Raw genomic sequence first — 87,534 nt, 5'->3', positions numbered from 1 at the left:
CCCCGATTGCGGTGTATCAGTCACCAAATGTACTGGCTGACCCACTGCTATCGGGAGCAAGCCCCCTCCCACATTTGGACCTGTGTTCACTTGGTATTTGTTGAGCAGCAAATTATTCGATAAAGGTGACAACCCCACCCGCCAGCGACTTCACCCGCGCCAGCGACTCAACCCGATAACCCTGCGCATCCAGCTCCGCACGGCCGCCCTGGAATGATTTCTCGATCACGATCCCCAAGCCCGCAACGGTCGCGCCGGCCTGCTTGATGATCGATATCAGCGCCTGGGACGCCTTGCCGTTGGCCAGAAAGTCATCGATCACCAACACGCGGTCGCTACTGGTCAAATGACGCGGCGAGATCGCCACGGTGCTCTCGGTTTTCTTGGTGAAGGAATACACCGTCGCCGACAGCAGGTTTTCGGTCAGCGTCAGGGACTGTTGCTTGCGCGCGAAGATAACCGGTACACCCAGGTTCAGGCCGGTCATGATTGCTGGCGCGATGCCTGAGGCTTCGATGGTGACGATCTTGGTGATGCCCGAGTCCTTGAACAGCGCGGCGAATTCGTCGCCGATCAGTTTCATCAGCGCCGGGTCGATCTGGTGGTTCAAAAAGGCGTCGACCTTGAGTACCTGATCGGAAAGCACGATGCCTTCTTCGCGAATTTTCTTGTGCAGTGCTTCCACGGAAAGCTTCCTCTAATGGCGCGTTGTGCGCCGAAAGTAGATTGAAAAGTAGTCGATTCTAGCGCTTTAACATCGCGCGTATGTCGGCCAGGGCGCTGTTGCCGCGAACGGCCTTGACCTCGGTCGGGGTGTCGTCGTTGCCTTCCCAGGCCAGGTCGTCCGGCGGCAGTTCATCGAGGAACCGGCTGGGCGCACAATCAATGATTTCGCCGTATTGCTTGCGCTTGGCGGCAAAGGTGAAAGCCAGGGTCTGACGTGCGCGGGTAATGCCCACGTAGGCCAGGCGCCGTTCCTCTTCGATGGTGTCGGCTTCAATGCTGGAGCGGTGCGGGAGGATTTCTTCTTCCATGCCCATGATGAACACGTAGGGAAATTCCAGGCCCTTGGAGGCATGCAAGGTCATCATCTGTACACCTTCGGCGCCGTCTTCTTCTTCCTGCTGGCGCTCGAGCATATCGCGCAGCACCAGCTTGCCGATGGCGTCCTCGACGGTCATCTCGCCGTCTTCGTCTTTTTCCAGGGTGTTCTTCAGCGCTTCGATCAGGAACCAGACGTTGCTCATGCGGTAATCCGCGGCCTTGTCGCTGGAACTGTTGGTGCGCAGCCAGTTTTCGTAGTCGATGTCCATGACCATGCTGCGCAGGGCGCTGATCGGGTCTTCGCCAGCGCATTGCTCGCGCACTTTGTCCATAAAGCGCTTGAAGCGTGACAGGCGATCGGTGAAGCGTGTGTCCAGGTGTTCGCCCAGGCCGATTTCGTCGGTGGCGGCGTACATGGAGATCTTGCGTTCGGTGGCGTAGTTGCCGAGCTTTTCCAGGGTCGTCGAGCCGATTTCCCGGCGCGGGACGTTGATTACCCGCAGGAAGGCGTTGTCGTCATCCGGGTTCACGATCAACCGGAAGTAGGCCATCAGATCTTTTACTTCCTGGCGTCCGAAAAAGCTGTTGCCGCCCGACAGGCGATACGGCACCTGGTGGTGTTGCAGTTTCAGCTCGATCAGCTTGGCCTGGTAGTTGCCTCGGTACAGGATCGCGAAATCACTGTAGGGCCGGTCGGTGCGCAGGTGCAGGCTGAGGATTTCCACGGCCACGCGCTCGGCTTCGGCGTCTTCGTTGCGGCAGCGGATCACGCGAATCTCATCGCCGTGCCCCATTTCGCTCCACAGCTGTTTTTCAAACTCGTGGGGGTTATTGGAGATCAGCACGTTGGCGCAGCGCAGGATGCGGCTGGTGGAGCGGTAGTTCTGCTCCAGCATCACCACTTTCAAGGACGGGTAGTCGACCTTGAGCAGCATCAGGTTTTCCGGGCGGGCGCCGCGCCAGGCGTAGATCGACTGGTCGTCGTCGCCCACCACGGTGAATTGATTGCGTGTACCGATCAGCAGCTTCACCAGCAGGTATTGGCTGGCGTTGGTGTCCTGGTATTCGTCCACCAGCAGGTAGCGCACCTTGTTCTGCCATTTTTCAAGGATGTCGGCGTGTTCCTGGAACAACTTGACCGGTTGCAGGATCAGGTCGTCGAAGTCCACCGCGTTGAACGCCTTGAGCGTGCGTTGATAGTGGGTGTAGACGATGGCGGCGGTCTGCTCCTTGGGGTTGCGTGCGTTTTCCAGGGCCTGGGCGGGCAGGACCAGGTCGTTTTTCCAGGCGCCGATCATGTTCTTGATCTCATCAACGCCGTCGTCGCCTGCGTATTCCTTCTGCATGATGTCGGTCATCAGGGCCTTGACGTCGGTCTCGTCGAAGATCGAGAAGCCCGGCTTGTAGCCCAGCCGCGCATGCTCCTTGCGGATGATGTTCAGGCCCAGGTTGTGGAAGGTGCACACGGTGAGGCCACGACCTTCACCCCCCTTGAGCAGGGTGCCGACACGCTCTTTCATCTCGCGCGCGGCCTTGTTGGTAAAGGTCATGGCGACGATGTACTGGGCACGGATGCCGCAGTTCTGGATCAGGTGCGCAATCTTGCGGGTGATCACGCTGGTCTTGCCGGAGCCTGCACCGGCGAGCACCAATAGAGGGCCGCCGACGTAGTTCACGGCTTCTTGCTGCCGGGGGTTGAGTCGGGACATACGGAATTTGAGGAGTCGTTGTTCAAAAGGGCGGGCATTTTAACAGGCTGGCAAGATTCTGCTGCTCTGGATCGACGGTGTGACGTACCACTCGATCTAAATTTGCCGGTTTTGCTACTTTGCCGCAGGATGTATTGGTTTTTAGGACAATTGCTTACCGCCTGCGTATTTGATGGTACCTATCATTGGTGATTATCAGGCCGCACGTCATAATGCCCGCCGCCAACGAAATTTTGCAGAGTCTAGGGAGCTAGCTTGTCTACGCCTGTCGAACCCTTGCGTTTGCTGCTATTGGCCGATGCGCCTGAGTGGGCAGCGTTGTTGCGCGAGTGCCTGGCGCCGATGGGCGATGGGGCTGTGCTGATCAGCGCGCCAAACTGGGACTCGGTGAGTCGTCTGTTCGACGACGACCACAGCGCCGTGCTATTGACCACGCCCAGCCTGCAACCCGGCCCTGGCCGTTGCAGCCTGCCGTGCGTATTGCTGTTGGAGCAGGAACCGTTGGTAGCGCCGCTCGGTGTGAGCGATTGGCTGATCCGTGATGTGCTGGACGCCGAAACCCTGCGCCGCTGCCTGCGCCATGTGCGTGAGCGCGGTGTGCTGGAAACCACTCTGCAGCGCCTGGCCGAACAGGACCCGCTCACTGGCATCGCCAACCGTCAGGGCTTCCAGACTCTGCTGGCGGCGCGGCTGGCCGAGAACGAAGGTCGCGGGCTGGCCCTGGGGCATCTGGACCTCGACAACTTTCGTCATGCCAACGACGCCCTTGGCCATCAGGCCGGCGACCGGTTGATCCTGCAAGTGGTGTCGCGACTCAAGAGCCAGCTCGAAGCCGGCGACCAACTGGCCCGCCTGGGCAGCGACGAATTCGCCTTGCTGATCGACACGCGCCGTGCGCCCCAGCGTGCCGAATGGATGGCTGAGCGCATCACCGAAGTCATGGCCGAACCTTACTGGGTAGATGGCGAAAGCCTGCTGATCGGCTGCAGCCTCGGCGTGGCCCATGCCCGCGCCCGCGCCGGTGCCGACCCGCTGATGTGGCACGCGCATATCGCCATGCAGCAAGCCAAAAGCACCCAGGGCTGCACCTTTCATATCTTCAACGAACGTATCAACCGTAACGCACGCAGCCTGGCCGACCTGGAAAGCGAACTACGCCGGGCACTGCGCCGTGATGAACTGGAGCTGCATTACCAGCCGCGCCTGGATTTGGACGACGGGCATATCGTCGGCCTGGAAGCCTTGGTGCGCTGGCGCCATGGCGAGCGCGGCCTGTTGCCACCCAGCGAATTCGTGCCGCTGGCCGAGCAGAGCGGCCTGATCGTGCCGTTGGGCTACTGGGTGATCTCCCGAGCCCTGCGTGACATGCAAGACCTGCGTGAACGCGGCCTGCCGCCGTTGCATATGGCGGTCAACCTGTCGTTCCGCCAGTTTCAGGACAGCCAGTTGCTTTCCACCCTCAGCCGGCTGATTGCCGAGCGTGGTGTGGAGGCGCAATGGTTGGAGTTCGAGTTGACCGAAACCGCCGTGATGCGCCGCAGTGACCTGGTCAAGCAGACCATGGACGCCCTCGGTCGCCTGGGCGTGCGGTTTTCCCTGGATGACTTCGGTACCGGTTTCTCGTCGTTCGTACACCTCAACAGCCTGCCGATTGCTTTGTTGAAGATCGACAAGAGCTTCGTCGGTGGCATGGAAGAACGCGAAGAGAACCGCAAGCTGGTACACGCCATGATCAACCTGGCCCACAACCTCAACCTGGAAGTGGTGGCCGAGGGGGTCGAAACCCCTGAACAGCTTGCGTTGCTAAGGCTGTTCGGCTGCGACCAGGCCCAGGGTTATCTGATCAGCAAGCCGTTGCCGTTGCCTGAGTTGGTGGAATACCTGACGTTTGGCAAGAACCAGCAGGTTTTACTCGGTTGAATTGAGAGCCCAGTCAAACTGTGGGAAGCCCCCTCCCACAGTTTTTTTGACCGAGTAAAACCCTTACTCAGTCGTGGCGACCTGAAACGAACCTTGCGCTTGCGGCTCACGCCGAATCATGCGCTTCATCTTCGCCTCGAAGGCCCAGGTCAGGCTCACTGCCGCACAGGCCAGACCCAGCGCCAAACCCCACCACACACCGGTTGGACCCCAGCCCAGGGTGAACGCCATCAGCCAGGCCGAAGGCGCGCCAATCAACCAGTAGCAGCCCGCGCCGATCAGGAAGGTGGTCTTGGCGTCCTTGAGTCCGCGAATGCAGCCCATGGCGATGGTTTGCACGCCGTCGAACAGCTCGAACCAGGCGGCAACGGCGAGCAGGCTGACGGCCAGGACGATCACGTCATGGAACGCCGGGTTGTGGTGATCGATGAGCAGTCCGATCAGGGGATCGGAAAACAGCCACAGCACCGCGGCGAATCCCAACATCACCGTGGCACCAAAACCAATGCCGACGCGACCAGCCAGGCGCGCCTGCAGCAATTGCCCGGCGCCATAGTGCTGACCGATGCGCATGGTCACCGCGTAGGACATGCCCGCCGGCACCATGAACGCCACCGAGACGATTTGCAGGGCCACCTGATGCGCCGCCAGTTGCGTACTGCCCATGGTGCCCATGCACAGCGCGGCAAAGGCAAACAGCCCGACTTCCACCGCATAGGTGCCGCCAATCGGCAGGCCCAGGCGCCACAGCTCGCGCAGATACTGGGTGTTGAGGCGCAACAGGCCGTTGCCCAGCGGGTAAGCGGCATAAGCGCGGTTGCTGCGGATGTACCACATCAACGTCAATGCCATACCGTTGGCGACGATGGCCGTGACCAGACCAATGCCCATCAAGCCGAGTTTTGGCAGGCCGAACATACCTTCGATCAGCGCGTGGTTGAGCAGGTAATTGAGCACGGTGCCGCCGAGGCTGATCACCATCACCGGGGTGGCCTTGCCAATGGCGCTGGTGAAGCCGCGCAAGGCCATGAAACTCAGGTAGCCGGGCAGGGCGAACGGCAGGATCGTCAGGAACAACCCCGCCGACTGCACATTGGTTTCGGTCTGGCCGAACATCAGCAGCACCGGCTTGAGGTTCCACAGCAACAACGCTGCCGCCAGGGCCATCAGCCATGCCAGCCATAGCCCGGCCTGGGTCAGGCGGGTGGCGCCTTGGATATCGCCCGCGCCGTGACGGATCGCCACCAGGGTGCCGACGGCGGCAATCACGCCGATGCAGAAGATCGATACGAACGAATAGCTCGCCGCTCCCAGGCCACCGCCGGCCAAGGCTTCGGGACTCAGGCGCGCCATCATCAGGGTGTCGGTCAGCACCATCAGCATATGCGCCAACTGCGAGGCGATCAGCGGCCCTGACAGCCGCAGAATGGCCCAGAGTTCGCTACGTGCCGGATGCTGCATGATCATCACACTCAAAAAGTCAGAGGGTTGGGGGAAGGTTGATTCTCTGTGCTCCCAGCCCATTGCACAAAGGGATAAAAGCGATCGTTCGCATGATTAAAACTCATGTCTGATTGATTCTGGTAGGGTTTCGATATCCTGCTGTCGGAGCTTTCCTTATGTCTCGTCGTCTTCCTCCTCTTTATGCTTTGCGTGCATTTGAAGCGGCCTCCCGGCACAACTCCTTCACCCGTGCCGCCGAAGAATTGTCGATTACGCAAAGTGCGGTGAGCCGGCATATCCGTACGCTCGAAGAGTTTTTCGCCTGCCGCCTGTTCCAGCGCAGCGGTCGTACGTTGCAGCTCACAGAAGCGGCGCGCTTGCTGTTGCCCGGTGTACGCGAGGGCTTTGCCGCGCTGGAACGGGCCTGCCATACCCTGAACGCTGAAGATGACATCCTGCGCATGAAGGCGCCGTCCACCCTGACCATGCGCTGGCTGCTGGCCCGGCTCAGCCGCTTCCGGCATTTGCAGCCAGGCAACGAAGTGCAATTGACGAGCGCGTGGATGAGCATCGATGAAGTGGACTTCAATCAGGAACCTTTCGATTGCGCGGTGTTGTTGAGTAATGGTCATTTTCCGGCGGATTGGGAGGCTTGTTACCTGTACCCGGAAATGTTGATCCCGGTAGGTGCCCCCAATCTATTGAGCGACGGACCTTGGGATGTCGCGCGGCTGGCGACGGCCGAGTTGTTGCATCCCACACCTGACCGCCGTGACTGGCGCTACTGGCTGGAGCGCATGGGGCTGTCGTCTCAGGTGTCGCTCAAGGGCGGTCAGGTCTTCGATACGCTGGAGTTGGGCATGATCGCTGCGGCGCGCGGTTATGGCGTGTCCATGGGCGACCTGCTGATGGTCGCCGAAGACGTCGCGCAGGGCCGGCTGAGCCTGCCATGGCCAACCGCCGTGACCAGTGGAGAGAGTTACTATCTGGTATGGCCGAAAACCCGTCCCGGTGGAGAACGCCTGCGGCGCTTGGCGGAGTTTCTGCAAAGTGAGGTGCAGGCTATGGTTTTACCGGCCGTGGAGCGTCTCGATTGAGCCGGTTTCACACGATCGCGCAACCGTTTGCGGGATGCCCCTGCGATTCACTCAAGTATTGCAAAACGCTGCCGAAGTAGGTGTATCGGAACCATCGTGCACCCACGTTTTCCTCACTAGATAATTTGCCGAGCAGCGCTATGAGATCAGGAAGATCCTGGCCTCGGCCAGGAGCTGTCATGTCTCAACCTCGCGCCCGGATCGCCTCCCAGTTAGGTCTCGCATTAGCCGTGATTCTGGCTGTCGCCATTGGCGGCAGTACGGTTTTCGCCCTGCGTTCCCTCGACGCCGCCAACCTCGATACCCGTGAGGAACATCTGGCCAGCGAGGCACGCCTGCTCGCCGATCAGCTCAACACCTTTCACAGCACGTTGCGCGAGAGCACCCAACGCCTGACGGGGCTGTTTGAAAAGCGTTTCAGCGCCGGGTTGAGCGTGCAGACCGACAAGTCGATCACGGTGGCGGGTGTTCAGACCCCGAGCCTGTTGTTGGGTAGCGAAGTGCTCAACAACAACTTCACTGAGGTCGATGAGTTCAAGCAGATGTCGGGCGGCGTGGCCACGGTCTTTGTGCGCAGCGGCGATGACTTTATCCGTGTGAGCACGTCCCTGACCAAGCAGGACGGTAGCCGCGCCATCGGCACCGTGCTGGACCGCCAGGGGCCGGCTTACCAGCGTGTGCTAAGCGGCCAGGCGTATATCGGACGCGCGGTGTTGTTCGATCGCTCCTACATGACCCAATACAGCCCCGTACGCGATGCCGGCGGCAAAGTGATTGCGGTGCTGTTTATCGGTTTTGACTACACCGATGCCCAGGCCGCTCAGTTCGAAAACCTTAAGCGCTTCCGCATCGGCCAGACCGGTTCCCTGGCACTGCTCGACGAGCAAAAGCGCTGGCTGGTGCCACCGGCGGGTGTGCAGGCACTGGATCAGGCGGTGCCGGTGATGCTGGACCTGGCCAAGACCCCAGGTAAAGGCCGCTTCTGGAGCGACAGGAACGAAGACTTCTACAGCGTTTCGGTACCCTTCGACGGTGGCCCTTGGGCCGTGGTTGCGAGCATGCCGAAAGCCGAAATCCGCGCGGTTACCTGGGCGGTCGGCATTCGCCTGGTGATCGGCAGCGTGTTGGCGATGCTGCTGGCGGTAGGCGCTACGGTCTGGCTGCTGCGTAGCAAGTTGCAGCCGCTGAGTGACCTGGTACGCCAGGCTGAAGCCTTGGGCGCTGGCGACTTGAGCGCACGTCTCAATGTGTCCAGCCATGACGAAATTGGCCAGCTGGCGCGCAGCTTCAACCAGATGGGTGAGGCACTGTCGACCATGGTGTCGCATATTCGCAAGGCCGCTGAAGAGGTCAATAGTCGGGCCCAGGCTTTGTCAGGTTTGTCCGGCGGCGCTTATGACGGCATGGAGCAACAGTCCGGCGAGATCACCAGCATGGCCGGCGCTGTGGAAGAGTTCAGCGCCACCTCGCTGAATATCGCCGACAACATGGGCGCCACCGAGCGCCTGGCCCAGGAAAACGCTCAACAAACCCGAATCGGGCGCAACTCGATGCAAGAGGCGTCGTCGTCCCTGGAGCACATCGCCACCGCCCTGAACAGTACCGCCACCGTGATCAACACCTTGGGTCAACGCTCCCAGGAAATCGGCGGTATCGTCGGGGTAATCACCTCCATTGCCGAACAAACCAACCTGCTGGCGCTCAACGCCGCCATCGAAGCCGCCCGTGCCGGTGAGCAGGGCCGTGGGTTTGCCGTGGTGGCCGACGAAGTGCGTAACCTGGCGTCGCGTACCCGCGAAGCCACTGATGAAATCTCCGGCATGATCCAGAGCATCCAGAAGGAAACCGGCAACGCCATCAGCACCATGGAGCACGGCAACGCGCTGATGCAGGAAGGCCTGTCGCGCAATGCCGACGTGGCCTCGGCCCTGGCCCGCATCGACGAGCAAAGCCGCGCGGCCGGTCAGCAGTTCGCGGCGATTACCACGGCGACGCAGGAGCAGAGCAGCACCGCGACCTTGCTCAGCAGCAACTTGCAGAGCATCGCGCTGGCCAACAGCGAGCAGCGTGAAGTGGTGTCGAATTTGGCGATTACCGCCAAGGAGCTGGAGACGCTGGCGTCGGGCTTGCGTCATGAGGTGGATCGGTTCCGCTGAGGCCCCGCATTTGGATCTAAGTCAGACTCAAGTTATTGCAGCTGGCCGGTATTGCAGGGCCTCTTTCAAGTGATCACGGGTGATCGCATCTACCCGATCCAGATCCGCCAGGGTGCGTGCCACCTTGAGCAATCGGTGCGCCGCGCGCAGTGACAACGTCAGTCGCTCGCAGGCGCTCTCCAGCCATCCTTCGTCGGGTTTGGCCAGTTGGCAGTGCTCACGCAGCCCCGGCAGATCAAGGAAGGCATTGGCACAACCCTGGCGCCGTTGCTGACGTTCACGGGCCGCGGCCACTTGAGCTGAGGCCGTTGCCGTCGTGTCACCGGCCTGCTGGGTTGGATTCAGGGCGGTCGTTTCCCGCGCCACGGTAAGGTGCAAGTCAATCCGGTCCAGCAACGGTCCGGAGAGCTTGTTCCGATACCGCTGGATCTGCTCCGGCGTGCAGCGACAGCGCCCACTGGGCTCGCCCATATAACCGCAAGGGCAGGGATTCATGGCTGCCACCAGTTGGAAGCGCGCCGGGAAACTCACTCGGTCCCGAGCACGGGAAATCACGATGTGTCCTGACTCCAACGGCTCGCGCAGTACCTCCAGCACTTTGCGATCGAACTCTGGCAATTCATCCAGGAACAACACCCCGTGGTGAGCCAGGGTAATTTCCCCGGGCTGCGGTTTCGAGCCGCTGTAGGATTCCCAATTTGCTGCGACACCGCCATACTAAAGGCCTTGCTACATCGGGACAGCGTTCGACAATAGCTGCGACGAATTACCTAAATAGCTGCGACGGCCCTATAAATGATCGAAAATAGCCGCGACAAGACTAAACCAGGCTCGGTTCGTCCCATCAAGCCCACAAAAAGAAGCGTCTCCGGCGTGTTTCCATTTCGCGGTGAGGGTGGCATTCCGTATGAGTCCACGCTGGAGCGGGATTTCATTGTCCGTACGGAATTCTCGAAGGATGTCCGCAGTATCACTTCGCAGCCGGTAAGCATTCCTTTCATCAGTAAGGGACGCCCTTACAAATACACCCCAGATTTTCTCGTCCACTTCAATCTCGGAGATCGAGACCTCGACAACTGGCCCAAGCCATTGCTGGTTGAGGTAAAGCCAGAGGCCGAATGGCGCAAGAACTGGCGAGCATGGCTCCCCAAGTGGAAGGCTGCTTGGCGGTACGCAAACGAGCAGGGCTGGGTCTTCCACATTCATGACGAAACGAGAATTCGTGATACCGCGCTGCATAACATTAAGTTTCTGGAGCGTTATGCACGAATGACTTTTGAGCCAGAAGACAGCGAATGGATTCTCAGCACCGTGCGGGAGATGGGGGTGGCTCCAGTCCACTACCTGCTGGCATTGCATTCATGCGAGCGGTATCGAGGCGAGGGGATCAGTCATCTCTGGCATCTCATTGCTACAAGACGGCTTCTCTGTGACATACGCCTTCCTTTGAATAATTTCCTAGAAGTCTGGGGAGCGTGATGACCAACAACGATTCGCTGGATGCTCAAGTGACTCCCTACCAGCCTGACCGGTTCCAGGTAATAATTGAAATCGGGGCGGTCGTCGCTCACGGCGATTCTGCTTACCGGATCTCCCAGATTCTGGATTTTCGAACTGTGGTTGGGATTGAACTGGATTCAGGTAAAGCCGCTGCGTTGCCAATCGAAGGCTTACGAGCGATCAAGCGCGAGAAAGTCGAGGGGCTATACGTTAATTACGACATGGCGCTGATTGGCAGCGAAGACTGGGCTGAGGCGCAGAGGCGCTACGCTGCCATTGAGCCGCTTCTGGGGAGCGTAGTTATCGGTCGGCGAGACGTCGAAGCCAGAAGCGCCGCGGTTGGCGTTGATGTCGCGACGTTGTATCGCTGGATCAAGCGTTACAAGGACTGGGGAGAGAAGCTCGCTCTTATTCCGCGTAGGAGGGGATGGAAGGAGGGCAATTCTCGCCTTTCGGATGAAGCCAATAAGATCATCGAAGACGTAATTACAAATTATTTTCTTAAAGCTCACCGCCCAACGGTGCTATCGACAATCGACAAGATCGTCGAAACCTGTGAAGCCGCGCAGATCACTCCGCCTGGAGTTACTGCGATCCGCGCACGAATTAAAGGTATCCCCGACAAGGCTTACCTCCGCGGCCGAGGTTATGCGGAATTGGCTCGGAATAAATACACACCGACGCCTGGCTCATTTCCGGGGGCAGACTATCCCCTTGCCGTTGTGCAAATCGACCACACGCCAATGGATATCCTCTTGGTTGATGATCTTCATAGGCGGCCTATTGGTCGGGTCTGGATCACCTTCGCGATTGATGTCTATTCCCGAATGATCACCGGCTACTATCTGTCACTGGATGCACCCGCCGGGATATCGGTGGCAATGTGCGTCGCTCATACTATTCTGCCCAAGGAAAACTGGCTGATTGCACATGGTGTCAACGGAGAATGGCCGGTTTGGGGGATACCCAAGATTCTGCATGCCGATAACGGGCCCGACTTTCAGAGTGAAGACGTCAAAAAGTCTTGTTCCAACATTGGCATCGAAAACCAGTTTCGTCCTGTAAAACGTCCCCGCTATGGAGCCCACATTGAGCGGCTGATGGGAACGTTCGCGCAAACCTTGAAAGACATGCCCGGAAGAACCTATAGCAATCAAGCCGATCGCGCAGGATACGATTCTGAGAAGCATTCGGCGCTTACCTTCGACGAGTTTGAAACCTGGCTGATCAGAGAGATTTTGATCTACAACGAGGCATATCACTCCAAAATTTACATGAGCCCTAGTCGCAAGTGGCACATTGGGATTTTTGGCAACACAGACCAGGATCCGCTGGTTGGCATCCCGCCGAGGCCAACTGACCCTTTCACACTGCAAAGGGATTTTCTGCCATCCTTTGAACGCACCGTTCAGCATTACGGTGTCCAGATCGACCTAATGTACTACTCCGAAGCTTTGCGGCCGTGGATCAATGCAAAGGATAAGGACACGGGTAAAGCGCGGACATTCATCTTCCGTCGCGATCCTCGAGACATCAGCTACATCTGGTTTTTTGACCCGCTGCTCAAGCAATACTTCAAGGTACCCGCGTCAAACCAGGCATTTCCTGCCGCTAGTATCTTCGAGTTCAAAGCGGCGAAGAAGCGTGCGGTCGACGAGGGGCATGCCGCTATCAACGAGCCGCTGATCAAGCGCTACATTTTGGAGAACCGAGAGCTCGTTGCGAACGCTGAGGCACATACGACTAAGACCAGACGCCAGGCTCAGCGCAACCGAGTCCATGCCAAAGGCAAGACTCCAGCTGAGCCAAACCCGCAAAAGACCAAGATCGCACCTCCTCCAACGAGCGGCTTCGAGAACATGGTGCTCGACGGTGATCTTGAAGGGTTCGGGGATATTTCATGACTCAGTACATTCACATTCATCCGGAATTCCGGTCCGTCATGCTTAAGCCCACTCAGGGGCGCATCGATTTTCTCTACGAGCAGCGCTGGATTGGCTATCCCTCTGCTCAGAAGTTGATCGACCTCATGCACCATCTGATGACGGTGCCCAAACGTCCTAGAATGCCGAATCTGCTGGTTGTGGGCAGCTCTAACAACGGCAAGACGACCATTATCGAGCGATTTGAAAAACTGCACGGGACAGGTTATGTGGACGCTGACGGAGAGTCAGTCAAACCTATCATTTCGGTCGAGGCTCCTCCTTCTGCAGATGAGCGCTCACTTTACTGCGCAATCCTAGAGGAGTTCTGGACGCCCTACAGACCGACGGATGTAGTTCCCAAACTTCGCTTCCAGGTGATTCACCAAATGCGTGAAAACCAGGTGAGGTTGCTCATCATTGACGAGTTTCATTCTATGCTGGAAGGAACGGCTATGAAGCAGCGGGAGATCATGAACGTGATCAAGTTGCTTTGTAATGAACTCATGATTCCTGTGGTCGGTGTTGGGACCGAAGATGCTGTCAGGGTGCTACACACGGATCCTCAACATGCGAGCCGGTTCGACGTTTTCAGTCTGCGCAACTGGACGTTGAACGTCGAATTCCAACGCTTTCTGAAAGGGTTTGAATCCGTGCTACCGTTGCAACAACCCTCAGGACTGGCTCATCCCGACCTGGCCAATCGGCTACACGCGATATCTGAAGGAAACACCGGTAATCTGCACAGGCTATTGATTGAGTGTGCTACGGAAGCAATTCACTCGGGCAAGGAAAAAATCGACGTAGATATCATCCAGAGCAAGTCATGGGTACAGCCTACTCGTGGCATCCGCGAATTGCTTTAGTCAATCCACGGTGGCCTAGAGCGCAAAGTCTGTTGGCGGATGAGCTCCTATCTTCTTGGCTTATCCGCAACGCGTTTGCGCACGGCTGCTCACCGATGTCACTGACTGGGAATATCTGGCCCGGCTGGAGATGCTGGACCATTGATCTTGATCGAGGAATGGCAGAAAGCAAGCTTTTGCCTCTGTCTAAAATGACGGGGATAGGTGTTTCGGATATCTGCTCGTCGACTTTACGTCCCATCGCTGAGGTCTTGACCCCTGCGCTTGAGCATCACAAAGGCACGTGGCCATGGATTCTTGCGCTCGGAACTCGTAACCGTCGCCATGTCGGCGGATTGCAGTGCTGTCCTCTCTGCTCATCGGAAGGTGTTCCTTACTACCGACTTTCTTCGCGACTGGCTTGGCATACGTGTTGTGAAAGGCATCAGGTGAGGCTGATCGACAGCTGCCCTGAGTGCGGGGCGCCACTACAGCCGCATTTGCTGGAACAGATGGATCTGGATTGCGGGCATTGTCATCGCTGTCATACTACCTTCAGTACCCATTCTGATGGTCTGGGATTTGCCGCCGGAGCACTCGCCTTTCAGCGTGCAGCTGACGACGCAATGCGTGGCCTGACATCTGAAGACGATCCCAACTGTGATCCTGGCGAGTGGTTTTACCGCGCGCGGTTTATCATCGGGATATTGAGAGTTGCGGCAGTGAATGGCTCAAAGCCGTTTGCGGCTTTTCGGGACGCGTTCCATCTTGGGGCGGTTGTTCGACCAGATTCTGGTCTTCCCATAGAGCTGCTCTGTGTTGCGGACAGAATGGATCTGTTGTCCGCGGCCTGGAAGGTCATGGATATGGGGGAACACCAACTGAGCGACGTTATCTCAGCCTGCTCGTTACCTCGGCATTCCTTACGGATACCGGCTGGTGAGATTCCAGTACCCTTGCAAGCGACGCTCGACACGCTTCCTTCCGGCAAAGCCAGGAAGCGTGCAGCCATTGGTTTTCGTTCACCAGCTTCACAACACACCGTTGCCAAGCTGTGGGCAAGGTTAAAAAGAAAGGTCCAGCGGGATGGTTGAACGTCAGACGCAAGAAGGCAACTGTTGCTCGGCCTGCCACAAGCCGATGCAAAAAGCACATCGGGTTTACTTGTGCAAAGGCTACTGCAATAAGTGCTATGCCCGTTTCTTTAAGCCCCAGCTATGCCCTGGCTGTGGGAATAGAGCGCGCTTGCCGACTTTTCATTCCGCTGCAGTCTGTCATTCCTGTGTCACTTCTGTTCCCTGCATGCGGTGCGAACGCGTTGGCAGGCCGGTGGGCAGGATTGCACCTGAGGGAGTGGCTTGTAGCTCCTGCGCCCATTATTTTACTGAACCTCGTCACTGTGAGGTGTGTAACGCTCTCTCAACTCGGCTCAGCAAAAAGATCATCAACGATCAGGAGATGAGTTGCTGTCCAAAATGTGCCAGCAACGCCGAGACGTGTCCAAGCTGTAGGCGATACAGGGTACTGATCGACGGGCGTGATGGCGTCAGGGAGTGCCGACGCTGTGCGCAATTGGGTGAGATTAAGTGCCAGAGTTGTGGCGAACCGTCGCCTGCAGGTTACGGAGCTGAATGTGAGAACTGCAGAGACCGTAGAACCTTCTACAAGCGCTTGCAGATGAATGTCCAGGCACTGAGTCGTGATGTCTTCCGTGAGGCTTATCTGGCGTATGGGGAGTGGCTGATTAACAAGATCGGGCCGAAGAGGGCAGCTCTTCTGATCAATCCCCATTTGCAAAGCTTCATGGAGATGAACACACAGTGGCTTGGCCTTCCGACCTATCAGCAGTTGCTGGAAGCAAAAGGTGCGCTCTGGATCCGACGCGCTCAACTCCCGTTTCGGTGGTTGACTGAAGAGCGCGGGATGCGAGTTGATGAGACGCTCAAGGAGGACGTCACCGAAACACGTCGAATTGAAGCTATTGTGGCTTCCGTCGCGTCAGAAATTGGGCAGAAGGTTCTTGAGGCATATCGTGTACGCCTCGAATCGAAGCCCAACAAACGAGCGAACTCGTTGAGATCGGTCCGCATGGCAATGCGAAGCGCCGCGAACCTTGTGCTGGTAAGCGAGGCGGCCGGTCGCGCAATGCCTTCCTCTGAATCCTTGAGATCGCTGCTGGCTGAAACGCCTGGAGTGGCAGCTTCCTTAGCAAGTTTCATCAGTTTTCTGAACACGTCGTTTGAGCTGTCGATCGAGTTTCCCAAGGACAATAGGGATGCCATCAAACTTAGACGCAAGCGCTCCGAGCAGGTGCTCAAATCGTTGATGAGCGAGGCGGCCAATGGCGTCGATGTGCTCGATCGCTGGCCGGCAGCTGCCTTGGGTTACTTTCATGGGGTGGCCAGGGTTAGCACGAAAGGTATGGCTCTGACCAGTGACCCCGAAAGGAAAGGGCTGCTTGTGATGTTAAAAGACAAGGAGTACTGGATTCCGCTGCCGTCGACTGCTCAGGTCGATTGAGCTTATCAACCGTTATCCGGAGCCAATCAGGGCGTTCAGATTATTGAGTATCACCTTTCTGAACGGCCCCGGCTCAGGTTCGCGAGGTTTATGAATGAAGGTCACATGAGGATGATTGGACATGGTCGTTTTCTTGATTCGACCGTCGTTCCTGAGAATATTTTTGAATATCACACCTAGCTCGATATCCACATCAAGCTTTCGGGAAGGAAGCTCAACCATCATTCCTCGATAACTGTCTTCGGTATGCGTGGTGACGCCGTCGACGGTAGAGCTTCGTGGTTTGCGAAAGAGCTCCAGGATGTAGATGTGCCTGCCAGCCACAGTCATTCGGATGATGAAAACTCGTTTAGGTGCCCGCTTGAAGGCACCGTCTTTTCCGGGTGTTACGGACTGGACGTACTCATATCTGGGGACTCCCTCTGTCTGAAAACCAGCATCCTTCGTATACCAGCCGACCTCAGTGATATAACCCCCAAGTGTCTCGGCCAGGTGAATGCAGGTTTGCCATATCTGGGCGAGGCTGCCTTTAGGTGCTGCTTCCGGGGATACAAACTCGGCTTTTCCGCCGCCTCTGCCGTTGCTTCGAGCATCCCCAGGAGCAAGCATATTTCGGTCACTTCCGGGTATAGCGTTACCTGGTCGCCCCGAGACGACGAGCTTTCTTCTGGTGATTTTTTGCTTGGGGCCAAGCGTTCTGAACGGAGGGTTATGTACCACTCGCGAGGAGTCGCTGTTGGGCGCTTCTGTGTCTGTAAGGGAGACTACGACGTTCGATGAGCCAGGCGGCGGATTTTGAGTATAGGAACGTCCACTGGCCCCGGTTTCGGTTCCGTCCTCGGTGGCGTAGTGCTGACGCTCAACGATGATCGGACGTCCTTGCGGATGGCTCATACCGTCGACATTGAGCAGAAGAAAGGTGTCGGCGGTTATCCAGTAACCGCGGCCTTCAATGTCCGCCAACCCCCTGAACCATGGCTCGACTTGAATGAACGCTTTTTTACCGGGTTTAAACTCGGCCTGTAGCCCCTTGTGCAGGCGTTTGCATAGGTCATAGGTGTACTCGTCGAACATTGCGTGCGCAAGAAACGGCGCTTCACGCTCCGAGACTCCGGGCTTAAGCTTGAGCACCCATGCTTTGGGGTCGGAGTCATATCCGTACAGATACTCGCTCTGAAGCTTCTGGAGGCCATAGGTCGCGAGCAGCCAGGTTGTCTCTGAGCTTCGCCCATAGCAGCGGGTGAAGAACTCCAGGCATGGCACCAAGATGGTTTTATCCCCTTCGGTCCTCATCTCAATGAGCCAACTGCTACCCAGCGTTGCCGAGAATGGGTGCAAATAGGACTCAAGCAACCCTGCTGACTCAGCGCTCACCCATCTCCATTGACCAGGATTGAAGTCGACTACTGTCGGTGCCAATGTCTGCATCCCGATCTCGCCGATCAGTCTGCCGTTTTTCCACACGCTTCCCGGCCTGAGACTTCCTAGGTGAGAGATTGCGGCATCTATGGTGCTCTTGGCCCCGAAGACGTTGTCTGAATGCAGTGTTCTCAGAATCACCTGCGCCAGAGGAACAGTGTTGGGGCTGTGGTTTTTGGCTAGGCCTCCGTGCCAAAACACCACTTGTACGCCGCGAACCTTGGCAAGCGGATCACCAAAATTAAGGTTGCTTGACCCGATGCCGGGCCTGCTGAATTTTCGAGGGTCTAGCATGGGTACGCTCAAGCCAGAGACAGACAGAAGTGCTTGGAGGAGCTTCAGATGCGCTTAGCGCGGGCAAAGCCTCGAGAAATATATCGGCACGCATTGACTACCTTGAGTATTAATGGGGAAATTTTCAGACACTCGACTCCTGTAACGGTCGGTTATTCTGGTTGTCCAAGATCCCACAAAAGCAATGGAGCCAAGAAATGGCAGAGCAGGTGTATACGGAAACTATTGTTGCTGACTTCAACCGCTAAGCCCGGCGGGCACTTGCACGAGGCACTGTTCAGCGTCCTCTTACAGCATGGCCTAAAGCCTCATGGCTCATCAAACTCGCACGCTTTGTTCTTCAAATCGTTGACCCCAGTGGCAACAAGCACAGTCTCCTAGCCTTTCGACGTCATCCGCTCCGCATCCTCTCTTTCCCAAAGAACTTTTGACTTTGTACGGTTCCTGCAGGCCGATAGCGCTGTTCAACACGCTCATGGTGAAAAACCGCGTCCCTTCCGTGTGTTAGATCTTAGTGGCTTGCCGCCCTTCGTGAAAGTCAGCAATCGGTCATAAGCGCTACCAATGACATTCATATCTCAACGTCAGCAACTCGGTTGCAGGATGGCGGTTAGGCATCATTTTCAGGCGGTGACTGCTGCTCTATCCCAAGTGGGCCTTTCAATGCGCTGAGAATTTCTGGTTTATATTCGTTTGCAAGCCGCGCGACGGCTTCATTGGGGAGATAGACAAGCGCCTTTTTGTCAGTGCTTAACGTAGCCTGATGCGCATCCCATTTACGCTGACCTGCCTTTGTTAATTCACTCCCTCCCGCCAGGACATGCACGTCAGTGTTCGGATGTTTCTTCACATCGGAAACGAATTTGTCCACCACAACGCTCGTCAGTTTGTTCTGGGTCGTTTTCACATCAACCCTGCCTTCGACGACCCTAGTAAGGTCACCAAGCGTTTCTCTTAGTAAGGGCAAGCTCGTCCCGACCCCCGTCTCACAAAACGAGATCAGAGTCTCTGCCTTTCCTTGCAAGCTGTAATCGACGCCCAGATCCGGCTGGTTGGTTACGGAATGCCGAGTGAAGTCGAGTCCATTGTTGCGGATTGAAGCGCCTGCAACCAAGATTGCAAAACGCATTTCACCGTCTTTGCCTGGATTTTCGCTCATACGATTTACCCCAGCATCACAACGGTTGAGGAGGAGGCTGCAAAACTGTCCCGCTTAAGCTTGATCAGATGGTAGGCCCCAGTAATAGCTTGAAGCTCGCCCATCAAGGTGGAAACCTCAGCTTCGGTTTGCAGAGTTTTGAGATTTTCGACACGCTCTGAATCGAGGACTTGCATCAGTTTGGCCGCAATACGCTCCAAGGCCAAACCGATTCGGTCCTCCTTCAAACGCTTGATGCGAGTGAAGTCTTCGAATGATTGGTCTTCAAAAAGAACGCTTTCCTCGAACAGTTCGTCGTGATCAAAGAAGCTGACCATATCGGTATCGATAGAAGCCATTTGAATAAGATTGGTCTCTGGTTCGTACATGCGCCCCATTTCATCGCAGGGGTATTCAACCAGTAGAAGCTGTTGTGACATAGGATCCTCGCTACCGTGCTCGACGCTTCATTGACGTTGGCTCAACGTACCGCGTCCCTCGTGACAGGGTACGATGAGATCATTACAGCGTTCGCTTTGAGCTATCTATCCAAAGCGCCTCTCGCTGAGAGTCTCCAGGATTGGGACCGGGAGAAAAAATGCCCACGAGCTGCTCATAGAACTGACTGTACGCTTTTATCAGATTTGGGTAAGGACACGTTGGCGTACCTACTCTTTGTTCTCAAATCCGTTACCCCATGCGTAGGAGATGAAGATGTGACCACGGTTTTCTACTTCAGTCATTTTCCGAGTCTTCTGTTACGAGGGAGCGACATCACCAGATCGCTGGTCTGGGTCGCAGGCCAACCTACATCAATTTCCAATCGCGACTACCTTGGAAGAGGCTCGTCGAAACCTTCAGAAAGGTACTTCCTCTCATAAGGGAGGGGAGATGCTCTTTTCACCACCCTGTTTTCTGCGATTGTCTTGGGGCGTCCAGAGGACTTGGAAGCTCGTGAGGTTGACGGTGAGTCAGAGTAGGGGTTGGTCAGAGTTAAGGGTCATTGCGTTCGCTTGAAATTCGCGATCACCATTGCCCTTAATGCTGGACTTCGGAAGGTGAGTTCGCAGGACGTACATGGACGCCCCCTGTTCGCCAAGCTTTCATTTAGAAACAGTTTGAAGGTAACGATTGCACCCGTACATCCGCACTTTCCACTACGAGACGTGCTTCATGTCTCTGATGGGTTCTGCTGGTCAGGGGGTTTGACAAAGCATCGTCTTGCGTACAGAATTAACAAACCCCACGAATGAACGTGCTAGCTAGACGTCAAGCATTCGGGCAGAGGACGGTTAGCATTATCGCTTTTAATCGTTCGGGGAGCTGGCAACCATTTGCGACGGTACCTTCTCTTGGAGTCCACAGCCTCGACCAAGAGCGACCGAATGGGGCACGCTTTTATCTGCTTGAAGCAGAGCTGGTAGGTATTTCTCCAGTTAAGCACATGAAGGATCTCTGGCCTTCCTTGCCGAAGCTCGGACTTCGACACGCTGATTCTAATCCGACGATTATTTATTGTTCATCTCAGGCAATTTTGCCTGAGATGAACCTCGTTAGGAAAAATAAAACTCATGCCATCTCGTTTAGCTGCTAACGAAATTGCCTATATCCGTACCGCCTTGGTCACCGCTGCTGCAAAGCACGGCCCTGACATCATAGGGGCGGAGTTGGGCCAATTTGTTAAAAGAGCTATCGCACCTAAGACCATAAAATCTTTGGGAGGGCTTAAAAGCTTGGTTGGCAATGAGCTTTCCGAAATCGTGGAGTATGTCGATTCGCTGAGCTCCGATACCCTGTATCGATTGAGAGTGTCGGATCAAGGCGCAACATATCAGTCGCCCAGCCCGCTGACTGACGTGGGCCCCGGCGTCTGGGATGGTTTCTCAAATCCCAACATTGACTGCGTTGTGGGCGTTGATGTCAGCTCCGATCGCATTTTCGTCTGCACACCAGAGTCGTTAGCGCCAAGCATTAAGCGGCTCAAAAAAATGACTTCTGAAGAGTACAGATTACTCGCTCAGGATTACGCCTGCGCCCAAGAAGGTGAAGAGCTGAGGACTCAGTTGCTCGAAGCCCTTCAACATCCGAATTTTTATCCGAGGTGGATTTCAGTATTGCGCCACCATGCGCGTCTCACCTCGGTGAACCTCCTTAAGACTTGGGAGATAAAACGCACTGAACTGGTAAGAGCTCGTCTTGTGCAAGAGCTTGAGCAGGCTGGTATTGGGTCAGATCGAGCTTACGCCATGGCGAGTCTTGTATGCTCTAGGACTTCTCAGAGCTCTTACAAAGCTAATAAACAATCCGAATCCCTGCCTTCTAAACGAGCGGAGCCAGCCGTCAACGTGGTAGCCTCCTTGTCTTCTGCTGCAAAAGATCTGCAGGATCTCCGCAATCTTATGCATCAGGCCATTGATCGGATGTCTCTCGGCGATTTGAAAGAAATCCGTGTTCCTGCAGGCTTACTGCTCGAAATTTATCAGAAGTCTGCGGATTGACATTGTATGCGGCCATTGCTGATTTTGTCTGAAACCAGGCATACGCAAAGCGTTTCAGAAATCATTCAGAAGTTTGCTCATCCAGTGGCTGCGGAGCGCTTCATCCAGCGGATCGACATCGATGTGGACGTCGAGAACGACCCTTGCGAATTCCATTTTTCAATCATGAAGGTGTTGCGTGAAAAGAAGCCTTCAGGCTCACAGCAGGGGTATCTCGTTTGCGCAACCCACGATGTAGAGCGCTTACTGAAGCTTCGCAGCTTCCTCAAAACCCAGCAGGTTGATTTTGAGTTCTACAATGCCAGTGAATTGAGTCGTCCGCTTAAATCTGGAAGTCAGATCAAGCCCCAACTTGCAGCCCGGTTGGCTTCGTGTGGGCTGTCGGTACAAACTGCGGCATCTAGCATTCTTGGTCCCTGGGTTCATTCTCCGATCGATTTCGAGACGATTTCGACATGGAGGAACCAGTTTGGCCGACTTGGACATTTTCATTGGATTGCTGACGCAATCTTAGCGAATGCGACCTTGATTACCGCGCCCGAGCTTGGTGAGCGCTTCATCACCTCACCGCTGAAAGACGCAAAAATCGCTGCTTTTAATCAAGACGAGCGTGGTGTGAAGAGCGGTGAAGTGATTGCCAATCTGCTCACGAAACGCCTTGGAAGTCTGGAGATCCTTCGGTCTCCAGCCGATGCTATCGAGCGCTACCCGACTGAATCGGTGGTGATGGTCGAAGATGGCTTGTGGAGTGGTACCGAAGCGGTTGGCGTCTTTGAAAGTTTGTTGGGACGGCGCTCAGAGCGGCCCAAAACTAAAGCTCTTACAAATCCAGGCCTCCTCAAGCAGGCTGATCTCACACTTGTGTATGGAGTCGGTACTGATTACGGCCAAGCGATGGTGCGTCGATATCTGGTTGATGAAGGTCTCGCGAACATCACTATCTACTGCGGAAGTGTTGTTCCGGTAGCCACTCAACGCTTGCTGGAGCAGATTGCTGATCCCGGTTTCAACATTGGAGCATTGCGAGCATCCGGGCCTGCATATGGTGACCTCACCCCTCACTTCGAAACCTGCTTAAGCTCCCTTACACCGATGCAGCAAAGCGAAGCTCTCGAGTTTTGTCGCCGAATTGGAAGGCAGCTGTTGGAGAGCTACCTTAACCTTCAGATTCAAAACAAGAAGTGGAACATGTGGTCGGAGGAGCGACTTGATCGCTCTTCGCTTGGTATGCACGGTCTTGGGCTGACTCATGCCTTCGGGCATTCGATTCCCAAAGCTTCGCTCCCCCTTTTGTGGGGGCATGGTCAAGTCGAGTGGAAAGGCAAAGTGATAGACTGGCTTCCTCTACTGCCCAATTCCTGAGGGTGCATGGGCGTGTTTTTGTAGCGTCCGCTATAGCTATGTGCAGGATTTCAAACTGGCCGTTGAGCTCTAGGGCGGGTGCCGGAACACCTCTCGCTTGGATCAGGGCCATCAGCTCATTGTTTTAATGGATAAGGTGCGGTGCGACCCGAAGGTAAGCGTCTGGACATCCCGCCTTGCGGAATTGAGTCAACATGCATGGCGGCTTGCTTTATTGAGCTTGCGGGCCATGAGGGCTAACCAGCGACCTCAAGACATGGTCTTCCCAGACGCCAGCAATTTTCAAATAGTCTCGCGCATATCCCTCTTTTTCAAAACCCAGTGCCTCCAAAACTCGTTCACTTCGCACATTGCTCGGCAAATGATTGGCCATGATTCGGTGTAGGCCCATTTGCTCAAAGCAGTAGCGGTTGGTAACTTTGAGCATCCGTTTCATTAAGCCTTGGCCTTGGAAACTTTCAGCTAGCGAAAAGCCGAGATTACATGCCTGGAACACTCCCCTGACGATATTTGTGTAGCTACACCGGCCTAGTACCTTTTCGCCCTGAGATTCCAGCATGAGAAAATAAAATGAATTACCGGCCTCCATGCTCTCAACCTGGCGCGTGACCCTGTCAGCGGCGCTCTCAATGGTGAAAAACTGCTCGTCCCTCAAGGGTTCCCAAGGACGCAGATGGTTTCGATTCGACTTTTCGTAAAGGTGGATCAGCTCAAAATCGTTGCGTTTCAATGCTCGAAGGAAATAGCCCTCATCCGAGTACACCATTTTGTTCTCCAGTTCATTAGTCGATGGGTTTAACTGCATAGTCCCAAACCGCGTTTTGGGGCGAAACCGTCTCATGTTCAGCGGTCTTGCCGATCAACGTATCCGTCAAGGCATCACGCCTTTAATAACTAAACTGGCACCCACTGATGCGGCAGCAGCAGCCCGATCTTGCTGGCCCGCTGCGTCGGCAGCCGCGTCAGCACATCCTTGAGATAAGCATACGGATCATGCCCGTTGATGCGCGCCGACTGGATTAGGCTCATGATCGCGGCCGCCCGCTTGCCGCTGCGCAGCGACCCTGCAAACAACCAGTTCGACCGCCCAAGCGCCCACGGCCGGATCAAGTTCTCGATCTGGTTGTTGTCGATGGGCACAGCACCATCTGCCAGGTAGCGCGTCAGCGCTACCCAGCGTTTGAGACTGTAATCCAGAGCCTTCGCTGTAGCCGACCCCTCGGGCACAAGTTCACGCTGGGCCAGCATCCACTCATGTAGCTTTTCAGCGATGGGCACTGCTGTTTCCTGGCGTAATCGCCAACGGTCTTCGTCGCTCATTTCCCTGGCGTGTCGCTCGACTTCGTAAAGCCCGCCAATCGAGTGAAGCGCCTGCTCCGCCAATTGGCTTTTATTGGCTACATGCAAGTCAAAGAACTTACGGCGTGCATGGGCCATGCAGCCGATCTCGGTGATGCCCAGCTCAAAGCTGGCCTTGTAGCCGGCAAAGTCATCACAGACCAGCTTCCCGTTCCAGGTGCCCAAGAAGTTACGCGCATGTTCACCGGCACGGCTGGGGCTGAAGTCGTAGACCACGGCCTTGAGGGCCGAGAATGGCGTAGTGCTGTAGGCCCAGACATAAGCGCGGTGGGTTTTCTTCTCGCCGGGCGCGAGCATTTGTACCGGCGTTTCATCGGCGTGAACCACGCGCTGGGCCAGTACCACTTCGCGCATCGCATCGACCAGCGGCTGAAGCTGTACGCCGGTTTGGCCCACCCACTGCGCCAGGGTCGAACGTGGTATTGCCAGGCCGGCACGGCCGAAGATCTTTTCCTGTCGATAAAGCGGCAGGTGATCGGCGAATTTGGCCACCATCACGTGCGCCAGCAGGCCGGCGGTGGGGATGCCCTTGTCGATCACCTGCGGGGGTACCGGCGCCTGGATCAGCGTTTCGCACTGCCGGCAGGCCCATTTCCCACGCACATGCTGTTCGACGGTGAACACGCCCGGCGTGTAGTCCAGTTTCTCGCTGACGTCTTCACCGATGCGCTGAAGCTGGCAGCCGCAAGCACACTGAGTATTGTCCGGCTCGTGATGGATCACAGTGCGCGGGAACTGCGACGGCAACGGCGCACGCTTGGGTTGCTGGCGTGGTTCTGCCTGTGCGGGAGCGGGATGAAGTGCTTTTAACTCGGCCTCGATGGCTTCTAGGTCGGTATTGAGCAGGTCATCGAGCAAGCTGCCTTGCGCCGGACTGATCTGTTCGCTGCGCTTGGCGAACTTGTGGCGTTTAAGGATGGCGATTTCGTGAGTGAGCTGCTCGATGATCGTTTCATCGCGATGGATCTTTCGGCTCTGGGTGTCGACCTTGGACATCAACTGCGCAGCCAGCGTGCGCAGTTGTTCGGGGGTCATTTGGTCGAGATCGGGCAAGGAAGTCATGGTGTGGATTTTACCAAAGCAGCCCGACTGCTTCAGCTAAAAGGCAGCATTTAAAGCAATGTAATTGCGCCGCCCGCACCGACTCGTTGCCAGGGTAATCCAAGTACCAGCGCCTGGAGTTGTTCGGGGTCGAGTTCGACCTCCGTTCCACGATGGATGCCTGGCCAATGAAACTTACCTTGGTTCAACCGCCGCGCCGCCAGCCAGATACCGACGCCGTCGTGCATCAGGACTTTCATGCGGTTGGCCCGGCGGTTGGCAAAGAGGTAAGCGCAGTGCGGCTTCGCCGCACCGAACACCATGACCACTCTGGCCAATGCAGTCTCAGTGCCGGCGCGCATGTCCATGGGCTCGGTGGCGAGCCAGATGGCATCGACGCGAATCATTGGGCCAGGCCACGAACGAAACACGCGCAGCCGTCCGGATCCGAGGCTGGCCACTTTACGGTGATGGATTTATCACCCAAAGGCAGCGAGATGATCACCATCTCTTCTGTTGCTCGCCTTGGTACTGCTTTAACCGGAACGAAAGCCGGCAAAGTTGCAGGCGATTGATCTCGGTAAGTCGGTAGCCACTTGCGGATCACGTTGGCGTTGATGCCGTGATGGATGGCTACGCTAGAAATTGTCGCCCCAGGTTGCAGGCATTCCTGGACGACCTGGGCTTTGAATGGTTTGGGATAAGAGCTTCGTTGGCGCATGGAAATCCTGGCGATAAGGGCAATCGCGTCCGCTTATGAATACGCGGACACCATCGCCCTTAATGCTGGAGTTCGGTAGGTGTGTTCGCCGCCCGCTTACACCCGAAGAGCGCACGCCACATAAGAGCAGTCAGAAATTCAAAGAGGCGCTGAGGTCTACGTCTTCACCGCGAAACCAGCCCAGGATTTTCGTTTTTTTCATCGAGCCCTGGATAAAACGTTGCCTCGCCTCCTCCTTAGGAATTTGGTAGGAAGCTGCAAGATCGCTATCCAATCGTCCTTGGCCGCGTTGCCAGGCCAGCTCCAGGTCGAGATCATATTTCTCAAGCTTCTTTACGAAGACTGCACCTGCAGAGTTCAGCTCTTGATTTTCATATGCTGCACGGATCTCAGCGTCGCCGCCCTCAAAAGATTTGCGAACCCATTCCTCTTCCAAGCCCTTGCTTACTAGCTTGGTGATCATTTTCTCCGACCATGATGCGTAATCCATACTGACCTTAATCCTTGTTTGATGGGGTATTGGTAGTCTCGCGACTACTCATTTTTGGCTAGGATTGATCCAGGTTGCAAGGTCTGCACGCGGTAAGCGTCCGCCCAACTCACCTTTCGTAATTCAGACCGGCGTCCACTGATGCGGCAGCAATTGCCCGAGCCATGTCGAATGCCTGGCCAGTGGATCTTGCCTTGATTTAGTCGCCGCGCTGCAAGCCAGAAAACGACGCCGTCATGCCTCGATAGATACCTCAAATGGATTGCCGCAACCGCTTTTGCGCTTTCACTGCAGATCATGGTTGCTGGGGGGGGGCGCAAATCCGCTGCAAATGGCTGGTTAGGCCAATTGCAAATGAGTCGTCAAGTCGGTGCAAATACCCAGGTGTCAGCGGATCTGGAGAAGTGGATCCAGCCAGCGGCATGTTCAGCTAGTCTTCCAACACCAGTTACTCAAGGATGATGGCCAATGCCAGATAACTCTGAAGCCAACATAACCACAGCGGACGCTCTCACACTGCTTCTGCACAACCAGCACGCCCTAGCAGCGGCCCTTGAAGAGGTGACCAAATGGATCTCAGAGAATGGAGTAGAAAGTGTCGCCGCTAACGCGATGGGGGCCATGCAAACGCTGGACAAGAATGCACAAGCCATCACCGATGCGATTATGCGCCTACGTCAACTATAAGCACTATCTAACGCCCGCTGCCCCTTGCAGGTACTGAAATGGTTCTGCCGAATCAACCTGTAATCTGTCACTCGATTCGCTGGATCTGATCATTTGATATTTGGGAAGTATCGATACGAATTGACTAGCCTTGTTCTCCACCGGAGAGTAGTGCTCAGGACACATTCTGGTGCTGGATAGTGCCTCACCAAAACTAGCTGTTAGAATTGTGCTGGTTTAATGACCAGGCCCTTGAGAAGCAGCATGACCGTAGAATGGACCGAAGAAGAGATGCGCCAAGCGTTGTTCGGCGACGCAGAAATAACTGCGCCGGTGAGCACCCTCCCCGAGGAGGAAATCCAGCCGGACGTTGCTACCGTACCCGTATCAAAAGTGGCGAAAAAGAAGGTCTCCAAAACCTTTATCCCGAGGCTTCTGGTGATTCTCCGGGTGAGCAATGAGTTTGAAGGCAGGACGCTTGAGATCGTCCATGAAGCCGATACTCTGAGTACGCTGCTGGCAGAGCAGGAAGCCACCAAAGCAGCCAGGAAAAAATTCCGGTATGTAGAAGTGGTATCGGTCAAGTCTATGTAAATCATGCTTTCCAGTACGCTCCAAGCCAGTCTGCTGCCGGTGAAGAGCCGAGTTCATCTATTTACCAGACGATATAGCGCTTGAGCGTGTGATGTCGCTAGCCCTGTACGCTGCAAATTTCGGTGACTTTGCGAGCTGAGAAGTGCGGTCGCGGTGATCACAAGGCAGCCGTTCTTCTTTGCCTGCTCTATCCGATGAGATATCAGGTTCCATGGTAGCCCAGGCCTCGTGCATTTTTTCGGGCGGCATCCGTCCCAAGGTAGGCATCCCCGCGGTTAGGATTGAGGACTGGGGTGAATGAAAGCCTTTGCCTTAGGCAGTGGAAAAAACTACTGCCGCAGTGGCGAGGCGGAACCGAAGAGTATCTGGCGAAACGCCATCTGCGTAGTATTAACGCAGACTTGCGTTGATTACACGCAGCTCTGCGCCTATTCTACGCAAATGCTATCTTCCCGAATTACATTTGCCGATTTGGCGGTCGTTGGTCGCGTCGACCGACATCGGCTGCGCAATTTGCTCAAAAACCTGCCAGAGTTCGCTAAACGCCCAGCCAGGGAGCGAGTCGCTAGCGAGTACACGCGCTATGACCTATTAGTCGTCGCGGTCCTCTGCGAAATGGAACGTATGGGGCTTCGAAAGGAAGCGATTGCACAATGGGTTTCTTCTATTCAACAAGCTCTTTCAGGCCCCCGCGCCATGGCGGCCTCGCAGCTCTTCCTGAGTAGCGAATCTCAATCTCTTGAAGCTTTGTTGGTAGATGAGCAATGCCAACTGGGCGCAGGTATGATCGTTGATCTGGATAAAATTATTAGTTTGGTAAGCAGCCACTGCGCTGAGTTGGACGGCATCCACGAGCAGCAGCGTGAGTTGGAGTTTGGGCCCCTTAGCGTGGATCGGTCAAAATTCACCACATATCAACCGAAAGCGCACAAATATGGATAACCTACAGGACTGGCTCGCCAAGGCAGGCGTCACATCGGAAAGCACTGTCGATCTCGGCGGAATCTCCGGTCCACGTCACGTGCGTTATTTAGATCTGCTCCCTAGCGGTGATAATCAGGAGTTGCTCCCAGATGCGGTCGTTGAGTCGGGGGGCGTACCTCTTATCTATGTCGTTAGGCATGATACGTTAGGTAGTGAGCGGGCAAACACCGCCGAACTGTCGCAACTGGTGCGCGTACTAGCCTGCCGAGCCGATGCTCGTTATTTAGCTGTGGTTGAGCCAGGAAAGGTTGTGGTATATCCAATCTTGATGGATGAGGTACTTCCCGTCCCAGTGTTATCTGATACGGAAGAGGGTGGCTACGCCAAATTCCGCGGCATTCTCAGTGGTAGCTCTACAGACATCACATCGACAGCCAGCACACGCAAATCCCGCAAGGCAGCGGGACTTTGGCTGGACGGCTTATTGTTCCGCCTATTGACCGACGCTGCCCGTGATATTCATCGTTGCGCTCCTTTGCTTACCGTCCAACAGGTGCTTTCGCTAGTAGGCCGCGCATTGTTCTTCAGGTTTCTGGTCGACAGACACATTGTCAGTGAAGCTGAACTGCCTTGCATCAGCCATAGAACAAGTGATCTCAGTATGGTGTTTAGCAATCTCGATGCGTTGATTGAGACTTGCACCTGGCTGGACAAAACATTCAATGGGGATTTGCTAAGCCTGACAGATTCACATGACGCCGTAGATAAGTATATAGGGCTTCGACAACTGCTTGACGCTGGTGCGGAAACTATCTGCTGGCATTTGACCAACATCCAATGCAAGGCGGTTCATGGGCAGTTGCCACTCCAATGGGGTGGTATTTACTTTAGGCACGTGCCAGTAGATGTATTAAGCCAAGTATACGAGGACTTCGCCCACCAATTTATTCCGGAGCTAGCGAGGGAGACCAGCATTCACTTCACCCCACGCAAACTTGCTGAGATCGTGGTTGATGGAGCTTTTAGCGCGGTAAGTAGCACTACGCCCGATCGTGCTCGAGTGCTCGACCCTTCTGTTGGCGGCGGAGTGTTCCTCGTTTTGGCATTCAAACGACTTATAGCTGAGCGTTGGCGAGCATCAGGCAAACGTCCTTGTCGGACGGAGATACGCCTAATATTAATGGAGCAGATCACTGGCCTCGACGTTAACCACGATGCACTGAATATTACGGCCTTGAGCCTTTATCTGTGTGCGCTCGAGCTCGATCCAGACCCTCGCCCGTTGTCAGAGCTTAAGTTCAAAAAGCTAGTAGGCTCAATCCTGCATCCTGTTGATGAGAGCTCACTCGATCCGGCCAAAGTGCCTTACGACTCTCCGCACGACATGAAGCTGGGAAGTTTGTCGAGCGAAGTGCTACATCGTCATGCGGGGCTTTACGATATCGTGGTCGGAAATCCACCTTGGAATGCCTTTAAGGACGATCGGGCCGGTGCGCTAAATCGAACGTTGCGTAAACTACTCGCGAAACCGAACCAATCAACACCCGTCACCGCTTCGGACATGGTTGCACGCTATGGATCACCAGATATCGCCTTCCTACTTGCAGCTTCGTCGTGGGCGAAACCTGCAGGGGCTATTGGCTTTGCAGTGCATGGACGCTTTCTCTTTCAAGGTGACTCATTCGAACTACGTCGCCACGTCTTTGAAAATCTTCGAGTGACGGGCGTTATGAACTTCGCAGCACTACGTCAGGATCAGAAAATTTGGCCTAAGAATGACGCACAGTTTGCTTTAATGGTCGCAACCAATGAAACGCCAGATCCGCTGGACGGTTTCTTCTTCATCAGCCCCCGCCATGAACCTCGACTTTCCCAAGAGGGTGTTTTCCGAATAGATCCTAACTCAGCAATCCCTGTGTCCTTGTTCCAGGTTTGCAACGACCCACAAGCTTTCAAAGCGCTTTATAAAGGAGGACGCTTAGGGCTAGATTTACTTCATCGCATGCGAAGTGAAACAGCACAGTCGTTGGGCGAGCAGGTGGCCAAACATGGCGGCAGCTTCAACAGCGGCTACCAGACTGGAAAGGAGGAAAAGCGTCAAACTGACGCAAGTCATTTAGTTGGACTGCTCGATGTGCAACATGACATGACTTTTGTGGTGGCCCCTGGGTCAAGAACTGCAGGCGAGCAAGATCGTTACTTTGAACTGCCCAAGCTGCAGTGGCCGCGTACGCCCGAAATCTACCGAGGACCATTGCTACTGCTGCGCGAATCACCTAAACCTGAACGTGAATTTCGTGGTGCGCTATTTTCAGCTACAGACGCAGCCTATAGAGAAAGTTTTATTGGGTTGTCTGCTCTTGGTAAGCCCGAGCTAAATGGGCTGATCGATCTTATATATGTCGTATCTTACAGTGATCTATTCCTGTATCACCAGTTGCTTACCAGCCCCAAATTTGGCGTCGAGCGCGACTCATCTTTGCAAAAGGACCTTTTGGACTTTCCTTTAGTTAGGGAAGAAACATTAACTGTTGAACAATGGCAGAAATTGCGCGTGGTCGCTGGAAAGTTGCGTAACCGCTGCGTGAAGTGGCAGGAACTGGACGAGTTAGTTTTCGATCTACACGGATTAAGTACGGCGGATCGGCAGCTAGTGCGCGACACGCTAAAGATGGATCTGCCGTTCACAGATGTATCTAAGCAAGCTACTACACCTACGTGCGCAGCTACTCGTCAGCAGTTCGTCGATACCGTAGCGAAGCTCATTCATCCCTTCGTAGATTCAGACCAAGCGGGGGTATCAGAGCTGCAAGCCCGGCCGATTGATGGATGGGTCTTTATCGAGGTCGGCGCACCTGAAAACTCACCACATGAAGGTGTAGTGGTTCATGATTTAGCGCATCTCGTAACGTTTGCGGATAGCTACTGGAGTTCGCGCATACAGATCAAGCTCAAAGACAGAACCGTTTTTGGGCAGCTTGATCAGATGCGCTACTGGACTCTGACCGAAGCGCGCAGCCTAACACTGGATTGGTTGCAGTCAGGAGAAATGCCAGGGACGGGCGACGCGCCCTTTATACGTGGTCAGACTGGGGTATCATCACCGTGACGTTCACCAGCCTAGGAAGGGTGCCAGCAAAACACGATGCTTTCGCGCCATGGAATGATAGAGTTATAGCCGTTGTTGAGCATGCGATCCGCGAGGCGTGGCGCACTCTGCTGGTTAACCATCAGACTGTGTTGGTCACACGTGATGAGGATCGCATTACGGACCGCTTATTAGATGTCCTGGTTGATATTCGTACCCGGGGTACTGTGCCAGGCTTCACGGCCGAGCTGTTCGGCGTTCCTGTTCGAGACGCCAAGCTCGCCGATTGTCTCGGAGCTTCGATCGATAAGACACCAGACATCACGATATATCCAGCTCAACCGCGCCAAGGTATTAGCGATGGACGCCACGACGCACTTTTCTTCGAATGTAAGGTGCTGCATCTCGGCCGTCGGCTTACCCAATATGGTAATGAAGGCATCCAGCGATTCCTAGATGGCCGCTACGCTTGGCGCATGCCCCATGCACATATGGTGGCCTATGTATTCTCGATTAAGGATCGCCATCCAGTTTCGGCACTCACTACTCATTTCGCGCGACAGCTGTCAGGACCTCCCAAACAAACCAATGGCGAACGGTTAGCTTTACGGGACTGGCCAATACAGGTGTCCCCCGCAGGATGTGCTAATACACGCCCCATCATCCAAACTGGCCATCTACGCTCTGCGCCTATATTACCAGGCCAAGACAACCCTATAATGTTACGCCATCTGTGGCTTTGCGATCCTGCTTGACGCAACAGTGTTGGTGGCTATGTCGAATTGACCCCTTATCGTCAATCTCTAATCACGGCAAACTAATAGGCAAAGCTTCCTGTTCTAAGATTATTGCTTGGAGCTTAGATGCCAGTTCTTCCCAGCCGGCTCGTATGGCGCTTCTGGTCATTGATCGATGCTGTTCTGCCTCGGCCTCATCGCCTTGAACGCTCCACTTATTCGCGTCCATGCACCAGGGTTCAAGACGGTGCGCTGTGGTCGCAGCGAAGTAAGCAACACGCGCAGCGATGCGAAATCCCCCCTCGTCATGATCGCCCCAGTGAAGAATGCGTGTGCAGTCTGGAAGCGACATAAGAATGTTCACATACGCTTTGCCCCAAGTCGGGGAAGGCATGCCGGCGGTGTAGATGACAAGTCCCGGCCGGTTGGAAAGCAGCGCTTTGGCTGCCTGATGAAACGTCGTGAGGTTTTCTATGGTCAACAGCCACTCAGGCCTACCTGAATAGCTCCGGATGACCGAGTTCGCAACGCCGATGAAAGGGCGAACAATGGAGCACTGTACCCCGTCATCCAGTTCGATAAATCCGTTTCCAGCGACCAGAAACGGTTGCGGCTCTTTGGTGAGGCCAATTTCACCTAACACCTCGCTCCAGTGACGAGCCCGAGAATTGAGAGTCTCGCTGGTCAAAACGTCCAAGTGCTTGAGCAGGGCTTCAATGCGTTTGGAGTTTCTGAACAGTTGAACGCTCAGTTGGCGAACTACTTGATCTTCAGCGGATGCCGCCATTGCGTCTAAAACTCGCAGTGCATCAGCAAAATCGTTCGCGGATTCAGGGCCTAAGGATCTGACCTGTTTGAGGCCGGCCCAATGCATCAGTAGCTCTTCCACCCGGGCATTCGAGCTCCATTGGCATAACTGTTCGCGCGCCTTGGCGACAGAGGCGATGTTGGTTGATCGCCCAAGATGGGTGGCCAGCAGATCCACATCAAGAAGTACCACAGCATCCAAGGGACGATCGTCCCCTCCCTGGAGAGCCCACTCGAGTTTGACTGCACCCGCTGCTGCAGCTAAGCGCATCTGGGCATGCAGGGCGTCTCGATCGTGGAGTTTTTGCCGCCAGTAGAGCGACTCCGGCTTGCTAAAGTCTTCACGGATCGTGCGTGAGCCGCCACTCAATCTGGCACGTTCTCCACGCGTGAGTAGGCGAAGCAGCGTCTCCCTAGCGAGGCTCATCGGCGCCATCCAGTCTATTGATTTCCTGTTGCAGGAGATCCGGGTGCGCGTAGAAATTGTCGCTGTGAAGCAATTCTCGAGCTTTGTCGAACACGACATTTTTCGACAGGTTCACGTCCCTGGTCCCGAAGCGAGACATGTCGTAGTACACGTTCAGGAACGATGAGAGCTTGGCTTGATCAGTTTCAGGGCCTGCCATTATCAACTGCAATCCAAGGCCGTTGAGATAGCGAACAGCCGCCCGGATGTTTTGTGGGTCCATTTTGTCGAATGCTTCGTCTAGCAGCATGATGCCCCCGCCTGAGGTACTACCTTTCGATCTTCCGTAAGCGGCAGCCAACGCCGCCCCGAAAATCAGATACAGCGGGGTGCGATGCTCGCCACCCGACGCTTTGCCAAAACGGTTGCTCAACATCCCGACAGACGCGCCATGTTGAAAAACTTCGACGTCATAGCTGAAAAAGCGCCGATGGTCATTCAGAGGGCTCGTGTCATCAAGCAGGGTCGAGCTGATGTCGTCGTCTACCAGCATGCGGAACGCTTCCGGAGTTTCACCTGGACCGCCAAACAAATCGTCATCGGAGCCGCCATGGGCGCGCACGCGCTCAAGGAAGTCGTACAGATCCTTGTGTTCTTCGACCACCTTGTACTTGAACTCGTAGCGTTCATCGTTGGTGAAGGGAGGGGCGGCTCCTAGAACGGCGGTCAGAGTTTTGATCTGCTCATCAAGCTGGTCGAACCCAGAAAGCAGCGTCTGCGCAACATCCGTACGAAATACCTTAACCGCAGCCTCATAGGCCTGCTCCGCCTTCTGCTCCTGCTCCACCAGTTCGAGTTCCTCTAGCCGCTGACGCTCTTTGAAAATGAATTCGAACGCAGCTATCCAGTTTTCGTTGGTGACATCATGGTTTTGCAGGTGGTAGTTGTTTGCGTAGCTGGTGAATAACACCCAAGCATCGCGGTGGGCGTTTGCAGCGGATTCGATAGCGTTCTTTAGTGCTTGGTCCAGTTCGCCAAACTTAATCGACCAGCTATCCCCATACTTGCCATCGAGTCGAGTACGTAAGCGTTCTACCTCATCTGCGCTGTAGAGCGGGTGTTGCCGTGACTCGCGCTCGGCAAGCTGCTTGAATTCCAAGGATGCTTCAAGCTCCTGAATCTGTTTCTGGCAGATGATCAGATTCGTCCTTAAGCCCGCGAGGTTTCCTACACACTGCAGCACAGCCCGATCTGCATCAGCCTGGCGTGTAATGGCTATTTCTTTTTTGTGAGTGAGCGCAATTAGTGTATCGGTGAGGGTGTTTTCAAAGGCCGCCCGGTGAATGGTCGTTTCATTCATTGCGCGCGAAAGCTCGTGGAGCAGGCTCTCGATCAAAACCTGAACATCGGCAGCATCCGAGAATCGCGCGAGCTTCTTATGAGGAGAAGCCAGATGATTTACTGTCTCATTCGTTTGGCGGAGTTGCTCTGCGGTATCCTGAACATAGCGGGTTGACCGCTGCCTTCTGGCATAGGCATCGTTGCGACCGATACGCAGTTCATGAGTGCCGCGCAGGCGTCGACGCTCAATCCCGCCGCCAGCACTTGCCATCCCTTCCTTGGAAATAACCTTTATGCCAGCACGCAACTGTTCATTGGTCTCGACCAACGTAGTCCGTCCTAGCTCTCCCTGCAGGTAACGGACGGCGTCGACATTCTCACCTTGAACAAGCTGTGCGGCATACAGTTGGTTATCAGCCGGAATCCATGTTCGCATGCGGGAAGGAAGGGCTAGCTTGACCCCGTAGATGCCGCTCGCGATACCGCTGCGGTAGATCTTTATCGCCTGTAGCTCCTGATCGGGAGCGATGAGCAGGGCCTCCACGTGACGTCCAAGCCACGATTCAATAGCAGGCTGCCACTCGGGATCTACGATGCTGACCAAGTCACATACTGGAGCGGCCTCTATGCCAGCGTTCTTCAATACGCCTATCAGGCGGATAGTGTCGTCATTGAGTTCAGTGAGGCCTCTGTCGGCTCGATCCAAATTGGTAAGAGCGTCTTGATGTCTGGCTTTGGCCAGTTGTAGCTCCTGTTCTGCCTGATTCAAGGCAGCATGGACCAAGCTGTACACTAGGCTCAAAGATCGGGTTACGGATTGCACCGAACCAGCGGGCGGTAACGTCCCTGCTTGAAGCATCTCAATCAATGCGGTCGATTGGAGACTGGCATGGTTGAGTAGTTTGATATCCGATTCGTCATGAAAATGAGAAGCACATGAGGCGATAGCGGCCATCATCGAGGTGAAGTGTAGGAGCAACTCCTTCTGCCGATTATCTCGCGTGCTCTCCATTCGCTTCAGGTTTCCAGCCAGATCTTCCTGGTTGCGATACTCAGGATTACTGTGCAGTTCAGCGATCGCGAGGTCACGCTCTTCCTGAGCATTTATCGCCTGGGTCTCAGCTCTTCCCAGTTCCATATTGGCGAATTCAATCCTGTCGCCGAGCCTCTCTGCATCAGATAGAGCTGCATCAAGGGTTTCACCTTGTTTTTCGAGGTCGTAGGTGTGCCTGAGCACCTTCAAATTTACCTCAGCGCTACGCTCGCGCTTCACTAACGCGTATTGATTTACGGTCTTGGTGGCGTGGCCGATTCGTTCTTTCAGCGTTTTGATCAGGTCGCGAAGCTTGCGCACATCGTCTAGCCGATCCCGAAACGCCTTGACATGGGTTGGCATGGGTTCGATCAAATGTTGACGCAAGGTATCGCTCAGATCATGGATTTCCTCGCTGAGTTTTAGCGAGCGCGCAAAAGCCGATCGCAGGGATTTCGAATTGGGCTTATCGCCGGGACCAGCTAAGTAGTCAATGAGCAGTTGTCGGACAAATTCGTCTTTATGCCTCGTAATGACGGGCGTGCCGTGCCCCTCCAGTCTGCATAAATCGGCAGCGACATGGCGAAATTGTCTCCATGGCAATACGGTCTCCCGTTGGCCCTCTGTTTGCTGATGATGCTTGGGTGTTAACGCGACGCCAGGAAGGATGTACAGCCCTTCAACTTCATGCTGTGAGTCTTCAATCCGCGCACTGAGCGCGACTCCTGCAGTAAAGGGGATGCCGGTCTCCGTATCCCGAAATACCAAGTCAACATAGGTGTTGGCGGAAGTGCGAGCATACTCGTTCATCCCAGGCAGGTAGGCACCAAGGCAGTATTCACGTAGGGTCCGCGCCCGCCGCTTACCTTCACCAGCTGCGTTGAAATGCGTGCGGCTGCCATCGGCGGCCAGCATCACCACTTGGATAGCGTCCAGAATGGCGGATTTGCCCGTACCGTTTGGGCCAAGAAAAGCAGTGTTCAGACCCATCTCCAAATCTTCGCTGCCGTACAGAAAAAACTGAACCAGCACCACATGCTCAAGCAGTTTCATTGTCGACCTCGGAGCTGATTTCAACGATCCCGTAAGCGGCAAGCTGATGGAGAGCCGCCTCGCCGAGGATATCGGTGATGCCCGGTCGGATGACGATCTTGAATGGCTGCCCGTCTTCTGAATCTTCTAGACGCACTATTCCATAGCGCTTTAACGCAGCGGCGAGTTGCCTGAGATCTGCCCGTTCGGGCAGGGCGCGGGTGAGCCACTCGCGGTAAGCACGTTCCAGCTCTTCCAGAGATATGTAGGCTTCGCCGTCGCTAATTTCGGCGGTGTGCATCCGGTCATCGTAGAAACGACGTAGAACCAAGGCGAGACGGGTTTCATTAATCGACATCTTTTCGGCGACCTGATGGCTTGGGATTACCACTAGGTAGGAGTGATGAGGATTGTGCCTTAGGCTCATACCGAACTTGGATAGAAGCTCTTTAAAAGTCGCTAAATACTTTACAATTAGCTGGTATGTGTGCCGACTACCGTGATCCGCGGCATAGATGGTCTGAGAAACGATCAGACGATACGCCGCCTTCTCGAAATCCTCGGCCGTGTGGGTTCCCGATGAGTCTTCTGCTAATCGCTGCCAACTGATCATTTGACACTCCTTGCGCGGATCACGAATTGTTGATGCTCCATGTATTCATTGCGGGTGACGGCATTGTCAACAAAGCTCACATGCATGCCCCGAACCATCTGAAGATGCGGATCGTCTGACTGTTTGTCTGGTGGGCATTTTTCACGTGAAGCGATTAGCAGCAGCTTCTGATAGCAGCAAAGGTCGGTGATCGATTCGATAGTTAACTCATCGGAAACGATTGCCTGTTTTCTTTTGAGGTGGCGGGCAGCGTACTGTGCGAGCTTGATGGCCGTAATGTTGCGGGCCGCATTCATTTGCTGCCTGAGCGCCTCCATGGCCAACTGCTCGACGCTGGGTTGTTTCCTCTCAACGGGTGTTGCGCGCATTTCCCGGGTTGCCGCTCGAGGTTTGGCCAGACCTACACCCGAGGCATGATAAAAGCCTGATGCTGCGGGTAGGGCGGAATGCCCCTCCGTAAGATCTAGCGTGCCTCGTATCGCCTGTTGAATCAGTTGATCGAAATTGCCAGGCGACCTCAACTTGTATTCGAATAATGCTAACGCCCTCTGGTAAGCGATCCGTATCTCTTCATCAAGCCGACGCAGGTGCTCCTCAACCTCTCGAAGGCGCAGAAGCTGACGGGTATCACGTTCATAAAGGGCTTCAGCGCGTAGAAAGTCATCGCCCGTCATTTTCTGCGCGTACCATCCGATCAGCGAATCACGAAAATCCTTGTCATGCTGAAATTGCAGCGTGAACCGAATGACCTCGGACCTGAATTGCAGCGGATGGTTGTTGGTACGCATATCGCTGTAGTCGGCGATGAAAACCTTGTCGATGTACTGTTCGAAAAAGCCCTGGGTGAATTCCTTTGTCGACTGTTTTGTAACCAGCTCATCCATCACATCCTGAATGCGGCATCCGGTATTCGCGATGTGAGCTAGGCACTGTTTGGCATGCTTGGCTGCAATGGTATAAAGCTGCGGAGCCTTGCCGGTTGACACTTCCCGCAGGTTCACGCAAATGGACTGTACCTGGCCGCCCAAGAACTCTGGCTGATGATAGGCAAAGTCTGAAAGCAGCGAATACAAGCGGGCTATAATCGGTCGGACCGTGATGTGTTCGATCACCCCGCGGCGGCGTTCGCTGAGCCATCCACTTGTAGACAACACCTTGAAAGCATTATGGGCGCGAATATTTAAGCTGCTGCCGAGCTCTTCGCCCCACGGATCGTCCGCAATCAGCAGAGATTCGATTGTGCGAATAACAATGGGTTTCGGTGCTTCTTCTCCAGGCGATCGTCCTCCCTCGCCCCACATCTCATCCATTAGCCGGCTGAGAAGCTCCCAGTAGCGACGATTGTTGGTGGCGGCAAGCGGTCGGAATATGTCTTCCGGAATGCGTTCGAACAGCGGTGGCGTGCGGATTTCCATACCTAACACTCAAACTGCTGAGGCTCTTATCCGTAGCATAGATCTATTGCTATATCTATGCTACTGTCAGTTAAATTTCTCGGATTAGCAGTCATGCCTCGCCGCAGCTCAGCACCCAGAGAGCGACTTGAAGCTATTGAGATGCTTCTTCTTTGGGAGGGGCGTGTTTCCCGGTCGCGTCTGTTGAGTTTGTTTGAAGTGCACGAAACCCTTGCCAGCCGGGACCTCGCCATGTATCGGACGCAGTATCCCAATGCTTGCGAGCCAGAAATGGCTAGCAAAAGCTATGTTGCGTCTTGGGGATTGCGTCCCCATCTCACAGTTGGGGCATTTGATGAGTACCAGCGGTTGATAGGCGCTTCCAAAGGGTTTGAGGGAGTTGCAGTGTCAGTCCCGTTCGAACACTCTCAAATCGACGCTACCTCTATCCGGTATCCGTTGTTTTCTCAGATCCACCAAGCGATTTCCCTGGGCCGATGTATACAGGTGCAATATCGGTCCATGACCACCCCGCAGGGACAGGATCGGATTATCAGGCCTCATGCGCTCATTCAGGCGGGACCGCGTTGGCATATTCGAGCGTTTTGCGCAAAGGCTCAGGAATTTAGGGATTTTAACCTAGGTCGTATTTCTATCGTGACTTCATCTGACCGCACTGATCTGCATTCAGGGGAGCAGGACCGTGCTTGGCATCAGATGATTTCCATACGTCTGGTCCCGCACCATGGGCTTTCAGCTGGTCAAGCCATGATGGTCAGGGACGAGTACATGGGGGGCACCGTGGCCAAGGTATTCACAGTCCGCGCCTCAATGGCGAAATACTTGATTCAGTCATTCCGTGCTGCTGTCGATCCTGATCGTGAGAAAGCTCCAGAGCATCTACTGATGGTGGCCAACCCTGAGGATTTACCCGCTGGCTCGACTTGGTAGCGAATGCCGATTATCTGAAATCTCATGTGTTTTTCGGCGGAACGCACACTGTGAAAATTCTCGAGAAGAAAGAAGGAAAGTCACCAGCGAGCTTATTTCTGAGGTAATAACGTCGGAAACCTCGTATGTTCCTACAGACCTAGTAGCTGTTGAGTTCAGTCTCTTTGCCTGGTCCGCTGTTGGCATGGAGGCGCTACAGGTTCAAGCATAACCTTACAAAGCGAGAGGGCGTGGCAGCAACACGTTGTGTTGTCATACGCTTCTCGCCACGCTGTGGATGTAAAGGGCTAATGGACTGCTCGATCAGGCAGTCCCCGGTGGTAACTGCCGCGACCCCGACCGGTCGTTTGAGCATGATGGAAGCCTCAAGGCTTTTCGTCACCATCACGGATCTGAGTGAAAACTATCCCCCCATCGTCCCTGACTCAGCTTATGAGAGCTAAACTGAAGACAGTGTTGAGCATTAGCACCCAAGCGCTGCTGCGAGACAACTCTGAGGGTATCGCTATGACCATGCCAAATGAACGCACACATGCAGTCATACAAACTGGTAAGTTTCTGCTTGAGCTGTCCCGAGATTCATCGCTGCCCGAACGGATACGACGTGATGCCAAATTCCTCCTACGTCACTATCCAGATCAGTTTCAGGTGCTGCTGGCGGGACGTATTGAAGAAGGTTCAGACCCTTTAATATCGCCAATGGGGCCAGTGTTCAGCTCTTCCATCGAGACCAGCTATTACTCCCCAATCTCCGACGCAACAAACGCCCAAAGTCCGAAATGAACGACTTGGATAGGGGTATCGAATCCCTGGCAGCCGCTCGAAAGGTCGTATTTTTCACCGGCGCCGGCATTTCTGCGGAAAGTGGGATTCCAACATTTCGCGACAAGCTCACAGGCATTTGGGCGAAACACGACCCTGAAAGGTTGGAAACGGCACGTGCTTTTAGAGAGAACCCTCAGATGGTTTGGGGGTGGTATCTGTGGCGGCGTTTCCAAGCTGGCCAGGCCCAACCAAACGCCGCTCATCTTTCGATTAGCCAACTGGCGAGCACCGGCAAAAAGGTTTCGATCATCACTCAAAATATCGATGACCTGCACGAGCGGGCTGGGTCTCAGAACGTCGTGCATTTGCATGGCAGCTTGATCAAGCCGATCTGCTTTGCGTGCAAGCGTCCGGCATTACTCACGACTGATCAATTTCAGGTTTCAGCAGAAGGACAATGGGTAGAACCGCCCCGGTGCACACGGTGCAATGGGAAACTCCGACCTGGTGTTGTGTGGTTTGGAGAGGACCTGCCTGCTGGTGCTTGGAAAGTAGCAATGGTCGACGTCAAAAATTGCGACGTCCTGATCTCCGTGGGAACGTCAGGATTCGTAAGGCCTGCGGCGGATATTCCTGAAATCGCATTGGCATCTGGCGCAACAGTTATCCACGTCAATATCGCAGACGTTTGCCTGGGAGCCCCAAACGAATTGATGCTGATGGGCTCGGCCGCGCAAATGTTGCCTGCGCTATTACTGGCGACAACCTCGATGTAACGATGGCAGCAGCTCAGCAAGATGTGTGAGTGCTTTCATGGCACTTACTTTGCGGGCGCTCGCGGCTTAGGCGACCCTTTGGACTCGAACAGCAGTCGGCTGTATGCATCCTCCAAACCCTCCCGAGTTTGCTTGGGTAGGAAAGCCTGACGATTTTGAGCGCATCATAGCGGCTCTTTTGTCCAACGGCAGTGAGTATATTAACGCGCAGTCCATTGAAGTCTCCGGTGGCTACATAATTTGATGCGTCGAGATACTGTGCCCCGTCGTCGGGCTAATTGGGCTCTTGCACCAACCAAAAAATGCAGGCGTGACTGCATTGGGCTAACCCCTCATGCGTACGTGGGAAAATGAGGCTACTCTAGCCTCAATTACCAACCTTGAAGTCTGCCCGATGGTTACTCCAGCCGCCCAGCCTTCTCTGAAGGCAAAATCAGTGCTCAAGCCCACGGAATGCTTAACCAGAGCCAAAGCCGGACAGCTCAGTCAGCTGGATATTTTCTTGTTGGTGAAAGAAGGCTTTGCGTTGAAAAATGTTCAGGCGATGCTTTCGATCTCTGAGCTCTACTCCTCAGCCGATGTCACAGCGCGAGTCTTGGGCAAGTCGCTGCAGGCGTTACGGCGTCGGGGCCATATTGAATCAGCTCGGCTAGACGCTCAGCAGAGCGCGATAGCGTATCAGTATGCCAAGGCATTGGAGCATGCGACGTCTGTCTTCGGGACCCAAAAGCATGCTGAGGAATGGCTCAGTCATCCCTGCAAATATTTAGCAGGCGGCATTCCGGTTGAGCTCATCGGGAATTCTCTGGGTTTTCGGGCCGTTGAAGACTACTTGAAGCGGGTGGAATATGGGGTGTATCAGTAGACACCGTAATGGCTTGCCATAGCCTAAGGGAAGTCGGCAATGCGCCATCGATAACTAGGCTGGAGCGGCTTAACCGGCGACTTCCGCTAGTATGCTCGGTAGGTTATCTCTGGACACTGTAAAAAGCTCAAGGGCTGTGAGAGTTTTTCTGTCGGCCTGGAATCTCGACTGTCTGGAGTAGGCCGGCGCAAAGGGCATTGTCGAGCGTTGCCCTTTTGCCCATCATCCGTCGGGCACAAAAGACACAAGGAAGGACCAATGATGACTGATGTGCCGGCATTACCAAGTGGGAATGGACCATTCATCCTTTCAGCGCTATGGATGTTAACGCCAGCGCTGAATTGACCCACGTGCTGACGTGGGTTTAACCCACCCTCGAGTCAACACAAATCCAGTAAAAGTATTGGTTCGCGGGGGGGCTGCCCGGGTCAGTGATATCTCGGCAACTGGGTCAATTCGGCGCGGCGCCAACAGAGCAGGGCTTGATTGATCTGGAAACCTGGATGATCGACTCCACTGCTGTTCGCGCAACCCGAGCCTCATCAGGTGCTGGGGAAAATGGGGGCCTGAAGAACCGCAAGATCACGCACTCGGACGCAGTCGGGGCGGCCTGACAACCAAAATCCACATGCTATGCGACGCCAATGGTGTGCCGCTGCGCTTCCTGCTGTCAGGCGGACAAGCCAGCGATATTGCCTATGCCCAACCGTTACTGGATGAGGCGTACATCCCAAGCTTGCGTGGCCATCCTCGCAAACGCTGCCGATGGCTATTGGCCGACAAGGGATACTATGCTGAAGCCCTGCGTCGGTACTGTGATCCTTATCGAATGCAACCGGTAATCCCGTTGCGCATCATGAAGCGCAAACCCAAGCCGGGTTTGCCCAGACTGTTCGATCGACCCAATAACCGGCAGCGCAATATCATCGAGCGCATGTTCGGGTGGCTGAAGGAGAACCGCCGCATCGTTACGCGCTTCGACAAGCTCGCAACAAGTTTTGCGGCGATGGTCTCATTGGCTTGCGCTATGCGGTATTTGCGACAGTACTTTTCGTACAGAACCTAGAGCCTGTATGAAAGTAAAAGTCAAAGGTGCTTGTAGGAGTCAGCGATGAAAATAACTGGAAAAGTCGAAGTCGAGACCGTTACTGACGTCGTCTGCGATGTATGTCGTTGCTCCACCCTCCTGGATACTGGCGGACATCAATTCGGCATCCTGCAAGCGCACTGGGGCTATGGTACTGCTCATGATGGTGAGCGCTATGAACTGCACCTTTGCGAGGATTGTTTCTTCCAAGCATTAGCTTGTCTCAAGCAGGAACGGCGAACTCAACATTTGTTCAACGAGGAAGGTCAGGATCTTACCGATAATCTCGGTCTGATCGCGAAGGATGATTACTTCGGTGACGCCGGGAGCCGATAGGTTCGGTGGCTAGCCAGATGTTGAATGCCTCGCCAGTGGAACTTGCCTTGGTTCAAAAGGCAAGTGGCCAGCCAGGCGCCGATCCCATCAGCCAACTATCGTCATAGCTGTGTGGTGATGGCAACATTCGGGCGTTTGTAACCAAGAACAGGAAGTGAAATGACGGATCCAATTGACTACGGAATCAACACAACACACCTACGCTTGCTGGACAGTTGCATGCGCCTACGGACGCAAACTCGCTGGTAGCGGAAATCAGCAGGCTCGGGAATTGATCGATTCGGTATCACTTCGAGGTGGTCACGCCTGATGATCTGGGCGATGATGTGAACGCCTGGTTGCTCGACAAGATGCAGGGCATCGTTGATTACGCAGAGTAACCGCAAACGTCTCAGCACTGGGGCGGTGGGATTGCTAAGCGTCTTCCAAGTCGAACCGGACTGTATAAGAGGCGGGCAAGATTTCGGCGTGCTCATACATCTTGCTGGCCAAAACTGACTTGAGAGATTGGGGCTCCCTATTGGAGCCGAAAAACACTAGGTAGAAGTAGTATTCGCCTTGATACTCAGGTGTATTCGATACGGTCAGTTCGTTGTCTGAGAGGAAGAAACGAAAGCTATCCCCACGGACTTTCGCCACTGCTTTGACTTCAATGAATCTCGATTGACTATATGCCGAGTGCGACAAAAAGTCGTAACCATATCCTGGCCGATCTCGACGATCTTCTATCAAGGAAACCAACTCAGAGAGCCCAGCGCCTTCCAGACGTTGCACCTCCCATTTCAACGCGAAAGCCTCAGCTGCTTTACCAATCCGATCACGCTGATTCTGGATATCCTCGAAATTGACTTTACGGTGGCTTTTTTTCGATGGCTTTTGGATCGGGGAGCTCGGCGGAGGCTTCAAACGAACAATCGTTCTGTAGAGAAAAGCCGTAAATTTGGGATTGCTCCATGTTCTCGTCGTAGCATTCCCTTTCTTGGCTTCGACGACGAGATGTTGATACTGACTAATCGGGAGGTTCACCCCGACCCCCAACTTTGCCCCGATCATTGCAAGGTGCTCACCGCTGCAGGCATTAATGAATTTCTCTGGAAAATAGAGGCTTAAGATCTTGGCCTTGAACATTTGGGAGAGGGGATTGGCGTCGATGGCCTTAAAGTCGAGCTCTACTGCTGCTCCGAGTTTGACCAATTCGACGAGCGCGGATCTTACCGCACGAAACGCAGAATCCGGGTCAGTGCCAAACCTTTTGGCAAACCGGAATTCCTTGGCTGGGTCGGCCTTGGTGGCACCAAAATATATACCGAATTTGATCGCAGTTGATCCCTGAATTACTGCCCAGGGCCGTGTCTTCACCTCCACGCGATCACAGAACGTAGGACGCTGTAGTCCAATAACATAGTCTGTGAGTCGCAGTCGGTTCAGCTTGACAATTGGAAACGCTTCTATGAATTCTCCTCGGCTCTGTTCAGCGGCAGACTCCCTGCCGGAGTCGTAGCTTGCTGCGAAGATCCTCAGCAAGCTTGGAGTGAGGAAACTATTTGCCATTGTGCCCTTCCATGGATAATTTATGAGGATGTGATCATGGCAAATCGCAATTTGGTTGCACACCCCTTCGGCGCGTTTGTTTCGATAAGAGGGAGCCAGGCGTATTCCTCCATCGGGCTGATCAGGAGAGTGCGTATGAAGCTCCACCTGTTCGCCCGTTTGAATTAGCACTCAGACTCTTCAGTTTCTTCTAACTGGGCGCAGGGAAATCGTTCACTTTTTGCGGCTAAGCTCCTGCCTCACGTTTGATTCAAGTACATGAGAAAGTTTATAAAAGCGAAATTTCACAACATGTAGTTTCTTATATAATCACGCAATACTGCATAGTGCGCTTTTCTTAGGAGAGTTAAATTCCACTCTCCATCTGTGACTAGAGCCAACGGAAGTAGGAAGGTAAGTGATGTGTGTGGTTCATTGGCTTTTTTTCGCGGTGTAGAAATTGCCATTCTCACCCCAGAATTCTAGATCGCCCTGAGCATTGACCGCGTAGTACTCACCGAAATCACTGCCTTCTGCGTCGACCAGCACGGACTTGCCGGACACTTTTGTGGCAACGAATTCTTTGGTTCCAGATGATCCATCGGCAAACGTGGAGCGGATAAATGTTTTGCCATTTTTGCGGAAGCCGACCATCTTGTAATCGTAACCCCAAGTGCTCAACCAACTGCCAAAAACCTCGCCGTCGGCGTTGGTGCTAGAGGCCTTCACCTTCGCGTAATCCGCGACCGTGGATCCCAGAAATTGCACAGTGAGCGCAGGCAGATAATCGGTCTTGGCCCAGTACGCTTGGCCTTCATCACCCTTGATCCGCCAGCCGATAAAAGTCCGTTGGAATTGCGTGGGGTTCGAATCCTTGATTTCTTTAGCTAACGCTTCGAGCGTGGGTTGGTCGACACGTTCCGGCAAGACGACCTCGACCGCGCGTTTGATGTTGCCCTTTGACTCGTCTTTTATGACGGAATAGCCAGCAGCCTGAGCGAAGGAGATGGCCCAAGTGGACAGGCTGACAGTCGCGACCACAACGGCGAAGCATTTCGAAAGGCGATCCATTGCAAAACTCCATAATTGCATAATGATATTGCGCATTCTCACACGTTTGTCGCATGAGAGAGAAATTCGATGCGAGCTTAACCGGCTCGTTGCATAGAAAGGTTAGGAGGCCCATGCGTAGGTTGTAATAGTCGCGATCAGTTACAGCTTCGAGCTAGGCATCATGAAGCCCAACCTGCAATTTACCGGTCGATTTGCAGCCAATTCGGGATAGATCCAGGCAACTACCTCTGCAGAGAGAAGGGGGAAGTATTGATGATCGGCGATTCCAAACGATGTGATCGCGATGGTCTTAGGTCGGTGGGAATCATGGGTTTTCACTTAGATCGCACAGGTCGAGGGTCACTCAATGACCTCGTGCAGTTCGCAGATCTGCTGAGAGACCATAAGCGGAAATTGAAATCTGGTTTGATCGCTAAATGAACATCCAGAGTCGCCAGCTATTAAGCCTCTCCTAATGACCAATAGTTTGTGCTGGCTAACAGACAGTGCTGGGGAGGAGGACGTTTTGTCATGCTCTCGCCTTGATCCTCAAATAATGGTGAAGCCACTCCACCAAATCGTCGAAGTCCTTCAGGTCTAGTTCGATCGCGTGTCGCTTGCCATAACGGTGAGCATCCTCTGTGAAATGGGTAGTCGTCACCAGAATTGCTTTATTCGCTCCTTGATCAATCTTTGTAGCGTGCAGGTGCTTCACGACATCGAGACGAACCGGATTCTTAGGATCGGGTCGCTTGCATTCGATCAGGAACCGCTGGTTGATATAGTCCCGGCTCGTCACCGCAATCAAATCAAATCCACCATCACGGGTTTGCTTGGTCAGCTCGACCTCGTATCCAAACCCTTTGAAGAGCTCTGCCACAAACTCTTCGAAAAGCCGGCGATTCATCGTCTTCAACTGGTGGGGATGCTTAGCAAAATACCCGATCGCCCGCAGGGAGACTCTGGATGCGATCGACATGAAGGTGACCGATGCTTCTGCTGCATAGGCATCTTGGGCTTCGAATGTAATGTCAAGTAACTGAGCTTCTATGCAATCGGTTTCATGAGGACGTGAAGCAGAAACCCGGAAATGTGGTCTGCTAGCCCCAGTCGCTCCGACGAAAAACAAGGGCGTACCGCAAGTCGGGCAGGAGAAACTCGTGCGCGCCGGCGGAGCCATGATGAAAGCCTCCGCCGCGCTGATGAGCATACCCTCCCTTGTCTTGGCGAGATTCATCGAGCGCCGTCCTTGAAAAAATATTGGCATGACAGATGGTTCTTCACGCGATGTATAGCCGTGCACGGATAGATACAATGATTTTGCCACCGTACGGCCATAGCGTTCAAATACGCATCGAGAGCACACCATCGCCTAACGTCGGATGAGGCCTTGGGGACTCTCAGGCTACTAGATTAGTAAATATCGTTGCCTATCAAATGGGGCAGGGAAACCGTCAAGCTGATGACTAGCGACACCAAAGCTGAGCCCTTGATACTTGCCTACCTTGATCTAGATGCACGTACTAACGTCTATTGATAACTTCACAATACACGTCATAAATATGGTGCTCATGGGATGCAGGTCTCCCCTATGTGGGATTACATCAGCGTGTGCCGATAGACGTATTAGTTCATGCATGTGCCTTTTTGGTATAACGTAACAACAAATCTAGAAGAGGTTTCCAATGTCTAAACTCGCAGAATTTCGTCAGCTCGAAAAACACCTTGCCGAGCAACTCCAAGCACTCGAAGCACTAAAAGGCGATGCTGGTCTTAAGAAAGAAATCGAATTCGAAACGAAGCTTCGCGATTTACTCGCAAAATACAGCTACAGCCTGAAGGACGTTATCAATCTTCTTGATCCGCAAGCTAAACGACGCGCTCATGTAGGTGCGCCGAAAGCAGGCACACGCAAAGCCCGACAGGTGAAAGTTTATAAGAACCCGCACACCGGCGAGATCATCGAAACGAAGGGCGGCAATCACAAAGGTTTGAAAGAGTGGAAAGCTGAACACGGCGTTGGCACCGTCGAGTCCTGGCTGACCAAGTAATCTCGGGTTGAGTAAAAAAGGGCCTTTGTTGGCCCTTTTTTGTGTTCAGCATTTGCTGCTCCGACGGTAACCGTCCGGGAAACACGCCTTGACAAGTAATACCTGGAGGGGACTTAAATGTCCTGAAGTGATATCACTGCTACTCCGAGCACGATCACAATGATCGAGAAAAATTTTCTTACTACGCCTCCCGGTGCAATATCCTCGGCGATAAATTTTGGAAAAAGCTTCGTTGCCAGGAACCCAAAAGCCAAAACGAACAGCGGGTGGATGCTGACGACTACCGAAACCAAGGCTGCACCTCCTCCGGCAGCCAGAGCGGCCATGAAAAACACGTAGCCCCCAACATCAAAGATGTTCGTTACCCCAAAAATGCCAAATTGCTTATAATTCAAGATTTTCAGATCATCTATAATGAGCGTTCTCCATTTCGGAACCAATAAAAGAAACAAACCGCCAAGAGCATAGCCGGCAAAGTTAAAAATCAGTACCGAATCCAAGCTTTTGATTCGCAATATCTCGTCTGAAATTACGGTTGAAACGGCTCCGAAAAAAGCTGAAATCAACAAGACCACTACGTGCCTGGGATGGCCCAGCCCTCTAACCGTTTGTCTAGACATACATAATATTAGAATTCCAACGACTATCAAAGCAAAGCCAGTTATTTGCCAAGATGTCGGGATAGCATGAAAAATCAACACTGATGCCGCCAATACAAATATTGGTTCAGATTGGTGGATCGGAATCACAACCGATACATCCATATCCTCCAAGGAGTAGCTGTAAGCAAAGTATTGCAAAAATATTGCGAGACCAGAGCAGATATTTATTGTAACCATATATAAGTCTAGATCAGCAGGCTGAAAATAGGCATAAATGGCCGCTGCAAAGAAAATATTCCCGATACTCAGCAAGAAAATGAACGAAATGCAATTGGAGGTAATATTATTAATGGCGAACTTATCAACAATATTTGAAAGACTCCAAAACAACGGCGCCAAAAGGGCAAAATATAACCAAGCCATTACTCTCTCCCGAGAACCTCAAGGATCGTATTTTTGCTATCGACCAATAGCTCATTCGAGAAGTCATCAGTATCGTGATCAAAAATAAACGTATTATTATATCCGAAATCATCAGAGGTTTCGAAGCCGATTATTTTATCAAGAAGTTCTGGGAGTTCTTCAAACCGAGTTGAGTGGTTTTTCTTCAAAAGCTTCATTGCATTTCCGTAGTGCGCCGCTTCATCTTTAGCAGCATTACGAATCCATACGGACAGACAGTCAGGCCCAAGACTATCAAAAAGTTTAAAGTCCTGTTTATACGCCCGAGTGCTAGTGACCTCGTCAAATGCAATTGATACTAATATGGTGAATTCATCAACCATGAACGATGAAATCAAATCAAACTCCGGCCGCCTGGACTTAATTTTTTTATCGATATCTTCTTCTCTGAACCCATACAAAACGCTATTAATCTTTCGAAGGCCTCTGTAGTGATTCTGCTCATCCAGATGCCAGAGACAGACGAACTCCAAAAACTCATCGCTCAAGTGCAAGTCACTTCGATTCATAAGGTATATTAGGAAGTGCTTAGAATCGAACTCAGAACTCATGTCATGCCAGAAGTGTTCTTGTCGTGACGTAATGACCTCCCTAGAGCCAGTGATGCTTTCAGGGGTCAAATCTTTGAGTAAATCAACTGAAGACCAGTCATAGCTTTTTAAGCCGATAGAAGATTTCAAATAGCCCACGATTTGCGCTCCTTGCAATTATTCCATGAAGTTTTCAAATTGCCACTTATCTGATGAGGCAATGGAGAATAGACCTTTATCCTCTTCTGCTGGGTTCCAATCGGTGTACTCTCCCAGAATTTCACCTAGGCAGGGCCTTGCATTGTCGAGCACGAACCTAAAATCCATTTCTTCTGCCTCAACGATCCCGCAACAAGGATTAGCAATTGCCCATTTCATACCTGATATCACGCCGGCCACGACTTGCAAGGAAGTAGCAGAACTTTCAGGGTTAAGCTTTTGAGCAACCGAGTTCTCTAAATAAGAACCAAACCAATATGCATTTTTTTCATGCCCCATCAGAAGCACGCCAAGATAATCCCCTCCCGAGGCGATATCTCGTCCCTGCAAAATTCTCTTTTGTGACTGTGAATTCCACGAGCAGCCACTAAGTTCGTGGATGGAAAGTATAGCGTCACTGCAAGGGTGGTAAGCGTAGTTGACCGTAGGCCGATAAGTGACCCGTTCACCTTCAAAGCAGGTTAGATAGTCCGAAAGGGAAACTGCTTCATTGTGCGTGATCAAAAAGCCTAAGCAAGGGCCAAAAGCGGGAGTCCAAGTTTTCAATCTGACCGAGGCTCCCGGACGATTCAAGTAGATCGCGCTATTGCAGCCTGTAGTATGCCGCTGCCCCTCTGGCGGCAAACGAAGCTCATGAGTTCCCCAGCCTAACTCAGCAGGCTGGCAACCTTCGCCAATAAATCCATCAATCGACCAAGTATTAACGAACTCGCCAGGCCGCTTAGGGAATTTTGCAACTTGGGTATCATGCTCCGCAATGTGAATTGTTTTAATACCCAGATCTGCAGACAGCTTCGCCCACTGCTGGCGAGTTTGCGGGATAGGCTGGCTTATGCCGTAAATATCATCACGAATGTTCAGAAGAGCCTGCTTCGCGAAATGAGATACCAGACCAGGATTCGCGCCGTGCGCAACGATAGCTGTAGGGCCATTTTGGCATTCTGCCTTCAATGTCAGCATCGCTTCCCTGAGGGCGTAGTTGGTGCGATCGGCAGGCTCTGCATCTGCATTTACATAATGGCCGGCCCATGGCTCAATACATGTATCAATATATCTTGCTCCTTTCTTCTGGCAAAATGAAACCAGATCGACACTTGAGACATCAACAGATAGGTTTATTAAAAAAGAGTCGGAATCGAGTTCGCTCAGCAAATCATCTAGGTTTTCCTTAGTGACACTCGCCACCACCCACACTACGGGACAATCGAAATCTGCGCTGAGCTTCTTGACACCATATGGATCTATCACCTTAAGGCATTTCATCTCGCCTCCAAACTCGCTGAGCAAGTTCGGCATAAGCGCAGACGCAATGGTTCCGTAGCCAATCAACACAATTTTCATAAGTTTCCTTCCTTGATAGTGTATACAAGCGGACAGGAATATATCTCGGCATCCAGGCCAAAAGCTGGTTGCTAAGCGTGTTTGCGGAGAGCTCCGTGGAGCAAGCACGGAAAACACCTACCTACAGATGCACCTGTAATTAAGCGATGTCTAGGGGGGGAGACACGAGAGATAGAGGTAATCATGGCATTTCCTTATGCTTTTTAATTATGACTAAACTAAGTCGGTTCGACCCATGCATCGCGCGCTTCGAATTGCAGCAGCACGGAAGTCTCAGTGTCGACAAAATAATTTTTAACCATTTTTTTTTCGTGAGTCAACACCGAAATTATGAAAGTGGCGATAACGCCTAGTTACCCGAGCGTGTGGAAGAAAAAAGCCACAATGGATCAAACAGTTACAGCCCGCTGCGACAGAATATTACCCAGCACCTACTTTTCTTATAAGGGCGTTTGACGGGCATGCCCGCTATATCCCACTAGCGCCCAATCTAAAATTTTTGGTAGCTGGTTAGATCAACAGTCAGCCGGAACGAATCGGAATACGCCTCTACTCGAACTGGACAACTTCGAATTCAAGCTGGCTGGAAAAACGTTGTCCGTATTTCACAACAAAATCGACCTTGCGCTTGCTCAAGCCAAAGCTCTTCAGGGCAAGGGCGCATTTCCGAAAACTTCACTTGGTCGGCACTCTGCAGGGCATTGCTGATGCCGTCCAACGACAATGGGTTATCAAAGTCAAGGAATATGGGTTTGGGCTCGGAGTCGATCTTGATGAATGCATAACGCGGCAACCCCTGAGCAACTGCCCAGGCGCGCCATTGCAAAATATGATCTAGATCGTCGATAGAAGTTTTTACCTGCGGCAGTTGATCGCTGGAGAATAACCAGGAAGCCCGTTTATAGAGGGCGCACCCTAGCCAGATACGGCGCTTGTCGTGTTTGGCAACAGCACTTCCGGCTAGGGCAAAACCGAGACGATGCATGGGAGTTGGGTAGACGCAGAGCAGGTCTTCGCTGAATTCGCCCAGGGCATCGACTACCTGCAAACGTCCATGGGCGTACATGACTTTTGCCCGTCCGGCGGCGAACTGTTGATGCGCGGCCACGCACCCCCCGCCGGAGGGTAGTACCAGTTGCCGATATGAAGGTTGCAGTGGCCAATCGATATGCGAGCGTTGGTAGCTTTCCGGCGAGTCCGCCAGGATCAGCCGCGGACGCTGAAAAATCGCTTCTACCTCTTGGTTCACCTGGATATTAAACGGCCCGAATGGCGCAGCGACGGGCTGGCAGAGAGTATGGACCGCCGGGTGTACTTCGCCCACGATGATGGTGTAATCGCCTCGGTTGATGGCTTCCACCGACGGGCTGGATAGCAGAAAGTCCGGCGAGTGGTAGTCACTGCCAAATACCTCGAAATTGGTGACGTCCAGCTCGACATTCAGCCGGCTTATCAGGCGCTCGATGTCTGCAACCGAAAGGCGCACATCAATGTTGTCCGCGAGCCCCTGCAGTTGTTCTTCCCAGGCCTTTTTCAGGCGCTGATCAAGGTCGATGACAATTCGCTCTTCAATTGTCGGCAATAGAGGAGCCAGTGCATTGAGAAAGTCGAGAAAATCCACGGGTATGTCTGTGTAGGCGTTCTGACGCTGCTCCCACACTTCTATGAACGCCTGGTTAAGCCGATGCGCGATGGCCTTGATCAGCCATTGATGGATACGCATCAATGGTGCCAGGTCTTCATTTATCTGCTTAAGCATGTCCTGTCCTAGGCTTATATTCATATTTCTCGAACAGTCTTCGTATACTGGGTACCGACCAACATACATTGCACCGGTTTCCCGACTGAGGTCCACGCCGGCTTCAACGAGCAGTTGGTTCAATGTATCTAAGCATTGTGTGCGGCGTTCAAGGTTGCCTTTTGCATAGTCTCGGCGTGCGCTTTCGAGCCTCTCCAGGCGCAGTTGCCAGGTTTGGCGGAACGTTTCAGATGCTGCGGCATCGTCCAGCCAGCGCTGCATTCGCTCTATTGGCTTGCGTTCGCGCGGCGACATTCGCCAGCCACGCCGCACGATGCGTTTGCTGACTAGGTGTTCCAGCAGGTCGCGCAGGGTGTCGGCTGGGGTATCGACACAGGCCTTCAACAAGCCCCGGAGCGTCGGCATGCCATCTTCCGGGTCGTTTATGTAGGCCAATACCTGCGCGGTTGCCGGGCTCAAGTGCTGCTTTTTGCCAATAGGCATGAACAAGGTGCTTGCTTGCAGGTAGCAACCCGCGTTGAGTTGCAATGGTATGCAGTCAGGGTCCGGGCATTGCTGGTTGATTTGCTCGACCAGTCGCTGAACTGCCCAGTTTTCGAAAAACGTACTGCGGTCCTTGATCCATGCATCGCCGTAGGTGACGTGCATGTTCTCCGTCTGTTGCGGATCGAATCGACCCCAGGCCAGCGGGCCAAAAAAGCTTGAGGTGTCGTTTTTGGCGCAGAAACGTTGGGCATAGCTCCAGCCCAGTCGCAGCTTCTGTTTCTTGCGCGTATCGTTTTTAGCGAACCGGTCGCGGATCAGTTCACGCGCACGCGTCAATGCGGCCGGGTTGGAAATGAACAGGGCCTCGGCAACCGCGTCGTCATTCAGAAAGTCGATCAATCCTTGACGGATGCGTTCCAGATAAACCTGGTATTGCTGGTCTGCCTCTGTGCGTGTTGCGGTCTGTTCCAGTAGTCCATTCCAGTCGTGTACGGCAGCGCTCAAGGGATCGCGTAAGGCTTGCGGCAGGTCGGCGGTTTGCAGCGACAGGCCTTCGTTGAGTTTGCGAATCAGCTTGCGACAGGCTTGGGGGGAGTGGGCATTGGCCGCTTCAAGCAGGGTGGCCTTCACCCCTTGCAGCGCGCGAAAACGCTGTTCAAAGGCACCGCACGCAGGCAGCTCGGAAAACCCTCCCAGCGCGGTCAAGTGATGGATGGGGAAGCCGGTTGAGCGCAGCCAGAAGTAGTGTGAACTTTCCATGATTCAGGCCGGCATCCTTATTGCGTTAAGTTTGTGCAGCTTGCCAAGCACCGCGAGATCATCGCCGTTTTGTGGCGCTTGCAGTGCCAAATCCGCGAGCAACCGTGGTTGTTTCAGGTCAGTGTAAAGGCTGGCCGCGCGTGGGCTGATGAGCGTGAATTTGTGGCGGGCCTCAAGGTTGGGCAAGTACACTAGGATATGCTCACAGGTCTGTTCCAGAGGCCCGCGTCCCAGCTGGCTCTTGTCGCGCAGCCAGTGTGAGAGAGCAAAACAACTATGGTGGAGGCGGGCTTGGGCGGTGCGTTGATAACGGCCGGGGACCGGGGCGGCGACGTCCATCAACCCGGTGTACAGATGAACGCATTCGCGTTCAAGCCCGATCAGGTCCCGGATCTCTGGGTAATCGGCCAGTTCCTGGCGTTCCAGTAAAAATCCCAGTACCGCATCGCAGTAGCCATACACCATTGGTCCAAAGTCGAACCAGTCCTGTTCACGCAAAAACGTTCGGGACAGAGTGGGTAAATCCAGCCCGATGTTGATCAGTGCGCGCAGGGTCAACGGGGCGCCGGTCTCCAGCGCATTTGTAAAGGAGTTGACCAGGCGGAACTGGTAGTTTTCGACGAACCACTTCACGCGGTCGAACTGTCCGGCATAGGCTTGCAGAATCGTACGTTCATCCTCAGGGATGCGTTGCAGCCATTGCGTAGCTCCCTGCGCCTGGAATAACTGCTGCTGCAAGGTTTCATCGCGCAGCAGACGTCGCCAAAGCTTCCAGACCTGCTCAGCATCCATGCGCCAGCTCCCGTGCCGGTTGGGTGTAATGATTCCAGATTTTCTGCGCGCGCCGCACGTCGGTGACGATCATGTGTTCGTCATTGGCATCCATTACCCGGGTGAGCGCATGGTGGGCCTGCCCTTGATACTCAAGGATGATCGCCGAGGGTTGGGCCCGTGACATCAGTTCTTCGTAGAGGTCCCAGACAGGCTCAGGCACGCTGGCGTCATGCCAGTCGTGATAAAGCCCGTCATGCCAACTGCCTCCGGCCAGGTGCACCGAGATCACCTTGTCCAGCGGTAAGGTATCCAGGTAGTCGCGCAGGTCGAAATTCTTGAGGTTCAGGTGGTTAGTGTAGATGTTGTGCAGGTCAAGATGCAGAAACGTGCCGGACTGCTGCACCAGCCGCGCAAGGAACTCGGCTTCGCGCATTTCCGCGCCAGGGCATTGCAGGTAATAGGCGGCGTTTTCATGGGCCAGCGGCATCCCGTAGTGCATTTGCAGCGCCTTGGCCCGCTCTGCACAGCGCAACACTTCGGCATTGGAAAACTGCAGGGGGCTGCTCCAGATATCCAGCCATGAATTGTCGCCATAAAAACAATGATTGGCGACCCAGGGGCTGTTCAACATCTTCGCCAGGGGCACATGGCGCTGCACCGCAGCAGTTTGCTCCAAGGGGCTGAAACCAAAATCGCAACCGTAATTGGAGTGCGCCAGCAACGTGAAATTCTCGGCTAGCCGCTCCATCAACGCTCTGGCCGCCGGCTTGATGATCTGAGGACCATCCATGGGCGCCATGATGTTGTCGAGCAGGATTTCCAGAACATCGACGTCAATGTCCTCGAAGGGAAACCAATCAAGGATTTCGGGGTTGTACTGAATGCCCACGCCAATCGGGTCGGGCTTAACAAATTGAGTCATGGGTTGCCCAGTCAGACGAAAGATGGGGCTTCCCCGGCAGCACGCCGGGGAAGGTCTGGAACCGTCAGGCGAAAACCTTGCTCTCGATGACTTCGATGTCATCCAGGTCGAACTCCTCAAACAATGCTTCTTCGTTAGCTTCGGTAGCGGGAACGGTCACGTTGTCGACGTGGGGTTCGTTTCCGGCGATCGGGGTGGTTGGCGATTGAGTCATGGCACTTTCCTCAGGGGTGGTTGAACAGGCGGATTACAGTGAAGGCGGTGAAGCACCAGGCGATGACCCATCCCAGGCAGGTCAACACAAAGGTGCTCCAGTAGAGCCGGCGCAACTGCGGGGAGACCGGATCTTGCGCGGCGCGGCGCGAGCGCCGTACATAATTGAAGGCTCGTTGGCGCAGGCGTGGCTGCTCTAGGCATTCGATAATTGCCAGATAGGTATCGCCATTGAAAATCGGTAGGAGGGTCGGTATCAGGGAAATGAACGACGCTACGACCATCACCACGAACAGCGACGCGAACGCGCCTTGGGCATCCCGGTACAACGCCCACAGGGCGATCCCGGCACCGGCGTACATCAGGCTGACCATGGGGCCCGCCAGAATGGTGACAACTCGTTGATTGAGGGGCAGTTGCGACCACTCTTTTTGCACCGGCCGTACCCAGCCGGTGGCCAGTAGCACGTAGATGCCAATCCCGAAGTCGTTGACTTTGACCCCATAGTGTCGACATGCCATGGCATGACCAAGCTCGTGCAGCGCAATGGATGTTACGATGACCGGGAAGTGCCAGATCAGCCAACGGTAACTGTGCACATAGGTAGCGCCAACGTCAGCCAGGAACGCGTCGAAGTGCATGCCCAAGTAAATGAAGCTCGCCAGTGCCAACACCAGCAGCGACACGTTGAAGCTCGTACGACAGCACCAGGGCGCCCAGCGATAAAGGTAATCGAGCAACGGCTGCGGGTTGGTTTTTACCAGGTTGATCAGCAAGTGTTCTTTCAGCGGGCCATAGGTGATCCCAGTGGCCGGGTCGCGCAGGTTGTTCTTGTGAGCGGTGTGCTCGCTGCTCAGCAGATTCAGGCTGAGCAACTTGCGCTCAAACTGCATCAGCTTCTCGGGGCTGACCTTCATTCGGTGGCGTGCAAGGGCTGCGGCCATGATGTCTGTGTGGCTGCTTTGGCCATCGAAGAGCAATGCGAGGCAGTACTCGGCCTTGCCCAGTTCAAAACCGAGGTCCGAGGTGGGGTCATAGAGATGGTAGCGTTGCACCGCGCTATCGTCTGTCGGCGGCGTCACGACCAGGTCATTTCTCAAGCAGGCATGGGCTGGCGCTGCAACCTTGCTGGTCGCAATGGCAGAGCTGCTCATGGCTGAGCCCACCACGCGTGCAGCTGCGGTCTGTAGGTGTGTTCCAGCGCTTGGCGGCCCTGGGCCTTGACGTCTGCCAGGCGCTTGTCGCTGCGTCGATGACTGGCGCGTCCCAGTACAAACACAGCCCCTGGGCGGGTGGGGCCGCATACGGGCTCATGGGTGGTGCGAATCGGTTCCCAGCCATGTTTACACATCAGGTATTCGATACTGCTGGCGCTCAGGTAGCGCCGATGGTTATGGGTGAGGAAGCCCTGTTCAAGGCCATAGCCCAGGGCGCGGCCCTCAATCAACAACAACCCATCGTCCGCACTGGCTTGTCGACACAATTGCATGACCTGGTTGACGTCATGCACATGCTCCAGTGATCCATTGATGATGATCAGGTCGTAGTCGCCACTGGGGTTCATATGTTCAGCACCCACCAGATCGATCTGCAGGCCGATCTTCTTGCCGTATTCCACATATGCCCGATCCGGATCATTGCCTCTGACCGACCAGCCCTGTTTGGCAAACGGAATCATCAACCCGCCAGCGGAACAACCGACGTCGAGCAGTTTGCCGGTGGCGGGTAGCACCTCTTTGAGGTACCGATACAGGTGTTCCCCGCGGCGTACCTGATCAAGAAAAAACGCGCGCTCAGGTTCCGAATTGCCGAACAGGCTCAGGCGATAAAACTTGTCGTAGTAAGCGTTATAGAAAGCTTCCTCAAAGCGGTATTGCTGGAAAATATGCCCGCACTCTTGGCAACCCAGTACCGGCAAGTCGACTGCCTGCTCGCCAGGTCCGCGAACGCTGTGCAATAGCACGGCGTGTTGTGTGGAGTCGCACAGTTCGCAGTCCATCTTGTGCACGCGGTAAGTGTCGGGCATCTGCAGGCGTTGTAAGTATTGTTGTTTTAGGGATGTGCTCACGATGACGTCCTGGTCACTTGATGCAGAAAAAACCTTCAAAGCAGATGTGCTTGAATACCGTGGTGATGTCCTGGAAGCCCGCACGGTTTAACAGGTCGATATTTCCGGCGGTGGAGAAGGGCTCAAGCACACCTTTGAGGCTTCTGGTTTTTGCCAGTATTTCATCGGCGCTATAGCCCTGGTCGCGTTTGTAGTCGACGTAAAGACTGCTGAGAATGTCCTGGAAGCGCGCATCCGGGCTGCGTACTTTTTCGAACATGATGAACGCCCCACCCCAATTCAATGACTCGTAGATTCGATCAAACAGGGCCTGCCGAATGCGCGGGTGCACGAACTGCACGGTGTAATAAGCAACGATCAAATCGCTTTTTTGGTAATCAAACGTGAGTATGTCATCCGTGACAAAACTGACATTGGGCAGGGGGGAGGCGCTCAACAGCGTGTTCGCCTGGCAGGTCATCGCATCTTCCACATCGATGCCTACCCACTTCGTTGAAACACCGTGACGGAGTGCCAATTGACGCGTCAGGGTGCCGGTAGAGCTGCCCAGCTCGTAACAGGTACTGTCGCTCTTCACAAAGAAGTCGCTGAGTGACAGCACGATTTCATGTCCATCCTTATATCGGGGCACAGACTTCGATACATGTGAATCAAAGTGCTGCGGCGTGGTGCCGCCAAAACTCCAGGCGGCATTGCGCGATTCGACACCGTCGCCGACGGTTTCATAGCCAAGAGCAGGCGAATTCATCAAGGTAGACATGTTCATTCACATCCATGCTGGAGAACTTTGAGGTGCATCGCTATGGGGAGCGCGACGTGTGCCGCGCTAGACAAGTGAGCGTTTTTATTATTCCTGCTACTCGCGGTAATTCTGATTGCAAGGTGGCAGTTAATGGCCGGCCCCGACTTCGAGGTGCGGCAATACTTAGTCAGTGTTAACGATGGCCGTTACGCCGTCGCGCCGAGCATTGTTCGTCGCCATACAAGACGCGCCAATGTGATCGACCAGTTGCACAAGGCGACCACCAAGATGATATAGAGCAACGTCGACATGCCTTGGCTGACGATGACTTTACCTGCCAACAACGGAAACCCGAACACGCCGACAAAGTAGGAAAGACTGAATAAAACTAACGATTGCGCGGTCTGGCCGGCGGGGGCTTCATTGGCTGCCAGTCCGTTTATCACAGAGTAAGTCAGCCCATAACCTACGCCGAGCACAATGGCGGCCAGCAAATACGCCGCCGACGAGTGCACGAAGAAGGTGAACATCAATACCGAAACCACCATCAGCGCACTTAATAGGCTGGACATCACGTAGGGATCGCGTTTGACGATATAGCCCGCAACCAACAGGCGACAGGAGATCGCCGCGCTCATGAAGCCCAGGAAGAATAGCGAATAGTCGAGGTGGTTGAGGGCGGCATAGGAGGTCTGGAAACTGGAGAGGCCGCCGAAGATCGCACCGCCGAGGCCTACCATGATGATGGCAAAGACCGCCTTGGAACCCAGCACTGCCTGGGCGGCACGTGCGCTGATCTTGCACACTGTCACCGGCCCCAGTCGTGCTTGTTGCTGCTTGATGTGCGGCCCGAGCAGGAAAAACACCAGCCCTCCTGCAAGACTGGCGATGGCGGCCACCACAAACGCCGACTCCACGGAATGGCCCAGTGCCTCGGCGGCACGTCCAACCAAAGGGCCGGTGCCTATGCCGCTCATCATGCTTCCTGACAGCAAGGCAAAATACTTCACACGCCGGGCAGGCTCTATGATCATCGCCACAATGATCGGTCCAAGGGTGTAGAACACGCCCCATCCAAACCCCAGGATCAAGCCGCTGGTCAATAGGGCCATCCCGAACGCAGGCACGGTTGCGAAGCCAAGGCACGCCGCTGCCAATAACACAGCGCCCGCTGCGATGGCTTTGGGCGCGCCGATCAGATCGGTCAAGTGGCCTGAGAAAATAACTGCCAGGAATGTACTGAGCATGGCAACCGAGATAATCGTCCCGGCGTCGGACTCGCTGCCACCACTTTCCCTAAGCTTCATTGCCAATAAGAACGTAGTGCCATACGACAGGGAGAGTAAATAGCTGCCCAGGCAAAACAGGCCGAACAGCCCGTTGCCAGTAGCGTGGCTCGCGGACGCTTGTGAAGACATTGGCTTCTTTCCTTGTGGAATCGAAAGTGGGGTAGGTCAGTCGGGCAATTAATCGGCGGCGCGTTGTAACGCGGCGGTCACCCGATTGATATCTTCCTCTTGGGTCATCCAATTACTGATGGATAAACGCAACGCATATTCACCCTTGTATGTCGTTGGGGTGATATACAGTTCGCCGCTGCTGTTGAGATTGCTCAGCACCTGTCGATTGAGTTCGGCCAGCGTATTGGGAGAGCAACCGTCTTTGAAATAACGAAAGACTAGGAGATTCAATCTGACTTCACATAGAAGTTTAAAGCAGGAGCTTTCATCAACCCATGAAGCAATACGCTGAGCATAACCGCAATGGCGTTCGATCAATTCCCTGTATCCGGCTTTGCCATAGGCCATCAATGTCATCCACAACGGTAGCGCCCGGTAGCGTCGAGACTGTTCAACGCCGCGGTTCATGTAAGCCGGTAATTGCCCTTCCAGGGGCACGTAAGGAGCATCAGCTGAAAAGGCTCGTTCATGAAGCGTCACATGGCGGGTAAAAGCGATACCGCAGTCATATGGAACGTTAAGCCATTTATGCGCGTCGGCAGTTATAGAGTCTGCTAGCTCCAAGCCTTCTACCAGATGTGCATACTGGCTTGAGCATCTCGCGAAGGCACCGAACGCGGCATCGACATGCAACCATGCACCGTATTTTTTGCATAACGTTGCCAGTGAAACCAGGTCATCAAAATCGCCACTGTTAACGGTGCCTGCACTGGCCACCACAATTCGACATGGCGATGTGCAAGTGGCTAGCGATTGTTCCAGCGCGTCTAGATCAAAGACTTCGCGATCAGGCAGGCAATCTACCTTGATAAAGTTACGCTGACCTATACCGAGAAGCCCCAGATCCTTGACAATGCTTGAGTGGGGCGAGGCGCAGAAAACCATTACAGGGAGGGCGGCCTGAATGCCGTCCTGGGAAATGCTGACGTTGTTCTGTTCGCCACACCACTCGCGGGCGGTGGCCAGGCCAACAAGATTCGCTGCGGTGGCGCCTGTTGTCAGTACGCCGTGGAAAGCGCCAGATGGGAGCCTGAGCAAGTCGGTCAGGAAGCTCAGCGTCTGGGCTTCGATGAACGCCGCTACGGAATGGCGTTCAGTGGCAACATTCTGGTCCAGCACGGAAACCAGCCAATCACCTGCCAACGCTGCGGGCGTGGTGCCGCCAGTGACAAAACCGAAATATCGTGGGCCTGTGCTGCGTGAGTGGGATGCACCGTAGCTCTCCCAGTACGTTGCTAGCGCAGCCAAACTGCCAATCCCATGCTCAGGCATCTCGGATTGAGTCGCCCTGTTGTGGATTTGGGTATTCACAACCTTTGCATCGCGAGTGTCTGCCAGAAAATCCAGAGCAATACGACACACTTCAGCCATCAGCTCAGGCACAGCTGCTTCATCACGTGATAAACCCAGCATCCCAGCACTCCATTCCTTCATGAACGATCCTTTGAACCCTTCGGATCGGCAACATTTCTATACGTTTTTATTGGAACTTCGACATCTATAGCAGATTTGTTAGGGAGCGAAAACTCGCTGTAACGGATTAGGGGGGGCTGGGACATATCGATATATGGGTTTGGTTTTTCAAAAAATACAGCCATAACCCATTGAATTAAAATAATTAAATTAGAATTTATGGATGACTTTTTTATGAGCCGGGTCAAGCGTGACGCCACCGGAAGCAGGTTCAAGATTTATGATCTGAACGTTAGAATATGTTAAACAATTCCTATGAATACGCTGCTTAGAGCACCGCTTATGGTCCCCCTTCTACCGCTACATTAGGCACAACACGGGGGTACTCGAGCGTCAATCTTCACTAGCGCTCAGCTCTTCGAGGGATAAGGTCGCAGGTAAGATGTTTGAAGGATATGAGAGGTTTCTTAAGCAGCCAAATGGCTTGCTGGTTGTCGCATCAATTTCAGAAATGTCGCATTTAATTCAGTATCCTACAGCCGCCACCCACCAATGCGGGGCCTGATGCTGAATGGTGGGGCTGACGAAACGGGCGGTGCGGCCAATGGCAAAGTGGCGCCAGGCTGACCACAGACTGGATCGCCGCCACCTCCAGGGCCTCCTGTTCGCTCAACGGCGGTAGCAAACCGGGCAGGCGGCTGGCGAGCAAGGTTTTGCCGGTACCCGGCGGCCCGCTGAACAGCAGGTTATGCGCACCCGCCGCTGCGATCAGCAATGCACGCTTGGCGGCGAGCTGGCCCTGCACTTCGCTCAGGTCCGGGTAGGGCTTGTTCAGATACAGCAAGCCATCGGATTTGTAGGGCTCAATCAGCACGTGTCCATTCAGGTGCGCCACCACCTGCAGCAGGTGATCCACTGCAATGACCTTCAACCCGCACGCCAGGCAGGCCTCCTCGGCATTTGCCCGTGGCACTATCACGGTGCGTCCGGCCTTGCGCGCCGCCAGCGCGGCCGGCAGCACACCTTTCACCGCGCGTACCTCGCCGGACAACGCCAATTCCCCCAGGCATTCCACCTCATCGAGCATCAACGCCGGGACCTGCACACTGGCCGCCAGGATCCCCAGGGCAATCGCCAAATCAAAACGCCCGCCGTCCTTGGGTAGGTCGGCGGGCGCGAGGTTGAGGGTGATGCGGCGCGCGGGATATTGCAGCGCGGAGTTGAGGATGGCGCTGCGCACGCGGTCTTTGCTTTCCTTGACGGCGGTTTCGGGCAGGCCCACCAATGTCAGGGACGGCAACCCATTGGCCATGTGCACTTCGACGGTGACGGCGGGGGCTTCGACGCCGACCTGGGCGCGGCTGTGAACAATGGCGAGGGACATGCTCGTTCCTTGAAGTGGGCGGCCGCTTCCTGCGGTTTTTCAAGGGTAGACGAGGTGGGGGAGAGCGAGGCGAAGAGGTTTTACAGAACGTATCCAGAGCAAAGGTGAAGCAAATGTGGAAGGGAGCAAGTCGCACCGCCCCTCCCACACTGATTGTGTTTATTCAGCGGGTGGTGCCAACCGCGCTTCCAATTCCGCGACTTTCGCTTCCAGGCTCTCCAGCCGCGCACGGGTGCGGGCCAGCACCACCATCTGGCTATCAAACTCTTCCCGGCTCACCAGGTCGAGCTTGCTGAAACCACTTTGCAGCAATGCCTTGAATTGGCTTTCGATTTCGTTGCGGGGCAGCGGGGTGTCGCCGCTGAACAGGCGAGAAGCGTGGCCGCTCAGGGCGTCGAGGAGGTCTTTGGGCGCGAGCATGGGAAGTATTCCGGAAAACTGTTGGCCGGCAGTGTATCACGCAGCGTCTATAGTCTTTTTACGGCCTGCGGCGCACGCTTTTCGCGCATAAGGCCGGGCGCTGGCGCACTGTTTTCGTGCGCAATGCAGCCGTCGAACAGCCCCGCAGGTGGGGTTAAGCAGGCAACGGACTGATTTCAGTGATTTTTACGGAGCTGGCAAGGTTTCTGCTTAGACGATCATGACCCATGCACTGATGCAGTCGCTGTGACGAATGCAGTGCGCCGACGGATCAGGGGTACAGGTTTCGTCACCAGTGGTTCGCTGGCGTCGCAACGGCAATTGCTCTTGCGACGATGCGTTACAAAGCCAGGCACTGCGCTTAGACTTGAGACGGGTTTGTTTTCCTGGGGCAAGTCCACCAATTCGGGAGAGAGTTTTCATGAAGCTAGTCACTGCCATCATCAAGCCGTTCAAGTTGGACGATGTACGCGAGTCGTTGTCCGAGATCGGCGTGCAGGGCATTACCGTTACTGAGGTCAAGGGCTTCGGTCGGCAGAAGGGTCACACCGAGCTGTATCGCGGCGCGGAATACGTCGTCGATTTCCTGCCGAAGGTGAAGATTGATGTCGCCATTGACGACAAGGATCTTGACCGGGTTATCGAAGCGATAACCAAGGCCGCCAACACCGGCAAGATCGGTGACGGCAAGATCTTCGTGGTCAATCTGGAACAGGCGATTCGCATCCGTACCGGCGAAACCGATACCGACGCAATCTAAGCCGCCAAACCCCAACGCCCCAGGAGAAAACAATATGACTCTGCGTAAATTCGCAGGGCTCGGAGCCCTGTTGTCCATCGTAATGCCAAGCCTGGCCATGGCGGCAGACGAAGTGGCTGCTCCAGTCCTCAACTCAGGCGACACTGCGTGGATGCTCACATCCACTGCGCTGGTGCTGTTCATGACCATTCCCGGCCTGGCGCTGTTCTACGGCGGCATGGTGCGTTCCAAAAACATTCTTTCGGTGATGATGCAGTGCTTCGCCATCACCGGGTTGATCACCATCCTGTGGTTCGTCTACGGCTACAGCATGGCGTTCGACACCACCGGGATGGAAGCAGGCGTCGTCAACTTCAACTCGTTCGTGGGCGGCCTGTCCAAATTGTTCCTGTCGGGCGTGACCCCGGCCAGTATCACTGGCCCTGCGGCGCTGTTCCCCGAGGCGGTGTTCGTCACCTTTCAGATGACGTTTGCGATCATTACCCCGGCGCTGATCGTCGGTGCCTTCGCCGAACGCATGAAGTTCTCTGCAATGCTGATCTTCATGGGGGTCTGGTTCACCCTGGTCTACGCACCGATTGCCCACATGGTCTGGGGCGGTCCGGGCTCGTTGCTGGGTGACTGGGGCGTGTTGGACTTCGCTGGCGGCACCGTCGTGCACATCAACGCCGGTGTGGCTGGCCTGGTAGCGTGCCTGGTGCTCGGCAAGCGTAAAGGCTTTCCGACCACACCCATGGCGCCTCACAACCTGGGTTACACCCTGGTAGGCGCGGCGATGCTGTGGGTCGGCTGGTTCGGCTTCAACGCCGGTTCCGCTGCGGCGGCCAACGGTACGGCCGGTATGGCGATGCTGGTAACCCAGATCGCCACCGCAGCGCTGCGCTGGGTTGGATGTTCGCCGAGTGGGTCACCCACGGTAAGCCAAGCGCACTGGGCATCGCCTCGGGTGTAGTGGCGGGCCTGGTGGCGATTACGCCGGCAGCCGGTACTGTGGGCCCGATGGGCGCGCTGATCATTGGCCTGGCGGCGGGTGTGGTGTGCTTCTTCTGCGCAACGACCCTCAAACGCAAACTGGGCTATGACGATTCCTTGGACGCCTTCGGTGTTCACGGTATCGGCGGTATCCTGGGCGCAATCCTCACTGGCGTGTTCGCAGCACCGGCCCTGGGTGGCTTCGGCACCGTGACGGACGTGGCAGCTCAAGTCTGGATCCAGTGCAAAGGCGTCGGCTTCACCGTGATCTACACGGCGATCGTGACCTTTATCATCCTCAAGGTGCTGGACGCGGTCATGGGCCTGCGTGTCACCGAAGAAGAAGAGGCGGTCGGCCTCGACCTGGCACAGCACAACGAGCGCGGCTACAACTTGTAAATAGTGCGCAAAAAAGATGCCCGGCTTGCCGGGCATTTTTTTGCTTGGCGTTTGTCAGTCTTAACAAGCTGTGTCGGTTTTTGCGCAAAGTTTGTGATGGGGCGCATGCGGCACTTTCAAGCGTGCGAATGTCTTACAGGCATGTAGGCGTATTCGGCACTTTGTTTTTTCCCAGAGCGCGCTAGAATGCGCGCCGATGGGCGGAGAACTGTATGTGGCAACAGACCCTGATTACCCTGCGGGCCAAGCCTCGGGGCTTTCACCTGGTAACCGATGAGTTGCTTGCCGGCCTGCCTGAATTGAAGGCATGTCGTGTGGGCCTGTTGCACCTGTGGTTGCAGCACACTTCGGCCTCGTTGAGCGTCAACGAGAATGCCGACCCGGCGGTTCGCCGTGACTTCGAGCGGTTTTTCAACTCGCTGGTGCCGCAAGGCCGGGCAGGGTTTGAACACAACGACGAAGGTCCGGATGATCTGCCGGCGCATTTCAAGGCCAGTCTCCTAGGGTGCCAGCTGAGTTTGCCGGTGAAGGCCGGCCGCTTGGCGATGGGGACCTGGCAAGGTGTTTATCTGGGCGAGCACCGTGATCATGGCGGTGCACGTAAAGTCCTCGCCACCTTGCACGGTGATGAGGCATAGGCCACTGGTTATCCGGTGGACGTTGATTTTTTTCCGGCGACCTCGACAGAGGATAAAGCTGGGCTATAACTAATCTGCTTTTCGCAAGTCATGAGGTAGAACATGAGCGACGATGATCTGGAACAAGACGACCTCGAAGTAGGTGAGGACGACGAGGCTGAGGACGGTCTTGACGCGGCAGCAGTTGAAGACGTTGCTGACGACGCCGATGACAGTGTCGGTGATGACGCCGCGCCCAAGGCCAAAGGCAAAGCCAAGGCCGCTGTTTCGGTAGACGAACTGCCGAGCGTTGAAGCCAAGAACAAAGAGCGCGACGCCCTGGCCCGTGCGATGGAAGAGTTTCTTGCCAAAGGCGGCAAAGTGGTCGAGGTCGAGCCCAATGTGGTGGCGGACCCGCCCAAGAAGCCGGATAACAAGTACGGTAGCCGACCTATCTGAGGTCAGTCACCTGCTTATAAGAAAAAGCCCGCCGTCGCTGCGGGCTTTTTCATGGGCGAAATAAGCTATTTTCCCCGCGAGATTGCCAATGTCAGTTCCAACCACGAAGTAACGGGGGTAACTCAGTCAGGCTACGAATCTGCGCATCCGGGCGCTTATCCGCATCCCACGCCTTGCCGGTCGGGTTGAACCACACCGCGCGAAGCCCGGCCTGCTGTGCGCCGGCGATGTCATCCCCAGGGTGGTCGCCCACGTGCACCGCAGCGCTTGCGTCCACGCCACCCCGCTGCAACGCTTCTTGAAACAAGCGTGCATCCGGCTTGGCGATGCCGATGTCTTCTGCACGCAAGGCAAAGTGAAAGTAGTCCGCCAGGCCGACACGCTGCACGTCCGCATTGCCGTTGGTGATCACCCCCAGCAGGAAGTGCTGGCGCAGCGCTTGCAACATCGGCTCGGCTTCGGGGAATACGGTGAGCTGGTGACGTGCATGAATGAACGCCTCAAAACACACATCCGCCATCTCGGTGGCTTCAGGCTGCGGATAACCCGCCTCTTCAAAGGCGTGCATCAGTACTCGATGACGCAGCAGGCTGATGCGGTTTTTCAGTTCGGGGTGACGTTGCAACACCTGCTGGCGCAGGCTGGCGAAATGCTCCAGGGGCAAGTCGCCCACTTTGGCGGCATGGGTCGCCAGCCATTCGCGCATCGACGCTTCAGCGCTGATGATGACCGGCACGTTGTCCCAGAGTGTGTCGTCCAGGTCGAAGGTGATCAGCTTGATACTCATGAGTCGCTGTCCTTGATGCGTTTGGCCCGTGGATGGGCACTGTCGTAAACCGTTGCCAGGTGTTGGAAGTCCAGATGGGTGTAGATCTGCGTGGTCTTGATATCGGAGTGGCCGAGCAGCTCTTGCACGGCGCGCAGGTCCTGGGAGGATTCCAGCAGATGGCTGGCGAAGGAGTGGCGCAGCATATGCGGGTGCAGGTTCTGTCCCAGTTCGCGCTCGCCGGCGGCCTTGACCCGTACCTGAATCGCCCGAGGCCCCAGGCGTCGGCCTTGCTGGCTGATAAATACCGCGTCGTCCTGCGGGTTGGCCAGTGCGCGCAGCGGCAACCATAATTGCAGTGCTTCGCGGGCCTTTCTGCCGACGGGCAGCACGCGAGTCTTGCTGCCTTTGCCGAGCACTTGCACCAGGCCGTCCGCCAGGTCCAGTTGATCCAGGTTCAGGCCGGTCAGTTCCGACAGGCGCAGACCCGAGGAATAGAACAATTCCAGGATCGCCTGGTCGCGATGGGCGAGGAAGTCGTCTTCCACTGCGCCATCGAGCAATTGCAGGGCGCGGTCGGTGTCCAGGGTCTTGGGCAGGCGTCGCTCGCCCTTGGGCGGCGACAGGCCATTGGCCGGGTCGTGGTCGCACAGACCTTCGCGATTGAGATAGTGATAGAGCCCGCGCACCGCCGACAGCAGCCGCGACAGGCTGCGCGAGGATTGGCCCTGCTGGTGCAGGCGTGCGATCAGGCTGCGCAGGGCCTGGATATCCAGGGATTTCCAGCTGCTGACCTGCTGTTTTTCGCAATAGGCCAGCACTTTGTTCAAGTCCCGCCGGTAAGCCTCCAGCGTATGGGGCGACACCTGGCGCTCGTTGCGCAGGTGAGCGCAGTAAGCGTCCAGTTGCCGTTCCATGGCTAGCGCACCGCGCGCAGGGCGGTGGTGAAGCGTGGCAAGACGCGGCCCAGCACTTCGGCGATATAGGTCAGGAACAGGGTGCCCACCGAGCTCTTGTAGTGTTGCGGGTCACGGCTGGCAATGGCCAGTACGCCGTGCAGGCCCTGATAGCTGAGAGCGACCACGGCGGTGGAACCGATCTGTTTGCGCTGTTCGGCGCCAAACAGAAAGTCCAGTTCATGCTCACGCAAGGTGCCGCTGATGGTCTTGCCCTCGGACAATAGGCCGCCAATGGCGGTCTGCGCGTCGCCGCCGCTGACCCAGCGACCCACCGGCATCGGGTTGTCGCTGAACAGGATCAGGCTGACAAACGGCACCTGAAAGTCCTGGCGCAGACTGTCTTCCACGGCGATGACCGTTTCTTCCAGGCTGGTGGCGTCCATCAGGGTCAGAATCAGGCGACGGGTTTTTTCAAACAGGCGGTCGTTGTCGCGGGCAACGTCCATCAGGTGCGAGAGCTTGTGGCGCATTTCAATATTGCGCTCGCGCAGGATCTTCATCTGCCGCTCCACCAGCGACACGGTGTCGCCGCGCTGATGGGGGATACGCAGCGCCGGCAGCAGTTCTTCGTGCTCCACAAAGAAGTCCGGGTTGGCCTCAAGGTACGCCGCGACAGCGGCGGCCTCCAGACTTTCATTTGGGGATGCTTGGGCGGGTACTTGAGGCTTATCGGTCATTGGCTTGGCTCACTCATAGACGGACCTGTCCTTCGTATACACGCGAGGCCGGCCCGGTCATCAGCACCGGGTGGCCAGGGCCTGCCCATTCGATGGACAACCGTCCGCCGGGCAGGTCGATCAGCAGTGGCGAATCCATCCACCCCTGGCTGATCGCGGCCACGGCAGCGGCGCAAGCACCGGTGCCGCAGGCCTGGGTTTCGCCGGCGCCGCGTTCCCATACACGCAATTGCGCGCGGGAACGGTCGATTACCTGCATGAAACCCACATTGACCCGCGCCGGAAAGCGCGGGTGGTGTTCTATCTTCGGCCCCAGTTCATGCACGGGCGCATTGTTGATGTCGTTGACCCGCAGTACCGCGTGGGGGTTGCCCATGGACACGGCGGCGATGTCGACCGACTGACCTTCCACGTCCAGCGCGTAACTGGCGGCCTGTTCGATGGCCTGGAACGGAATATCCGCCGGCACCAGGCGCGGCGCGCCCATGTTGACGCTGATCTGGCCGTCGTTGCGGATGTCCAGTTCGATCACGCCGCTCTTGGTTTCGACGCGAATCTGCCGCTTGGCGGTCAGGCGCTTGTCCAGCACAAAGCGCGCAAAGCAGCGCGCGCCGTTGCCGCACTGCTCCACTTCGGAACCGTCGGAGTTGAAGATCCGGTAACGGAAATCCACCTCCGGGTTGTCGGCGCTTCGACCAGCAGCAATTGGTCAAAACCAACGCCGGTGTGGCGGTCGCCCCACTGTTTGGCGTGTTTGGGCGTGATGTGCGCGTGCTGGCTGACCAGGTCGAGAACCATGAAATCATTGCCCAGCCCGTGCATCTTGGTAAAACGCAGCAGCATGGCTTACTCCGGCAGCAGGCTTTCGCCAGCATACAACTCGGCTACCGTCTCGCGGCGACGCACTTCAAATGCTTGATCACCGTCCACCAGCACCTCGGCGGCACGTCCGCGGGTGTTGTAGTTGGAGCTCATGACAAACCCGTAGGCGCCGGCCGAATGCACGGCCAGCAGGTCGCCTTCTTCCAGGGCCAACTGACGGTCCTTGGCCAGGAAGTCGCCGGTTTCGCAGATCGGGCCGACGATGTCGTAGGCGCGGGCAACGCTTGCGCGAGGCGTCACGGCGGTGACATTCATCCAGGCCTGGTACAGCGCCGGGCGGATCAGGTCGTTCATCGCCGCGTCGACGATGGCGAAATCCTTGTATTCGGTGTGCTTGAGGTACTCGACCTGAGTCAACAGTACGCCGGCGTTGGCGACGATATAACGGCCCGGCTCGAACATCAGCGTCAGGTCGCGGCCTTCGATGCGCTCGCGCACGGCCTGGATATAGTCGGCAATCAACGGCGGCTCTTCGTCGCGATACTGCACGCCCACGCCACCACCGAGGTCGATGTGTTGCAGGTAAATGCCACAGTCGCCGAGGCGGTCGGTCAACGCCAGCAGGCGGTCGAGAGCATCAATGAAGGGCGGCAGGGTGGTCAGTTGCGAGCCGATATGGCAGTCGACACCCAGGACCTCCAGGTTTGGCAGCTGCGCGGCGCGGATGTACACATCTTCGGCGTCGGCAATGGCGATGCCGAACTTGTTCTCTTTGAGACCGGTGGAAATGTACGGGTGGGTGCCCGCATCGACGTCCGGGTTGACGCGCAGGGAGATCGGCGCGCGAACGCCCATCTCGGCGGCCACCACTTGCAGCCGTTCCAGCTCGTCGGTGGACTCGATGTTGAAGCAGTGCACGCCGACTTCGAGGGCGCGACGCATGTCGTCGCGGGTCTTGCCGACGCCGGAGAATACGATCTTGTCAGCCTGGCCGCCAGCGGCCAGCACACGTTCCAGCTCGCCACGGGACACGATGTCGAAACCGGCACCGAGGCGCGCCAGGACATTGAGGACGCCCAGGTTGGAGTTGGCCTTGACCGCGTAGCACACCAGGTGCGGTACGCCATTCAGCGCGTCGGTGAACGAGCGATACTGCGCTTCGATGTGCGCACGGGAGTACACATAGGTCGGGGTGCCAAAGCGCTGGGCAATCGCGGACAGCGCCACGCCTTCCGCGAACAGCTCGCCGTCCCGGTAGTTAAAAGCGTCCATGGAATTCCCTTATTCGAAGGTGTCGTGCTTATGCGCTTTGGTTGGCTTTTGCGACGATTGCGCCTGGTCATTCGGGTCTTTGCTGTCATCGGGTAGATACAGCGGGCCTTTTTGACCACAGGCACTAACGAGGCAAGCGACCGCGACGAGCGCAGCAAGGGAAGAGATCAGGCGCTTCATGGCGAAATCCTTGAATATGCATTAATTGCGCCCGAGTATACCGACCACCCGCCAGCTTGCCTATGCGCTGAAATACCCGTCCGGCGGGGGTTTGCCGAGATGGTCGGGAATCGGACTACGGTGGTTGGCGGTATTTCGTACCGCCAATCGTGATGGAATCGGTATCCTTTGCAATCGGCGAAGCTCGCCCGTATCGTGCGGCGCTTGAGCAAAACCAGACACTTTTGAGGTTGCCACAATGAGTTTGACCGAAGCGCGTTTTCACGACCTGGTGGATACGACCCAGCAGGCGCTGGAAGATATTTTCGACGAGAGTGACCTGGACATCGATCTGGAAAGCTCCGCCGGTGTGCTGACCGTCAAGTTCGAAAACGGCACGCAATTGATCTTCAGCCGCCAGGAACCGTTACGTCAGCTTTGGCTGGCGGCGCGTTCCGGCGGTATCCACTTTGACTACGACGAAGAAAGCGGCAAATGGCAGTGCGACAAGAGCGAAGAGTTGTTGGGTGAAATGCTCACGCGTCTGGTCCAGCAACAAGCCGGCGTCGAGCTGGATTTCGACGAGATTTGATCGTGAACGAGCCTGTACCCATACGCCCGCCCAAGCCGCTGTTCAGCAACGTCAGCCCGGCGGTGCCGTCACCTTGTATCAGTTTGTGTCGCCTGGATGAGCAAAAAGTCTGCCTCGGCTGCTTCCGGCATGTCGAAGACATCCGTGAATGGCGCTCCGCCGACGATGCCCGGCGCCGAGTGATCTGCGCCCAGGCCGAGCAGCGCAGGGCACAGGCCTGAGGCTGTCTTGTTTATTTGTGACGCTGTGGTAGTGTCCGGGTACGCCTCAACTCATCGAGGCCCGTGAGAACCCCGCCTTTTTCTGGCGGGGTTTTGCTTTTTTGTGCAGAAAAAAGGAGTCTGCCTGAATCATGACCACCGCACCGTCCATCATTCTCACCCGTCTTGACGTGCAGCGCCTGGAGCAACTGATCGACCGCCTGGGCGAAGAAACACCGGGCGTCGAAGCATTGCAAGCCGAACTCGACCGCGCCGAAGACGTGGTTGGTCACGATGAGGTACCTGCGGGTGTCGTGACCATGAACTCCAGCGTGCATTGCCGCGAGCAAGGCAGCGGCAAGGATTACCACCTGACTCTGGTTTACCCGAAAGACGCGAACGCCGATGAAGGCAAAATTTCGATCCTGGCGCCAGTGGGCAGCGCGTTGCTCGGCCTGCAAGTGGGCCAGCACATTGACTGGCCGGCACCCGGTGGCAAGACCCTCAAGCTTGAGCTGCTCAGCGTTGAAGGCCAGCCTAAAGACGGCGGCGCCTTCCTTCTCTAAATCTGGCTCAACGCCTCATTGAGCGACAGCTCCAATTCGGCCTTATAACGCAGGTACAGGTTGCTTGGGCTTTGCACATCACCGAGCAGGCCCGACAGGTCAAGGTCGGTGATGTAGCCGCGGTAGCGCTCGGTTTCCCGGCGCTGCCCGATGATCTCCCGGGCGACCACGGCAAAGAGCTGGTCGCCAAATTCCAGTTCGGAAAATTCCCGTTGGTTGCAGTACAGCGTAATGCCCACCTGGCCGGGCGCCGCCTTGCTGATAATCGCCTGCACGTCGTAGAACGGTCTGTTCGTGGGATTTTGCGGTGCCGGTCGAGTTTCGACGCCGCGTGCGCGATTGCTGCCGGACGGTAACAGTTGGTAATACTGGATCTGTACCGCACCCAGGGGCTCTTGCGGGTCCAGCGGCGACAGCGCGTCACGGCGATAAATGATCGATTGCAGGAAGCGCTGCAACGGCGCCAACAGGCTTTGCTCATCATGAAACGGCAGGCGTTGCTGCCAGAGCGCGTTGAACTCATCGAGCACATACAGCTCGGCGAAACCTTCGTTGACCCGGTAGAACACCTGCACGCAATCAGGCATGCCCATAGGCAGCAGCAGTGCCAGGTCGTGGTCTTCCAGGGCCATGGTGTCCAAGTGCAGCGGGCTGTAGCTGGCCAACTCTTCGCTGAGGTAGGCGATCAATGCGTCCTGGGTCGCCAGTGACACATGAGTGGCCTGGCCCGGTATCAATTCCATCACGTGATAATGCTGCTGCACTTGCAGCAGATAGCGGTGGTTGGACTGACCCAGCAGCAGGTGCTGCGCGGTGTCGAAGATTTCTTCCACGCGCTGGGCAATAAACTGCGCACGGTTGTGACAGAAGCAGCGCACCCGCAACCGTGGCAGGTGGTCAGGCGGCAATTGATTGAGGTAATCGCGCAGGCAGTCGAGCAAGGCGTGCGGGCCGTCGTAACGGCTGACCATCACTTCGTTCCAGCTATTGAGCGTGACCTGGTCCAGGGTCAGTACCAGGTTTTCGCGCACGCCGGCGTAACTCAGGGAGTCGGTGCGCTCGGTGGTCATCAGGATGTTCAGGTCACGGTGGTGCTTGAGCGGGTCGACGCCGACGTTGATCAGCAACAGCACTTCCTCGGGCACCGCCGAGCGCAGCAGGCTGACTTCATCGACGCTGGCCAGGGGCAGGGCGATGGTCTGTTGCAGGCTGCCCAGCAGGTTGAACAGCTCGAATTCGGTCATGTCGCTGGTGCCGGGATGCAGGGCCAGGCGTGTGCTGCTGTCGATCACGCCGTTGCGATGGCACCAGGTCAGCATTTCGAGCAGGTCGCGGCTGCGCTTGATCGGCGCGAAGTGCTGCCACTCCAGGGCGGTGAGGCTGCCGTTGTACAGGCCCCAATGGTGCTGACCGGGCTCTTTGCGATTGGGCGATTGCACCAGGGTCAGGGTGTCTTCGGCCAGGTCCGGAGCGATGCCCGGGTTGAGGAACTCGACTTTGCCGGCCTTGCGTTCAAATGCTGCGTACAGACGCCGGCCTAGTACGTTGAGGTCGCGCTTGTTGATCAGGCTCACACTCTGTTCGGCGCGGGCGAACTGGGTCAGGAAGCGATAGCTGTAGTTCAGCTCGGTGACCAGGGCGCGGCGTTCGGAGGCGACCTGGCGCACTTTCCATTGACTGCGGCTGTCCAGCAGGGCCAGTTGACGCGGGTTCCAGCCCCATTCCTGGGCCAGTCGTTCCAACAGCAAACGTTGCCAGCTGCTGGTGCGCTGGCCGGCGCTGAGTTTGCGGTTGACCTTCAGGTACAGCGCCCTGCGCACCAGCTCCAGGCGTTCCGGCTCGTTGCGCGCCTTGAGGTATTCCTCAATGCGGCGGTACACCACGATGTACGGGTCCAGCTCATCCAGGTCCATCTGGTTGGCGAACACTGCCCGTTTGAAGCGCAGACTCAGGCAGTGCACGTTCGGGTGTTCGCTGGCGTAGACCTCGGTCAACAGCAGCTTGAGCACCGACTTGTAGGGCGATTCGATGCCCTTGAACAGTTGCCACAGCCCGGCGCCAATGAATTCGCCTGCGGGGATATGCGCCAAGTGGCCCAGATCGAGGGTTTCATCGGCGCGGATAAACCGCTTGGAAAGCAGCGTATGGGTGAATTCGGCGTAGCGGCGTTCTTCGTACACGGGCACCAACCACCAGATCGGCGTGCGTCCGGCCAGCCAGATGGCGGTGCGGTAGAACTCGTCCAGCAACAGGTAATGCTGGGTGGTGCCGCAGTCGTCGGAACTCAGTTGGGTGTCGCGCTCGCCCAATACAAAGCGCGTCGGCTCGATCAGAAAGAAGTGTGCCTCGGCGCCCATGCTCAGGGCCCAGGCTTCGAGCAATTGGCATTTTTTGCGCAGTTCGGCCAGTTCGTTTTCGCCAAGGTCGGGAGCGTGACACACCCACACGTCCATATCGCTCTGGTCGGCCTGGGCCAGCGTACCGAGGCTGCCCATCAGGAACAGGCCATGGATCGGCCTGGGCTGGTTGCTCGGGCGCGGCTTGTAAGAGAACGAACGGGTCAGGCGCTGGGCTTCGGTGAGGGCCTGGGTGTCGGGTTCGAAGTTGGACAGACCGGCCGGCGTGCTGCCTGACACATAACCTGGCAACAGCGGATGATTGACGTGGAAGAACAGCGGCAGCAGCGTCAGCACGCTTTGCTGGCGCGGCGTCAGCCCCTCGATGGCCCTCGCCATGCGGCCTTCATTGAGAGCCATGAAACGCGCACGCAATTGGGCCAGCACCTTGCGGTCGATGCCTTCGTCCAGGTCGGGGCGGATTTCATGGATGCGGGTCATGTCGAACTCGGCGGCTCGCAGGGCCCGACGTGGGCGGCCGTATAGGAGTTTACAGCCAGTGGCGTAGGAGTTTTAGAGGGAAGTAGCGTTTGATGTAAGAATTTTCCACGCCCACAGCAACGCCCTCGGAATCCGCACCGGGCGGACTCCATGGGCTGTATTCGGTATCAGGCGGCTTCTTTGGTGCTGGCAGTGGTCAGAATGGTCAGCAGGGTTTGGGCCTGCTCCGCAGCGTCCCGGCCAAGGCTGGTGAGGTAGCCTCCGTCCGGCTGGTCGATCAGTCCTTTGGCATGGAGGCGCTTGGCAGCGGCGATGGCAGTGGGAGCAGCGGTCTGGTGGACTTTCAGACCTTCCTTGGTGCTGTCCAGGGGAAAGAGTACAAGGATTTCCAGTTCGGCAACCAACTCAGGGGTATACGACATAAGGACTCCAGACTTTCTAAAATTTATTAGAGGCTAGCAGGCCATAAGGTGAACGCACTTTGCCGAACTGTCCAGTGTGTTGCAGCGTATTGGATTTATTGCTTTTCGGGCGGCAACTCCGGCAGGGCACGCAGGGCCGTTTCATACCATTCGGTATTGAAAGGGCGGTCCTCTTCCAGCAGCGCGTCGATTTCTACCGCGAGCACGTGGGCCATCAGTTGCAGGATCTCTTCACGCTCGTAACCCACCAGTGTCAGCTTGTTGAAGGTGGCCTTGGCCGCTGGCGGGTTGTCGCTTTCAATCTGGTTTTCGATCGCTTCGATCAGCGTGGTTTCGGTGAATTCTTCTTCGTCGTTATCGATATCGGTCAGCTCGCTCATGGCAGGCTCCTTAAGGAAAGGGAGCCAGTCTACCGCCATTCAGCCAGGTGATGCTGCTGGCAAGGGTGGCCCCGGGGGTCTATAACGCTTGCAGCCAACCCCGCACACGGCCTGGAGGCTTTGCGATGCTCAAGCTCTACGGATTTTCAGTCAGTAACTACTACAACATGGTGAAACTGGCGCTGCTGGAGAAAGGATTGCCGTTCGAAGAAGTGCCTTTTTTTGCCGGACAAACCCCTGAAGCCCTGGCAGTAAGCCCGCGCGGCAAGGTGCCGGTGCTGGGCGTGAAGCAGGGGTTTATCAACGAAACCAGCGTGATCCTCGAATACATCGAGCAGACCCAGCAAGGGCCTGCGCTGCTGCCGGCCGACCCGTTCCAGCGCGCCCAGGTGCTGGCGTTGTGCAGGGAAATCGAGCTGTACATCGAGTTGCCCGCCCGTGCGTGTTTCGGCGAGGCATTTTTTGGCATGCAGGTGCCGGAGGCGATCAAGGAAAAATCCAGGACGGAGTTGTTGCTGGGTATCGGTGCGTTAGGTCGGCATGGCAAGTTCGCGCCATTTGTGACGGGCGATAGCTTTACGATTGCGGATCTGTATTTCATGTACAGCTTGAACCTGGCCTGCGGTGTGGGCGAGAAACTGTTCGGGCTGGACCTGTTGGCTGAATTGCCGAAGGCGAAGGCGTTGCTTGGACGTCTGAATGAAATGCCCAACGCTCAGAAAGTGGAGGCCGACAGGCAAGCGGCGATGCCGGGGTTCATGGCGATGGTTGCGGCCAAAAAGTAATCAAGTGTGGGAGGGGGGCAAGTCGAATCGTCGCACCGCCCTCCCACATTTTTCAGCGGCTGGCGAGCAGCGCTTGGCCGCGCACGACCGCGGCCTTCACCTGCGCCGGTGCCGTGCCGCCTACATGGTTACGGGCATTCACGGAGCCTTCCAGGGTCAGCACGGCAAACACATCCTGCTCGATCTGGTCGCTGAACTGGCGCAGCTCTTCCAGGCTCATTTCCGCCAGGTCCTTGCCGGTATCCACGCCGTATTTCACGGCATGGCCGACGATTTCGTGGCAGTCACGGAACGGCAGGCCACGACGCACCAGGTAGTCCGCCAAGTCAGTCGCCGTGGAGAAGCCGCGCAACGCCGCTTCACGCATGATGGCGTGTTTGGGCTTGATCGCCGGGATCATGTCGGCAAAGGCACGCAGCGAGTCGCGCAGGGTATCGGCGGCGTCGAACAGCGGTTCCTTGTCTTCCTGGTTGTCCTTGTTGTAGGCCAGAGGCTGGCCTTTCATCAGGGTCAGCAGGCCCATCAGTGCGCCGAAGACTCGGCCGCTCTTGCCACGTACCAGTTCCGGCACGTCGGGGTTTTTCTTTTGCGGCATGATCGAGCTGCCGGTGCAGAAGCGGTCCGGCAGGTCGATGAACTGGAATTGCGCGCTGGTCCACAGCACCAGCTCTTCGGAGAAGCGCGACAGGTGCATCATCGCGATGCTGGCGGCGGCGCAGAATTCGATGGCGAAGTCACGGTCCGACACGCCATCCAGCGAGTTGCCACCGACGGCATCGAAACCCAGCAGTTGTGCGGTGTACTCACGATCGATCGGGTAGGTCGTGCCGGCCAGTGCCGCGCTGCCCAGCGGCATGCGGTTGGCGCGCTTGCGGCAGTCCACCAGGCGCTCGTAATCGCGGCTGAGCATTTCGAACCAGGCCAGCAGGTGGTGGCCGAACGTCACAGGTTGTGCGGTCTGCAGGTGCGTGAAGCCGGGCATGATGGTGTCCGCTTCACGCTCGGCCTGCTCCAGCAGGCCTTGCTGCAGGCGGGTGATTTCGACCAGGATCAGGTCGATTTCATCGCGCAGCCACAGACGGATATCGGTGGCCACCTGATCGTTACGACTGCGACCGGTGTGCAGCTTCTTGCCGGTCACACCGATGCGGTCGGTGAGGCGGGCCTCGATATTCATGTGCACGTCTTCCAGGTCGACGCGCCAGTCGAACGTACCGGCTTCGATCTCACCGCGGATGGTGGTCAGGCCGTCGATGATGGCGTCGCGCTCGGCGTCGGTCAGCACGCCGACTTTGGCCAGCATCGTGGCGTGGGCTATAGAGCCCATGATGTCATGGCGGTACAGGCGCTGGTCGAAGGTGACGGAGGCGGTGAAGCGGGCGACGAAGGCGTCGACGGGTTCACTGAAGCGGCCGCCCCAGGACTGGTTGGTCTTGTCGGTGCTCATGGGTTCGCTCGTGGTCTGCTTAATAGAGAGGCATGGAAGTGTGTCGGCGATAATAACAGGGTTGCCCGTGGACGCGGTGCTGCGGGTTGGCGGCATTTTTATTTGTGCAAAGGATGGCTAAGTGCCTTGCCGTCGAACGCGTCCGGGACGAGACTGGAGGCAGGGACTAATTGAAACGATATTTGACGATTGAGCAATATCGTCGCAGTGAGCGTCTACAGTTGGACTGATAGTGTGTGAATGCACCAAAGTCAGGTCGTGCGGTCAGAACCTGACTATCCATTGAAAAGGGGGTATTCGGATTGTGTATCAGCAAACCTTACGACGATGCCCGACGGCAGCAGGTCTTGGGCGCTATTGAACAGGTCCGGGTAAATTTGGGTGCCGCTGTCAGGGCACTTTTTGCCGCTCGCGCTAGTCTTAGCGTGGATCGCTGTGACGCAAGTCACCGCACCTGTCTACGCTATCCTTGTGCGAGACTCACGCAGGAATCCAGCGCAATATGAATGTCCTGATCGTTGATGACGAACCCCAAGCCCGCGAGCGACTGAGCCGTTTGGTCAGTGAGCTTGAGGGTTATACAGTCCTTGAACCGAGCGCTACCAACGGCGAGGAGGCATTGACGCTGATCGACAGCCTCAAGCCGGATGTGGTGCTGCTCGATATCCGCATGCCGGGCTTCGATGGGCTGCAGGTTGCCGCCCGCTTGAGTGAGCGCGAATCGCCACCTGCAGTGGTGTTGTGCGCCGCTCAGGACGAATTCGACGCGCAAACGCTTGAAGCCAGCGGCGTCAGTTTTGTGGTCAAGCCGGTGACTGCCGAAGCCTTGCTCAAGGCCTTTAAAAAAGCCGAGCGCCCCAACCGCGCCCAGCTTGCCGCCTTGACCCAGCCGGCCGCCCAAAGCGGGAACGGGCCGCGTAGCCATATCAGCGCACGTACCCGCAAAGGCATTGAGCTGATTCCGCTGAACCAGGTGGTCTACTTTATCGCGGATCACAAATACGTGACCTTGCGCCACGAGGCCGGTGAAGTACTGCTTGATGAGCCGCTCAAGGCCCTTGAGGATGAGTTTGGCGACCGCTTCGTGCGTATTCACCGCAATGCGCTTGTGGCCCGCGAGCGCATCGAGCGTCTGCAGCGTACGCCTCTGGGCCACTTTCAACTGTTTCTCAAAGGGCTTAACGGCGATGCGCTGATTGTGAGCCGACGACACGTTGCCGGCGTACGCAAGATGATGCAGCAGCTTTAGCCTCACGCCTGTGACACAGCCTGCAGCCCTTTTCCGGTGCAAGGTGGCCAGGGAGGCCCCGCACTTGCTGATTCAAATCAAGGCGTATTTGCCTGAGCTGTTATTATCTGCCGTATCTATTCAGTACGGATTGATCCATGTCCTCTCGCGAAATTCGCATCGCCACCCGTAAAAGTGCACTTGCCTTGTGGCAGGCCGAATATGTCAAAGCGCGCCTTGAACTGGCCCATCCGGGCCTCAAGGTGTCCCTGGTGCCCATGGTCAGTCGCGGCGACAAGCTGCTTGATTCGCCACTGTCGAAGATCGGCGGCAAGGGCCTTTTCGTCAAGGAGCTGGAAACCGCGCTGCTGGAAAACGAAGCCGACATCGCCGTGCATTCGATGAAAGACGTGCCCATGGACTTCCCGGAGGGGCTCGGGCTGTTTTGTATCTGCGAGCGCGAAGACCCACGCGACGCCTTTGTTTCCAACACCTACACGTCTCTGGATGAATTGCCTCCGGGCAGCGTCGTCGGCACGTCGAGCCTGCGTCGCCAGGCCCAGTTGTTGACGCGTCGCCCGACCTGCAGATCCGCTTTTTGCGCGGGAACGTCAACACCCGCCTGGCCAAGCTGGATGCCGGCGAATATGACGCGATCATCCTCGCTGCCGCCGGTTTGATCCGACTGGGGTTCGAAGACCGCATCACCTCGGCCATCAGCGTCGAAGACAGTCTGCCCGCTGGCGGCCAAGCGCGGTAGGTATCGAATGCCGCACCGCCGACAGTGAAATCCACGCGTTGCTCAAGCCGCTTGATCATCACGATACCGAGGTGCGCGTCACCGCCGAGCGCGCGTTGAACAAACACCTCAATGGCGGCTGCCAAGTGCCGATCGCCTGTTACGCCGTGCTCGAAGGCGACAACATCTGGTTGCGTGGCTTGGTGGGCGACCCCGATGGTGGCACCCTGTTGACCGCCCAAGCGCGCGGCCCGCAGGCTGACGCGACGGCCTTGGGCATCCAGGTGGCGGAGGAGTTGCTGGAGAAAGGCGCGGGCGCCATTTTGCAAAAAGTCTACGGCGAGGCAGGTCCGCAGTGACCGACTGGCGAGTGCTGCTGACCCGGCCGGCGCAGGAGTCCAAGGCCCTGGCGGCGTCGTTGTCCGAAGCCGGAATTTTCAGTAGCAGCTTGCCGTTGCTGGACATTGAGCCCTTGCCGGTAACGCCTGAGCAACAGGCGGTGTTTCATGATCTGAGGCGTTATTGCGCGGTCATCGTGGTCAGCAAACCGGCTGCGCGCCTTGCCTTGCAGCAGTTGGATCGGCACTGGCCACGACTGCCCTGGTTCAGCGTGGGCGCGGCGACGGCGCAGGTGCTGGTCGATCATGGCCTGAACGTTCACTTCCCCGAAACCGGCGATGACAGCGAGGCGTTGCTTCAATTACCTGCGTTGCGCGAGGCTGTCGCTCGCCACGATGCCCGGGTGTTGATCCTGCGGGGCGAGGGCGGGCGCGAGCTGCTGGCTGAGCGTTTGCGCGAGAGAGGTGCTAGTGTCGACTACCTGGAGTTGTACCGCCGTTTTCTTCCGGCCTATGACGCTGGGGTACTGATCCGGCGCATCCAGTTGGAACGCTTGAACGGCGTGGTGGTCAGCAGTGGGCAGGGTTTTGTGCACCTGCAGGCCCTGGCCGGAGTTGATTGGCCACAGGTGGCGAAGCTGCCGTTATTCGTGCCCAGCCCGCGCGTCGCCGAGATGGCGCGGGCTGCCGGCGCAGAAAAAGTTGTGGATTGTCGCGGCGCGAGTGCCGCGGCTTTGTTAGTGGCGATAGGGAGCTATCCCGGTCCCACTCTCTGATACGCAAAGGACGGATACGTGAGCGAAACAGCCTTGCCCAAAGATGAAACCCAACCCGCACTTGATGCGCCGGTTGAGTCACCGGTCACCGCGCCGCGCCGTGGCAATGGCCTGGCAGTTGTCGCCCTGCTGTTAGGGGCTGCCGGTGTCGCCGCCGGCGGTTGGGGGATCTGGCAGGTCCGTGCCCTGCAAGCCAGCAGCCAGCAACAGCTGGGCCAGGTGCAGACCCTGGATGACCAGTCCCAAACCCTCAAGCAGAGCCAGCAACAGCTCGCCGCGCGCCTGGCGCAGTTGCCTGGCGCAGACGAGTTGGAAGAGCGCCGACGCCTGGTTGCCCAGTTGCAGGGCGATCAACAGCGGTTGAGCCAGCGTCTGGAAACCGTGCTGGGCGCCAGCCGCCAGGACTGGCGCCTGGCTGAAGCCGAGCACTTGATTCGCCTGGCGAGCTTGCGCCTGTCTGCCTTGCAGGATATCAACAGCGCGCAGGCGCTGGTCCAAGGCGCCGATGAGATTCTTCGCGAGCAGAGCGATCCGGGTTCCTATGCCGCCCGTGAACAGCTGGCCAAGAGCCTGGCTTCACTGCGCAGCACCGAACAGCCGGATCGCACCGGGCTGTATCTGCAACTGGCCGCCCTGCGCGATCAGGTGGTGCAACTGGCGGCAATTGCGCCTGAATATCAACTGACCGAGCCTGTGTCCGAGGGACGCCCGACCACCGATACCGACAGCCGCTGGCGTGAGTGGTGGGAACAGATCTCGCGTTACTTCCGCATCGACTTCAACCCGGACGATAACATCCGTCCGTTGCTGGCCGGGCAAGGCCTGAACCAGGTACGCCTGGCCCTCAGCCTGGCCCTGGAACAAGCGCAATGGGCGGCGCTCAATGGCGAGTCGGCGGTGTATAGCCGCTCGTTGGGCGAGGCGCGCAGCGTCTTGCAGGACAATTTCAACCAGGACAACCCACAGAGCAAGGCGATGCTGGCGCGTATCGCCGAGCTTGAGCCCAAAGCCGTCTCGGTGGTCACGCCAGACCTGGCCGCCAGCCTGGCCGCGGTACAGGCGTACCTTGAACGTCGTCATCTGTCTGCCGCCGAAGCCAAGGCTTCGGCTGGCAAGCCGGCGACCCAGGAGTAGAGCCGATGAAGCGTTTCTATGTGATCCTGGTGCTGGCGATCGCAATCGCCCTGGCACTTGCTGTGGGCATTTCGAAACACACCGGCTATGTGCTGATTACCTACCCTCATGTGCTGCATTATGAGTCGAGCCTGTGGGCCACCTTGGTGGCGGTGTTTGCCATCGGCCTCGCGATCTACGTGATACGCCTGTTGCTGAGCCTGGTCACTACCTCGGGCGGTGTGGTAAACCCCTGGTCGCGACGTAACCGCAGTCGTCGTGTGCAGATCGCCATCGAGCAGGGCCAGATGGACCTCGCCGAAGGCCGCTGGGCCAGTGCCGAGCGCCACCTGCACCGCGCCGCCGAAGCCGAGCGCCAGCCGTTGCTGTACTACCTTGGCGCCGCGCGGGCGGCGAATGAGCAGGGGCGTTACGAAGAGTCGGACGGTTTGCTGGAGCGCGCCCTGGAGCGTCAGCCACAGGCCGAGCTGGCGGTTGCCTTGAGCCATGCGCAATTGCAGTTGGACCGTGGCGACACTGACGGTGCGCTGGTCACCCTGCAGGCCATGCACGAGCGCCATCCCCACAACGCCCAGCTATTGCGCCAATTGCAGCGTCTGCATCAGCAGCGGGGCGACTGGTCATCGGTGATCCGCCTGCTGCCGGAACTGCGCAAGGACAAGGTGCTGCCTGCCGGTGAGCTGGCGGAGCTGGAGCGTCGCGCCTGGGGTGAAAACCTGAGCCTGGCGGCCCAGCGCGAAGAGCAGGGCGAAGCCGGTCTGCAATCCCTTGAGCGGGCCTGGCAGCAACTCACCTCCGCTCAGCGCCAGGAACCGCAATTGGTTCTGGCCTATGCCGAACAACTGCGTCAATTGGGCGCTGACGCCAAGGCCGAGGAGGCATTGCGCGGTGCGCTCAAGCGCAGCTATGACAGCCACCTGATTCGCCTTTACGGCTTGCTGCGAGGCAGTGATCCGACGCGTCAGTTGAAGTTTGCCGAAGGCTGGCTCAAGGACCATCCGGGCGATGCGAGCCTGTTGCTGACATTGGGCCGCCTGTGCCTGCAAAACAGTCTGTGGGGGAAGGCGCGGGATTATCTGGAGAGCAGCCTGCAGGTTCAGCGCAACCCGGAAGCCTGTGCCGAGCTGGCGCGCCTGTTGGCGCAGTTGGGTGATACCGAGCGCAGCAACCAGCTGTTCCAGGAGGGTCTGGGGCTGCTGGACAACCGCTTGCTGGCGTCGCCATTGCCGGTCCCCGCGCGAGCCTGATGTAGGAAAGAGGTGGCGGGATGGCTCGGGCGTGTCGCAGAGCCATCCCTTTAATGCCCCATTTAAGGCGGGCAAGCCTCTAGCAGGCAAAGTCCTACCACTAAATGCACAAAATCATCCAGGTTCTGACGGCATATCCCTAGGCTCTCGCGGAATTGTCTGCTCTGGCGCGTATTGAAAGCAGTCAGGCCTTTCCTCTACCGTAACGACCTATCTTTTGCGGTACGGATAAACAATGTCTTTGGCCCCTTTACGCTCCTTGTTTCTCCTGGCGTTCCTGGCTGGTGCGCTGACATTGGGCGCGTCTTTCTATCTTGAATACGGCGCGCTGCTGCGTCCCTGTTTCCTGTGCCAAATACAACGTGTGTTCCTGGCGGTCTTTACCCTGATCAATCTGGTCGCGGCCATTCATAACCCCAGGCGTTTCGGCATCTACCTTTACGGTGGGGCGAGCATGGCTTGCGCGTTGCTCGGCGCGATTACCGCCGTACGCCAAGTGCTGCTGCAAAATGCCGCACTCGATCAACCCGCCGATTGTTGGCCCAGCGTGCACTATATGATTGAAAGCCTGTCGCTGTGGCAGGCATTGCAGGCAACGGTCAAGGGCACTGTTGACTGTGTGGAAATCAACTGGACGCTGTTTGACCTCAGCCTTCCCGAGTGGAGCCTGCTGTTTTTCGTGGGGATGTTGATCCTGGGCAGTATGCAGTTCTCGCGGCTGTTGATTAGCCGGCATTTGCGCCCGGCAAGGCAGTGAAACCGGCTTGTGGTTTGTAGGACGGGATTAAACACTTGTATGAACTTTCTCTCCTGCGTACCTTGAAGCCATAGTCGTGCGGGCATAATCTGGCCCGCATGCGTTATTTGAACCGGTTGTAAGATGCGGCCTTGTCCCGCTGCTGCTTTATCCTTGAAGTGTTGCGCGGGCATCAGGCGGCAGCGCCCCAATAGGGAAGAGAGATCATCATGCTGGAAAGTTGTCAGAATGCTCAGGAACGTTGGGGTGGGGTGCACAAGCTGATCGACAGCTGGTTGAAGGCACGTCATGAACTGGTTCGGGCCTTTGATGCGCTTGGCGCCAAGCCCGAGACATTGGCTGAAGATCGCGAAACGCTGCAGGATTTTTGCGCTGTTCTGGTGGACTACGTGTCGGCTGGCCATTTTGGCGTCTACGAACAACTGACCAAGGAGGCGGAAGCTTTCGATGATCAGCGTGGTCTGGACTTGGCCGAGACCCTTTACCCGCGCATCGATGCCATCACCGAGAAACTGCTGGCGTTCACCGATCTGTGTGATGCCGGCAAGTGTGTTGCCGAAAAATTCAAAGAGTTGGGCGCGCTGCTTCACGAGCGTTTCGAACTGGAAGATTGCCTGATCGAAGTGCTGCACAACGCTCACAAAGAAGAGTCTGCCGCTCAGGCTTGAACCCTGGTGGCGAGGAAAAAACGGTGCGCATGTCGCACCGTTTTTTATTGGGTCAGGGGCGAGTGCCGAGCAATTCGATCTCGAATACCAATGGCGTATAAGGCGCAATCAGCTCACCCGCACCCTCGGCGCCATAGGCCTGGGCCGATGGAATGACCAGGCGCCATTTTGCTCCCACCGGCATCTGCTGCAACGCGCTGCTCCAGCCGCTGATCACACTGTCCAGGCGAAACCACTGCGGCTGTGTGCTCTGATCGAACACAGTGCCATCGGGCAATCGACCTACGTATTTCACCTGCACCTGATCGCGGGCTGTCGGCTTGTTACCGGTGCCGGGGGTGAGCTCGGTGAGCAGGATGCCGTCCGCCAATTCGCGCACACCCGTTGACGATTTTTCCTGGGTTAAAAATTGCTGTTCAGCCGCCAGTGCTTTTTCGCTTTGCGGCGCCTTCGCGTCGGATTCATTTTGTGCCTCGTGCTCGGCAAGAATCTGTTCGATGCGTGCGTTGTCCAGCGCCAGTGGCTTGCCTTGATAGGCTTGCTTGAGTCCGTCGATCAGGGCCTGGATCTGCAGGTCGGGGACTTCCTGGCGCAGCCGTTCACCGAGGCTGGCGCCGAGGCTGTAGGCGAGGTCATGCTGGTCTTGGACGGTGGTTTTTGGCGGCGATTGTTCGCTCGCATTGGCCACTGAAATCGCCAAGCCAAGCACAAGAAAAAGGTAACGCGACATAGGCATTCTCCCGCCGAAAGTGCGACGGATTATGCCAGTGTGAAGCGGTAAAAAGTGCCGCGTATTTTTGTTATATGAATAAGAATTTTCACAGGGTGCAACGCAACGCAAACGATACTGTCAACATGGCCTAGCGGCGGTAAGAGCAGAGGGCTAGTATGAGCCGCACCCACGTCAGCCAGGAGGTAAACCATGTCGGCCAAACAGAAGCCTGTTAATACCCCGTTGCACTTACTCCAACAACTGTCGAGCAGCCTGCTCGAACATCTGGAAAGCGCCTGTTCCCAAGCGTTGGCCGATGCAGAAAAACTGCTCGCCAAGCTGGAAAAACAGCGCGGTAAAGCGCAAGAAAAGCTGCACAAGTCGCGCATCAAACTGCAAGACGCCGCCACTGCCGGCAAGGCCAAGGCACAAGCCAAGGCCAAAGACGCTGTCAAAGAACTTGAGGACTTGCTCGACGCCCTCAAGGATCGCCAAGCTGAAACTCGCGCCTACATTTCCCAACTGAAAAAAGATGCCCAGGAAAGCCTGAAACTGGCCCAGGGCGTTGGCCGTGTAAAAGAAGCTGTAGCGAAAGTGCTGGGTGCGCGTACGCCTGCAAAAGCGGTTGCGGCGAGCGCTGCGAAAAAGCCAGCTGCCAAACCGGCCGCGAAGCCAGTTGCTAAAACGGCTGCCGCCAAACCAGCTGTCAAAGCCGCTGCTGCGAAACCAGCCGCGAAGCCAGGTGCCAAAACTGCTGCTACGA

Annotated in this window: 76 protein-coding genes and 6 pseudogenes; 38 read left to right on the top strand and 44 right to left on the bottom strand. The window is 56.0% G+C overall.

The window, feature by feature from the left end; genetic code table 11:
• Nucleotides 1-112 precede the first annotated feature (112 nt).
• Nucleotides 113-685 carry a xanthine phosphoribosyltransferase gene (locus tag JWR98_RS14000; protein ID WP_003195447.1) on the bottom strand — a complete coding sequence of 191 codons (573 nt, stop codon included), beginning with the start codon at nt 683-685 and terminating at the stop codon, nt 113-115.
• A gap of 58 nt (nt 686-743) precedes the next feature.
• A complete protein-coding gene (gene rep, locus JWR98_RS13995) occupies nt 744-2,753 on the bottom strand; it encodes a DNA helicase Rep (protein WP_078735195.1) in 2,010 nt (669 codons plus the stop codon).
• Nucleotides 2,754-3,008: 255 nt separating this feature from the next.
• Here rep and JWR98_RS13990 point away from each other — a divergent pair, with 255 nt between their 5' ends.
• Nucleotides 3,009-4,673, top strand: a complete 1,665-nt coding sequence (locus tag JWR98_RS13990; protein WP_078735194.1) for a putative bifunctional diguanylate cyclase/phosphodiesterase — start codon at nt 3,009-3,011, stop codon at nt 4,671-4,673.
• A 63-nt stretch (nt 4,674-4,736) separates the two neighbouring features.
• Here the strand turns inward: JWR98_RS13990 and JWR98_RS13985 are convergent, their stop codons facing one another.
• Nucleotides 4,737-6,140: a NorM family multidrug efflux MATE transporter gene (locus JWR98_RS13985; RefSeq protein ID WP_205490354.1), complete on the bottom strand. Its 1,404-nt coding sequence runs from the start codon at nt 6,138-6,140 to the stop codon at nt 4,737-4,739.
• A gap of 152 nt (nt 6,141-6,292) precedes the next feature.
• On the opposite strand from JWR98_RS13985, the gene JWR98_RS13980 reads away from it, so the two are divergent.
• Nucleotides 6,293-7,213 (top strand): LysR substrate-binding domain-containing protein, encoded by a 921-nt coding sequence (locus JWR98_RS13980; RefSeq protein WP_078735192.1) that lies wholly within the window; start codon nt 6,293-6,295, stop codon nt 7,211-7,213.
• A 179-nt stretch (nt 7,214-7,392) separates the two neighbouring features.
• Complete coding sequence (locus JWR98_RS13975; protein WP_078735191.1) at nt 7,393-9,369, top strand: methyl-accepting chemotaxis protein; 1,977 nt, start codon at nt 7,393-7,395, stop codon at nt 9,367-9,369.
• A 27-nt stretch (nt 9,370-9,396) separates the two neighbouring features.
• Here JWR98_RS13975 and JWR98_RS13970 read toward each other — a convergent pair.
• Nucleotides 9,397-10,050, bottom strand: a pseudogene (locus tag JWR98_RS13970) (ATP-binding protein); the annotation flags it as partial.
• A 114-nt stretch (nt 10,051-10,164) separates the two neighbouring features.
• On the opposite strand from JWR98_RS13970, the gene JWR98_RS13965 reads away from it, so the two are divergent.
• The 5 genes from JWR98_RS13965 (at nt 10,165) to JWR98_RS13945 (ending at nt 16,156) form a co-directional block, all read left to right on the top strand.
• Nucleotides 10,165-10,848, top strand: a complete 684-nt coding sequence (locus JWR98_RS13965; protein WP_225908708.1) for a heteromeric transposase endonuclease subunit TnsA — start codon at nt 10,165-10,167, stop codon at nt 10,846-10,848.
• Complete coding sequence (locus JWR98_RS13960; protein WP_205490353.1) at nt 10,848-12,773, top strand: Mu transposase C-terminal domain-containing protein; 1,926 nt, start codon at nt 10,848-10,850, stop codon at nt 12,771-12,773. Before JWR98_RS13965 ends, JWR98_RS13960 begins: the two co-directional genes overlap by 1 nt.
• Nucleotides 12,770-13,657: a TniB family NTP-binding protein gene (locus JWR98_RS13955; protein WP_205490351.1), complete on the top strand. Its 888-nt coding sequence runs from the start codon at nt 12,770-12,772 to the stop codon at nt 13,655-13,657. The genes JWR98_RS13960 and JWR98_RS13955 overlap by 4 nt, the downstream gene beginning before the upstream one ends.
• Entirely contained in the window at nt 13,618-14,730 is a 1,113-nt protein-coding gene (locus JWR98_RS13950) for a TniQ family protein (protein ID WP_205519934.1), read from the top strand. Before JWR98_RS13955 ends, JWR98_RS13950 begins: the two co-directional genes overlap by 40 nt.
• Before the next feature lie 583 nt (nt 14,731-15,313).
• Complete coding sequence (locus JWR98_RS13945; RefSeq protein ID WP_205490349.1) at nt 15,314-16,156, top strand: hypothetical protein; 843 nt, start codon at nt 15,314-15,316, stop codon at nt 16,154-16,156.
• A gap of 12 nt (nt 16,157-16,168) precedes the next feature.
• Here JWR98_RS13945 and JWR98_RS13940 read toward each other — a convergent pair whose 3' ends face one another.
• From JWR98_RS13940 to JWR98_RS13930, 3 genes are all read right to left on the bottom strand, one after another.
• Nucleotides 16,169-17,869: a hypothetical protein gene (locus JWR98_RS13940; RefSeq protein WP_205490348.1), complete on the bottom strand. Its 1,701-nt coding sequence runs from the start codon at nt 17,867-17,869 to the stop codon at nt 16,169-16,171.
• 610 nt (nt 17,870-18,479) lie between these two features.
• On the bottom strand, nt 18,480-19,028 hold the full coding sequence (locus tag JWR98_RS13935; RefSeq protein WP_205490347.1) for a hypothetical protein: 549 nt from the start codon (nt 19,026-19,028) through the stop codon (nt 18,480-18,482).
• Between the two features lie 5 nt (nt 19,029-19,033).
• Nucleotides 19,034-19,447, bottom strand: a complete 414-nt coding sequence (locus JWR98_RS13930) for a hypothetical protein (protein WP_205490346.1) — start codon at nt 19,445-19,447, stop codon at nt 19,034-19,036.
• 1,131 nt (nt 19,448-20,578) lie between these two features.
• Here JWR98_RS13930 and JWR98_RS13925 point away from each other — a divergent pair.
• Together JWR98_RS13925 and JWR98_RS13920 are read left to right on the top strand one after the other, a co-directional pair.
• Nucleotides 20,579-21,505 (top strand): hypothetical protein, encoded by a 927-nt coding sequence (locus JWR98_RS13925; RefSeq protein ID WP_205490345.1) that lies wholly within the window; start codon nt 20,579-20,581, stop codon nt 21,503-21,505.
• A 6-nt stretch (nt 21,506-21,511) separates the two neighbouring features.
• Nucleotides 21,512-22,867, top strand: a complete 1,356-nt coding sequence (locus JWR98_RS13920) for a phosphoribosyltransferase-like protein (protein WP_205490343.1) — start codon at nt 21,512-21,514, stop codon at nt 22,865-22,867.
• A gap of 211 nt (nt 22,868-23,078) precedes the next feature.
• Here the strand turns inward: JWR98_RS13920 and JWR98_RS13915 are convergent, their stop codons facing one another.
• The 5 genes from JWR98_RS13915 to JWR98_RS13895 form a co-directional block, all read right to left on the bottom strand.
• The gene (locus JWR98_RS13915; protein ID WP_040266313.1) at nt 23,079-23,633 is read right to left on the bottom strand and encodes a GNAT family N-acetyltransferase; all 555 of its coding nucleotides are present in this window, start codon (nt 23,631-23,633) and stop codon (nt 23,079-23,081) included.
• Nucleotides 23,634-23,761: 128 nt separating this feature from the next.
• Entirely contained in the window at nt 23,762-25,288 is a 1,527-nt protein-coding gene (tnpC, locus tag JWR98_RS13910; RefSeq protein WP_205490342.1) for an IS66 family transposase, read from the bottom strand.
• A 50-nt stretch (nt 25,289-25,338) separates the two neighbouring features.
• The gene (gene tnpB, locus JWR98_RS29455; RefSeq protein ID WP_225908707.1) at nt 25,339-25,674 is read right to left on the bottom strand and encodes an IS66 family insertion sequence element accessory protein TnpB; all 336 of its coding nucleotides are present in this window, start codon (nt 25,672-25,674) and stop codon (nt 25,339-25,341) included.
• Nucleotides 25,671-25,988 (bottom strand): IS66-like element accessory protein TnpA, encoded by a 318-nt coding sequence (gene tnpA, locus JWR98_RS13900; RefSeq protein WP_205490341.1) that lies wholly within the window; start codon nt 25,986-25,988, stop codon nt 25,671-25,673. Before tnpA ends, tnpB begins: the two co-directional genes overlap by 4 nt.
• A 130-nt stretch (nt 25,989-26,118) precedes the next feature.
• On the bottom strand, nt 26,119-26,478 hold the full coding sequence (locus JWR98_RS13895) for a hypothetical protein (protein ID WP_205490340.1): 360 nt from the start codon (nt 26,476-26,478) through the stop codon (nt 26,119-26,121).
• 468 nt (nt 26,479-26,946) lie between these two features.
• On the opposite strand from JWR98_RS13895, the gene JWR98_RS13890 reads away from it, so the two are divergent.
• From JWR98_RS13890 to JWR98_RS13875, 4 genes are all read left to right on the top strand, one after another.
• Nucleotides 26,947-27,165, top strand: coding sequence for a hypothetical protein (locus tag JWR98_RS13890; protein WP_205490339.1), 219 nt, complete (start codon nt 26,947-26,949; stop codon nt 27,163-27,165).
• Nucleotides 27,166-27,408: 243 nt separating this feature from the next.
• The gene (locus tag JWR98_RS13885; RefSeq protein ID WP_205490338.1) at nt 27,409-27,738 is read left to right on the top strand and encodes a hypothetical protein; all 330 of its coding nucleotides are present in this window, start codon (nt 27,409-27,411) and stop codon (nt 27,736-27,738) included.
• A gap of 297 nt (nt 27,739-28,035) precedes the next feature.
• Nucleotides 28,036-28,680, top strand: coding sequence for a hypothetical protein (locus JWR98_RS13880; protein ID WP_205490337.1), 645 nt, complete (start codon nt 28,036-28,038; stop codon nt 28,678-28,680).
• Nucleotides 28,673-31,771 (top strand): HsdM family class I SAM-dependent methyltransferase, encoded by a 3,099-nt coding sequence (locus tag JWR98_RS13875; protein WP_205490336.1) that lies wholly within the window; start codon nt 28,673-28,675, stop codon nt 31,769-31,771. Before JWR98_RS13880 ends, JWR98_RS13875 begins: the two co-directional genes overlap by 8 nt.
• Before the next feature lie 786 nt (nt 31,772-32,557).
• Here JWR98_RS13875 and JWR98_RS13870 read toward each other — a convergent pair.
• The 4 genes from JWR98_RS13870 to JWR98_RS13855 are packed head-to-tail and all read right to left on the bottom strand — an operon-like array spanning nt 32,558 to nt 39,134.
• Nucleotides 32,558-33,664 (bottom strand): Wadjet anti-phage system protein JetD domain-containing protein, encoded by a 1,107-nt coding sequence (locus JWR98_RS13870; RefSeq protein ID WP_205490334.1) that lies wholly within the window; start codon nt 33,662-33,664, stop codon nt 32,558-32,560.
• A gap of 43 nt (nt 33,665-33,707) precedes the next feature.
• Nucleotides 33,708-37,127, bottom strand: coding sequence for an SbcC/MukB-like Walker B domain-containing protein (locus JWR98_RS13865; protein ID WP_205490332.1), 3,420 nt, complete (start codon nt 37,125-37,127; stop codon nt 33,708-33,710).
• The gene (locus JWR98_RS13860) at nt 37,114-37,719 is read right to left on the bottom strand and encodes a DUF4194 domain-containing protein (protein WP_205490330.1); all 606 of its coding nucleotides are present in this window, start codon (nt 37,717-37,719) and stop codon (nt 37,114-37,116) included. The genes JWR98_RS13865 and JWR98_RS13860 overlap by 14 nt, the downstream gene beginning before the upstream one ends.
• The gene (locus tag JWR98_RS13855; protein WP_205490329.1) at nt 37,716-39,134 is read right to left on the bottom strand and encodes a Wadjet anti-phage system protein JetA family protein; all 1,419 of its coding nucleotides are present in this window, start codon (nt 39,132-39,134) and stop codon (nt 37,716-37,718) included. The genes JWR98_RS13860 and JWR98_RS13855 overlap by 4 nt, the downstream gene beginning before the upstream one ends.
• A gap of 93 nt (nt 39,135-39,227) precedes the next feature.
• Here JWR98_RS13855 and JWR98_RS13850 point away from each other — a divergent pair, with 93 nt between their 5' ends.
• The 6 genes and pseudogenes from JWR98_RS13850 to JWR98_RS13830 all read left to right on the top strand — a co-directional run bounded on the left by JWR98_RS13850 (nt 39,228) and on the right by JWR98_RS13830 (nt 43,893).
• On the top strand, nt 39,228-40,064 hold the full coding sequence (locus JWR98_RS13850) for a WYL domain-containing protein (protein ID WP_205490328.1): 837 nt from the start codon (nt 39,228-39,230) through the stop codon (nt 40,062-40,064).
• Between the two features lie 432 nt (nt 40,065-40,496).
• The gene (locus JWR98_RS29445; protein WP_341870881.1) at nt 40,497-40,847 is read left to right on the top strand and encodes a BPSL0761 family protein; all 351 of its coding nucleotides are present in this window, start codon (nt 40,497-40,499) and stop codon (nt 40,845-40,847) included.
• Entirely contained in the window at nt 40,844-41,605 is a 762-nt protein-coding gene (locus JWR98_RS13845) for an SIR2 family NAD-dependent protein deacylase (protein WP_205490327.1), read from the top strand. Before JWR98_RS29445 ends, JWR98_RS13845 begins: the two co-directional genes overlap by 4 nt.
• 394 nt (nt 41,606-41,999) lie before the next feature.
• Complete coding sequence (locus JWR98_RS13840) at nt 42,000-42,470, top strand: antitoxin Xre/MbcA/ParS toxin-binding domain-containing protein (protein WP_205490358.1); 471 nt, start codon at nt 42,000-42,002, stop codon at nt 42,468-42,470.
• Nucleotides 42,471-42,943: 473 nt separating this feature from the next.
• Nucleotides 42,944-43,536 (top strand): annotated as a pseudogene (locus JWR98_RS13835) (IS5 family transposase); the annotation flags it as partial.
• Nucleotides 43,537-43,581: 45 nt separating this feature from the next.
• A complete protein-coding gene (locus JWR98_RS13830; RefSeq protein ID WP_205490326.1) occupies nt 43,582-43,893 on the top strand; it encodes a hypothetical protein in 312 nt (103 codons plus the stop codon).
• A gap of 414 nt (nt 43,894-44,307) precedes the next feature.
• Here the strand turns inward: JWR98_RS13830 and JWR98_RS29965 are convergent, their stop codons facing one another.
• The 3 genes from JWR98_RS29965 to JWR98_RS13815 form a co-directional block, all read right to left on the bottom strand.
• Nucleotides 44,308-45,615, bottom strand: a complete 1,308-nt coding sequence (locus JWR98_RS29965) for a protein NO VEIN domain-containing protein (RefSeq protein ID WP_205490325.1) — start codon at nt 45,613-45,615, stop codon at nt 44,308-44,310.
• 240 nt (nt 45,616-45,855) lie between these two features.
• Nucleotides 45,856-46,530 carry a hypothetical protein gene (locus JWR98_RS13820; RefSeq protein WP_205490324.1) on the bottom strand — a complete coding sequence of 225 codons (675 nt, stop codon included), beginning with the start codon at nt 46,528-46,530 and terminating at the stop codon, nt 45,856-45,858.
• Nucleotides 46,531-47,005: 475 nt separating this feature from the next.
• Nucleotides 47,006-47,713: a restriction endonuclease gene (locus JWR98_RS13815; RefSeq protein WP_205490323.1), complete on the bottom strand. Its 708-nt coding sequence runs from the start codon at nt 47,711-47,713 to the stop codon at nt 47,006-47,008.
• A 448-nt stretch (nt 47,714-48,161) separates the two neighbouring features.
• Between JWR98_RS13815 and JWR98_RS13810 the strand changes: the two genes are divergently transcribed.
• The gene (locus JWR98_RS13810) at nt 48,162-48,527 is read left to right on the top strand and encodes a histone-like nucleoid-structuring protein, MvaT/MvaU family (RefSeq protein ID WP_205490321.1); all 366 of its coding nucleotides are present in this window, start codon (nt 48,162-48,164) and stop codon (nt 48,525-48,527) included.
• Nucleotides 48,528-48,640: 113 nt separating this feature from the next.
• Here JWR98_RS13810 and JWR98_RS13805 read toward each other — a convergent pair whose 3' ends face one another.
• The 14 genes and pseudogenes from JWR98_RS13805 to JWR98_RS13740 form a co-directional block, all read right to left on the bottom strand.
• On the bottom strand, nt 48,641-49,552 hold the full coding sequence (locus JWR98_RS13805) for an EamA family transporter (protein WP_205490320.1): 912 nt from the start codon (nt 49,550-49,552) through the stop codon (nt 48,641-48,643).
• Entirely contained in the window at nt 49,552-50,280 is a 729-nt protein-coding gene (locus tag JWR98_RS13800) for a hypothetical protein (RefSeq protein WP_205490318.1), read from the bottom strand. Before JWR98_RS13800 ends, JWR98_RS13805 begins: the two co-directional genes overlap by 1 nt.
• Before the next feature lie 18 nt (nt 50,281-50,298).
• Nucleotides 50,299-51,681, bottom strand: a complete 1,383-nt coding sequence (locus tag JWR98_RS13795) for a saccharopine dehydrogenase C-terminal domain-containing protein (RefSeq protein WP_205490317.1) — start codon at nt 51,679-51,681, stop codon at nt 50,299-50,301.
• Nucleotides 51,682-52,255: 574 nt separating this feature from the next.
• Nucleotides 52,256-54,685, bottom strand: a complete 2,430-nt coding sequence (locus JWR98_RS13790; protein WP_205490316.1) for a lantibiotic dehydratase — start codon at nt 54,683-54,685, stop codon at nt 52,256-52,258.
• 3 nt (nt 54,686-54,688) lie between these two features.
• Entirely contained in the window at nt 54,689-55,477 is a 789-nt protein-coding gene (locus JWR98_RS13785) for a hypothetical protein (RefSeq protein ID WP_205490315.1), read from the bottom strand.
• Complete coding sequence (locus tag JWR98_RS13780) at nt 55,467-56,381, bottom strand: MbnB/TglH/ChrH family RiPP precursor modification enzyme (RefSeq protein ID WP_205490314.1); 915 nt, start codon at nt 56,379-56,381, stop codon at nt 55,467-55,469. The genes JWR98_RS13785 and JWR98_RS13780 overlap by 11 nt, the downstream gene beginning before the upstream one ends.
• 64 nt (nt 56,382-56,445) lie before the next feature.
• Nucleotides 56,446-56,595 carry a 3-thiaglutamate biosynthesis pearlin carrier peptide TglA gene (gene tglA / locus JWR98_RS13775; protein WP_205490313.1) on the bottom strand — a complete coding sequence of 50 codons (150 nt, stop codon included), beginning with the start codon at nt 56,593-56,595 and terminating at the stop codon, nt 56,446-56,448.
• Nucleotides 56,596-56,605: 10 nt separating this feature from the next.
• Nucleotides 56,606-57,748: a M50 family metallopeptidase gene (locus JWR98_RS13770; protein WP_205490312.1), complete on the bottom strand. Its 1,143-nt coding sequence runs from the start codon at nt 57,746-57,748 to the stop codon at nt 56,606-56,608.
• Nucleotides 57,745-58,662 carry a class I SAM-dependent methyltransferase gene (locus tag JWR98_RS13765; protein WP_341870880.1) on the bottom strand — a complete coding sequence of 306 codons (918 nt, stop codon included), beginning with the start codon at nt 58,660-58,662 and terminating at the stop codon, nt 57,745-57,747. The genes JWR98_RS13770 and JWR98_RS13765 overlap by 4 nt, the downstream gene beginning before the upstream one ends.
• 13 nt (nt 58,663-58,675) lie before the next feature.
• A complete protein-coding gene (locus JWR98_RS13760; RefSeq protein WP_225908706.1) occupies nt 58,676-59,422 on the bottom strand; it encodes a methyltransferase domain-containing protein in 747 nt (248 codons plus the stop codon).
• Between the two features lie 188 nt (nt 59,423-59,610).
• The gene (locus JWR98_RS13755) at nt 59,611-60,822 is read right to left on the bottom strand and encodes an MFS transporter (protein ID WP_205490310.1); all 1,212 of its coding nucleotides are present in this window, start codon (nt 60,820-60,822) and stop codon (nt 59,611-59,613) included.
• Nucleotides 60,823-60,870: 48 nt separating this feature from the next.
• Nucleotides 60,871-62,298 (bottom strand): pyridoxal phosphate-dependent decarboxylase family protein, encoded by a 1,428-nt coding sequence (locus JWR98_RS13750; protein ID WP_225908705.1) that lies wholly within the window; start codon nt 62,296-62,298, stop codon nt 60,871-60,873.
• A gap of 511 nt (nt 62,299-62,809) precedes the next feature.
• Nucleotides 62,810-63,661 (bottom strand): annotated as a pseudogene (locus JWR98_RS13745) (YifB family Mg chelatase-like AAA ATPase); the annotation flags it as partial.
• Nucleotides 63,662-63,820: 159 nt separating this feature from the next.
• Nucleotides 63,821-64,081 carry an accessory factor UbiK family protein gene (locus JWR98_RS13740; protein WP_078735189.1) on the bottom strand — a complete coding sequence of 87 codons (261 nt, stop codon included), beginning with the start codon at nt 64,079-64,081 and terminating at the stop codon, nt 63,821-63,823.
• A 421-nt stretch (nt 64,082-64,502) separates the two neighbouring features.
• Between JWR98_RS13740 and glnK the strand changes: the two genes are divergently transcribed.
• The 4 genes and pseudogenes from glnK (at nt 64,503) to sutA (ending at nt 67,288) form a co-directional block, all read left to right on the top strand.
• Entirely contained in the window at nt 64,503-64,841 is a 339-nt protein-coding gene (gene glnK, locus JWR98_RS13735) for a P-II family nitrogen regulator (RefSeq protein WP_002555808.1), read from the top strand.
• Between the two features lie 34 nt (nt 64,842-64,875).
• Nucleotides 64,876-66,212 (top strand): annotated as a pseudogene (locus JWR98_RS13730) (ammonium transporter).
• Between the two features lie 212 nt (nt 66,213-66,424).
• Complete coding sequence (locus tag JWR98_RS13725) at nt 66,425-66,850, top strand: secondary thiamine-phosphate synthase enzyme YjbQ (protein ID WP_017526842.1); 426 nt, start codon at nt 66,425-66,427, stop codon at nt 66,848-66,850.
• Nucleotides 66,851-66,952: 102 nt separating this feature from the next.
• Nucleotides 66,953-67,288 (top strand): transcriptional regulator SutA, encoded by a 336-nt coding sequence (sutA, locus tag JWR98_RS13720; protein WP_078735187.1) that lies wholly within the window; start codon nt 66,953-66,955, stop codon nt 67,286-67,288.
• Nucleotides 67,289-67,379: 91 nt separating this feature from the next.
• Here the strand turns inward: sutA and JWR98_RS13715 are convergent, their stop codons facing one another.
• The 6 genes and pseudogenes from JWR98_RS13715 to lptM form a co-directional block, all read right to left on the bottom strand.
• On the bottom strand, nt 67,380-68,075 hold the full coding sequence (locus JWR98_RS13715) for an HAD family hydrolase (RefSeq protein WP_078735186.1): 696 nt from the start codon (nt 68,073-68,075) through the stop codon (nt 67,380-67,382).
• On the bottom strand, nt 68,072-68,971 hold the full coding sequence (gene xerC, locus JWR98_RS13710; RefSeq protein WP_003176875.1) for a tyrosine recombinase XerC: 900 nt from the start codon (nt 68,969-68,971) through the stop codon (nt 68,072-68,074). The genes JWR98_RS13715 and xerC overlap by 4 nt, the downstream gene beginning before the upstream one ends.
• Nucleotides 68,972-68,973: 2 nt before the next feature.
• Nucleotides 68,974-69,690, bottom strand: a complete 717-nt coding sequence (locus JWR98_RS13705) for a DUF484 family protein (protein WP_078735185.1) — start codon at nt 69,688-69,690, stop codon at nt 68,974-68,976.
• Between the two features lie 13 nt (nt 69,691-69,703).
• Nucleotides 69,704-70,533, bottom strand: a pseudogene (dapF, locus tag JWR98_RS13700) (diaminopimelate epimerase).
• A gap of 3 nt (nt 70,534-70,536) precedes the next feature.
• A complete protein-coding gene (gene lysA, locus JWR98_RS13695) occupies nt 70,537-71,784 on the bottom strand; it encodes a diaminopimelate decarboxylase (protein WP_078735184.1) in 1,248 nt (415 codons plus the stop codon).
• Nucleotides 71,785-71,793: 9 nt separating this feature from the next.
• Entirely contained in the window at nt 71,794-71,964 is a 171-nt protein-coding gene (gene lptM / locus JWR98_RS13690) for an LPS translocon maturation chaperone LptM (protein ID WP_003176870.1), read from the bottom strand.
• A 238-nt stretch (nt 71,965-72,202) separates the two neighbouring features.
• Between lptM and cyaY the strand changes: the two genes are divergently transcribed.
• The 3 genes from cyaY (at nt 72,203) to rnk (ending at nt 73,301) form a co-directional block, all read left to right on the top strand.
• Nucleotides 72,203-72,535: an iron donor protein CyaY gene (cyaY, locus tag JWR98_RS13685; RefSeq protein WP_078735183.1), complete on the top strand. Its 333-nt coding sequence runs from the start codon at nt 72,203-72,205 to the stop codon at nt 72,533-72,535.
• Between the two features lie 2 nt (nt 72,536-72,537).
• The gene (locus tag JWR98_RS13680) at nt 72,538-72,756 is read left to right on the top strand and encodes a DUF1289 domain-containing protein (RefSeq protein ID WP_205490306.1); all 219 of its coding nucleotides are present in this window, start codon (nt 72,538-72,540) and stop codon (nt 72,754-72,756) included.
• Nucleotides 72,757-72,887: 131 nt separating this feature from the next.
• Nucleotides 72,888-73,301 carry a nucleoside diphosphate kinase regulator gene (gene rnk, locus JWR98_RS13675; RefSeq protein ID WP_078735182.1) on the top strand — a complete coding sequence of 138 codons (414 nt, stop codon included), beginning with the start codon at nt 72,888-72,890 and terminating at the stop codon, nt 73,299-73,301.
• On the opposite strand, the gene JWR98_RS13670 is transcribed toward rnk, so the two are convergent.
• The 3 genes from JWR98_RS13670 to JWR98_RS13660 all read right to left on the bottom strand — a co-directional run bounded on the left by JWR98_RS13670 (nt 73,298) and on the right by JWR98_RS13660 (nt 76,940).
• Entirely contained in the window at nt 73,298-76,138 is a 2,841-nt protein-coding gene (locus JWR98_RS13670) for a class I adenylate cyclase (protein WP_205490305.1), read from the bottom strand. The two genes, rnk and JWR98_RS13670, sit on opposite strands and share 4 nt — an antisense overlap.
• A 167-nt stretch (nt 76,139-76,305) precedes the next feature.
• Nucleotides 76,306-76,560, bottom strand: a complete 255-nt coding sequence (locus JWR98_RS13665) for a TIGR02647 family protein (RefSeq protein ID WP_003195403.1) — start codon at nt 76,558-76,560, stop codon at nt 76,306-76,308.
• A 95-nt stretch (nt 76,561-76,655) separates the two neighbouring features.
• Entirely contained in the window at nt 76,656-76,940 is a 285-nt protein-coding gene (locus JWR98_RS13660) for a hypothetical protein (RefSeq protein ID WP_078735180.1), read from the bottom strand.
• Nucleotides 76,941-77,065: 125 nt separating this feature from the next.
• Here JWR98_RS13660 and JWR98_RS13655 point away from each other — a divergent pair, with 125 nt between their 5' ends.
• Complete coding sequence (locus JWR98_RS13655) at nt 77,066-77,725, top strand: glutathione S-transferase family protein (protein WP_078735179.1); 660 nt, start codon at nt 77,066-77,068, stop codon at nt 77,723-77,725.
• Nucleotides 77,726-77,777: 52 nt separating this feature from the next.
• On the opposite strand, the gene argH is transcribed toward JWR98_RS13655, so the two are convergent.
• Complete coding sequence (gene argH / locus JWR98_RS13650; protein WP_078735178.1) at nt 77,778-79,172, bottom strand: argininosuccinate lyase; 1,395 nt, start codon at nt 79,170-79,172, stop codon at nt 77,778-77,780.
• Nucleotides 79,173-79,674: 502 nt separating this feature from the next.
• On the opposite strand from argH, the gene JWR98_RS13645 reads away from it, so the two are divergent.
• The 8 genes and pseudogenes from JWR98_RS13645 to JWR98_RS13620 all read left to right on the top strand — a co-directional run bounded on the left by JWR98_RS13645 (nt 79,675) and on the right by JWR98_RS13620 (nt 86,059).
• Nucleotides 79,675-80,421 (top strand): LytR/AlgR family response regulator transcription factor, encoded by a 747-nt coding sequence (locus JWR98_RS13645; protein WP_078735177.1) that lies wholly within the window; start codon nt 79,675-79,677, stop codon nt 80,419-80,421.
• A gap of 137 nt (nt 80,422-80,558) precedes the next feature.
• Nucleotides 80,559-81,160 (top strand): annotated as a pseudogene (gene hemC, locus JWR98_RS30215) (hydroxymethylbilane synthase).
• 38 nt (nt 81,161-81,198) lie between these two features.
• On the top strand, nt 81,199-81,498 hold the full coding sequence (locus JWR98_RS30210; protein ID WP_425273184.1) for a hypothetical protein: 300 nt from the start codon (nt 81,199-81,201) through the stop codon (nt 81,496-81,498).
• Nucleotides 81,495-82,253, top strand: a complete 759-nt coding sequence (locus JWR98_RS29430; protein ID WP_256858234.1) for a uroporphyrinogen-III synthase — start codon at nt 81,495-81,497, stop codon at nt 82,251-82,253. Before JWR98_RS30210 ends, JWR98_RS29430 begins: the two co-directional genes overlap by 4 nt.
• A gap of 18 nt (nt 82,254-82,271) precedes the next feature.
• The gene (locus tag JWR98_RS29425) at nt 82,272-83,387 is read left to right on the top strand and encodes a uroporphyrinogen-III C-methyltransferase (RefSeq protein WP_256858233.1); all 1,116 of its coding nucleotides are present in this window, start codon (nt 82,272-82,274) and stop codon (nt 83,385-83,387) included.
• Between the two features lie 5 nt (nt 83,388-83,392).
• Entirely contained in the window at nt 83,393-84,634 is a 1,242-nt protein-coding gene (locus JWR98_RS13630; protein ID WP_205490304.1) for a heme biosynthesis protein HemY, read from the top strand.
• Nucleotides 84,635-84,869: 235 nt separating this feature from the next.
• Nucleotides 84,870-85,391: a disulfide bond formation protein B gene (locus JWR98_RS13625; RefSeq protein WP_205490303.1), complete on the top strand. Its 522-nt coding sequence runs from the start codon at nt 84,870-84,872 to the stop codon at nt 85,389-85,391.
• Nucleotides 85,392-85,600: 209 nt separating this feature from the next.
• Complete coding sequence (locus tag JWR98_RS13620) at nt 85,601-86,059, top strand: Rsd/AlgQ family anti-sigma factor (protein WP_003176855.1); 459 nt, start codon at nt 85,601-85,603, stop codon at nt 86,057-86,059.
• A gap of 52 nt (nt 86,060-86,111) precedes the next feature.
• On the opposite strand, the gene JWR98_RS13615 is transcribed toward JWR98_RS13620, so the two are convergent.
• Nucleotides 86,112-86,789 (bottom strand): FKBP-type peptidyl-prolyl cis-trans isomerase, encoded by a 678-nt coding sequence (locus tag JWR98_RS13615; RefSeq protein WP_078735173.1) that lies wholly within the window; start codon nt 86,787-86,789, stop codon nt 86,112-86,114.
• A 192-nt stretch (nt 86,790-86,981) separates the two neighbouring features.
• Between JWR98_RS13615 and JWR98_RS13610 the strand changes: the two genes are divergently transcribed.
• A partial coding sequence (locus tag JWR98_RS13610) for an AlgP family protein (protein WP_205490302.1) occupies nt 86,982-87,534 on the top strand: 553 nt, incomplete at its 3' end.

Source organism: Pseudomonas lactucae, from assembly GCF_016937615.1.
Classification (GTDB): Bacteria; Pseudomonadota; Gammaproteobacteria; order Pseudomonadales; family Pseudomonadaceae; genus Aquipseudomonas; species Aquipseudomonas lactucae.
Note: the sequence above shows the minus strand (reverse complement) of the source record. Positions and strands in the feature narration are given on the sequence as shown.

What these genes read in the sequence shown, in the direction of transcription:
- rep (WP_078735195.1), bottom strand. Translation starts at nt 2,753, where the DNA reads ATGTCCCGACTCAACCCCCGGCAGCAAGAAGCCGTGAACTACGTCGGC.
- JWR98_RS13985 (WP_205490354.1), bottom strand. Translation starts at nt 6,140, where the DNA reads ATGATCATGCAGCATCCGGCACGTAGCGAACTCTGGGCCATTCTGCGG.
- JWR98_RS13980 (WP_078735192.1), top strand. Translation starts at nt 6,293, where the DNA reads ATGTCTCGTCGTCTTCCTCCTCTTTATGCTTTGCGTGCATTTGAAGCG.
- JWR98_RS13975 (WP_078735191.1), top strand. Translation starts at nt 7,393, where the DNA reads ATGTCTCAACCTCGCGCCCGGATCGCCTCCCAGTTAGGTCTCGCATTA.
- JWR98_RS13965 (WP_225908708.1), top strand. Translation starts at nt 10,165, where the DNA reads ATGATCGAAAATAGCCGCGACAAGACTAAACCAGGCTCGGTTCGTCCC.
- JWR98_RS13960 (WP_205490353.1), top strand. Translation starts at nt 10,848, where the DNA reads ATGACCAACAACGATTCGCTGGATGCTCAAGTGACTCCCTACCAGCCT.
- JWR98_RS13955 (WP_205490351.1), top strand. Translation starts at nt 12,770, where the DNA reads ATGACTCAGTACATTCACATTCATCCGGAATTCCGGTCCGTCATGCTT.
- JWR98_RS13950 (WP_205519934.1), top strand. Translation starts at nt 13,618, where the DNA reads ATGGGTACAGCCTACTCGTGGCATCCGCGAATTGCTTTAGTCAATCCA.
- JWR98_RS13945 (WP_205490349.1), top strand. Translation starts at nt 15,314, where the DNA reads ATGAATGTCCAGGCACTGAGTCGTGATGTCTTCCGTGAGGCTTATCTG.
- JWR98_RS13940 (WP_205490348.1), bottom strand. Translation starts at nt 17,869, where the DNA reads ATGCTAGACCCTCGAAAATTCAGCAGGCCCGGCATCGGGTCAAGCAAC.
- JWR98_RS13935 (WP_205490347.1), bottom strand. Translation starts at nt 19,028, where the DNA reads ATGAGCGAAAATCCAGGCAAAGACGGTGAAATGCGTTTTGCAATCTTG.
- JWR98_RS13930 (WP_205490346.1), bottom strand. Translation starts at nt 19,447, where the DNA reads ATGTCACAACAGCTTCTACTGGTTGAATACCCCTGCGATGAAATGGGG.
- JWR98_RS13925 (WP_205490345.1), top strand. Translation starts at nt 20,579, where the DNA reads ATGCCATCTCGTTTAGCTGCTAACGAAATTGCCTATATCCGTACCGCC.
- JWR98_RS13920 (WP_205490343.1), top strand. Translation starts at nt 21,512, where the DNA reads ATGCGGCCATTGCTGATTTTGTCTGAAACCAGGCATACGCAAAGCGTT.
- JWR98_RS13915 (WP_040266313.1), bottom strand. Translation starts at nt 23,633, where the DNA reads ATGGTGTACTCGGATGAGGGCTATTTCCTTCGAGCATTGAAACGCAAC.
- tnpC (WP_205490342.1), bottom strand. Translation starts at nt 25,288, where the DNA reads ATGACTTCCTTGCCCGATCTCGACCAAATGACCCCCGAACAACTGCGC.
- tnpB (WP_225908707.1), bottom strand. Translation starts at nt 25,674, where the DNA reads ATGATTCGCGTCGATGCCATCTGGCTCGCCACCGAGCCCATGGACATG.
- tnpA (WP_205490341.1), bottom strand. Translation starts at nt 25,988, where the DNA reads ATGCGCCAACGAAGCTCTTATCCCAAACCATTCAAAGCCCAGGTCGTC.
- JWR98_RS13895 (WP_205490340.1), bottom strand. Translation starts at nt 26,478, where the DNA reads ATGGATTACGCATCATGGTCGGAGAAAATGATCACCAAGCTAGTAAGC.
- JWR98_RS13890 (WP_205490339.1), top strand. Translation starts at nt 26,947, where the DNA reads ATGCCAGATAACTCTGAAGCCAACATAACCACAGCGGACGCTCTCACA.
- JWR98_RS13885 (WP_205490338.1), top strand. Translation starts at nt 27,409, where the DNA reads ATGACCGTAGAATGGACCGAAGAAGAGATGCGCCAAGCGTTGTTCGGC.
- JWR98_RS13880 (WP_205490337.1), top strand. Translation starts at nt 28,036, where the DNA reads ATGAAAGCCTTTGCCTTAGGCAGTGGAAAAAACTACTGCCGCAGTGGC.
- JWR98_RS13875 (WP_205490336.1), top strand. Translation starts at nt 28,673, where the DNA reads ATGGATAACCTACAGGACTGGCTCGCCAAGGCAGGCGTCACATCGGAA.
- JWR98_RS13865 (WP_205490332.1), bottom strand. Translation starts at nt 37,127, where the DNA reads ATGAAACTGCTTGAGCATGTGGTGCTGGTTCAGTTTTTTCTGTACGGC.
- JWR98_RS13860 (WP_205490330.1), bottom strand. Translation starts at nt 37,719, where the DNA reads ATGATCAGTTGGCAGCGATTAGCAGAAGACTCATCGGGAACCCACACG.
- JWR98_RS13855 (WP_205490329.1), bottom strand. Translation starts at nt 39,134, where the DNA reads ATGGAAATCCGCACGCCACCGCTGTTCGAACGCATTCCGGAAGACATA.
- JWR98_RS13850 (WP_205490328.1), top strand. Translation starts at nt 39,228, where the DNA reads ATGCCTCGCCGCAGCTCAGCACCCAGAGAGCGACTTGAAGCTATTGAG.
- JWR98_RS29445 (WP_341870881.1), top strand. Translation starts at nt 40,497, where the DNA reads ATGAGAGCTAAACTGAAGACAGTGTTGAGCATTAGCACCCAAGCGCTG.
- JWR98_RS13845 (WP_205490327.1), top strand. Translation starts at nt 40,844, where the DNA reads ATGAACGACTTGGATAGGGGTATCGAATCCCTGGCAGCCGCTCGAAAG.
- JWR98_RS13840 (WP_205490358.1), top strand. Translation starts at nt 42,000, where the DNA reads ATGGTTACTCCAGCCGCCCAGCCTTCTCTGAAGGCAAAATCAGTGCTC.
- JWR98_RS13830 (WP_205490326.1), top strand. Translation starts at nt 43,582, where the DNA reads ATGAAAATAACTGGAAAAGTCGAAGTCGAGACCGTTACTGACGTCGTC.
- JWR98_RS13820 (WP_205490324.1), bottom strand. Translation starts at nt 46,530, where the DNA reads ATGCGCAATATCATTATGCAATTATGGAGTTTTGCAATGGATCGCCTT.
- JWR98_RS13815 (WP_205490323.1), bottom strand. Translation starts at nt 47,713, where the DNA reads ATGAATCTCGCCAAGACAAGGGAGGGTATGCTCATCAGCGCGGCGGAG.
- JWR98_RS13810 (WP_205490321.1), top strand. Translation starts at nt 48,162, where the DNA reads ATGTCTAAACTCGCAGAATTTCGTCAGCTCGAAAAACACCTTGCCGAG.
- JWR98_RS13805 (WP_205490320.1), bottom strand. Translation starts at nt 49,552, where the DNA reads ATGGCTTGGTTATATTTTGCCCTTTTGGCGCCGTTGTTTTGGAGTCTT.
- JWR98_RS13795 (WP_205490317.1), bottom strand. Translation starts at nt 51,681, where the DNA reads ATGAAAATTGTGTTGATTGGCTACGGAACCATTGCGTCTGCGCTTATG.
- JWR98_RS13790 (WP_205490316.1), bottom strand. Translation starts at nt 54,685, where the DNA reads ATGGAAAGTTCACACTACTTCTGGCTGCGCTCAACCGGCTTCCCCATC.
- JWR98_RS13785 (WP_205490315.1), bottom strand. Translation starts at nt 55,477, where the DNA reads ATGGATGCTGAGCAGGTCTGGAAGCTTTGGCGACGTCTGCTGCGCGAT.
- JWR98_RS13780 (WP_205490314.1), bottom strand. Translation starts at nt 56,381, where the DNA reads ATGACTCAATTTGTTAAGCCCGACCCGATTGGCGTGGGCATTCAGTAC.
- tglA (WP_205490313.1), bottom strand. Translation starts at nt 56,595, where the DNA reads ATGACTCAATCGCCAACCACCCCGATCGCCGGAAACGAACCCCACGTC.
- JWR98_RS13770 (WP_205490312.1), bottom strand. Translation starts at nt 57,748, where the DNA reads ATGAGCAGCTCTGCCATTGCGACCAGCAAGGTTGCAGCGCCAGCCCAT.
- JWR98_RS13760 (WP_225908706.1), bottom strand. Translation starts at nt 59,422, where the DNA reads ATGTCTACCTTGATGAATTCGCCTGCTCTTGGCTATGAAACCGTCGGC.
- JWR98_RS13755 (WP_205490310.1), bottom strand. Translation starts at nt 60,822, where the DNA reads ATGTCTTCACAAGCGTCCGCGAGCCACGCTACTGGCAACGGGCTGTTC.
- JWR98_RS13750 (WP_225908705.1), bottom strand. Translation starts at nt 62,298, where the DNA reads ATGAAGGAATGGAGTGCTGGGATGCTGGGTTTATCACGTGATGAAGCA.
- JWR98_RS13740 (WP_078735189.1), bottom strand. Translation starts at nt 64,081, where the DNA reads ATGCTCGCGCCCAAAGACCTCCTCGACGCCCTGAGCGGCCACGCTTCT.
- glnK (WP_002555808.1), top strand. Translation starts at nt 64,503, where the DNA reads ATGAAGCTAGTCACTGCCATCATCAAGCCGTTCAAGTTGGACGATGTA.
- JWR98_RS13725 (WP_017526842.1), top strand. Translation starts at nt 66,425, where the DNA reads ATGTGGCAACAGACCCTGATTACCCTGCGGGCCAAGCCTCGGGGCTTT.
- sutA (WP_078735187.1), top strand. Translation starts at nt 66,953, where the DNA reads ATGAGCGACGATGATCTGGAACAAGACGACCTCGAAGTAGGTGAGGAC.
- JWR98_RS13715 (WP_078735186.1), bottom strand. Translation starts at nt 68,075, where the DNA reads ATGAGTATCAAGCTGATCACCTTCGACCTGGACGACACACTCTGGGAC.
- xerC (WP_003176875.1), bottom strand. Translation starts at nt 68,971, where the DNA reads ATGGAACGGCAACTGGACGCTTACTGCGCTCACCTGCGCAACGAGCGC.
- JWR98_RS13705 (WP_078735185.1), bottom strand. Translation starts at nt 69,690, where the DNA reads ATGACCGATAAGCCTCAAGTACCCGCCCAAGCATCCCCAAATGAAAGT.
- lysA (WP_078735184.1), bottom strand. Translation starts at nt 71,784, where the DNA reads ATGGACGCTTTTAACTACCGGGACGGCGAGCTGTTCGCGGAAGGCGTG.
- lptM (WP_003176870.1), bottom strand. Translation starts at nt 71,964, where the DNA reads ATGAAGCGCCTGATCTCTTCCCTTGCTGCGCTCGTCGCGGTCGCTTGC.
- cyaY (WP_078735183.1), top strand. Translation starts at nt 72,203, where the DNA reads ATGAGTTTGACCGAAGCGCGTTTTCACGACCTGGTGGATACGACCCAG.
- rnk (WP_078735182.1), top strand. Translation starts at nt 72,888, where the DNA reads ATGACCACCGCACCGTCCATCATTCTCACCCGTCTTGACGTGCAGCGC.
- JWR98_RS13670 (WP_205490305.1), bottom strand. Translation starts at nt 76,138, where the DNA reads ATGACCCGCATCCATGAAATCCGCCCCGACCTGGACGAAGGCATCGAC.
- JWR98_RS13665 (WP_003195403.1), bottom strand. Translation starts at nt 76,560, where the DNA reads ATGTCGTATACCCCTGAGTTGGTTGCCGAACTGGAAATCCTTGTACTC.
- JWR98_RS13660 (WP_078735180.1), bottom strand. Translation starts at nt 76,940, where the DNA reads ATGAGCGAGCTGACCGATATCGATAACGACGAAGAAGAATTCACCGAA.
- JWR98_RS13655 (WP_078735179.1), top strand. Translation starts at nt 77,066, where the DNA reads ATGCTCAAGCTCTACGGATTTTCAGTCAGTAACTACTACAACATGGTG.
- argH (WP_078735178.1), bottom strand. Translation starts at nt 79,172, where the DNA reads ATGAGCACCGACAAGACCAACCAGTCCTGGGGCGGCCGCTTCAGTGAA.
- JWR98_RS13645 (WP_078735177.1), top strand. Translation starts at nt 79,675, where the DNA reads ATGAATGTCCTGATCGTTGATGACGAACCCCAAGCCCGCGAGCGACTG.
- JWR98_RS13630 (WP_205490304.1), top strand. Translation starts at nt 83,393, where the DNA reads ATGAAGCGTTTCTATGTGATCCTGGTGCTGGCGATCGCAATCGCCCTG.
- JWR98_RS13625 (WP_205490303.1), top strand. Translation starts at nt 84,870, where the DNA reads ATGTCTTTGGCCCCTTTACGCTCCTTGTTTCTCCTGGCGTTCCTGGCT.
- JWR98_RS13620 (WP_003176855.1), top strand. Translation starts at nt 85,601, where the DNA reads ATGCTGGAAAGTTGTCAGAATGCTCAGGAACGTTGGGGTGGGGTGCAC.
- JWR98_RS13615 (WP_078735173.1), bottom strand. Translation starts at nt 86,789, where the DNA reads ATGTCGCGTTACCTTTTTCTTGTGCTTGGCTTGGCGATTTCAGTGGCC.